The following is a 115343-nucleotide window of genomic DNA, read 5'->3' as shown; positions in this document are numbered from 1 at the left end:
GCATCGATGCCCTCGCCGTCCCCGGCGACGATCACATCGGCACCGGCGGCGCGCGCCTCGTCGGCACGGGCGGCGTGGTGGGCGGCACCGGTGAGGACGATGGTGGGCACCAGCGGCTCGGTGAACAGCGGGCTCGAGAAGTCCAGCGCCAGGCTCGCCGTGACGACCGCGATCACCGGCGCGGGCGCCTGGCCGAGCGCCGCGCGGCGCTCGGCGAAGGCCTTGCGGGCGCGGGCGGGGCGGTAGCCCTCCTGGCGTACGGTCTCCGCGCCGACGACCACGACATCGGCGAGCGCCCGCAGCACACCGAAGATCCGCATGTCGGCGTCGGAGGACAGCGGCTGGGAACGCCCGTCGTGGTGGGCGGCCCCGTCGAGCGACGACACCATGTTGGCGCGCAGCCAGGGGCGCCCGGAGGCCCCGGTCGTCCCGGGGTAGGCGTACGCGTCGGCGAGCTCGTCGAGGTCCCACTCACGATCGGCGGACGGCTCGGGGGCGGCATCGGCCGCGGTACCGGGCGGGAACAGGCGTCGCATGCGGGCAGTCTGACACGGAGCGCGGACGGACCGGACCGGGTGCCTCTGGGCCGCGGGGCGACGGCCGGTCCGCGGGTCCGGCGGTGGCGGCCGGGCTGACACCGGGCGGGCGCGGCCCCGGTCACCGGCGGGGCTGCGGACACCGGGCGGGCTCGCAGCCTCAGGGGCGGATTTTCAGGGGGCGTGGGCCGAGGGATTACTCTGAGGAGCTGTGTCTTCCTCCGTTTCCGCTTCCGAGCCCGCCCCCGTCCCCTCCTCCGACGGGAGCCCGCTCGCGCTCTGCGGCCGGGAGCCGCATGTGCCCGCCGAGCGGCTCGTGGCGGAGATGGTCCCGCCGCCGCGGTTCGACTCGGTGCGGTTCGACACGTACGTACCCGACCCGGCGCAGCCCAGCCAGACCGAGGCCGTCACCGTGCTCAGCGGTTTCGCGGCCGGCATCGGCGGGGCGAGCGCGGCCCGGGGCGGCAAGCGGCGCTGGTTCGCCAGGAAGCCCGCGGCAGCGTCCGGCCCCCGCGGCGTGTACCTCGACGGCGGCTACGGCGTCGGCAAGACGCACCTCCTCGCCTCCCTCTGGCACGCCACCGCCGCGACGCCCGAGCTGAAGGCGTTCGGCACGTTCGTGGAGCTGACCAACCTCGTCGGCGCCCTCGGCTTCCAGCAGACCGTGCAGACCCTCAGCGGCCACCGTCTGCTCTGCATCGACGAGTTCGAGCTGGACGACCCGGGCGACACGGTGCTGGTCTCCACGCTCCTCGGCAAGCTCGTCGACGCGGGCGTGGCACTGGCCGCGACCTCCAACACGCTGCCCGGCAAGCTCGGCGAGGGCCGCTTCGCGGCGGCCGACTTCCTGCGCGAGATCCAGGGGCTGTCCGCGCACTTCCGGCCCCTGCGGATCGACGGCGAGGACTACCGCCACCGCGGGCTGCCGGAGGCCCCGGCCCCGTACTCAGACGACCAGGTCACCCGCGTCGCGTACCGCACCGCCGGTGCCACGCTCGACGACTTCCCCTCCCTGCTCGCCCATCTCTCGCGCGTGCACCCCAGCCGCTACGGCGCGCTCTGCGACGGCGTCGGAGCCGTCTGCCTGACCGATGTGCAGGCCGTACCCGACCAGTCGACGGCGCTGCGGCTCGTCGTGCTGGCCGACCGGCTGTACGACCGGGAGGTTCCGGTCGTGACGTCCGGCGTGCCCTTCGACCGGATCTTCGGCGAGGACATGCTCAAGGGCGGCTACCGGAAGAAGTACTTCCGCGCCATCTCGCGGCTCACCGCCCTCGCGCGCGACGCCGAGCCGCTGGTCCAGGGATAGACCCGGAGGACGACGAGCCGCCCCGCTGCGTACGGCCGCACTCGCGGCGGCCGGGCGGCGCGCCGGATCGCCGACCGGAGCACGACCGGGGCGTGCACGGGGCGCGAAGACGCGGGTGCGACGCCCATCTTGAAGGTTCCCGTGGGGCGTGACCACGTGATACACACGGCATGGTCATATCTCTGTCCGCCAACAGGGAGTTGCCCATGTCTGCCACACGACGTCAGGTCCTCGCCCGCTCCGGGGCGCTGGGGGCGGGAATCGCCTTCGCCGGGACCATCTCGGAGATTTTCGCCGGTACTTCGGCCACCGCCCACGACTGGGGCGGAGAGGCGGGCTACGGCCCTCTCCTCCCGGACCCGGACGGCCTGCTCGACCTTCCCGAGGGATTCCGCTACAAGGTCCTGTCCCGCGAGGGCGACGAGCTGCGCTCCGGCCAGGGCAAGGTGCCCAGCAACCACGACGGCATGGCCGCCTTCCCCGGCCGTGACGGGCGCACCCACCTGGTGCGCAACCACGAGAACCGGGTGGATGCCAAGATCCGCGTCCCGGCCGTGAAGGGACTCACCTACGACCCGGAGGGTCTGGGCGGCTGTACGGCCCTGGAGCTGGGCCGCGGCAACCGCGTCCTCGGCGAGCGGGTCGCCATCGCCGGTACGGCCGTGAACTGCGCCGGCGGCAGCACCCCCTGGCACACCTGGCTGACCTGCGAGGAGACCGAGGACCGGGCCGGCACCAACGGCTACACCAAGGACCACGGCTTCATCTTCGAGGTCGACCCGTACGACCCGCGCCACACCTCCCCCGAGCCGCTCACCGCCATGGGCCGCTTCCAGCACGAGGCGATCGCCGTCGACCCGAACAACGGCGTGGTCTACGAGACGGAGGACGCCTTCGAGAAGCCCTTCGGACTCTTCTACCGCTTCCTGCCGAAGAAGCCGCTCGGCGGCAGAGGCTCGCTGCACGCGGGCGGGCGTCTTCAGGCGATGCGAGTCCCGGGCGTGAAGGACCTGTCCGCCGTGCAGGAGACGGGCACGACGTTCGACGGCATCGAGTGGGTGGACGTACCGGACCCGCTGGCCAAGGAGACGGCGATCCGGTTCCAGGACTTCGGGCCGAAGGGCATCACGCACGCCCAGAAGCTGGAGGGCTGCTACTGGGGCGGGCGCTGTGTCTACTTCGTCTCCAGCTTCGCGAAGAGCGCGGAGGGGTCGGCCGCCGACCACTACGGCCAGATCTGGCGGTACGACCCGAAGCACCGCCGGCTCACCCTGGTCGTAGTCTTCGGCCCCGACACGGATCTGCAGATGCCCGGCGAGGAGCCGGACAACATCACGCTCGCCCCGGGCGGCGGCCTGATGGTCTGCGAGGACGGCGAGGGAGCCCAGCACGTCTTCGGGCTCACCAAGCGCGGCAAGGTCTACGCGATGGCGCGCGGGCGGCAGAACATCGGCACGCCGGAGGAGCCGGAGTGGGGCGAGTTCGCGGGGGTCACGTTCTCCGCCGACGGCTGCTCGATGTACGTCAACTGCTACACCCCCGGCACGACGTTCGCCGTCACCGGCCCCTGGCGCTGACGGATCCGCCGCGGCGGTCGCCCTGAGGTGTGCGCCGCGGCGGGTCCCGGGCCCGTACCGGGGACTTTCGGTACGGGCCCGGGTGCCGCACTCGGCGGGAGGCCGCGGGCCGGGCCCGATGGGAGGCCGAGCAGCCGACCCGATCGGAGGCAGAGGAGCGGACCCGATCGGATGTGGACAACATGCCGACCCGGGAGCTTGATTTTACGCTCCGTACATGATCCAACACTTCGCGCAACAGCCCGGCACGCGTGCGCGCCGACGGGCCGCGTCGGCCCTGATGCCGCTCCTCGCACTCGCTCTCGCCGCCTGCGGCGGCCCGGACTCCGGGGGAGACCGGGCCGCGGACGCGGCCATATCCCCCGGCGCGTCCGACCCGGCCGCCGCGCACGATGGCGTCGAGGAGCCGGGCCCCGCGGCGGGCGCCCCGGCGGCACCCACCCTCCCGGCCGCGGACGGCCGTGCGGCCGTCTTCACCCGGGGCGCGGGCGACGGCGACAAGGTCGTGGCCCTCACGTTCAACGCGGACATGGCACCCGAGCACGCGACGCGCGCCGCGGGCGGCGAACGCTTCGACAACCCCCGGCTCGTCTCCTCTCTGCGGAAGCTGAAGGTGCCGGCGACGATCTTCATGACGGGCCGGTGGGCCGACGAGTACCCGGACCAGGCGCGGTCCCTGGGCCGCGACCCGCTCTTCGAGGTCGGCAACCACAGCTACGGCCTCCGCTCCTTCTCCGGCCCGTGCCGCACGGGCATGCCGCGTGTCGACCGGGGGGCGATGCGCGACGACGTGAACCGCGCGTACACGGCGATCCGCCGGGCCGGGGTCCCGGCCCCCGTGCCGTACTTCCGCTTCCCGGGCGGCTGCTTCGACGACGGAGCGCTGAAGGCGGTCGCCCCGGCGCGCGTGACGGCCGTGCAGGGGGACGTCCTGAGCGGGGACGCCTCGACAGACTCCCCCGACCGGGTCGCGGAGCAGGTGCTCTCGCAGGTGAGGCCCGGCTCGGTGGTCGTCATGCACGCCACGCTCAGCCACGCGCCGGCGACGGAGGCCGCGGTGCGGCGGATCGTCCCCGAGCTGCGGGCGCAGGGCTACCGCTTCGTACGGGTCTCGGAGTTGATCAGCCGTACGCGAGGCGAGGACCGGGACCAGAACTCCCGGGAGCAGGCCGCCCAGGACCAGGCGCGGGAGCAGACAGGCCAGGAGCAGGGGCAGGCTCAGGTCGCGCGGAACGAGCAGCAGGAGCGCGAACCGGGCCGGGGACAGGACCAACTCCCGGGCAGGGCACGGGAGTAGGAGACAGCAGGGACGGGAGGGGCCGGGGTCAGCCGCCGCAGGACGTGCGCTCGGCCTCCTGCCACTCGCAGACGGGGCAGAGGGTCGCGCCGGGGTGCCCGGCCCCGTACTCGGTCGGCTCGCCGCACAGCACGCAGTCGGCGTACGGAGGGCCGCTCTCGACCCGGGTGTCGCGGTCGGCGGGGCGGGCGCCCGCGTCGTTCACGTCCGCGTCCATGGGTTCCGCCTCCTCATCGGGGCTCTCGGAGCGCCGCGGCCGGCCGTGCGATCGGTGGCGGTGCCGGCCGCACCTCCCAGTGTGCCTCCAGTCCGCACGGGACCGGAGGCACAGGCCGCGGCGCCCGGTGATCAGCGCACGTACGCCGTCGGCGGGACGCCGATCGTCGCGGTGAAGTCGCGGACGAGGTGGGCCTGATCGCTGTAGCCGAGCTCGGCGGCGAGCCCCGCCCAGTCCACCTCCGCCGTGGCGGTGGCGGCGCGCTCCAGGGCCTCGTGGATGCGGTAGCGGAGGATGACCCACTTGGGGCTGACGCCCACGTACCCGGCGAAGAGCCGCTGCAGACCGCGCACCGACATCCCCTCCGCCTCGGCGACCTCCGAGACACGGCGCACGGAACGGTCGTCCCGGATGCGCTGGACGACGGCCATGGCCGACTCGGCGTGCGGATCGGGCTCCGGGCCCAGCGCGAGGAGGAAGGCGTCGAGCGCGGCGACGCGGTCGTCCTCCGTGTCGGGGCCGAGGACGGAGGACAGCTCGGCGCCGCCGCTCTCCGGTCCTGTCCCGCCGGCCTCCGGTGCTGAGCCGCCGAAGACGTCGGCCGGCGGCAGCCGCCGCCCGGTCCACCCGGAGACGGGCCGGCCCGGCGCGAACGGCCGGAAGCCTCCCGGCCGGAACTGCACCCCGCACACCCGCCCCGCGCCCTCCAGCTTCTGCGTGAACAGCTCCAGTCCCACACCGGCGACCTCCGCGAACTCCGGCCGGCCGGAGAAGCGCTGGAACACGACGTTCACGGAAGGGTGCGGCACGACGTGCGAGGCGTACGGCTCGGTGAGGTCCCAGTCGATGAGCCAGTAGTGCTCCAGATACGGGCGGAGCGGCTCGGCGGGCTCGCGGCGGCGGAAGCGTACGCGCGTGAAGAGTTCCGGGGCGTCGATGATGCCCCGGGTGTCGCGCCGCGGTGCCGCCATGCCCGCGATCCTATGCCGCGGGCCGGAGGCAGGACGTGTCGCGTTTGTTCAAGCCGGACCGGCGGGCCGCTCCTACCGTCGCACCCATGACGACCCTGATCAGCGAACGGCTCGACGCGGCGGCCCGGCAGGCCGTGCCGGTGGTCCGCGGTGTGGACGACGGCCGGCTCGGCGACCCGACGCCGTGCGCCGAGTACACCGTGCGGGACCTGCTCAACCACCTCTTCCACGTGGTGATCGGCTTCCAGGCGATCGCCGCCCGCGAGGACGCCGACTTCACCACCACCCCCGACTACCTCGACGGGGACTGGCGCTCCCGCTTCGCGGACGAGACCGCCCGGCTGGTCACCGCCTGGGGCGCGCCGGGTGCCGACGAGGGCGTGGCGGGCAGCATGAACCTCCCGGCGCGGACCCTGGGCAGCATGGCCCTGCTCGACCTGACCGTGCACGGCTGGGATCTGGCGCGGGCCACGGACCAGGAGTTCACGCCCGACACGGAGAGCATCCGTACGCTCGGCACGCTCATCGAGGAGATGGGCCCGACGGCGCGGACGATGAAGGTCTTCGGCGAGCCCGTCGCCGTACGGGAGGGCGCGGAGCCGATCGAGGTGCTGCTCGCGGCGACGGGCCGGGACCCCGGCTGGAGCCCCGCGGTCCGTCACTGACGGATGTCGCGGAGGCTCCCCCCGGCCTCACCCGGCCGGCGGCCGGTGCGTGGCCGACCTTCCGGCGGCCTGCCTACGCTCGCGGCATGACACCCCCCGGCACCCGTGACGACGGCGCACCGGCCGTCACCGAGGACGTGGCCCACCTGCTGGTGCGCTGTCTGGAGGCCGAAGGTGTCCGGTACGTCTTCGGGATCCCCGGCGAGGAGAACATCCGGTTCGTCGACGCGCTGAGCGGCTCCGGCATCCGCTACGTCCTCGTACGCCACGAGCAGGCCGCCTCGTTCATGGCCGAGATCCACGGGCGGCTGACCGGCCGGGCCGGGGTGTGCTCTGCCACGCTCGGTCCCGGTGCGATCAATCTGCTGCTGGGCACCGCGGACGCCATGACCAACAGCTCGCCGCTGGTGGCCCTGGCCGCGCAGGGATCTCTGGAGCGCCTGCACAAGGAGTCCCACCAAGTCATCGACCTGGTCGCGATGTTCGCCCCCGTCACGCAGTGGTCGGCCCGTATCCAATGCCCCGACGCGGTGCCCGAGATGGTGCGCAGGGCGTTCAAGACGGCCCAGAGCGAGCGGCCGGGGGCGGTCTTCCTGGCCGTCCCCGAGGACATCGAGGCCACCACGCCGAAATCACCGCTGTCCCCGCTCCAGATCGACGTGGTGCACGCCGACGCGCCCTCCTCCTCGCAGATCGAGCGGGCGGCCGACGTGCTCGCGTCCGCCCGCCGGCCGGTCGTCCTCGCCGGGCACGGCGCCGCGAGGGCGGAGGCGTCGGCGGCTCTGGTCCGCTTCGCCGAGCGGCTGAACGTCCCGGTGGCGACGACCTTCCACGGCAAGGGCGTCTTCCCCGACGACCACCCGCTCGCCCTCGGCGCCGTCGGTTTCATGCGGCACGACTACACCAACTTCGGCTTCGACACCGCCGACACCCTGATCTGCGTGGGGTACGAACTCCAGGAGTTCGACCCGGTGAAGATCAATCCGGACGGCGACAAGCGCATCCTCCACCTCCACCGCTTCCCCGCCGAGGTCGACGTCCACTACCCGGTGACGGTCGGCGTGCAGGGCGACCCCTCGCACGCCCTGGACGCGCTGGCGGCCGCCGTGGCCAAGCCTTTCCCGTACGACGCGTCGGGCGAGCGCGTCCGGACCCTGCTCTCCGAGGAGCTGGAGTACGGGCGGGGCAGTGACGCCTGCCCGCTCGTGCCGCAGCGCGTGGTGGCCGACGTGCGCGCCGCGCTGGACCGCGAGGACATCGTGCTCGCCGACACCGGCGCCGGGAAGATGTGGATGGCGCGGCTGTACCCCGCGTACGCACGCGACACCTGCCTGCTCTCCAACGGCCTCTCCACGATGGCGTTCGCGCTGCCCGGCGCGATCGCCGCGAAGCTCGCCCGCCCGGAGCGGCGGGTGCTGGCGATGATGGGCGACGGCTCGTTCCTGATGAACTCCCAGGAGCTGGAGACAGCCGTGCGCGAGGGTGTCCCCCTGGTCGTCCTCGTCCTGGTCGACGAGGAGTACGGCCTGATCACCTGGAAGATGGAGCTGGAACTGGGCCGCCACAGCCACACCCGCTTCACCAACCCGGACCTCGTGGCGTACGCGGAGAGCTTCGGCGCACGGGGCCACCGGATCACCTCGGCCGGTGAGCTGCTGCCGGTGCTGCGCGAGGCGCTGGACGGTGACGGGGTGTCGGTCATCGCCTGTCCCGTGGACTACGCGGAGAACCTGCGCCTGACCGATCGTCTCGGCGCACTCCACGGCCCGTTCTGAGCACCCGCCCCCTGGCAGCGGCGAGGGCCCGTCAGCTCGTGCTGACGGGCCCTCGCTGATGCCGGGGTCGCGGTCGGTGCCTCGTCCGCCGTCACTCCCCTGAGGAGGACGACGACGCCGCCGAGCTCGCGGTGACCTCGCTGGGACGGACGATCACGAACCCTTCGCCCTCCAGCTTCAGTTGCATCGTCTCGCCCGAACCACCGCGGATCATCGAGCCGAAGCTCTGGGAGCGGTTCAGGGAGGTCTGGAGCTGCGAGCTCCAGCCGACGACCGCGTCCGTGTCGACGAAGACGGGGGCGGACGGAGAGACCGGGATGACGATGGGGGCGCCCTCACAGGTGACGCCGAGCTTGCCGTGGCCGGTGAAGACGCTGTTGAACAGGCCGCCCCCGGCCATGCCCGCACCCTTCACGGTCTTGACCTCGTACGAGATCGTCGGGTCGAAGCACAGCACATGGCGCCCGTTGACGGTGAGGCTGTCGCCCGGGGCGAGGTCGACGATGAAGCAGTTGGCGGCCTCGTGGGCGAACCACACCTCGCCCTGGCCGCGAACGGCCATGAGGGCCAGGCCCTCCCCGGTGACGGCGCGCTTGAGGAACGAGCCGACGCCCTGGCCGTGCTTCTCGAAGCCGAGGTCGCCGCGGAAGGCGATCATCGCGCCCTGCCGTGCGTAACACTCGCCGTTGAGCGTGTACTTGATGGACTTCTGGTTCTGCAGGGTCATCCCCAGCTCGGTGGACGGCTGGGCCATGTTGTGGGACGCGAAAAGATCACTGTGCATGGAGGCGATCGTCCCCCGGAACCACCCGGTCCGGCCAGGGGCCGTGGTACTCACATGGTGAGTACGGGCGCCTGACGCGGTGGTGAGCGCTGCTGGCAGACTGGCCCCGTGACCAGTGCCGACGCCTCCGGACGCCCTGCCGAACGCCCCGCTCCCCGTGGACCTGCCGCTCCCGCGGGCCCGGCCGCCCCCGAAGGGTCCGCGGCTCCAGTAGGATCCGCCGCTCCCGCAGGACCGGACGGGCCGAATCCGCCCGCCCGCCCCGCCGGCGGCCACGACGCCAGGCCCGCCGTCGCGGGCACCAGCCCCTTCGAGCACGAGGTGGCCGCGCGCGACGCCGCCCCGCAGTTCGTGCTGCCGCTGGTGGTCCGGATCGAGAAGGCCGCGCCCCCGCCCCGTACGGACGCCCTGGAGGCGGCGGCGCGCGCGGTCCTCGTCCTGCTGTCCGACGAGCGGTCGGTGCGCGAGGACGGCGCGTGGTTCACGACCGTACGAGACTGGCAGGACGCCAGGATCCGCAAGGTCGTCCGCCGGGCGCGCGGCGCCGAGTGGCGGCGCACCGCGGACCTGCCGGGCATCACGGTCACGGGCACGGAGGCCGAGGTACGGGTCTTCCCGCCGGTGCCGCTCGACGGGTGGCCGAAGGAGCTGGCGAAACTGCAGGTCTCGGGCACCGAACTGGACGACCCGGAGCCGCCGTCCGCCCCGGAGGCCGGCCTTCCGGTGCTGTGGCTCAGCCCGGAGATCTCCATGTCGGCGGGGAAGGCCATGGCGCAGGCAGGGCACGGGGCGCAGCTCGCCTGGTGGGAACTGCCGGACGCGGAGCGCGAGATGTGGCGTGCGTCGGGCTTCGCGCTCGCGGTGCGCACCGCGGACCCCGCGCGCTGGGCGGACCTCACGCGCAGCGGCCTGCCGGTCGTACGGGACGCGGGGTTCACGGAGATCGCGCCGGGCTCGTGCACGGTCGTCGCCGACCATCCGGCGCTGAGGAAAACGAATGAGCCGGGCAAGACGGCCATGCCGGGCCGATAGCCCGGATCCGGCTGAACGCGGGGCATATCCGCTCGGTTCTCAACGGCGCCCCCCGGCCGGCCCGGGCGCTTCGGTGACACGCCTTGACCGACCCCTCGGTTCACGCTTGGCTGACGCAACCCGGGCTCCCCGGCAGCCGACCGGGCCCGTGACGCGCGTGCCGCGAAAGGAGCATGCGAGACACCTTGCGACACATCAACGGAACGAAGCTCATCGTCGCGGCGCTCGTCGCGACGCTCGTCGCGCTGATCTTCCCGGTCTGGTCCTACGCCGACCGCTCCGGCACCGGCAAGGCGGAACTCGACGCCGGAACGGTGAACACCCGGTGGGGCCCGCTCTCCGCCCAGGACCGTGACTTCCTGGTCAAGGTGCGACTCGCCGGACTCTGGGAGCTCCCCGCCGGGCAGCAGGCCATGGAGCGTGCGCCCACCAAGGCGATCCGCGACTGCGGCGACCACCTGATCGTCGGGCACACCGATCTCGACGAACGCGTGCGCTTCGCGGCGGGCAAGCTCGGCGTCGAGCTCCCGAACGAGCCGAACGATCAGCAGCAGGGCTGGCTGCGGGAGCTCACCGAGGCACAGGGTGTGACGTACGAGCGGAAGTTCGCGATGCTCCTGCGCTCCGCGCACGGCAAGGTCTTCGGACAGATCGGCGCGGTCCGCAACAACACCCGCAACACCCTGGTCCGTCAGCTCGCCGACGCCGCCAACGTCACGGTGCTGGACCACATCACCATGCTCGAGCGGACCGGGATGGTGGATTTCGACGCCATCGCGAACGACGCGGCGACCGCCCCGCCGGCCCGCCCGACCGGCCCGCCGCCGCCGTCCTCGACGATCGTTCCCGCCCCGATCCCCATCGCGCCGGGCGACGAAGTCGAGACGACGTCCAAGCCGTCGGCGAGCCCGACGGGCGAGTCCACGGCCGACTCCACGACGAAGCCGCAGCTCGGTTCGCGGTCGGGGAGCGGCACGGACCACGGCACGGGCTCCGGCGACGGGAACTGACGGGACCTCCTGACGCACGCCGGACGGACGGCCTGCGGCGGCCCGTCGACGGGACACCGCGGCCGACGCCCGTCGGAACCGCGTCCGCCCGCGCGCGGGGACGGCGTCGCGCGGCGCCCGTACGCAGGAACACAAGGACGGCGGACGGCGGGACAGCCGGGAACCCCTCGCCCGCGACCGCCGTCGAACCTCAAATCAAGCTCTGAATCACAGCTCGTCAGGATTCGACCTGGCATGCCGGGGCCATCACCCGGGCAACCGTCGAACACGCGAGGGGAGGAGGCCGACCATGGAGAAACTGGGTACCGGCATCGGATGGCGGCCCGAGATCGCCGACACGGTGGCGGAGCTGCCCGGCCTCGACTGGGTCGAGGTGGTGGCGGAGAACATCTGCCCGGGTCACCTCCCCGAGCCGCTGCGGCGGCTCCGCGAGCGCGGCACCACGATCATTCCGCACGGTGTGTCCCTGGGGCTCGGCGGCGCCGAACGCCCCGACCCCGAGCGCCTCGCCTCCCTCGCCGAGCGCGCCGATGCGCTGGGCGCACCGCTGGTCACCGAGCACATCGCGTTCGTACGGGCGGGCGGGGCGCTGACCGCGTCGCCCCGGCTGGAGGCGGGTCATCTGCTGCCGGTGCCGCGGACCCGCGACGCGCTCGACGTCCTGTGCGAGAACGTCCGGATCGCCCAGGACGCCCTGCCGGTCCCGCTGGCGCTGGAGAACATCGCGGCGCTGATCTCCTGGCCCGGCGAGGAGATGTCCGAGGGGCAGTTCCTGGCCGAGCTGGTGGAGCGTACGGGGGTGCGGCTGCTCATCGACGTGGCCAACCTCCACACCAACCACGTCAACCGCGGCGAGGACCCGGCAAAGGCGCTGGACGAGCTGCCGGTCGAGGCCATCGCGTACGTGCACGTGGCGGGGGGCGTCGAGAAGGACGGCGTGTGGCACGACAGCCACGGACACGCGGTGACCCAGCCGGTCCTGGACGTCCTCGCGGAGCTGCGGTCGCGCGTCGATCCGCCGGGCGTGCTGCTGGAGCGGGACGAGGACTTCCCGGCGGCGGAGGAGCTGGCGGGCGAGCTGGCCGCGATCCGCGAGGTGCTGGACGCCGGGCCCCCCGGCGCAGGCGTGGCGCGGGCGGGCAGCGGCGGGCACCGGCCTCCGGTCGAACCGGCCGCGGGGTGTGCACGTCAGCGGGTCGGGCTGGCCCAGGCGTCGCTGCTGTCCGCGCTCGTGGCGGGAACCCCGGCTCCGGAGGGCTTCGACCGGCAGCGCCTGCGCGTGCAGGGCCGCGCACTGGCCGCCAAGCGGGCGGATGTCGTGGCGAAGGTCGCGCCCGAGCTGCCGGAGATCCTGGGCGCGGGCTTCCGGAGCGCGTTCCTCGGCTATGCCCAGGGGCACCCGATGACCGGTGGATACCGCCAGGACGCGCTGGATTTCGCGGAGTTCCTGCTGTCGCTGCCCACGCGGCCGACGGCCGCGAAGACCACACCGACGAGGCTTGCGACGGCGAAGGGCACAACGACGAAGAGCACCGCGGCGAGGAACGGCGCGGCCGCGAGGCTCGCGGCCCGGAACCCGGTGTCGGACCCGGCGGTACGACGGCGGCTCGACGCCTGGTGGCTGGAGCGTTCCGGTCCCACACCCCTGCCCACCGGCCGTTTCGCGCGGATGCTGGTGACGGCGCTGCGGGGACGCGTACGGGCTGCCTGACACCGGGCGCGTACGGGCGGCCCGGCACCCGGACGTGAACGGGCGGCCCGGCACCCCGGCCGCCACCGGGTGCGGCGGGCGACGCCCCGAGCATGAGATGTCGCCAACACCCCAGAAGCCCATAGAGCGAAGCTTTCCCCCATAACAGACATAAGCGATCGAAAAGGCGTCGCGACCGTACGGAGAACAGCGCAGCGCGACACGCATCGTGACTCCCGGCAGTTCCCGCGTCCGCATCCTGGAAGAAGGCTGGCGCTTCACAGCATCCCCTCAGTAGAAACACGGGTATGTGGGTTCTGTTCCTTCTCGTCGCCTGCGCCGCCGCCGTCGCCTCGGCGGCGCGCCTGATCCACGCGGCGGCCACCGCATCGCGCGTGCCGGGGCGGGCGGCGGGAGCGGTGTTCGGCGCCGCCGACCGCGACACGGAACTGCCCGGCCCCGCCGCCGTCTCCGTCTACGAGGCCGCGTTCCTGGCCGGAGGCCCACGCCGGGTCGCCGACCTCACACTGCTCTCCCTGGCCCGGCAGCGCCGCCTGCTGCTCGCCCACACGGGCTGGGCCACGGTCGTCGACCCCGACGGCGGTGACGACCTCGAACGATCGGTGATCACGGCGATCGGACCGGACGGCCAGTCGCGGGTGTCCGCGGTCCGTACGGCACTTGTGGCCGCGGAGGCCGTACGGGCGCTCGCCGACCGGCTGGTGGCGGCCGGTCTCGCCGTCCCGTCCACGGCCGTCACGAACATCGCCACGGCCGTACGGCAGGCGCAGTTCGCCGGACTGCTGGTGCTCGTCACCGGCGCGGTGTCGGTGTTCATGCTGCCGCCGGACACCGGAGCGGCCCCCGTCGTCGCCTGGTTCGCGCTGCCGCTCGTGCTCGTCACGGGCGCCCTGGCCATAGCGCAGCTCGAGATGCGGACGAGCAGTCTGTGGGCGTCACCGGCCGGCATGCGGCTGCTGGGGAGGATCGCCGCCGACTCCGCCAGCCGGAGCGGGGAGGGATCCGGGGGTCTGACAGCGTTCGCCGTACGCGGCCCCGCCGCCCTGAAGGACCCCGAGCTGCGCGCCGCCCTCCAGGGCGGAGGCGACGTCCGCCCGCGCACGGAGCGCTGACCGCCGCAGGCAGGTGCGCCGGGTCGCGCCCTCGGCACAGTGCCCCGCGCCGGCGAACCGTCCCTTCCGCATCGCCCCGTCCCTTCCCCCTGCCCGGCCCGCGACGGCCGGCGAACTGCCGCTGCGCCGACCGAGTGACCGCCACGTGTCAGTGACCGGCCCCGGCGATCTCCGCCGACAAGATGATGAACGGCCCAGTTCCCCGCTCCCTCGAGCCGTCGCCGACCTGGGCCGGACACCCGTCGCCGCGTCCCGCCCGGCGAGGCCCGCGCGGCACGTCCATCACATCCGGTTGAAGCGGACGTTCCCGAAGAAGCGGCACGTCCAGACGAAGGGATGACGCGTGAGAGCTGTAGCGCTGTACGGCGCCCTCGGGTCGCTGGTCCTCACCGCACTCGCCACCGCCCCCGCCGGCAGCGCCACTCCCCCGCGCGCCCCGGGCGACCAACCCCCGGCCGAGGCCGCGTGGAGCGTTCCGGACGAGGACGCGCCGGAGGCCCGCGGCACCGCCACCGCGGCCGCCCGCGCCGCCGCGGCCGGCATCACCTGGGGCCGCTGCCACAAGACCGAGAACCTGCCGAAGCCGGTGCAGTGCGGCACGGTGTCCGTGCCGATGGACTACGCGCAGCCCGACGGCAGGAAGATCTCCCTGACCGTCAGCCGTGTCGCCGCCACCGGCCCGCAGAAGGAGCGCCAGGGCGCGCTGGTCTTCAACCCGGGCGGCCCCGGCGCCTCGGGCATGGAGTTCCCGCTCTACGGCGAACTCGCGGAGTGGCGGCCGCTGGCCAAGGCGTACGACTTCGTCGGCTACGCACCGCGCGGTGTCGGCCGTTCCGCGCCGCTGTCCTGCCAGAACCCCGCCGAGTTCATGAAGGCCCCGACCAACGCGCCCATCCACCCGGACGAGGCGTACAAGACCGTCCGCAAGAACCGGGCCAAGGAGTACGCACAGGGCTGCTCGCTCCGCGGTGGCGCCGTCCTGCGCCACTACACCTCGCTCAACAACGCCCGCGACCTCGACGTCGTCCGGGCGGCTCTCGGTGAGAAGAAGATCAACTTCGTCGGGGCCTCGTACGGCTCGTACTTCGGGGCCGTCTACGCGACGCTCTTCCCCGGCCACGTGCGCCGCATGGTCTTCGACAGCGCGGTCAACCCCGACCCCCGCCAGATCTGGTACCGCAACAACCTCGACCAGTCCGCGGCCTTCGAGAACCGCTGGGCCGACTGGCGCCGCTGGGTCGCCAAGCACGACGACGTCTACCACCTCGGCCGGACGCAGCAGGAGGTGCTGAGCTCCTACGAGAAGGCGCGGACGAAGACCGAGCGCACCCCGGCGGGCGGGAAGGTCGGCTCGGCGCAGCTCCAGTCGGCGTTCCTGAAGGTCGGCTACTACGACGCGTTCTGGCCGCGGCGGGCGTACGCGCTGTCGGAGTACCTGCGGGGCAACGACAAGCCGCTGGTGGAGCAGGCGAGTCCGGCGGCGGTGGGCGCCGAGGCCGAGGAGAACGGCAACGCCGTCTACACCGCCGTCGAGTGCAACGACGCGGCCTGGCCCACCGAATGGCGCGTCTGGGACGAGGACAACACCCGGCTCGCCCGCACCGCCCCGTTCGAGACCTGGGACAACGCCTGGATGAACCTGCCCTGCGCGTTCTGGCCGGAGAAGCAGCAGAAGCCGCTCGACGTACGGACGGCCGCCGGCGCGCTGCCGCCGGTCCTGATCCTCGCCGCCGAGCGGGACGCGGCGACGCCGTACACGGGCGCGCTGGAGCTGCAGCGGAGGCTGTCGGGAGCGTCGCTGGTCACCGAGCGGCGCTCGGGCACCCACGGGATCGGCGGCGGCGAGAACGCGTGCATCAACCGCCACTGGGAGACGTACCTGCTGACCGGCCGGACGCCGGGACGGCACGCGGCGTGCGGTCCGCACGCCGAGCCCGAGCCGGAGACGCAGGCGGAGAGGGAGCGGCGCGACCGGCGCGCCATCCCCCGGCCGGTGATCTGACGCGAGACCTGCCCGCACACGGCGACGGCCGGACCCCTCGTGGGGTCCGGCCGTCGCCGTGTGTGCGGGCCGCTCAGGCCAGTCCGGCCACCAGCTCGGCGACCGGCTTGCGGCGCCCGGTGTAGAAGGGCACCTCCTCGCGGACGTGCAGCCGCGCCTCGGAGGCCCGCAGGTGGCGCATCAGGTCGACGATGCGGTGCAGTTCGTCGGCCTCGAAGGCCAGCAGCCACTCGTAGTCGCCGAGGGCGAAGGAGGCGACGGTGTTGGCGCGGACGTCCGGGAAGCCGCGGGCCATCTTGCCGTGGTCGGCGAGCATCCGCCGCCGGTCCTCGTCGGGGAGCAGGTACCAGTCGTAGGAGCGCACGAAGGGGTAGACGCACACGTAGTCGCGGGCGGTCTCGTCGGCGAGGAAGGCCGGGATGTGCGACTTGTTGAACTCGGCGGGGCGGTGCAGCGCCATGTTCGACCAGACCGGCTCCAGGGCGCGGCCGAGCTTCGTGCGCCGGAAGAGGTTGTACGCCTCCTGGAGCGCGTCGGCGGTCTCCGAGTGCCACCAGATCATGACGTCCGCGTCCGCCCGCAGCCCCGAGACGTCGTACGTGCCGCGCACGGTGACGTCCTTCGCGGCGAGCTGCGCGAACAGCTCGTCGACCTCGGCGGCGTACCCGGTGCGGTCCTCGGGCAGGACGTCGCGCAGCCTGAACACCGACCAGAGGGTGTAGCGGATGACCTCGTTGAGGTCCTTGGCCTTCTTGCCGGCGTTCGGGCCCCTACCGGCCGCGGGGTTCTCAGGAGCAGCAGTCATGCCCTCATTCTCGCTCGCTCCCGCCCGTGCCCTCCGCCAGGGTCGCCACCAGCTCGTCGGCCGCGGTCCGCGCGCTCGCGATGCACGCCGGGATGCCGACGCCCTCGTACAGCGCGCCGCACACCCGCAGGCCCGGCACCTTCGCCACGTGCTCGCGGATCCGGGCCACGCGGGCGAGGTGGCCGACCGGGTACTGCGGCAGCCCGCCGTCCCAGCGGGTGACGGCGGTCCCGACGGGGCGGGCGGCCACGCCCGTGGCCTCGCGCAGGTCGTCCAGCGAGAACCGGACCAGCTCGGCGTCCTCGTGCTCGAGAACCGCCTCCTCGCCATGGCGCCCGACGGAGGTGCGCAGCACGAAGAGGCCGGGGTCGGCATCGCCCAGCCAGCCCCACTTACGGCTGGAGAAGGTGGACGCCTTGATCGTGCGGCCGTCGACGGGCGGGACGAGGAAGCCGCTGCCCTCGGGCAGCGCGCCCAGCTCGTCCCGGCGGAAGGCCAGGGTGACCAGGGCCATGGAGGCGTACTCGACGGCGTCCAGCTCTGCGGCCGCGGCCGGGGACTCGGGGCCGAGCAGGCGCGCGGCCTCGGGGGCGGGTACGGCGAGGACCACCCCGTCGGCCTCGATCAGCGTGTCGCCGGCGACGATCTCCCAGCCCCCGCCCGTACGGACCATGCGGTGCACGGCGGTGCCGGTGAGGATCTCGCCGCCCGCGGCCCGTACGGCGTCCGCGACGGCGAGCGGCAGCCGGCCCACGCCGCCGTCGATGCCCATGAAGACCGGGCCGGCGGGGGCCTGCGCCGCGCGGGCCTGGAGCGCGCGGACGCCCTCGGTCAGGGAGGTGTGGGTACGGGCGGCCTCGAAGAGCTGGGGGACGGCGGCGCGCATCGAGATCCGGTAGGCGTCGCCCGCGTACACGCCGCCGAGGAGCGGTTCGACGAGCCGGTCGACGACCTCGCGGCCCAGGCGCTCGGCGATGTACGCGCCGACGGCGACGTCCTCGCCGGGCTCCGTACGCGGCAGTTCGGCGTCCTGCTCGATGCGGGCGAGGCCCTCCGGCGAGATCACCCCGGACGCGGCGAGCGGGGCGAGATCGCCGGGCACGCCCATCACGTGCCCCTTCGGCATGGGCCGCAGCTCGCCCCGCGTCCAGATCGAGGCGGAGGCGGTCGCCGTGGTCCGCAAGGCGTCGGCCAGGCCCGTCTCGCGCGCCAGATCCACGGCCTCCGGCCGCCGCGCGAGCATCGATTCGGCGCCGAGGTCGACGGGCACGCCCGCGATCTCGCCCGCGTGCAGCTTGCCGCCGACGCGTCCGGACGCCTCCAGGACCGTGACCCGCAGTCCCGCCGCGGTGAGCCGGTGCGCTGCCGCGAGACCGGCGATACCGCCGCCGACGACCACGATCCGGCTGCCCGCGCGCTGTTCCGTACGACGCTCGGCGTGCTCCATGACCCCACTGTCTCAGACCCCGTAACGAGTCCCGACCGTGACCTCTTCGGGACCGCGGACCGGCAACCCGTCCCGGGCGGCCCCCGTCCAACGGGCAGTTGACGTCACCGGCCCTTGGGGGGACCACGATGCCGCGTCCGTTGCTCAGCCCGCCGTCCGCGCCACCCTGTGCGACACCGCTCCGGCCTCCGTACGATCCGCCACCCGTCCGCCCGCGCGCACGGCACCGCTCGCGCGTCGTGCTCGCCGGTGTCCTGCTCACCGCCTCGCTCGGCCTCGCCGCGTGCGGGAGTTCCTCCGACTCCGCGTCGGACGGGACAGCCGCGAAGGAGGTGGCGCGCAGCGAGGCGGGGCCCGCCGCACCGGGCGCGGCGCAGGACCGGAAGGCCGCACCGCCGGAGGGGGCGGCGCGGGAGGGAGCGGCCGACGCCGCCGGGCAGCGGCCGGGCGGTACCGGTGACGCGAAGGCCCCGGCCCGGCAGGCACCGCCCGAGCCCGGCCCGGCGCACGTCATCCGGACCGCCACCTTGTCCGTACGGGTCGGGTCCGTCCCCGGGGCGGCCGACGAGGCCCGTACCGCCGCCGAGAACGCGGGCGGCTACGTCGGGGACGAGACGACCGACCGCGACCGGGACGGCCACGAGCGGTCGAGCGTCGTGCTGCGCGTGCCGCAGGCGGAGTTCGAGCGCGTCCTGGACGACCTCGCAGGGACCGGGAAGCTGATCTCCCGTCAGGTCGAGGCGCGGGACGTGACCGACCGGGTCGTGGACGTCGAGAGCCGCATCAAGTCGCAGCAGGCGAGCGTCGCCCGGGTGCGCGAGCTGATGGACCGGGCCGGGAACCTGTCGGACATCGTCACCCTGGAAGGCGAACTGGGCACCCGGCAGGCGGAGTTGGAAGCGCTCAAGGCCCAGCAGAAGTCGCTGAGGGACCGTACGGCCATGGCGACGATCACGCTGCGGCTCACCGAGACCGCACCCCGCCCGGACGACGGCGAGGACGACGGGACCGGCTTCACGGACGCCCTCGGCGGCGGCTGGAACGCCTTCGTGACGACGGCGCGCCTGCTGGCGGTCGCGGCCGGAGCCGTCCTGCCGTTCGCCGCCGCCCTGATGCTGCTGGTCCTGGTCTGGCGCGTGGCGCGGGCACGCCTGCCCCGGAACGGCCGACGGGGCGTCACTCCCGCGCCCGCGGTGGCCGTCCCCGGCCCCGCGCGCCCCGGGCCCGCGCCCGAGTCCGGGTCCCCGGCGGAGGCGGCCGCGGCCGCGGAAGGACCCCGAGCGGGCTCCCCGGAGGAGAACCGGGAGGACTGACCCGCCCCGCGCCCGTAGCGTGGACCGGAGCGCGCACACCGCGCGCCCTTGAGGAGGGACGACGCGATGACGGCGCGGGCGCAGCGGCTGGTGGTCATCGGCGGGGACGCGACGGGCATGTCCGCCGCGTCCCAGGCGCGCAGACTGAAGGGCCCCGGTGAGCTGGAGATCCTGGCCTTCGAGCGCGGGCACTACACCTCCTACTCCGCGTGCGGCATCCCGTACTGGGTCGGCGGCATGGTCTCGGGGCCCGGCGGCCTGGTCGCCCGTACACCCATCGAGCACCGCAGGCGCGGCATCGGGCTGCGGCTGCGCACCGAGGTCACCGAGATCGACACCGCCCGCCAGCGCGTACGCGTCCAGGACCTGGAGAACGGCGACGGCGAGCACTGGGAGGGCTACGACCATCTGGTCGTGGCCACCGGTGCCCGCCCGCTGCGCCCGGACATCCCCGGCATCGACGCGCCGGGCGTGTACGGCATCCAGACGCTCGACGACGGACAGGCCCTGATCGGCGGGCTCCGGGAGCGCGGCTCGGGGCTGCGGACGGTCGTCGTCGGCGCGGGCTACATCGGCGTCGAGATGGCGGAGGCCCTGGTGAACCGCGGCTGCCGGGTCACCGTCCTGGAACGCGCACCGCAGCCGATGTCCACGCTCGACCCCGACATGGGACGGCTCGTGCACGACGCGATGCGCGGGCTGGGCATCGAGACGGTGACCGGCGCCGAGGTCACCGAGATCCGGACGGACGAGGACGGGCGGGCCTCGGCGGTCGTGACCAAGGACACCGAGTACCCGGCCGACGTCGTCGTCCTCGGCCTGGGCGTACGGCCCGAGACCCGGCTCGCCCGCCGCGCCGGGCTGCCGCTCGGCGATGCGGGCGGCCTGCTCACGGACCAGGCGATGCGCGTGCGCGGACACGAGAACATCTGGGCGGGCGGCGACTGCGTCGAGGTGCTGGACCTGGTCTCCGGCCGCCACCGCCACATCCCGCTCGGCACCCACGCCAACAAGCAGGGCCAGGTCATCGGGACGAACGTGGGCGGCGGCTACGCGACCTTCCCGGGCGTCGTGGGCACGGCCGTCAGCAAGGTCTGCGACCTGGAGATCGCCAGGACCGGCCTGCTGGAGTCCCAGGCGAAGGAGGCCGGGCTGCAGTACGTGACGGTGACGGCCGAGTCGACGAGCCGGGCCGGGTACTACCCCGACGCCCGCCCGATGACGGTGAAGATGATCGCCGAACGCGGCACGGGACGGCTGCTGGGCACGCAGATCGTCGGCCGCGAGGGCGCGGGCAAGCGCGTGGACATCGCGGCCGTGGCCCTGACCGCCGGGATGACGGTGGACCGGATGGTCATGCTCGACCTGGGCTACGCACCGCCGTTCTCGCCCGTGTGGGATCCGGTGCTGGTCGCCGCGCGCAAGGCGAAGGCGGCGGTGGCGCGAGACCTGCGGGGGGAGTGACCGCGGGCGCGGCACCGCCCGCGGGGAGGACCGACCGCAGGCGAAGGACGGCGGCCGAACCGCAGGCGAAGGACGACGGCCAAGGGGACCGACCGCGCCGCCCCCGGGCCCACCAGGCGTCCCGTGAGCCCGTGACCACCGGCCTTCTCCCCGGCCCGGACCCGGCGGGCCGCCACCGGCCCGTCCGGGCGATAATCGCCCCCATGCCCGAGCTCACCCGGGCGGTACCCACCGCCCCCGCACCGCCCCGCGCGCCGCGCCGCGAACGCGTCACCACCGCCCTGCGGGCCGCCGCGCCCGCGCTCCAGGCGTACGCGGCCGTGCGGCTGCTGGGTCTGCTCGTGCTGGCCGCGGCCGCCGGCGTCGCGGGCAAGGACCCGCACACGCTGCTCAGCGCGCGCTGGGACTCCCTCTGGTACGCGCGGGTCGCCACCCAGGGCTACGGCTACGAAGCGCTCACCCCCGACGGCGCCGTCCACTCCAACCTCGCCTTCTTCCCCCTCCTCCCCGCCCTGGAGCGGGGCATCTCCGAGATCACGCCGCTGAGCGTCCCGGACGCCGGGCTCCTGGTCTCCTGGACGGCCTCACTGGTCGCGGCCTGGGGGATCTACGCGGTCGGCGCCCGTCTCCACGGACGGCGCGCGGGTGTGCTGCTCGCCGCGCTGTGGGGCGCGTACCCGACGGCCTTCGTGCAGTCGATGGCGTACACCGAGACCCTGTTCACGGCCCTGGCCGCATGGGCGGTGTACGCGGTGCTGACCGAGCGCTGGATCGCGGCGGGCACCCTGGCGGTGTTCGCGGGGCTCACCCGGCCGTCGGCGGTGGCGGTCGTCGCGGCGATCGCCATCCCGGCGGCGGTCACCCTCGTCCGCGCGTACCGGGGCGGCTCCCGCCCGCGGGAGCTGGTACGCGAGCACGGGCGGATGCTGCTCGGCGTCCTGCTCGCCCCGCTGGGCTGGCTCGCGTACGTGCTCTACGTCGCGGTGCGCAACGGCAGCCTCTTCGCCTACTTCGAGGTCCAGGGGCAGTGGGGGAACGGCTTCGACGGCGGCCGGGCACTCGCCGGTTTCGTCTGGCAGAACCTCACGACGAACGTCTTCGCGGGGCTCGGGCTCTGCGCCGCGCTCGCCCTCGTCCTCTGGCTGCTGTGGCTGCTGGTGCGGCAACGGCAGCCGCTGCCGGTCGTGGTGTTCACGGCGGCGATGGTCTTCGTCTCACTCGTCGGGGCGGGCTACTTCGGGTCCCGGCCGCGTCTGATGATGCCGGCCTTCCCGCTGCTGCTGCCCGCGGCGCTGGCGCTGGTCCGGCTGTGGCGGGCCCGGGCCGCCGCGGTCCTCGCGGCGGCGGCCGCGGCCTCCGCCGCGTACGGCGCCTTCACGCTGCTGGGCCCTGGCCCGCCCTGACCCGGTACGCCCTGACCGGTACGCCCTCAGGCCTGTGTCTGCGAGTGGACGAAGTCCACGAGGCGGGTGAGCGCGTCCGGGTCCGTCGCCGGCAGCACGCCGTGCCCCAGGTTGAAGATGTGCCCCGGCAGGTCCCGCGCGGAGGCCAGCACCTCACGCGCGGCCGACTCCACCGCGGAGCGCGGCGCGAACAGCACCGCCGGGTCCAGGTTGCCCTGCAGCGTCCTGCCCGCACCGACGCGCCGCGCGGCCTCGTCCAGCGGCACCCGCCAGTCGACACCGACGACGTCGGCCCCGGCCTCGCCCATCAGCCCGAGCAACTCGCCCGTACCGACGCCGAAGTGGATGCGCGGGACGCCGTACCCGGCCACCGCGTCGAAGACCTTGGACGAGGCGGGCATGACCGAGCGGCGGTATTCGGCCGGGGCGAGCGCGCCCACCCAGGAGTCGAAGAGCTGCACCGCCGAGGCGCCCGCCTCGATCTGCACCGTGAGGAAGGCGGAGGTGATGTCCGCGAGCCGGTCGAGCAGGTCGGCCCACAGCTCCGGGTCGCCGTACATCATGGCCTTGGTGTGCTCGTGGTTGCGGGAAGGACCGCCCTCGACGAGATAGCTGGCCAGTGTGAAGGGCGCACCGGCGAAGCCGATGAGCGGGGTGGACCCCAGCTCGCCGGTCAGCATGCCGATGGCCTCGGTCACGTACGCCACGTCGTCAGGCTCCAGCGCCCGCAGCCGCTGCAGATCGGCGCGCGTGCGGATCGGCTCGGCGACGACGGGCCCGACGCCGGGCTTGATGTCGAGGTCCAGGCCGATGGCCTTGAGGGGGACGACGATGTCGCTGAAGTAGATGGCCGCGTCGACCTTGTGGCGGCGCACCGGCTGCAGAGTGATCTCGGTGACCAGCTCCGGCCGCATGCACGACTCGAGCATGGGGATGCCCTCGCGCACCTTCAGGTACTCGGGCAGTGAGCGCCCGGCCTGCCGCATGAACCAGACCGGGGTGTGCGGCACCGGCTCGCCCCGGCAGGCCTTGAGGAACGCCGACTCGGCGGCTGCGGTGCTGGTCTGCTGCTGGCCCGTCGGGCGTTCGTTGCCACTCACGCGAAGAATCTTCGCATGCTGCGGAACAGGCGGTGCGCTCCCGGGTGTCCTGCCCCTCCCCGGCTGCGGTTCCGCCTACCCTTCATGCTCATGGCTGCGGCTCAGGGACGACTCTCGGATGGTGCTGACGGCACCGGCAACACGGAAGAGGACGGGAATCCACTCGCCTTCCGACAGGCGGTCGAGGCGCTGCGCACCGCGCGGCTCCGACCGGAGATGGAGATCGATCAGGCCCGACCGCCGCAACGGCTCGCCCCGCACGCGTACGCGCTGGAGGCCGCGGTCGTCCAGGACGGCAACGATCTGGCCGACGGACGGCTGGTCCTGCTGCACGACCCGGCGGGGCACGACGCATGGAAAGGTACCTTCCGGCTGGTGACCCTCGTACGGGCCGAGCTGGAACCGGAGATGGCGGCCGACCCGCTGTTCCCCGAGGTGTGCTGGTCCTGGCTGACCGGAGCGTTCGAGGCGCGCGGGGTCGCGTACAAGGAGCCGAGCGGGACCGTGACCCTCGCGGGCTCGCACTACTTCGGGGGGCTCGCGAACCGCGCGCCCGCCACCCAGATCGAGATCCGCGCGTCCTGGACCCCGCTGGAGAACAAGGGCGGGCTGCCCGACGCGGGCGCCCATCTGGTCGCGTGGTGCGAGTTGCTGTGTCAGACCGGCGGCCTGCCCCCGGCGGGCGGCCCGGAGGCCGCGGTGGTCACGCTGCCCCAGCGCCGGGGCCCGCAGTCCCGCTGACGAAGTGCGCGGCCGCGGCACCCCGGCCCCGGGGGCGCGGCCGCGCGGAGCTGCCCCCGAGAACGCGGCCGCGTGCGCACCGCGACCGCGGCCGGCCTTCGCGCCACCGGGCCCGCGTACGCTCCGGACGCGCGTGCGGCAGCACAGCGCCGGAACCGCACACCGCGTGAATCGCTGAACTCCCGTACGGGGACGGCCCGCTGAACCTCCGTACGGGGTCCACCCGTTCCCGGTTCTTCACGCCCGCTCCCCCGCCACCGGTCCGCCCCGGCGCTCGTTGAGCGGGCGTACGCACCGGGGGCAGGGCCCCGCCCCACGGGCCTCACCCGCATCGCGTCGCGCGCCCGCGACGCTCCGGAGCACGATCTGGGCGGTCTGGATCATTGCTGATCGATCGTGCATCCGAATTGCCCGAATTGTTACTCACCAAATCGTGATCATTTACTAAAGCTGCCCGGGTTTGCTGCCGAAGGAACCTGTGACCCTTCCCGCACGGATCGCCCCGACTTGACCCAAGGTCGGACCAATTCCGCACTCCCCCAGGAGGCCTGGTGTCCGTTCTCCTCGAGCAGCCCTCAAGCCTGGTCGCCTATCGCCCCAACAAGCCGACGGCCATGGTCGTCGTCGCCGACCCACGCGTCCGCTCCACCGTCACCCGCCACCTGTGGGCGCTCGGTGTACGGGACGTCATCGAGGCGTCGTCCATCGCCGAGGCCCGCCCCCGCGTCGGCAACCCCCGCGACATCTGCGTCGCCGATGTCCACCTCCCCGACGGCTCCGGCCTGACCCTGCTCTCCGAGACCCGCGCCGCGGGCTGGCCCAACGGCCTCGCCCTGTCCGCCGCCGATGACATCGGCGCCGTACGGAACGCTCTGGCCGGAGGCGTCAAGGGCTACGTCGTCACCGGGACCCGCACCAACCTCGGCATCCCGGGCCGGCCCGGCGCGGCGCCGATCGGTGCGGCCGCGGCCCGTATGCACCGCCGTCCGCCGGGCGCCCCCGGGCACCCGGGCGGCTACCGCGAGCTGTCCGGCCGGGAGGTCGAGGTCCTGCGGCTGGTTGCGGAGGGCCAGTCCAACAAGGCCATCGGCGTCTCGATGGGGCTGTCCGCGCTGACCGTCAAGAGCCACCTCGCGCGCATCGCGCGGAAGCTCGGCACGGGCGACCGGGCAGGCATGGTGGCGGTGGCCCTGCGCACCGGGATCATCCACTGAGTCATCGGTCCCGACCGACGACGGCGCCCGCCGACGGAACGTTCCGTCGGCGGGCGCGGTGCATCCACGGATACCCTTGACGGGTGACCGATGCCCAAGAGACCGCAGATGACCACACCCTGCGAACCCCCAGGAGCACTGCTTCACCGGCGGACGCCACCGAGGGCCCCGACCTCAAACCGGCACCGGTCCCCTTGCTCGAGCCCCGTGAGGGCATCCCCCCGGTGGTCGCCACGGCCGACGGTCTGGCCGAGGTCGTGGCCGCCTTCGCCGCAGGGACGGGTCCCGTGGCCGTCGACGCCGAACGCGCGTCCGGCTACCGCTACGGACAGCGGGCCTATCTCGTCCAGCTCCGCCGCGACGGCGCGGGCAGCGCGCTCGTCGACCCGGTCGGTTGTCCGGACCTCTCCACGCTGAACGCGGCGCTCGGCGATGCCGAGTGGGTCCTGCACGCCGCCACCCAGGACCTGCCCTGCCTGCGCGAGATAGGCATGACACCGCAGCGCCTCTTCGACACCGAGCTGGCCGGCCGGCTCGCCGGGTTCGCCCGGGTCGGGCTCGGCGCCATGGTCGAGAGCGTCCTCGGCTTCGCCCTGGAGAAGGGCCACTCCGCCGTCGACTGGTCCACGCGCCCGCTGCCCGAACCCTGGCTGCGCTACGCGGCCCTGGACGTCGAGCTGCTCGTCGACCTGCGGAACGCGCTGGAGCAGGAGCTGGAGCAGCAGGGGAAGCTGGAGTGGGCCCGCCAGGAGTTCGCGGCCATCGCCGCCGCACCCCCGGCCCCGCCCCGCAAGGACCCGTGGCGTCGCACCTCCGGCATGCACAAGGTGCGGCGGCGCCGGCAGATGGCGGTCGTACGGGAGATGTGGTCCGTACGCGACCGGATCGCGCAGCGCCGCGACATCTCCCCCGGCAAGGTCCTCGGCGACGCCGCCATCGTGGAGGCCGCCCTCGCGATGCCCACGGCCGCGCAGGCGCTCGCGATGCTGCCCGGTTTCGGGCACCGCATGGGGCGCAGGCAGCTCGACCAGTGGCAGACGGCGGTCGACCGGGCCCGGGCGCTGCCGGAGACGGAGCTGCCGCAGCCCGGCCAGCCGGTGACCGGGCCGCCGCCGCCCCGCGCGTGGGCCGACAAGGACCCGGCCGCGGCGGCACGGCTCTCGGCGGCCCGGGCGGCCGTGACGCAGCTCGCGGAGGACCTGAACCTCCCGCAGGAGAACCTGATCACCCCGGACACGGTGCGGCGGCTGTGCTGGGAGCCTCCGGCCGATGCGACGCCGGAGGCCGTCTCGGCCTTCCTGAGCGATCACGGGGCGCGGCCGTGGCAGATCGAGCAGACGGTGACGCTGCTGACCCAGGCCCTGAAGGCGGAGGCGGCCTGACGCCGTCCCGCACCCTGCGGAGGCCTTGCGGAGGGGGCCTCGCGGCGGGGACGGCACACGCCGGGCACGACGACTGACAGCGGGCACGACTGACTCAGCCCGGGCACGACGGCACACGCCGGGCACGACGACTGACGGCGGCGCAAGGCCCCCGGGACGCCGGGGACGAGGGCCGCGCGAGGCCGTACGCAGGGGCTTGTCCGCTCCTGCGGGCCCGGCGTCCGGGCAGTCGCTGCCCGCAACCGGGTGTGATCTGCGACGCTCCGGGCGGCAGGGGTGGGCAGCCTGGTTACCCACAAGTAGCATGGCGGACAGAGCCGCCGCCGCAGGCAGCCTTGCAGCGCCCCGTTCCGCATCAGGAGGAGAGCCAAGTGCCTCGTACCGCTAGGGACGTCGTCTTCGTCGACGGCGTCCGTACCCCGTTCGGCAAGGCGGGCCCGAAGGGCATCTACCACGAGACCCGGGCCGACGACCTGGTCGTCAAGTGCATCCGCGAGCTGCTGCGCCGCAATCCCGGCCTGCCTCCGGAGCGCATCGACGAGGTCGCCATCGCCGCGACGACCCAGATCGGCGACCAGGGCCTGACCCTGGGCCGTACCGCCGGCATCCTCGCCGGTCTCCCGCAGTCGGTCCCCGGCTACTCCATCGACCGCATGTGCGCCGGTGCGATGACCGCCGTCACGAGCACCGCCGGCTCCGTCTCCTTCGGTGCGTACGACGTGGTCGTCGCGGGCGGTGTCGAGCACATGGGGCGCCACCCGATGGGCGAGGCGGTGGACCCGAACCCGCGCTTCGTCTCGGAGAAGCTGGTCGACCAGTCCGCCCTGTTCATGGGCATGACGGCGGAGAACCTGCACGACCGCTTCCCGCAGATCACCAAGCAGCGCGTCGACGAGTACGCGGTGCGCAGCCAGGAGAAGGCCGCGAAGGCGTACGCCAACGGCAAGATCCAGCAGGACCTGGTGCCGATCTCCGTGCGCCGCACCAACGCCGAGGCCGGTGAGACCGGCTGGGGTCTGGCCACGGCCGACGAGCCGATGCGTCCGGGCACCACGCTGGAGAGCCTGGCGAGCCTCAAGACCCCGTTCCGCGCGCACGGCCGGGTCACGGCCGGCAACGCGGCCGGGCTCAACGACGGCGCCACCGCCTCCCTCATCGCCGCCGAGGACGTGGCCCAGGAGCTCGGCCTGCCGGCCAAGATGCGCCTGGTCTCCTACGCCTTCGCGGGTGTCGAGCCCGAGGTCATGGGCATCGGCCCGGTCCCGTCGACCGAGAAGGCCCTCGCCAAGGCGGGCCTCTCGATCGGCGACATCGGCCTGTTCGAGATCAACGAGGCCTTCGCCGTCCAGGTGCTGGCCCTGCTCGACCACTACGGCATCGCCGACGACGACCCGCGCGTCAACCAGTACGGCGGCGCCATCGCGTACGGCCACCCGCTCGCCTCCTCCGGCGTCCGGCTGATGACGCAGCTCGCCCGCCAGTTCGAGGAGCAGCCCGAGGTCCGCTACGGCATCACCACCATGTGCGTCGGCTTCGGCATGGGCGGCACCGTGATCTGGGAGAACCCGCACTTCGAGGGGAACAAGTGACCACCACCGCAGAGCTTCTCAAGGGAGCCGCAGAGCTCTTCCCCGACGAGGTCGTGACACAGGCTCACGTACGCCACCTCGACCTCCCGCTGGGGGCAGGGCGTTTCGCGCTCATCACGCTGGACAACGGCCTGGACCACAGCAAGCCGACCACCTTCGGCCCGCAGTCGCTCGCCAACCTCAACGTGGCGATCGACCAGGTCGAGAAGGAGGCCGCAGACGGCGAGATCGTCGGCGTCGGTCTCACCGGCAAGCCGTTCATCTTCGCCGTCGGCGCCGACCTCAAGGGCGTCGAGCTGCTGAAGCGCCGCGAGGACGCGGTGGCCATCGGCAAGGGCGGCCACGACGTCTTCCGGCGTCTGTCGGGCCTGGCCGTGCCGACCTTCGCGTACTACAACGGTGCCGCGATGGGCGGCGGTGTCGAGGTCGGTCTGCACTGCAGCTACCGCACCGTCTCCGCCGCGCTGCCGGCGTTCTCGCTGCCCGAGGTCTTCCTCGGCCTCGTCCCCGGCTGGGGCGGCTGCGCGATCCTGCCGAACCTCATCGGTGCGGACCGCGCGGTGAGCGTCATCATCGAGAACTCCCTCAACCAGAACAAGCAGCTCAAGGGCGCGCAGGTGCACGAGCTCGGGATCGCCGACGCGATCTTCGAGGGCGCGGACTTCCTGGAGCAGTCGCTGATCTGGACCTCCGCCGTGCTGAAGGGCGAACTCGAGGTCGTACGGCCCGAGATCGACCGCGGTGAGGCGTGGGACCAGGCCGTGGCGCGCGGCAAGGCCGTCGCCGACGGCAAGGTGCACGGCGCGGCCCCGGCCGCGTACCGCGCGCTGGACATCATCGCCGCCGCCAAGAACGGCGACCTGGGCCAGGGCTTCGACGCCGAGGACGAGGCGCTCGCCGACCTCATCATGGGCGGCGAACTGCGCAGCGGAATCTACGCGTTCAACCTCGTGCAGAAGCGGGCCAAGCGCCCCGCCGGCGCCCCGGACAAGAAGCTGGCCCGGCCGGTCACCAAGGTCGGCGTCGTCGGCGCCGGTCTGATGGCCTCCCAGCTGGCGCTGCTCTTCGCCCGCCGCCTCGAGGTGCCGGTCGTCCTGACCGACATCGACCAGGCGCGCGTCGACAAGGGCGTCGGTTACGTCCACGAGGAGATCGACAAGCTGCTCCTCAAGGGCCGGGTGAACCAGGACAAGGCCAACCGCCTCAAGGCCCTGGTGTCCGGCTCGATGGACAAGGCCGCCGCCTTCGGCGACGCGGACTTCGTCATCGAGGCCGTCTTCGAGGAGATGGGCGTCAAGCAGAAGGTGTTCGCCGAGGTCGAGGCCGTCGTGCCGGAGCACGCCATCCTCGCCACCAACACCTCCTCGCTGTCGGTGACCGAGATGGCCTCGAAGCTGCGGCACCCCGAGCGGGTCGTCGGCTTCCACTTCTTCAACCCGGTCGCCGTCCTTCCGCTGCTGGAGATCGTCCGCGGCGAGAAGACCGACGACGCGTCGCTGGCCACCGCGTTCTCCGTGGCCAAGACGCTGAAGAAGTCGGCCGTTCTGGTCAAGGACGCCCCGGCGTTCGTCGTCAACCGCGTGCTGACCCGCTTCCTCGGCGAGGTGCTGCGCTCGATCGACGAGGGCACGCCGGTCGAGGTCGCCGACCGCGCGCTGGCCCCGCTCGGCCTGCCGATGTCGCCGATCGTGCTGCTCGAGCTGGTCGGCCCGGCGGTCGCCCACCACGTCGCCGGCACCCTGCACCAGGCCTTCCCCGACCGCTTCGCCGTCTCGGAGAACCTCGGCAGGGTCGTCGAGGCCGGCAAGCGCGGCCTGTACACGTACGACTCGGGCAAGCCCGAGCTCGACCCCGAGGTGGCCGCGCTCTTCCAGGTCGGCGACACCGTCCTGACGGAGGAGCAGGTCCGCGACCGCGCGCTGGACGCCATCGCGCAGGAGGTCCGGCTCATGCTGGACGAGGGCGTGGTGGCCGAGGCGCAGGACATCGACCTGTGCCTGATCACCGGCGCCGGCTGGCCCTTCCACCTGGGCGGCATCACGCCGTACCTGGACCGTGAGGGCGTCTCGGAGCGTGCAGTCGGCAAGCGGTTCCTGGAGCCGGGCGTCGCGAGCGTGCCCGCCTGATCCAGGGCCATCGCCCGTACGACACGACGGCGCCCGCCTGCTTCACTCGCAGGCGGGCGCCGTTCGTCGTGCGCGGGCCCTACAACTTCGTGGTGGAACTCATCCGGCTGTGCGCGCGCCCGTAGAGGAAGTAGACGACGACGCCGACGATCATCCAGCCGCCGAACCGCACCCACGTCTCGGCCGGCAGATTCAGCATCAGCCACAGCGAGGCGGCCACCGAGAGGATCGGAACCACCGGGACCCACGGCGTACGGAAGGCCCGGTGCAGATCGGGACGCGTACGGCGCAGGATGATGACGCCGATCGCGACCACGACGAAGGCGAAGAGCGTGCCGATGTTCACGAGTTCCGCCAGCTCCTCGATGCTGGTGAAGCCCGCGATGATCGCGATGACCACACCGAGCAGGATCGTCGAGCGGTACGGGGTGGCGAACTGCGGGTGGGTCTTGGAGAAGAAGCGGGGCAGCAGTCCGTCGCGGCTCATCGCGAAGAACACCCGGGTCTGGCCTAGCAGCAGGATCATGCAGACCGTGGTGAGGCCGACCGCGGCACCCAGGCTGATCGCGCCCGCGAACCACGGGTGGCCGACCGCCTTGAACGCGTCCGCGAGCGGGGCGTCCACGGACAGTTGGGTGTATTTCTGCATGCCGGTCACCACGATGGTGACCGCGACGTAGAGCACCGTGCAGATGGCGAGCGAGCCGAGGATGCCGCGGGGCATGTCACGCTGCGGATTCCTGGTCTCCTCCGCCGTGGTGGCCACGACGTCGAACCCGATGAAGGCGAAGAACACGACAGCGGCGGCCGTGAAGATGCCCTGGACGCCGAAGTCCGTGGGCTCGTACCCGAACATGATCTGGACCAGCGGGGCGTCCAGGCCCGAGCCCGCCGCACTGGGCTGGGACGGCGGGAGGAACGGGTCGTAGTTCTTGGAGTCGATCAGGAAGGCGCCGGCGATGATGACGATCAGCACCACCGTCACCTTGATCGCGACCACGATCGCGGTGAACCGCGCCGAGAGCTTCGTCCCGAGGACGAGGATCCCGGTCAGCACGAGCACCAGCAGGAAGGCCAGCAGGTCGAAGCCGAAGCCTTCGGCCACGGTGGGTCCTTGCAGCTCGTCGGGCAGGTTCCACCCGGCGTTGTCCATGAGCGAACGCACATAGCCGGACCAGCCGACCGCCACCACCGCCGTCCCCAGGGCGAATTCGAGCACCAGGTCCCAGCCGATGATCCAGGCCGGCAGCTCACCGATCGAGGCGTACGAGAAGGTGTACGCGGATCCGGCCACCGGCACCGTCGAGGCGAACTCGGCGTAGCACAGGGCCGCCAGGGCGCAGACGATGCCCGCGGCGACGAACGCCAGCGCGGTGGCCGGGCCCGCCTGATCCTTGGCGGCGGCTCCGGTGAGGACGAAGATGCCGGTGCCGATGATGACACCGACACCGAAGACCGTGAGGTCGAGGGCGGACAGGGACCGGGTCAGCGCGTGGTCCGGCTCCTCCGTGTCCTGGATGGACTGTTCGATGCTCTTGGTCCGGAAGACCCCTCCGGCACTGCGGCTCTTCGGTTCGCTGGTACTCACCCGGCACTCCTCCACGCTCGCCCGTCGGCGCCATCGTTCTCGCACCCGCCGGATGTGGCCAGGACTACAGCGAAGGGAACGCCGGATTCACTCGATGGTGACGGTGCGTGGGAAAAGCACTGGGCCGGTCGGAGCACTCCGACCGGCCCTGCTGCTGGAGGGTGCGGCGGGTCAGTCGCGGGTGGCCTCGGCCGGCGCGTCGCCGGAGGGCTCGTCCTCGTACCGCCCGTCGAGCTCGGCGACCAGGCCGGTGACCTGACGGGCGATGTCCGGGGCGGTGAGCCCGATCTCGGCCAGGACCTCCTTGCGGGAGGCGTGGTCGAGGAAGCGCGGCGGGATACCGAAGTCGCGCAGCGGCACGTCCACGCCCGCGTCGCGCAGCGCCTGGGCCACGGCCGAACCGACGCCGCCAGCACGGCCGTTGTCCTCGACGGTGACGACGACGCGGTGACGCTCGGCGAGCGCGGGCAGCTGCTCGTCGACGGGCTTGACCCAGCGCGGGTCGACCACGGTCGTCGAGATGCCCTGCTTGTCGAGCAGGTCGGCGACCTCCAGGCACATCGGGGCGAGCGCGCCGACGGAGACCAGCAGGACGTCGGGCCGGGCGGTCTCGTCCGCCGGACCGCGGAGCAGGTCCATGCCGCCGATCCGGCCCACGGCCGGTACGGCCGGGCCGACCGCGCCCTTGGAGTAGCGGACGACGGTGGGCGCGTCGTCGACCTCGACGGCTTCGCGGAGCTGGGCGCGGAGCTGGTCGGCGTCGCGCGGGGCCGCGATGCGCAGGGTGGGGACGACCTGGAGGATCGACATGTCCCACATGCCGTTGTGGGAGGCGCCGTCGGAGCCGGTGACGCCCGCCCGGTCCAGGACGAAGGTGACACCGCACTTGTGCAGGGCCACGTCCATGAGGACCTGGTCGAAGGCGCGGTTGAGGAAGGTGGCGTAGATGGCGACGACGGGGTGCAGACCGCCGGTGGCCAGGCCCGCCGCGGAGACCGCGGCGTGCTGCTCGGCGATGCCCACGTCGTAGACGCGGTCGGGGAAGGCCTTCGCGAACTTGTGCAGGCCGACGGGCTGGAGCATGGCCGCGGTGATGGCGACGACGTCCTCACGCTCCGTGCCGAGCTTGACCATCTCCTCGCCGAAGACCGAGGTCCAGTCGGCACCCGCGGCCGAGACCGGCAGGCCCGTGTCGGGGTGGATGACGGGCACCGCGTGGAAGCGGTCGGCCTCGTCCTCGACCGCCGGGGTGTAGCCGCGGCCCTTCTCGGTGAGGCAGTGGACGATGACCGGGCCGCCGAAGCGCTTGGCGCGCTGCAGCGCCGACTCCAGGGCCTCGATGTCGTGTCCGTCGATCGGGCCGACGTACTTCAGGCCCAGGTCCTCGAACATGCCCTGCGGGGCGATGAAGTCCTTCAGGCCCTTCTTCGCGCCGTGCAGCGTTTCGTAGAGCGGGCGGCCGAGGACGGGGGTGCGCTCGAGGAGGTCCTTGCCGCGGGCGAGGAAGCGCTCGTAGCCGTCGGTGGTGCGGAGGGTGGCGAGGTGGTTGGCGAGGCCGCCGATGGTGGGCGCGTACGAACGCTCGTTGTCGTTGACGACGATGACCAGCGGACGGTCCTTGGCGTCGGCGATGTTGTTGAGCGCCTCCCACGCCATGCCACCGGTCAGTGCGCCGTCACCGATGACCGCGACGACGTGGTCGTCCTTCTTCCGCACCTGGTTGGCCTTGGCCAGGCCGTCGGCCCAGCCGAGCACCGTCGAGGCGTGGCTGTTCTCGATGACGTCGTGCTCGGACTCGGCGCGCGACGGGTAGCCGGACAGGCCGCCCTTGGCCCTCAGCTTCGAGAAGTCCTGACGGCCCGTGAGGAGCTTGTGGACGTAGCTCTGGTGACCGGTGTCGAAGAGCACCCGGTCCTTCGGGGAGTCGAAGACGCGGTGCAGGGCGATGGTCAGCTCGACGACGCCCAGGTTCGGGCCGAGGTGACCACCCGTCCTGGACACCGCGCCGACGAGGAAGTCCCGGATCTCCGCCGCGAGCTGGTTGAGCTGCTTCGGGCCGAGCCGGTCGAGATCGCGCGGTCCCCTGATGCGGGTCAGCAACGCCACCCGTGCCTCCTTGCAGTCGAGCTGCTCTGTCGAACCTTGCCGGTCTGTCGAGTCTAATGTTCCGCCTCCCGGGACGTTCGACGGGAGGTGCGATGTCCGTCACGCGAATGGCCGAGAACACAGCGGTGCCCGGCACCCCCGAGGGTGCCGGGCACGCGCCGTGAAGCGGCCGGTTGGTCAGGTACGTCCGGCCGACTTCTGAGTCCTGCGGGAGACCGAGTCGATGACGACCGCGGCGAGCAGGACCGCTCCGGTGATCATGTACTGGATCTCGCTGGCCATGCCGAGCAGGTTCAGGCCCTGCTGGATCGACTGGATCACGAGCATGCCCAGCAGTGCCGACCAGATCTTGCCGCGACCGCCGAAGAGGCTGGTGCCGCCGATGACGGCCGCCGCGATCACGTTCATCAGCGTGTTGCCGGCGCCCAGGCTCTTGGTGGCGCCACCGGACAGGCTCGCGATGAACAGGCCGCCGACGACGGCCAGGGTGCCGGCGATCGCGAAGACCGTGATGCGAATTTTCTCCACATTGATACCGGCGCGGCGTGCGGCCTCGGCGTTGCCGCCGACGGCGAAGATCTGCCGGCCGTATGTGGTGCGCCGGACCACGAAGTCGGTGAAGACCAGCACCACCAGGAAGATCACCAGCGCGAGCGGCAGACCGCGCGACTGGTTCAGTTCGTAGGCCGCGACGAAGGACAGTGCGGCCACCACGCCCGTCCGCAGGGCGATCTCGCTCACCGGGCGGGAGGGCAGCCCTGCGGACCGGCGGCGGCGGGAGTCGAGCAGCATCGAACCGAGGTACGCCGCGGACGCGACGACCGCCAGACCGTAGGCGGCCGAAATGTCCTCGAAGTAGTAGTTCGTGAGCTGGTCGACGATGCTGCCGCTCGGCGTGTTGATGCTGCCTTCCTGGCCCATGAGCCAGATCTGCAGACCGCTCCAGCCGAGGAAACCGGCAAGGGTGACCACGAAGGCCGGGACGCCCACCTTGGCGAAGAAGAAGCCGTGCAGAGCACCGATGAACGCGCCCGCGGCGATGGCGATCAGCACCGAGAGGCCGTCGCCCATGTCATGGGTGACGCTCAGCACCGCCCAGATGGCCGCGCCCACACCGGCCACGGACCCCACCGACAGATCGATCTCGCCCAGCAGCAGCACGAATACGATGCCGACGGCCATGATGCCCTGGCCCGCGACGTAGATGCTGATGTTGCTGAGGCTGTCGGCGGACAGGAAGCTGGCGTCCAGCGACTGGAAGATGACACCGATGACGATCAGGCCGAGGACGACCGGGATCGAACCCAGCTCACCACCGCGGACCTTGCGCTTGAACTCGGTGACGTAGCCCTTGAGGCCCTGCTCGCGGACGAGCAGGCGGGGGTCGACGACCGGGATCGGCGCCGCGCTGTCGTCGACGACCGTGGAGGACCCTGAGGGCTCGGAGTTCTTGGTGATCCTGACGTCGCTCACTTGGCCACCTCCGCGGTGCGCGCCTGACGGCGCGTCACGGCGTTGTCCGTGGCGCCGGTGATGGCGGCGATGATCTCTTCGTGGGAGGTGTCCTTCACCGTGAAGACACCGTTGTTGCGCCCCAGCCGCAGCACGGCGACCTTGTCGGCCACGGCCTTGACGTCCTCCATGTTGTGGCTGATGAGGATGACGGCGAGGCCGCGCTCGCGCAGCCGCTCGACCAGGTCGAGGACCTGCGCGGTCTGCTCGACGCCGAGTGCGGCGGTGGGCTCGTCGAGGATGACGACCTTGGGCTCGCCGATCAGGGCGCGGGCGATCGCGACGACCTGGCGCTGACCACCGGAGAGCGACGCGATCGGGATGCGGACGCTGGGGATGCGGATGGACAGCGTCTCCAGCAGCTCCTTGGCGCGCTTCTCCATCGCCACCTCGTCGATGACGCTCGCGCGCCGCAGTTCGCGGCCGAGGAAGAGGTTGGCGACCACATCGAGGTTGTCGCACAGGGCAAGGTCCTGGTAGACGGTCGCGATACCGAGGTCCTGGGCGTCGTGCGGCCGGTTGATGGCGACCCGCCGGCCTTCCCACTCGATGCCGCCCTCGTCGATCGGGTGCACGCCCGCGATCGTCTTGACCAGAGTGGACTTTCCGGCGCCGTTGTCGCCGACGAGGGCGACCACCTCGCCTGTGCGGATCTCCAGATCGACGTCGGTGAGCGCCTGGACGGCGCCGAACCGCTTGGAGACCCCGCGCAACGCCAGCACGGGCGTAGCGGACACGTGAATCATCTCCTTCACCGCCTTCACGGGCGGGGACACCGCGCAGTCGGAGATGCGCGGAGGATGCGAGAGCAAGAGGGGTTTGCGGGGATTTACTGCGGATTGTCCGGCACCCGCCCCGCCGGCGGGGTGATGGCGGGGCGGGTGCCGGACGGGCTTCCGCCGTACGGCCCGTGGCCCGGAGGCCAGGAGCCCGGGGGCCTGCGGCCGGAGCGGCCGTGGCTACTTGATGCCGGCCTTGTCGCACGCCGCCTTGAAGTCGGCGGTGCAGATCTTGTCGGCCGAGTAGACGTTGTCCTTGATGATCGTGTCCTGGATGTTCTTGTCGGTCACGATCGTCGCGTCGTAGAGCTTGGTGGGGATGCCCTTCTTGCTCTTGCTGTCCATCTTCTCGGGGGCGATCGAGGCGATGTCCTCACCCTTGAGGAGCTTGACCGCGATCTCCGCCGTGGTCTCCGCCTCGGGCTTGATGCCCTTGTAGATGGTGAAGGACTGGCTGCCCGAGAGGATCCGCTGCAGACCGGCGAGTTCGGCGTCCTGGCCGCCGACCGGCACGTTCTTGACGCCCGCGGACTTCAGGGCGGTGGTGATGCCGCCCGCCATCCCGTCGTTCGCGGAGTAGACGGCGTCGAAGCCGGTCTTGCCCAGGGAGGTGATGGCGGCCGCCATCTTCTTGTTGGCCTCGTCCGGCGACCAGTCCGGGATGTCCTGCTCGTAGACGACCTTCTTGACCTTGCCGTCGAGGACGCTGTGAGCGCCGGACTTGAAGAGCGCGGCGTTCGGGTCGGTCGGCGAGCCGTTGATCATGACGACGCGGCTGTCCTTGGCCTTGTCGCCGAGCGCGTTGAGAACCCCCTGGCCCTGGAGCTGGCCGATCTTCTCGTTGTCGTAGGAGACGTACGCGGAGATGTCACCCTCGGCCAGGCGGTCGTAGGCCACGACCTTGACGCCCTTCTTGGCGGCGGAGTCGACCCAGGACTTGGTCGCGGTGGCGTCGACCGCGTCCAGAATGATCACCTTGACGCCCTTGGTGATCAGGGCGTCGAACTGCTTCTTCTGAGTCTCGGTGTCCTGGTTGGCGTTGTTGTACGCCACGTCGCAGTCGCTGCAGAGCGACTTGATCTTCTTCTCCATGAACGGGCGGTCGAAGGTCTCGTACCGGGTCGTCTTGTTCTCCGGCAGGAGAAGACCGATCGTCTTGTTGTCGCTGTCACCGCCGTCGCTGCCGGCCTTGCCGCACGCTGCCATGGACAGAGCCATGGACACCGCGGCCGTACCGATCACAACGCGACGCATCGTTGCGTTCATCCGTGGAACCTCCCTGACGAGGCCGCGTCGTTGCGGCCGAGGTGGCTGGAAGTCAACTCGGCCACCACGTGAGCGTCAAGAAGTAAATCCTTAACGAGATGGCAACGGTGCCATTCGTTATCTAAGTGAAGGCGGGTGCGGGAGCCGCCAAGGATCCATCCAAAAGGGTTGAATCGCCCATCTCATTGAGGACGAGAGCCAGCGCGCCCAGCACCTCCGCACGGCTGCCGAGCGCGCCCGGCACCACCGAGAGCTGCCGCGCCGCGCTCGGGATGGCGTAACGCGCCACCGATTCCCGTATCGGGGCGAGCACCAGCTCCCCCGCCTCCGCGAGATCGCCTCCCAGCACCACCCGGCTGGGGTTGAGGAGATTGCACAGGTTCGCGACGCCGCTGCCGATGTGGCGGCCGACGTCCGCGACGACCCTCCGGCAACCCGGGTCGCCCTCGCGCGCGAGCTGCACCATGCGCTCCACCGTGAGGTCGGGTCCGTGGCTCGACTGCAGCAGTCCGAGGATGTAGCGGGCGGCGGTGAAGGTCTCCAGGCAGCCGCGGTTGCCGCAGCGGCACACCGGCCCGGACTCGTCGAGTGTGATGTGCCCGATCTCCCCCGCCGTACCTCCCGGGCCGCGGTAGATCTGCCCGTTGATCACCAGACCGGCGCCGACACCGCTGGCGACCTTGATGTACGCGAGGTCCTTCACGCCGCGGCCGCTGCCCCAGACCAGTTCGCCGAGCGCGCCGAGGTTGGCGTCGTTGTCGACGTGCACGGGCACGCCGAGCCGTCCCGCCAGCTCCTCGCGCGGATTGGTCCCGACCCAGCCCGGCAGGATCGCGCTGGAGCCGAGCGTCCCGGACTCCACGTCGATCGGGCCCGGTACGCCGAGCCCCACGCCGATGACCTTCTCCTGGCCGATGCCGGTCGCCGCGACCAGCCGGCTCACCAGACTCTCCGCGCGGTCGAAACCCTGGGCTGCGGACGCGTCCACGTCCAGGGGCTCGGCTTCCTCGGCGAGCACCTGGTGGGCCAGATTGCCGACCGCGACGCGCAGATGGGTGTGGCCGAAGTCCACACCGACCACGATGCCCGCGTCGCCGCTGAGCGAGACGCTGCGCGCCCGCCTGCCCCCCGCCGAGGTGGGCGTCACCTCGACCGTGCCGCCGTCCTTCAGCTCCCGGACGATGTTGGAGACCGTGGCGGCGGACAGCCCGGTGCTCCGGGCGATTTCCGCCTGTGTCAGGGAACCGGCCAGCCGGACCGCACGGACGACCCGTTCCAGATTGGCCCGGTGCAGCGACGACTGCGATCCCGGAGTCTCCACCACGGTCTGATCACTCCCAGCCAGGGGCAGGACGGAGCCGCCACGGTGAGGCCCCGTCGTGTACAACATGTGAACTCTAAGATGAGCCCCAGAGGTTGTCTCCCGTCAAGACCTTGAGCGGGGGAGGCGTCGAATGAGCGCTATCACACGCCGAACCCCGTAGGCGTCCCGTTCCGGGGCCCGTGCACCCTCTCGTGCACATGCCGGGGTACGGGCACGCGCCGTGCCCGTACCGCGCTGTCCGGATGCCGCGCGCCGCCCGCATGCGTCACGGGAACGGGCACCGGCGCCCGCCGACGTCGGCGAACGGCCGCCTGTCTACTTCAGGGCGCCCGCCGTCAGACCGGCCACGACCTGCCGCTGGAAGACGATGTACGCGGCGAGCACCGGCAGCATCGCCATCACCAGACCCGCGAAGAGCCCCGACCAGTCGCCCTTGTAGCCCTGGCTCACGGCGAGCTGCACCAGGCCCTGGGACAGGACCTTCTTCTCCGGTTCGGAGTTGAGCACCGTCGGCAGCATGTACTGGTTCCACTGCCCCAGGAAGTTGAAGATCCCGACGCTGATCAGACCGGGCTTGGCCATCGGGAGCATCACCTGGAAGAACGTCCGGGTGTGCGAGGCACCGTCCATGAAGGCCGCCTCCGCCACCGACGTGGGCAGCGTCCGGAAGAAGGCCGTGAGGAAGAAGACCGTGAACGGCAGGGAGTACGCGATGTAGACGAGGACCAGGCCGTGCAGCGTGTTGAGCAGGGCCATGTTGTTCATCACGTAGAACAGCGGCACCAGCGCCAGGATGATCGGGAAGCTCATCCCTCCGATGAAGAGGAAGTAGATGAAGCGGTTGCCCGGGAAGCTGAACCGGGCCAGCACGTAGGCCGCCATGGATCCCAGCAGCATGGTGCCGACGAGCGAGCCGCCGACCACCAGCACCGTGTTGAGGAAGTAGTCGCTCATGTGCGCCTGCGTCCAGGCGCGCGACCAGTTGCCGAACTGCAGGGACGTCGGCAACGACCACGGCGAGGTGAAGATCTCCCGGTCCGTCTTGAAGGACGTCATCACCGCCCAGAGCAGGGGCATGACGACCATGAAGGCCCACAGGACGAGCATCCCGTGGGAGAAGACGTTGAGGACGCGGCCCTCGCGCTTCTCCCCCGTCTCCTCCGGGGCCGGTCCGGTCTTCACGACGGGCGGGCGGTCCCCCGTGACGCCGGCGGGAGGGGTGTCGGTCGTCTTCATCAGTACTCCAGCCGCTCGCGCCGGCCCAGCCGCATCACGACGGCCGCGAAGGCCAGCGTGACGACGAGCAGGGCGACACCGATCGTCGTCGCGTAGGCCGCCTGGCCGTCGCGGAATGCCTTTTGGTAGACGTACAGCGGGAGCACCGTCGTGGAGTAGTCGGGGCCGCCCCCGTTCGGGCCCACGGTCATGATCTGCACGACCGCGAAGGACTCCGCCCCCAGCGCCAGGATGCCCATGTAGACCCATCCCGACTGCACGGTGTCCCACAGCAGCGGCAACGTGATCCTGAAGAACGTGGTGAAGCGGTTGGCGCCGTCGAGCAGCGCCGCCTCGTAGAAGTCGTTGGGGATGGACGACATGCCGGCGGAGAAGAGCACGACGAAGAAGCCGACGGTGCTCCAGACCAGGACAGCCATCACGCACCACAGCGCGAGATCCGGATCGCCCAGCCAGTTCGGCTGCACGGAGTCCAGCCCCACCGCGTCCAGCGCGGAGTTCAGCGCGCCGCTGTTGGGGTTGTAGGCGAACTGGAACAGCAGGGCGACGATCGCGATCGACAGCACCTGCGGGAAGAAGTACACGATCTTGTAGAAGGCGCTGCCCCGCACACCGGCGATCGCGGCGCCCTTCCCGCGCCGCCCGCCGACGTTCAGCATGAAGGCGAAGAACAGCGCGAGGCCGATCGTGACCAGCGGCAGCAGCAGCACGAACAGCGCGCTGTGCTGGAACGACTTCCAGAAGACGTCGTCCTCCAGCATCCGGCTGTAGTTGTCGAAGCCGACCATCGCGAAGTCCGGGCTCAGGCCGCTCCAGTCCGTGAACGAGTAGTAGATGGACTGGATGAACGGCCAGATGACGAAGAGGACGTAGATCGCCAGGGGGGCCGCCAGGAACCCCACGATGAACCGGTACTTACCGTGCTGCATGGACCGACCCCGATCTCCCTGCGGGTGCTGCCGCCGGCACTGTGCCGGGCCGGAGGCCCCCCGCGGGCAGCACCGGCCGGCGTCCCCCGGCCCCGCTGCCCCGGGAGGATCCCCCCGGCCCCGGCCTCACTGGTGCTTGTAGTGCTTGATGGAGCTGTCCTTGGCCGCCTCGTCGGCGAACCCCTGGATCTTCTTGATGGCCTCGGCCGGTGTGAGGCGGCCGGCCATCATCTCCCCGAGACCGGCGACGCCGATCTTCTCCTTCTGCAGCGCCACGTACCAGTCCTGGATACGCGGGTTGAGGACGTTGTCCCCGGCCTTCTCCAGGGCCGCGATCGCCGAGGTCAGCCCCGGCGGCATGGTCAGCCCGTCGGTGCCCCCGTCGTACGACGTCAGCGACGCGACCTGCTGGGTGAAGTTCTTCGACGACGCCTCGCTGAGCATGATGCGCAGCTGCTCCATGCCGCCGTCGGGGTTCTTCGCCTTGGCCGGGACGATGAAGGGCTCACCGCCGGAGGCCCACATCGTGCCGAAGGGCAGCTTGTCGGAGCTGTCCAGGCTGGACGGGGCGGAGACCCGCATCTCGAAGTTCTTCGGCGTGGTCTTCTTCGCCTCGTTCTCCACCCAGGAGCCGTTGGGGATGAAGAGCGCCTTGCCCTCGTTCCAGGCGGTCTGGGACTGGATGTGGTCCAGGCCCGGGGTGCCCTTGAGGATGTAGCCCTTCTTGAACAGCTCGTAGTACGCCTCGAAGGCCGCCTTGACCGCCGGGTGCTTCCAGGCATTGGGCTCGAGGTTGTCGATCGCGTCGAGCACCTCCCGGCCACCGATCTTGCCGATGAACGGGTACAGGCTGAAGGGGATGTAGTACGGGTGCTTGCCCGCGTACGTCCAGCCCGCGATGCCCTTCTTCTTGGCCTTCGCGCAGAGCGCGAGCATGTCGTCCCAGGTCTCCGGGTACTCCGCGTCCAGCTTCTCCAGCGCGGTCTGGGAGTACCACACGCCGTAGACGGTGTACGCGTAGTACATGATCCAGACCGGCTCGCCGTCGAACTGGCCCATTTCGACGACGCCGGGGCGCAGCGTGTCGCGCACCTTCTTCTTCGGGTCGTCGATTGAGGGGGCGTCGAGCAGCGGGGTGAGGTCGGTGAGCTGCTTCTTGCCGACCAGGACGCCCATGTCCATCTGCTCGGCGCCGGAGTTGTCGATCAGGTCCGGCGGGGTGCCGCCGTTGAAGCGCGGCTGCAGCTCGGACTGGATCTTCTGGGTGGCGCGGAACTTGACCGTGACCTTGGTGTAGGTCTTCTCGTAGACGGCCTTGGCGTCCTCCGCGTACTCGGTGCCGAAACCGCCGTCGAAGATGACGACCTCGAGCGGCGCGCTGTCATTGACACCCAGCGGATTCTTGGCGGTCTTCTCGCCCTTCTCGACCTTGTTGTCGGCGCCGCTGTCGCTGCTGGCGCACGAGGCGAGAAAGCTCATCGTGGGGACGGATATCAGGCCGACGGCAGCGGAACGCTTGATCAGATCGCGGCGGCCGAAGCCTTCGTCGGTGTGGCCGGAGGTGGATCCCATGCTCAAGTCCTCGCCTTCTCCAGGACTCAGGCGGTGTACCGGTCGCCCGTACGGATTCAGCCATCCGGCGAAGGGCCCCGCCACCGCGGTCATATTGAAGCTGGGGTCGTGCAGGGTGCGGCGGGAACGGTGACAGGGCCCGGCAGTTGACGCGATCAACGCCTCCCCCGCCGTCGCCCTCCGCTCCCTCCGGGGCCCGCAGCCGGTGCCAACAGCTGGCAGACGCCGACAGGTATAGTCCACTTACGCCGGGGCGGGCAAGATCGAATGCAAGTTTGCCCGGCAGTCTTTCCCGAGTTGAGACCTCAGGGAAAAACGGACGAACGGTCGCTGGATAAAACAGGGCCGAACGACACCCAACGGGCGCCATTTGATAACCCGTCGGAGTGGCGTGACGAACGCCCTTGACACCACCACCCCCGTCAACCATTACTTAATCCTGCGCAACCCGGTTGACAACGATGTCAAGATCGCGGAGGGGCTGAATGCAGCGCAGACGATGGCGCACGCTCGGACGTACGGTCGCCCTGGTGGCGGCCGTTGCGCTGGCTGCGACGTCCCAGGGCTCGGCGGTGGCGCTCTCTCCCCACGAAGCGATGGGGCATTCCCCGCAGGAAGCGGTGACGCGCTCTTCGCAGGAAGCGGTGACGCGCTCTCCACACGAACCGGTGCGATCCTCGCAGGAGTTTACATCCTCCTTCGAGTCAGGCGATCCCCAGCCGAGTTGGAGCAATACGGTCGAAACCGGACCCGACGGGAAGAAGAAGGCCTCAGGTGTCGACGGAGGGGACACCTCGGGCATTCCGGGCAATGTGACAGGCAAGGTCACCGACGTCCGTGCCGGCGCGGAGAACACCGACGGCGGCGAGATCAAGGAGAACCTCGTCGACGGCGAAGCCACCACCAAGTGGCTGGCCTTCGAGAAGACCGCGTGGCTGGAGTTCGAGCTCGACGAGCCGGTCGAGGTCGTCCGCTACGCCCTGACGTCCGCCAACGACGAGGCGGGCCGCGACCCCAGGAACTGGACCCTTCAGGGCTCGAACGACGGGGAGAGCTGGAAGGACCTGGACACCCGCGAGGACGAGGTCTTCGAGAAGCGCCAGGAGACCCGCGAGTTCGACGCCGGCAACTCCACCGCGTACCGGCACTACCGGCTCGACATCACCGCCAACAACGGCGACGGCATCACCCAGCTCGCCGAACTCCAGCTCGCCGTCGAGGACACCGGCGAGCCCGCCCCCTCCGACATGCGCACCCACGCCGACCGCGGTCCTTCGGGCGGCCCGACCGCCAAGGCGAACGCGGGCTTCACCGGCCTGCGGGCCCTGCGCTACGCGGGCACACACCAGCCCGAGGGCCGCGCGTACTCGTACAACAAAGTCTTCGACGTCAGCACTCCGGTGACGGCCCGGACCCAGCTCTCGTACCGCGTCTTTCCCTCGATGGGCGAGACCGACCTGAAGTACCCGGCCACCCGTGTCTCCCTCGACCTGGCCTTCACCGACGGGACGTATCTGAGCGACCTCGCCGCCACCGACCAGCACGGCGCGCGCCTCACCCCGCAGGGTCAGGGCGAGTCCAGGACTCTCTCCGTCAACCAGTGGACCCACAAGGAGTCCCTGATCGGGCGGGTCGCCGCGGGCAAGACCGTCGACCGCGTCCTGGTCGCGTACGACGCCCCCAAGGGCCCGGCGAAGTTCCGCGGCTGGGTGGACGACGTCTCCATCGCGCCCGAAGCGGCCGGGAAGCCGCCCGCCCATCTCTCGGACTACGCGTCCACCACGCGCGGCACCCACTCCAGCGGCAGCTTCTCGCGCGGCAACAACGTCCCGGCCACCGCCGTGCCGAACGGCTTCAACTTCTGGACGCCGATGACCAACGCCGGCTCGACGAGCTGGCTGTACGAGTACGCCAAGGCCAACAACGCCGACAACCTCCCCACTCTCCAGGCCTTCGGCGCCTCCCATGAACCCAGCCCCTGGATGGGCGACCGGCAGACCTTCCAGGTGATGCCGTCGGCCGCCTCCGGCACCCCCGACGCCGGGCGCAAGGCGCGGGCGCTCCCCTTCCGGCACGAGAAGGAGACCGCCCGCCCGCACTACTACGGCGTGACGTTCGAGAACGGGCTGAAGACCGAGATCGTGCCCACCGACCACGCCGCGATGATGCGCTTCACCTTCCCCGGCGCCGACGCGAGCGTGATCTTCGACAACGTCAACAACTCCGGCGGGTTGAGCCTCGACCCCGACAGCGGGGTCGTGACCGGGTACTCGGATGTGAAGTCCGGTCTGTCCACCGGCGCCACCCGGATGTTCGTCTACGGCGTCTTCGACACGCCCGTCAGCGACAGCGGCAAGCTGTCCGGAGGCGGCGGCAAGGACGTCACCGGCTTCATGCGGTTCACCCCCGGCGCCGACCGTACGGTCACCCTGCGCCTGGCCACCTCCCTGATCGGCGTCGACCAGGCCAAGGCCAACCTCGCGCAGGAGATCTCCGCGTCCGACACCGTGGAGTCCGTCAGGGCCCGCGCCCAGAAGGCGTGGGACGACATCCTGGGCCGCGTCGAGGTGGAGGGCGCGAGCCGCGACCAGCTCACGACGCTCTACTCGAACCTCTACCGGCTCTACCTGTATCCGAACTCCGGCTACGAGAACACGGGCAGCCGGCAGAAGCCGCGGTACCGGTACGCCAGCCCGTTCTCCGAGGCGACCGGCGAGAACTCCCCGACCCGGACCGGCGCGAAGATCGTCGACGGCAAGGTCTTCGTCAACAACGGCTTCTGGGACACCTATCGGACGACCTGGCCCGCGTACTCCCTGCTCACCCCGGACCGGGCCGCGACCATGGCCGACGGCTTCATCCAGCAGTACAAGGACGGCGGCTGGATCTCCCGCTGGTCCTCGCCCGGCTACGCCGACCTGATGACCGGCACCAGTTCGGACGTGGCCTTCGCCGACGCGTACCTCAAGGGCGTGGGCCTGGACGCGGAGGCGGCGTACGAGGCGGCGCTGAAGAACGCGACCGTCGCCCCGCCCTCCCCCGGCGTGGGCCGCAAGGGCATGGAGACCTCGGTCTTCCGCGGCTTCACCAGCACGGACACCAAGGAGGGCATGTCCTGGGCGCTGGAGGGCTATCTCAACGACTTCGGCCTGGCGCAGATGGGCAAGGCGCTCTACGCGAAGACGAAGAAGGCCCGCTACAAGGAGGAGTCGGCCTACTTCACCAGCCGCGCCCAGTCCTACGTGAACCACTTCGACCAGGGCATCGGCTTCTTCCAGGGCAAGCGCCCGAACGGCGACTGGCGGGTGAAGCCCGGCGACTACGACCCGCGGGTCTGGGGCCACGACTACACCGAGACCAACGGCTGGAACTTCGCCTTCACCGCCCCGCAGGACACCCGCGGTCTGGCCAACCTCTACGGCGGCCGGTCCGCCTTCGCCAAGAAGCTGGACTCCTTCTTCTCCACCCCCGAGACGGCCGACCCCGATCTGGCCGGTTCCTACGGCGGTGTCATCCATGAGATGACCGAGGCGCGGGACGTCCGGATGGGCATGTACGGGCACAGCAACCAGGTCTCGCACCACATCCCGTACATGTACGACGCGGCCGGGAAGCCGTGGAAGACGCAGGAGAAGGTCCGCGACGTGCTCTCCCGCCTCTACCTCGGCAGTGAGATCGGCCAGGGCTACCCGGGCGACGAGGACAACGGCGAGATGTCGGCGTGGTACCTCTTCAGCGCCCTCGGCTTCTACCCGCTGGTCATGGGCAGCCCCGAATACGCCATCGGCTCCCCGCTGTTCACCAAGGCGACCGTGCATCTGCCAGGCCGCGACCTGGTCGTCAAGGCACCGCAGAACAGCGCGCGCAACGTCTACGTCCAGGGCCTGAAGGTGAACGGCAAGGCGTGGAACTCCACCGCGCTGCCGCACTCGGCCATCGCCAAGGGCGGGACGCTGGAGTTCACCATGGGTCCGAAGCCCTCGAAGTGGGGTACGGGCGCGAACGCCGGGCCCACCTCCCTCACCCAGGGCGACGCGAAGCCGTCCCCGATGAAGGACGTGACGGAGAACGACGGGTCGAAGCTGACCGACGACACCTCGAAGTCGGAGGAGTCCTTCACCTCGGCGGAGCCCCGGGTGACATCCGGCTCCCGCGTCACGTATTACACGCTCACCTCGGCGAAGGCGGCCGAGGCGCCGAAGGGCTGGGTCCTCAAGGGCTCCGCCGACGGAAAGACGTGGAAGGAGATCGACCGCAGGTCCGGGGAGTCGTTCGCCTGGAACCGGCAGACCAGGGCGTTCAAGGTGGCCGGTCCGGACCGCTACGCGCACTACCGGCTCGAAGCGGTCGGCGGTGCCGCAACCCTGGCCGAAATCGAGCTGCTCTCCTAGGATCCAGGTCCCGAAAGGGGTCACCGGAACCCCATGCGGCAGGGCCGCACCCCTCTTCCGAGCAGGGGGTGCGGTCCTGCCGTATGCAGGGCGCCGTACACGTGACGAGGGGCGGGCTCCCGGCCAGGAGCCCGCCCCTCGTTCCGCGAGGCTGTGCCTACTTGCGGATCAGCGAGCGCAGCACGAACTGCATGATGCCGCCGTTGCGGTAGTAGTCCGCCTCGCCCGGGGTGTCGATGCGCACCTTGGCGTCGAACTCCACCTCGCCGGCCTTGACCTTGACGGTCTCCGGGATGCCGCCGTCGTTGAGGGCGGTGATCCCGGTGATGTCGAAGGTCTCCTCGCCGGTCAGGCCGAGGCTCTGCGCCGAGGCACCCTCGGGGAACTGCAGCGGCAGGACGCCCATGCCGATGAGGTTCGAGCGGTGGATGCGCTCGTACGACTCGGCGATGACGGCCTTGACGCCGAGCAGCGCGGTGCCCTTCGCGGCCCAGTCGCGGGAGGAGCCGGAGCCGTACTCCTTGCCCGCGAGGACGACGAGCGGGGTGCCCTGCGCGATGTAGTTGCGCGAGGCGTCGTAGATGAAGGAGACCGGTCCGCCGTCCTGAGTGAAGTCGCGGGTGTAGCCGCCCTCGGTGCCCGGCGCGATCTGGTTGCGCAGGCGGATGTTGGCGAAGGTGCCGCGGATCATGACCTCGTGGTTGCCGCGGCGGGAGCCGTAGGAGTTGAAGTCACGCCGCTCGACACCGTGCTCGGTGAGGTACTGGCCGGCGGGGGTGTCGGCCTTGATCGCACCGGCCGGGGAGATGTGGTCGGTGGTGACCGAGTCGCCCAGCTTGGCCAGCACACGGGCGCCCGCGATGTTCTCGACCGGGGTGGTCTCCATCGTCAGGCCCTCGAAGTACGGGGGCTTGCGGACGTAGGTGGACTGCGGGTCCCACTCGAAGGTGTTGCCGGTCGGGACGGGCAGCGCCTGCCACTGGGCGTCGCCGGCGAAGACGTCGGCGTAGCTGGTGGCGAACATCTCCTGGCCGATCGCGGAGGCCACGACCTCCTCGACCTCCTTCTCGGAGGGCCAGATGTCCTCGAGGTGGACCGGGTTGCCGTCCTTGTCGGTGCCCAGCGCGTCCTTGGTGATGTCCACCTTCATGGAACCCGCGATGGCGTACGCGACGACCAGCGGCGGGGACGCCAGGTAGTTCATCTTGACGTCCGGGTTGATCCGGCCCTCGAAGTTGCGGTTGCCGGAGAGCACGGAAGTGACGGCGAGGTCGGCCTCGTTGACGGCCTTGGAGACCTCGTCCGGCAGCGGGCCGGAGTTGCCGATGCAGGTGGTGCAGCCGTATCCGACGAGGTTGAAGCCCAGCTTGTCGAGGTACGGGGTGAGGCCGGCGCGGTCGTAGTAGTCCATGACGACCTTGGACCCGGGGGCCAGGGTGGTCTTGACCCACGGCTTGCGGGTGAGGCCCTTCTCGACCGCCTTCTTGGCCACCAGGGCGGCGGCGACCATGACGTACGGGTTCGAGGTGTTGGTGCAGGAGGTGATCGCGGCGACGGTGACGGCGCCGTGGTCGATCTCGTACTGGCTGCCGTCGGGGGCGATCACCGGGGTGGGCTTGGTCGGCACACCGTTGGTGACGGCCGGGGCGTCGGAGGCCGGGAAGGACTCGACACCCGCCTCGTCGAGGTCGGCGACGGGGACGTAGTTGCGGACGTCCTGCGCGAACTTCTCGGCGGCCTCGGCCAGGACGATGCGGTCCTGCGGGCGCTTCGGACCGGCGATCGAGGGGACGACCGTGGAGAGGTCCAGCTCCAGCTTCTCGGAGAAGTCGGGCTCGGCGGCCGGGTCGAGCCAGAGGCCCTGCTCCTTGGCGTACGCCTCGACGAGCGCGAGCTGCTGCTCGCTGCGGCCGGTCAGCTTCAGGTAGTTGATGGTCTCGCCGTCGATCGGGAACATCGCGGCGGTGGAGCCGAACTCCGGCGACATGTTGCCGATGGTGGCGCGGTTGGCCAGCGGCACGGACGCGCAGCCCTCGCCGTAGAACTCGACGAACTTGCCGACGACGCCGTGCTTGCGCAGCATCTCGGTGATCGTGAGGACGAGGTCTGTGGCGGTGGTGCCGGTGGGCAGCTCACCGGTCAGCTTGAAGCCGACGACGCGCGGGATGAGCATCGACACGGGCTGGCCGAGCATCGCGGCCTCGGCCTCGATGCCGCCGACGCCCCAGCCGAGGACGCCGAGGCCGTTGACCATGGTGGTGTGCGAGTCGGTGCCGACGAGGGTGTCGGGGTAGGCCTGGCCGTTCCGGACCATGACGGTGCGCGCCAGGTGCTCGATGTTGACCTGGTGGACGATGCCGGTGCCGGGAGGTACGACCTTGAACTCGTCGAAGGCGGTCTGGCCCCAGCGCAGGAACTGGTAGCGCTCCTTGTTGCGGCCGTACTCCAGCTCCACGTTCTGGACGAAGGCGTCAGGCGTGCCGAAGCGGTCGGCGATGACGGAGTGGTCGATGACCAGCTCGGCCGGGGCCAGCGGGTTGATCTTCGCCGGGTCGCCGCCGAGCTCCTTGACCGCCTCGCGCATGGTGGCGAGGTCGACCACGCACGGCACACCGGTGAAGTCCTGCATGATCACGCGGGCCGGGGTGAACTGGATCTCCTCGCTGGGCTGGGCGCTCGCGTCCCAGTTGCCCAGCGCGCGGATGTGGTCGGCGGTGATGTTCGCGCCGTCCTCGGTGCGGAGCAGGTTCTCCAGCAGCACCTTCAGGCTGTACGGCAGTCGGGCGGAGCCCTCGACCTTGTCCAGCCGGAAAATCTCGTACGACTCGTCGCCCACGCGCAGCGTGCTGCGGGCGTCGAAGCTGTTCGCCGACACGACAGTCTCCTTCATTCAATGCGCGTTTCTCACGCGATCCTGCCGCCCCGGCTCGTGGCCGGTCCGCTAAGGTAAGGCTTAGTTAGGTAACCCTTACCGAGGGGCGGCAGCGGTGCGCCTCTCGCAAGATATCTCGATGTCGAGATAACTCTAGTACATCACCGCTGCCCGGTCATGCCCCGACCTCTGGCCAGGCACGGAACACCCGGCCCCTCGTACGCGACCCCTGCGGTGCGGCGCGGGGCCCCGCCGCGCCGCGGCGGCGGTCACCCGGACTCGCGCTCGCGGACGTAGGTCGTGATCATGGCCCCGCCGCCGAAGGCGCGACCGGAGGTGCGACGGAACGACTCGACCCCGAACTCCGCCGAGAACATGGGGATTCCGCTGCCGAGGACGATCGGATACGTCTTGATCACCAGCTCGTCGATCTCCGGGAGCAGCGCGCCCGCGAGCCGCGCCCCGCCCGCGAGGTAGATACCGAGCCCCTCCTGGCGCTTGAGCTCCCGCACGGCCGCGAGCGGATCGGAAGCGATGAGCGTCACGTTCGGGGCGGGGCTTTCGCCGAGGGAGCGCGTCACCACGTAGGTCCGCAGATGCGCGTACGGGTCGGCGACCCCCTCTTTCAGGGCCGGGTCGTAGGTGGCCCGGCCCATCACGACGGTGTCGAAGCGGGTGACGGGGGTGTCGACACCGGCCGCCGCGCGGAAGGGGGTCGGCAGGAGGTCCGGATACTCGGCGGCCATGTGGGCCACGAGGTCGTCGCCCAGCGGATAGAAGTCGTAGGAGCCGTCGGGAGCGGCGATGAAGCCGTCGAGACTGACGCCGACGTAGTAGGTGAGCGTGCGCATACGGAGGCCCTCATTCGAGGTCGGGAACCAGTGGAACGGAAACGGGTGGAACGGAAGCGAGTAGGCGAGGAGCGACCCGGCCGAGGCGACCGGAAGCGCAACCACTCCATGTAAAGTGCTCCATGCGGAGTGGTTGCTGCAAGGGGATTTCGCGGGACGGATTTCCCGGGGCCAAGGAGGAGGCGACATGGTGCGGAACCCGGAACGACGTGCGGCGCTCGTCGATGCCGCGATCGAGGTGCTGGCGAGCGAGGGGGCCAGGGGCCTGACCTTCCGGGCCGTCGACACCGCGGCGGGCGTCCCCCCGGGCACGTCCTCGAACTACTTCGCCAACCGCGACGACCTCTTCAACCAGGCCGGGCGTCACATCCATCAGCGCCTCGCCCCCGATCCCGACGCCCTGGCCGAGGTCATGAAGGCGCCGCGGTCACGCGAGCTCGTCGGCGCACTGATGCGGGACGTGATGGACCGGATCTCGCGGGACCGGGCGGGCTATGTGGCACTGCTCGAACTCCGCCTGGAGGCCACCAGGCGGCCGGAGTTGCGGGACGCGCTCACCCGCACGATCCGCGAGGACCTGGACGCCAACGTCGGCTTCCACCTGGACGCGGGACTGCCCGGCGACCGTACGACGGTCCTGGTGCTGTTCTTCGCGATGCTCGGGCTGATCGTCGAGCACCTGACGCTGCCGGCGGTGCTCGCGGCGGCGGAGCCATCGGCACCACCGGAGTCCCCGGGCCACCTGGATGCACTGATCGAAAGCATCGTGACACGCATCGTGCCGACCTGACAAAGCCAGCTCCGAGGGCACTTTTCACCTTTTCGGCCGAAATGTACGGCGCCTCAACATCAGCTTCATCTCATATGTGAGATAGCCTCGGGTCATGGCAGACGACTACCTCGTACGCATCGGCAGGCTCATCCGTGACGCCCGGCAGCACCGGGGATGGACGCAGACCCAACTCGCCGAGGCGCTGGGCACCAGCCAGAGCGCCGTCAATCGCATCGAACGCGGGAACCAGAACATCAGCCTGGAGATGATCGCCCGCATCGGCGAGGCGCTCGACAGCGAGATCGTCTCCCTCGGCTACGCGGGCCCGATGCATCTGCGCGTCGTCGGCGGACGCCCCCTGTCCGGCAGTATCGACGTGAAGACGAGCAAGAACGCGTGCGTGGCGCTGCTCTGCGGCTCCCTGCTCAACTCCGGCCGCACCACGCTCCGTCGGGTCGCGCGGATCGAGGAGGTCTTCCGGATCCTCGAGGTGCTGGGGAGCATCGGCGTCCGCACACGGTGGCTCAACGACGACGGCGACCTGGAGATCGTCCCGCCCGCCCAGCTCGACCTGGACGCGATGGACACGACGGCGGCCCGCAGGACCCGGAGCGTCATCATGTTCCTGGGCCCGCTGCTGCACCGTACCGAGCACTTCCGCCTTCCGTACGCGGGCGGCTGCGACCTCGGAACGCGCACCGTCCAGCCCCATATGACGGCCCTTCGCCACTTCGGGCTCGAAGTCACCGCGACCGATGGCACCTACCACGCGCAGGTCGACCGCACCGTCGCGCCCGGCCGCCCCATCGTGCTGACCGAGCGCGGTGACACGGTGACGGAGAACGCGCTGCTGGCCGCGGCCCGCCACGACGGTGTCACCGTCATCCGCAACGCCAGCTCCAACTACATGGTCCAGGACCTGTGTTTCTTCCTGGAGCAGCTGGGCGTCAAGGTCGAGGGCGTCGGCACGACGACCCTCACCGTGCACGGCACACCGTCCATCGACCGCGACGTGGACTACGCGCCGTCCGAAGACCCGGTGGAGGCGATGAGCCTGCTGGCCGCGGCGGTGGTCACGGAGTCGGAACTGACCATCCACCGCGTGCCGGTGGAGTTCCTGGAGATCGAGCTGGCCGTCCTGGAGGAGATGGGGCTCGACACGGAGCGCACGGCGGAGTACGCCGCGGACAACGGCCGTACACGGCTGATCGACCTCACCGTACGGCCGTCCAAGCTGCGGGCGCCGATCGACAAGATCCACCCGATGCCGTTCCCTGGGCTCAACATCGACAACGTGCCGTTCTTCGCGGCGATCGCGGCCACGGCGCAGGGCTCGACCCTGATCCACGACTGGGTCTACGACAACCGGGCCATCTACCTGACGGACCTCAACCGCCTCGGCGCGGACGTCAAACTCCTCGACCCGCACCGCCTGCTGGTCGAGGGCCCCACGCGCTGGCGCGCCGCCGAGATGATGTGCCCGCCGGCCCTGCGGCCCGCGGTGGTGGTGCTCCTGGCGATGATGGCCGCGGAGGGCACGTCCGTCCTGCGCAACGTGTACGTGATCAACCGGGGTTACGAGGACCTGGCGGAGCGGCTGAACTCGGTGGGCGCGCAGATCGAGATCTTCCGCGACATCTGAGCGACGACCGGAGCCGCCGCGCTCTTTCGGGTCCGCGGTACAGCGGGCCGGAAAGAGCGCGGCGGCATTCGCGGCCTCCACCTGTCCGGCTGCGAAGAGATATCAGCCCACAGGTGTACGAGATATTCTTGGCGGGACCGAAGAGATGATGATTCCTGTGTCACCGCATTGCCGCGACAGGCGGACAAACGAGACTCACGGGGCGAGATATTCGGGAAGCATATTCCACGGCTTCGAGCGATGGCGGAGACGGCCAACTCATTGAATTCTTGCGGATATGCGTAACGTCGCGTACCCCTCTGCGTTGAGGAGGGTGCACTGAGAACACGGTTCCTTCTGCGGGAGCAGTGCGCGGTCTGGACTTGATCCTCTGCAGGCCGCATGGGCTCCGGGGCACGCCTCCCATGGCGCGTGCCCCGGAGCCCTTGTCCGCGTTTCCCGCAGGACTCACGCGGCGGTGGCCGCCTCCGTGAGCGGATGCCGTACGTGGACGCCGTACGCCACGACGTGCGCGCCCCAAGATATGAGGCCATTCACCTCCGCATCACGAGGTCGTGACGCATGGGCTGTTCGAGCGGATTCCCCTCGGAATTCCATTCCCCTTTGGCAGATGTGTCGTTGACCGGTTACCCAAAAGGCTGATGAATCACAGTGGGAGGCCGGAATGTACAAGCGCGGACACAAGGTGGCGACCGCGGCCATGGTGGTCCTGGCCGTAGGCGGGTGGGCGTCCGTGGGCGCCGGGGCGGCGTTCGCCGCGGACGGCCCGGGCGCCCGGGCAACGGGCGGGTCCTCGACCGCGGGTGACCAATTCCAGCAGAATACCGCGCAGTCCAGTCGGCAGAACAACAACTGCGGCAACCCCAACACCGAGACCGAGGAAGACGAGACCATCTCGCTGACGGGGGGCCGGCTCGACAGCCGGTGCAAGACCGTCGACGGCTCGTTCAACAAGTCCGCGAAGGTGCGCAGCGGCGGCGCGAACGCCGAGGGCGGCTCCGGCGTCGACAGTTTCGGTCAGCAGAACACTGCCCAGTCAGGGCGCCAGAACAACAACTGCGCCAACCCCAACGCCATCGAGCTCATCAGCGTCACCGGAGGCAGAGTCGAGGGCTTCTGCACCGACAAGGACCGCTCCGTCAACCTCCACACGAAGACCAAGGGAGGGCCCGCCAACGCGACCGGGGGCAGCGGCACCGAGTTCAGTCTGAATCAGCAGAACATCGCCCAGGAAGGCCGGCAGAACAACAACTGCGCCAACCCCAACGACCCGGACGTCGTGATCAGCGGAGGCCGCTCCACAGGGCACTGCCGGAACAAGGACGCCTCCTTCTCCCGGCACACCTTGTCCACGGGGCGCGGCGCGAATGCCTCCGGAGGCGGCGGCCTGGGCGCGAACATCGATGAGCAGAACATCGCGCAGTCCGGACGGCAGAACACCAACTGCCACAACCCCAACGACGCCGACATCGAGCTGACCGGGGGACGTGACGAGGCCGACTGCTGGACCGCCGACCACTCCAAGAGCGTCCGCACCGCGGAGATCGGCGGAGGTGCGGAGGCTACCGGTGGCGCCAGCGGCGCGGATCTGGAGCAGCAGAATGTTGCCCAGGAGGGGCGTCAGAACACCAACTGCGCGAACAGCAACAGCCTCGACCTCGAGATCACCGGTGGACGAACCAGCAGCCGCTGCGGCCACAAGGACGGCTCTCTCAACCACGACACCCTGGTCAAGGGCGGCGGCGCCCGGGCCACGGGCGGTTCCAGCACCGGCGGGACTGCCTTCCAGCAGAACATCGCCCAGGAGGGCAAGCAGAACAACAACTGCGCCAACCCCAACGCCGGCGATGTCACCATCACCGGTGGCCGCGACCGGACCGACTGCCGCACCACCGACCACTCCCTCAACGCCCACACCCAGGACTTCGGCGGAGGCGCCGAGGCCGAAGGTGGCTCCAGCATCGGCGGCGAACTCTTCCAGCAGAACGTCGCGCAGTCCGGCCGGCAGAACAACAACTGCGGCAACCCCAACAACCTGGTCGTGACGCTCTCCGGCGCAAGGAACTCCAACCAGTGCCAGGCCGTCGACGTCTCCCGCAACATCGGAACCGTCAACCGGTAGTCCCACCCCCCCTCGGCTCCCACTCCCGGCTCGCGGCCCCACGGCCGCGGGCCGGGAGCGTGTCACGCCCACGTACGGAACCCGGCACGCAGGAAGCCGGCGTCTACTCCGCCGAGACGAGGAAGTAGTCGAGGGCCACCTCGACGCCGAAGGCCGTCCCCGCCGGGAGCGTGCCGTTCCTGACGGACCCCATCTCGCTCAGGCCGCTTCCCGCGTTCCGCCGCGCCGCGGCCACCAGGTCGGCGGCGCTCCGCTCGCGCAAGGAACGGGCCATCTCCGGCCCGTACTTGACCACCCGCGACGGCCCGAGCGGAGCGGTCGCCGGATGCGTCAGCAGCAGGACGGCGAAGAGGCGCGTCCTGCTGCCACCGACCGCACGCGCCTTGTCCAGATCCTCGGCCATGCTCCGCAGGTACTGTGCGGTCGACCGCTGTCCCTCCCGCGCGAAGTCGAAGGTGTAGGCGGCCTTCATCTCCACCAGGGCCAGTGGTTCGTACGTGGATGCGTCCAGGACGGCGAGGTCGGTGCGCGCACGGCCGCCCTCGGGGCTCCACTCGCGGGCAGCGACGCAGCCCGGCAGTTCCGTGTGCAGGACCCACGCCATGCGGTCACGGACCGGGTGCTCGGGTTTGGACGTGAGGGAGAGGTAGGCGAGTTCGTCGGGGGCGAAGGACTTGCCCGCGCGCGTGAGCGCCCGCGCGAGCACTGCGGCGGAGATCTCGGCCATCGACGCATCATCGCAGCGTCGCCCGGCCCGCGCACAGGTACGAGGGCGCAGCCCGCTTCTCCCCCGCACGTTTCCCGTGGCATTGAGCAGAGCATGCTCATCACCGTCGCACTACCGGCCAGTAACTTAAGAGGCCATCGGATGCGTACGGCCGGAAGGGACCGCCCACATGCCTGAACTGACGCGCCTCGAGGACGTCTTCGTACTGGACCTCGGTGCGGACGAGAACCGCTTCCATCCGGACTGGATGAGAGAGCTCGACGCCGCCTTCGCGGACGTCGAGGCGGCCGCCGGGCCCCGGGCCCTGGTCACCGTGGCGACAGGGAAGTTCTGGTCCAACGGGCTCGATCTCGCATGGGTGGGCGCGCACCCCGAGGAACTGGGTCACTACGTCGACACCCTGCACGATCTCGTCGCACGGCTCATCTCGCTCCCCGTGCCGACCGTGGCCGCCGTGCAGGGGCATGCGTTCGCCGCGGGCGCGATCCTGGCCCTCGCCCACGACCACCGGGTGATGCGAGCGGACCGCGGGTTCATCTGCCTGCCCGAGGTCGACATCCAGATCCCCTTCACCCCCGGGCTGACGGCGTTCCTCCGCTCCCGGCTCACCCCGCCGATCGCTCGCCGCATGATGATCTCGGGACATCGCTACGGCGGCGCCGAGGCGCTGGCGGCAGGCATCGTCGACGAGACCGCGGACGAGGACACCGTCCGGCAGCGCGGCATCGATCTCGCCGCATCCCTCACCACGAAGGCGGGCCCGACGCTGGGCACCATCAAGACCCGCCTCGACGAGGACGTCCTCAGGGCGCTGCAGGACAGGTCGGCCAACACGGTCTGACCTCGCCCCCGTTCGTCACCCCCAGCCGGAGGACGGGGAATTCAGGCGCTGGTGACGACGGTGAACTTACGGCTGGGCTCGAAGACCTCACAGACACCCTCCCGGCCGCCCGGCAGCGACATCGCGTCGCCGGCCCGCATCTCGTACCGCTCGCCGGTGTCCAGGGTGAGGGCGATGTGCCCCTCCAGGAGCACGAACGCCTCGTCGTTGACGAAGTGCCGGGCGAAGGTGGACGGCTCGGCGGTGAAGAAGGCGACGACCTTGACCGGAGTGCGCACTCCGACCGTCCGCAGCACCTTGATCCGGCAGTCCGGATCTCCGGAGACGACGTCGTCCCCGAGCGGGTACGGGTTCCACCCGCCCCCGTCCAGGGCGGCGGTGGTGACGGTGTCGGGGTCGGGGTCGGGGTCGGGGTCGGCGGGAAAGGTGAGATGGACAAGGGGGACGGAACATCGTCGGCAGCCCGGAGAACGACGAACCCGCCAGGGGTCCCTGGCGGGTTCGGTGTCCACTTCGCCGGTCAGCCGAGCTTGGCGTTCTGGGCCTTGACGACGGACATCGGGATCTTCGCCTCACCGGGCAAGGACGACAGGAGTGCATCGCTGTTCAACGTGAAGTAGACGACGACGGTGTCACCGAAGCGGGCGGCCTGGGTACGGAACTTCTGCTCGGCGCCGTTCGCGTCATAAGTTGCCGCGAAGGCGAGGGACTTGTCGCCGTACCCGGGATCAGCTTCGGCCTTGACCGATCCGTACGGGTTGTTGCCGCCACTCCCCTTGGCGATGAAGGGGCCGCCGCAGGACTTCACCGACCGGGCGAGTGCGGCCATCGCAGCCTCCGCCTTGCCGTCCGCGTAGGTGGAAAGCGTGATCTTGGTGGACATGCCGGTGGTGTTCTTCTTGCCGACATCGCGCGTGAGCGAGGCCCGAGGATCCCCGATGGGCATTCCGTTCATGGCGTACGCCGCCTGCACGCACGTCGACTTGTCAACAGCGAGCCCCTTCCGGTTCTTGGCGATGACGTACTTCGCGTCCGGCTTGCGGACGGAGTAGTCCTTGACCTCGGCCTGGGTGACGATGCGCTGCGCGACGTCATCCGCGGGGCTGAGCTTCTTCGTCACGGAGGACGAGTCGTCGGACCCGGTGGCGCTTCCGTCTCCGTCGCCGCCTCCGCAGCCGGTGAGCGCGGCGAGGGACAGCACGACCATGGCGGACGTGGCCAGGCCGACGGGACTGCGCGTCATGTGAGGTTCTCCTCGATGGGGGGACATGGCGGAGGAAAAACCTAATCCATCCTCAGGCGACGGCTCAGGGCGGGGCGTTGAGGCGACCCGGGCCGTACGCGGGCCGCACCGCACGAAGGCCGCGCCGCGCGCCCCGGAAAGGGCGCTCCCCGTACCGCGTCCGGTGGTCCGACCGGCGGACGCGGTACGGGGAGCGCCGGCCGGGTCAGCGCTTGACGGCGAGGGTGAGGCCGTCGGCGATCGGGAGCATGCTGATGTGGACCCGCTCGTCGTCGCGGATCTTGGCGTTGAAGGCGCGCAGGGCGCGGGTCTCCGCATCGTCGACGGTCTCGTCGGCCACGTCCCCGGACCACAGCACGTTGTCCACGACGATCAGTCCGCCGGTGCGCACGAGCTGCAGCGCGTACTCGAAGTACTGCTCGTAGCTCTGCTTGTCGGCGTCGATGAAGGCGAAGTCGTAGGGCTCGCCTTCGGCGGCGACGAGCTTCGCCAGCGTCTCCCGGGCGTCACCGATCCGCAGGTCGACCTTGCCGAGCACGCCGGCGCGGTCGCAGTACTCGCGCGCGACGGCGGTCCACTCCTCGCTGATGTCGCACGCCGTCACGGTGCCGTCGTCGGGCAGGGCGAGGGCGGTGCGCAGCAGGCTGTACCCGGTGAACACCCCGACCTCCAGCGCCCTCTTGGCCTGGACGGCGTGGAGGAGGAGGGCGAGGAACTGGCCCTGCTCCGGTGAGATCTGCATGGTGCGCTGCGGCAGGGCCGCGGTGCGTTCGCGGAGGTCGGCGAGCACATCGGGTTCACGCAGGGACATGCGCGTGACGTAGTCCTGCACGGTATCGGTCATGTTGACCTGGATCCCCATGGTCCGTCCTTGTCTCTGGGTGGTCATCGGCGGCGGATGTCGTCGAGCGAGCGCCGTCGAAAGCCTCGCACCTCAGTGGCGGGATGATCCACGGATTCGGCCACGAGCGCACTGACCGGCCGTGCCGGTCGCCGCGTTCCTGCTGGACACATGGGCCTCGGAGGCGTCGTCGGGCGAGGAGAGCCGCCAACAGATCGCCGCCGTGGGCCCCGCCGCCCAGAGGCGTCCGGGGCAGCGCCGGCGGACGTACCGGACGGCCCGCGGCCGGGATCGCCGAATCCGCACCATGCGCGTCCCGTGTGTGACAACATCTCGTCAATCGGGGCCTGAGCGGGAAAATTGAGTATGTGGCGAACATCTCCGGGCTATCGATACGAATGGCTTGTTCCGGACTCCTAAGAACAGCCCGCCCACGCTGAGGCAGGTGGGAAGGATCGGGTGTCGGCCACCCACTGCGCCACAGATCAGGGCAAATGCCACCGGGTGACGACGCCCCTCCGCAACGCACAGATCCCCTTTGGCCAAAACTCTAAAGGGAGCTTGAACTTTGGGCCCCCGGTCCACAAGATCGGTAGTGCCGGTGCACACGTGGCGGACGACCGCTCGGCACCGTTTCTCACGGGGGTTCTCTTGTCGCGATCACGGATGGTTGTCCCATATGCTTTGACCCTTCTCCAGAACGGTCCGGCACACCCCGATTCATGTGAATACCCCCCGCGGGACGGGGTGGTTGAGGTACTCGAAAGAAATGCGTCCCGAACCGGCACTCGCCGGTCCGTGCAAGCCTTCCCCTCGGTCGTACCGGCGGGCGGCATCACGGATCCCGGCGATGCTGAAGCAGTAGTCACGACCTGTCAGATGCTCTGACGGACGTGGGCCGGCCGTTGTGCCCGGCCCGCAGAAATGTGCCAGCGCCTGTACCCCGGATCAGGCGCGATGACGGTACGGGGCGGCGGCTTCGGTTCAGCTGCCCGCTCACCCCGTACCTCGTGGTCGCCCCACGGCGCCGCCGACCGCCATGGGCCGACCCGGCCTCGGCGGTTCCCCTCTGTCCCTTCGGCGCCGCCATGCGCTCTGCGCTGTCCTCCGTGGCGGACACCGACGACACACGAAGGATAAGAAGCGCAATGCGCATGCTCGTTGTGGAAGACGAACCCGCGACCGCCAACCTGGTCGTCTCCACTCTCCAACGCCACGGGTACGAAACCGAGCAGGCGACCACCGGGAAAGAAGCACTGGCGATTCACCACGAAGTGGATTTCATCTTTCTCGATCTGGGGTTGCCGGACATGGACGGTCTCGAGGTCTGCCGTGCCATCAGAAGTGTTACCGATACTCCCATCATTGTCGCCACGGAGGGCCGGAGCGAACTCGACCGCGTACTCGGACTTCAGGCGGGGGCGGACGACTGCCTCGACAAACCGTACGGAGTCCGGGAACTCGTCGCACGAATACAGGCGATATTGCGGCGCACCCAGTCCAGACCGAAGGAGACGAATACCATCACCCACGGTCCGCTGCATATCGACGTTCTTTCCCGGCAGGTGAGACTGGGCGAGGACCACATCACGTTGACCCGCAAGGAGTTCGACCTCCTGGTGGCCCTCGCCTCACGTCCCGGTGTCGTCCTCACCCGCAAGGAGCTGATGACTCAGGTGTGGAACGACGGCTGGACGATGGGCCGCACCATCGACACCCATGTCAACAGCCTGCGCGCCAAGCTGCGTTCGAGCAGCTGGATCGTGACCGTGCGCGGGATCGGCTTCCGGATCGGCCTCGGCTAACGCATCGCCGCCTTCGCTCGCGGGCCGCGGACGCGGCCCGCGAGCGAACGCTCCACGTCCTCGGCGTGGTAGTACGTCTTCCCCGCCCGGCTGCCGCGCCGCCACGCGTGCTCGCTGGCCAGGCGGTAGACCGTGCCGCGCGGGACCTTCCACAGCACGGCGATGTCCGCGGCCCGCAGCCACAGCGTGCGGCCGGCGGCGGGCCTGCCGTCCGTGGCCTTCGGGCTCCCCGCAGCGGGCGACCGGCGCCCGAGGCTCACCCACTCGTGCATGGCCCAGTTGTGGTCCGGCTCGGCGGTGCACACGATCCGGGTGTCCTCCGGGCCGTTCCGGCGCGGTCCGGCGTAGGTGCTGAGGGTTCCGCCGCACCCCTCGCGGGCGCATGCGCCGATGACCATGCGCTGCACCTGGGGCGGTTCGACGACCCGTCCGGCGAACGCCAGGAGCCGTTCCAGTTCCGCGGTCAGCTCGGCGACGGCGGAGTGCCCTGCCAGCCAGTCCACATGGCGCAGAAGGAAGGCGGCGAGGACGCGGACGTCACGGCGCGGAACGGACGTACCGCGCTCGTCGACGACCAGGCCGCTCCACGAGGCCAGGACGCGCATCATCGCCTCACGAGCCTCCACGGCGGCGGTGTTGAGCGGCAACCCCGGCGTGGTGCGGCCGGGCGACCGCTCCAACCGGCGCTGCCCCGATCCCCCGAGCACGCGCCCGCACTCCTCGTGGAGCGCCGGAAGGCTCGTCAGCGTGCGCGCCATGGCGCCCAGGCAGGACGAGCACAGGCGGGTGCCGAGCAGCGGACGCTCCCCACGGCGTACGGCTCCGGATGCGGACGGTTTCCGGCAGTGCACCCCCTCGCACATGCTGTTGGCCCCCGCCATGTGCGCAACACCCTGGTACTGCTTCGTCATCGGTTTCCCCCCTCGACGAACTGTTCTCGAACCACTTCAGTATCGGACCGACTTGGGGCGGGAACTGGTGAATTGTCCGTCACCTGACGAAGACTGTTCCGAAGCCTTGCGGCGCAGCCCGGCCAGGGGCTTCGAGGAGACCGTTCCGCGACATTCCAGGTGCGATGCCCGCATACGGCTGACCGTCACATGACGATCCGCTGACACAACAGGGAGGGAAAACAGGAAGAGTGCGGGAGGGGTGAGGGGAGGTCAGCCGCGCAGGTCGGCGCAGTGCTCCAGGACGCGCCCCAACAGGGCGGTCAGCCGGTCGCGTTCGGCGGCGGAGAGCGGCGCGAGCACGGCGTCCTGGGCCTCGGCCAGGGCCGTGTCGATGCGCCGGAGCTGAGCCACTCCGTCCTCGGTGACGGTGATGGTGTTGCGGCGGCGGTCGGAGGGGTCGGTTGCGCGGACGACCTGGCCCGCCGCCTCGAGTTCATTGACCGCTTCGACGATGTAGCTGCGGTCGATCCCGCAGCGGCGCCCGAGTTCGGCCTGACTGAGCGGGCCGAACTCCTCGAGGGCCGCCAGCAGGGCGAAGTGGTAGCGACGCGAGTCGACGCCGGCGAGGGCGTCGGACACGACCCGCCCGGCATGGGTGGCGATCTGCGTGATCTGCCAGCTCGGAAGGGAGTGCAGCCGGCCCGGGGCCTGGGAGAGAGCCTTCGCGTCCACGCCAGAACTCTAGCAGATCTGTTGGCCACACCCACGAATCTGCTAACGTTGGTCTCACCAACGTTGACCTGGCCATCGATCACTCCGGGACGGCGTCGGTTCAGCACCTACCGAGGGAGCGACATTCATGATTCTGGTCACCGGAGCCACCGGAAACGTCGGCCGCAACATCGTCGGCCGGCTTCTGGACGCCGGGGAAAAGGTCCGCGCGGTCACGCGTGAACCCGCAACGTCCGGAATGGCGGCGGACGTCGAGGTCATGCCCGGCGACCTCACCCGCCCGGAATCGCTCACCGACGTCCTGAAGGGTGTCGACCGGGTCTTCCTCTTCCCGGTGTTCGGTGCTCTCGACGGCTTTCTCGACGTCGCCAGGACCGCGGGCGTGGAGCACGTCGCCCTGCTGTCGTCGTCCGCCGTGGAGTTCCCCGAGCCGGGGTTCATCGGTGAGGCCCACCTCGGCTGCGAGGCCTCGGTCGTCAGGTCGGGCATTCCGCACACCTTCGTGCGTGCGGGCCTGTTCATGCGCAACGACCTCGGATGGGCGGGGCAGATCGCGAACGGCGGTGTCGTCCGCGCGGCCTACGGCACGGCAGCGGCCGCACCCGTCGACGAGCGCGACATCGCCGCGGTCGCCGCTCGGTCCCTGCTGGCTCCGCAGGCCGGCAGCGTGCACACGCTCACCGGCCCCGAGTCCCTGACGCAGATCGACCGGGTGCGGATCATCGCCGAAACCCTCGGCCGTCCCGTGCAGTTCGAGGAACTGAGCCGGGACGAGGCCCTGAAGCACCTGGTCGGGCAGATGCCCGAAGAGGCGGCCTCGTTCCTTCTCGACCAGCTCGCCTCCTGGCAGGGCACGACGGCCGAGGTCCTCCCGACCGTGGAGCAGGTCACCGGGCGGCCGGCCCACACCTATCGCGAGTGGGTCACCCACCACATCGCCGACTTCGAGGCCGCGGCGCACTGACACGACCGTTCCGGGAACGGCGTACGAACGCGGGCACCGAGGCTGCCGCACCCCCTGGCCACGCCTCGCCCGCATCCGGACCACCTGGCCGACGGCTGTCCCCCGCGCCGTCGGCCAGGTGCCGTCACGGCCCCGGGGCCGTGCGGAACAGCACCGTGACCGCGGGGGCTATGCGCCGTACGGAACCGTGATCGCGGTGACCAGAAGGCCGTGGCGGGCCAGCCAGCGGCCGGGGAGCCCGGACGGAAACCTCCGGGCCGCCGCGGGCTCCCGCAGATACGCGGTGAATCCGCCGGTGCACGCGTCGAAGGTGAATCCCTCGGTGCACGGGTCGAGGGCGAATCGCTCGGTGCACGGGTCGAAGACGATCTCCGCGTCACGGAACGTGAGCCGCTGCCCGGTCCACGGATACCAGACCTTGAACACGGCCTCTTTGGCGCTGAACAGCAGCCGGTCCCAATGCAGTTCGGGGCGTGCCGCACCCAGCCGCGCGACGGATCCGGCCTCGGCGGGGAGCGCGATCACACGAAGAGTGCCCTCCCCGAGCGGCCCGTCCGGTTCGGCGTCGATACCGACCGCGGACACGTCGGAACGGCGGGCGAGAGCGGCGGCGCGATATCCGGCGCAATGGGTCATGCTGCCGGTGATCCCGGACGGCCAGCGCGGTGCGCCCCAGGCGTCCGGAAGAATCGGAACCCGGGAATACCCCAGCCTTTCCAGAGCCTGCCCGGCACAGCGTCGTACGTCGGCGAATTCCCTTTTCCTGCGGTCCACGGAACGGGCCACGTAAGCCGCCTCCTCGGGAAAGAGCGAGGAAAGCGAAGCGTTCGTCACCTCTCCCCGCAGATCTGCCGCGGAGACCACCGGCGGAACGATGTCCTCGATCACGACGCTCCTCGAGTTCTCGATGGGGCATGGCTGAAAGTCGCCCCTGACGTGGGGGGCCGTACAGGGGGATCCGGACAGATTCGCGGAACCCGCGCGGAGCACGCCCCCCAACACGAAGAGCGGGCCGCCCCCGTGAGGGGACGGCCCGCTCGTGTCCGCCTGCCCCAGGGCCGTCAGGCCCCCGGTGCCGGCGGGATGTTGTGGTTGATCCGGAAGACGTTCCCGGGGTCGTACGCGGCCTTGAGCCGGGCCAGTCGTGCGTAGTCCTCGGGGCGGTAGCCGCAGCGCACCCGGTCGGGCGCGTTGTCGCTGCTGAACATGAAGCCGGGCAGCATCCTCCCGGTGTCCCAGGCGCTCAGCTGGTCCAGCACGCCCTGCTCGGCCTTGCGCGAGACCTCGGCGGACTCGGCGGGCGCGGGCATGCTCATGAACAGGTGGAAGTCACCGTCGGGCCGGGCGACCGCGCTCGGCACCGCCGCAGGCCTGCTCAGCGCGCCGCCCAGGTGGCGGACTTCGACACCGCCCGGCGGCAGGTTCGCACCGGGCCCGGCGGCGGCCACCAGGGCGTCCACCGCGTCCTCCCCGAACGACCGGAGCACCGCCGTACGCGCCCAGGCGGGGGTCGGGCGGGGCGGGTCGCGGTAGATCTCGCCGACCCGGGTGTACGGCATCTCCTCGACGGTGTCGTCCTCCGGGCCGAGCGCGCGCAGGGGCGCGACCAGCCGCTTGCCCTCCTCGGCGGACCCGGTGTACGCGATGCGCAGATGGACGAGGAACCGGCCGCGGTTGTGCTCGGGAACCAGCGGGTGGTCGGGGAAGCGGAGCAGGATGATGGAGGAGCACATCGCCTCGGGCAGCCCCTCCAGCCAGGCGAAGTAGGTGCGCAGCACTTCCTCCGACCGCTCGCCGGGGAAGAACAGGCCGCCACCGTAGAGCCGTTCCACGGGCACCAGGTCGATCTCGGCCGCGGTGACCACGCCGAAGTTGCTGCGGCCGCCGCGGATCGCCCAGAACAGGTCGGCGTCGGAGTCCGGCGTCACGGTGCGCACCCGCCCGTCGGCGGTGACGACCTCGAGGGAGCGCACATGGTCGGCCGCGAAGCCGAACGCCCGCCCGAGGACGGGCAGTCCGCCGCCGGTCAGATAGCCCATGACGCCGACGTCGGGCGACGAACCGTTGAGCGGGGCGAGCCCCGACTTCGCGGTCTCGGCGACGACGTCGCCCCAGATCAGGCCCGCGCCGATGCGCGCGGTACGGGCGTCCGCGTCGACCGAGAGGTCATTCAGGCGCCGTGTGCTGATGAACACGGCGCCATCGGCGGGTACGGAGACGCCGTGCCCCGTGGACTGGACGGCGACCGGAAGGCCGGCGTCCGAGGCGTACAGGACCGCCGCCGCGACATCGGCGGCCGACTCGGCCACGACGACGACGGATGGGGCGTGGGAGACCGTCAAATTCCAGCCACTGTGCTGGTCTTCGAAGCCCTCGTCGCCCGGGAATAACGTCGGTCCGCCCACCGCGGCTCGCAACTCATCGGTGCGATTCGTCGTCATGGCAGGTCCCTTTCCGGATGGTGCGACACATGAGTCGTGCGGCTGTTCATACTAGTCGCGGACGAGAGGTCGGTGCGGTGTGCACCGAGGTGGGAGAGAGTAGAGAATCTGGCTATCCTGGCCCGCATGCCCAATATTCCGTGGCAGGCAAAGGAATTAACGGTCGGCGAGCTGGCGGAGCGGAGCGGAGTCGCTAGTTCCGCAATCCGTTTCTACGAGAGCGAGGGGTTGATACGCAGCAGAAGAACCGGGGGGAACCAGCGGCGTTACCACCGCGACACTCTGCGCCGCGTCGCCGTCATCGCGGTCTCCAAGCGGGCCGGGATTCCCCTGCCGGTCATCCGGGACGTCCTGGGACGCCTCCCGCAGCACCGGGTCCCGACGCGGGAGGAGTGGTCCGAGGTGGCCGACGGCTGGCACGATCTGCTGTCCCGGCGGATCGACGAACTGACCATGCTGCGCGACGGACTGGTCGACTGCATCGGCTGCGGATGCCTGACGATCGAACGCTGTCACATCGTCAATCCCTCGGACCGGCTGGGGGAGCAAGGGCCCGGACCCCGGCGCCTGAGTCGCTCGGAGCGAGCAGACACTCCTCGAGAAAGCCCAGCATCCGCAGGTGGTACGAGCGGGCGGCCCAGCCGAGGCTGACGTTGTGCCCGGCGGCGGGCTGCCGGTCCACCGAGACGGGCGCGCCGGGGAGCAGGCCGCGCAGGGCGGCGAGTGCCTCCGGGTCGTGCCGCCAGCGCTGTTCGTGCTCGGCGAAGGTGAAGCGGACCGGGATCCGTATCCGGGGGGCGAGACACTCGAACGTCCGTTGCCAGCGCGGCACTTCCCGCGCTTCGCGAGGCGGCATGGGCGCCACCAGCGGCCCGCACAGACGGAAGGTGTCGGGCGGATAGAGCCGCAGGGGGCCCCAGTTGTTGCGCCCCAGCTCGCGACGCCACCGCTGCTCGGTCGGCCCGTCGCCGGGGTCGGACGGTCCGGACCGTCCGGGCGGTCCGTCGCCCGTACCCGCGGTGCAGGGGGTGATGGCGTGGGCGAACCGGTAGCCGCAGCCGGAGATACCGAGTCCGGTCAGCGGCAGGTCCGCGTGGTCCGCCGCCAGGGTCAGAGCGGTCTTGCCGCCGTAGGAGTGGGCGAGTACGAACACCCCCGCTCCCAGCGGGTGATGGTCGGCGAAGTCGTCGAAGCCGCGCCGCAGGAGCGCGGTCTGCTCCCCCAGCGGCAGTCCCTCGGGCAGGTCGGTGGACGAGAGCCCGTAGCCCGGCCGGTCGACGGCGAGCACGGTGAAGCCCAGCTCGGCGCCCAGGGTGAGCAGCGACAGGTCGGGGTGGGCCGGGCCGTGGAAGTACCCGGCCCGCATGCCCCCACCGTGCACGGCCAGAACGGTCGCGCGCGGAGGCCGCCGCGGCTCGGCGAGCAGAGCGGACAGCCGGACGCCCCCGGCGTCGAGCACGATGTCGCGCACGGCGGGCCGCTCCGCCGCCACGGCGGGTGGCGCCGTGCCGCGTGCGGCGGGGAGGGTCGTCGTAGTCGGCATGCGGGATTCCTCCACGATGCGGGGGGGCCGGGGGCATCCGGGCGAGGCGAGCGGACGGGCGTAGGAACACGAACAGGTACGGAAGGGCGGACGGGCGCGGGGCGAAACAGGGACGGAGGCGGACGCGGGCGCGCGCCGCGCACAGACAGGCGTACGTCCATCCCGCCGCGCCCCGGACCGAACCCGGAGCGCCCGTCAGGCCGTTCCCGCAGCCGCCGGCACCAGGCAGGGCGCCGCCGCTCGCCGCGCGGCCCCGCCGTACGGATACCGCTCCCGCCCCTCCCGTAACACCCGTGCCCACCAGGTGAGTTGGTCGAGCAGCGCTGTCGCGGCGGCGTTGCAGCCCTCCGGGTCCCTGGGGTTGCCGTCCCCGTCGAACCGGTCCCACACGTCGTGGAAGCTGACCGTCTCCCGCACCGTCACCGCGTGCAACTCCGGGAAGACCTGGCGCAGTTGCTCGACGGCCCGCAGCCCTCCCGACCGTCCTCCGTACGAGACGAAGCCGACCGGCTTCGCCTGCCATTCCGCGTCGTGCCAGTCGATGGCGGCCTTCAGCGAGGCGGGGAAGGAGCGGTTGTACTCCGGGGTGACCAGCACGAACATGTCGGCGCGCGCCAGACGCGGGGTCAGATGGGCGAGCAATCGGTCCACGTCGGCCGACGGCTGGGCGACCGGCTCCCCGGGGAGGGGGAACTCGGCCAGGTCGACGACGTCGGTCCGCAGATCGGCCCGGCGGCGCGCCTGCCCCGCGAACCACTGCGCGACGGTCGCGCCGGTCCTCCCCTTCCGTCCGCTGCCGATGACGACCGCCAGCGACAAGTGATCCCGCGTCATGATCAGCCTCTCTCGGGTGGGTTGCTCCGGGGCCGCGCCCGGCGGCCCCGGTAGCTGAGGATCAGCGGAAGTCGGCGGCGTGGTCGGCCGCCCACCGGGCGAAGGTCCGGCCCGGTGTGCCGAGGTACCGCTCCACTGGCGAGATCTCATGGGGCCGGTCGACGAGCTGGGCGAACATCGTCAGCCGCGCCTCGATCGCCCCCGGCGGGATGCCGACGTCGCCCATCTCCTTGCGGGCCTCGTCGTGCGTGATCTCCTCGAAGCGCACCGGCTTGCCGATCGCCTCGCCGATGATGCGCGCCCGGTCGGCGTAGGTGATCGACTCCGGGCCGCTGAACAGCGGCCTGGTGCCCAGGAGTTCATCGGTCAGCAGGGCGCGGGCGCCGATCTCGGCGATGTCGCGCTCGTGCAGCGGCGCGGAGTGCGCCCGGGCGAACGGGCCGCGGGCGACCCCGGTGGTCCTGATCTGCTCGCACCACTCCAGGGCGGTCACGGCCAGCCCGCCGGCCGGGTGCAGGAAGGTCCACTCCAGTCCCGACTCCTCGATCCTGCGCTCCAGGTCGCGGTGGCGTACGGCGATGAAGTTCTTCGGGTCGTCGTCACGCGCGGTGTACGAGGACAGCGCGACGATGCGCCGTACGCCGTGCTGCTTGGCCCGTTCGATCAGTTCGGCCGGGCCCTCGGGGAACGCGGCCAGGACGAAGAAGACCGAGTCGATCCCCTCCATCGGCAGGTCCTGGGTGCGGGCCACTTCCACACCCTGCGGCAGCCGGGCCCGGGCGGGGTCGCGGGTCAGCGCCCTGACGCCGACACCTGCCTCGAGCAGCAGGTCGACGAGCGGACGGCCGACGTGTCCCGTCGCGCCGGTCACCAGAATCACGATGTCTCTCCTCGGGGTTTGCGGATCACCTTGCGGATCACAGGGGCTTGCGGATCACAGGAGTGCGAGGGCGCTCGACGTGACGGCGCGTCAAGAGGCAAGGCCGCGCGTCCAGTCCAGTGCGGCGGGCTCGAACTGGACGACCGCGTGGCTCGCCACGGAACGGACGTCGCGCCAGAAGCGCTGCAGCGGCTGCCCGTCCTCCTGGGCGCGGGTGCCGCCGGTGCGCAGCAGTCCGTCCACAGCGCCCGTCAGCATCTCCAGGGCCAGGGCGGCGTCGCGGCGGCTGCGCCGGATCAGGGCGGGGGTGAGCGCGCCGCTGTCGGCGGTCTCCGCGATCCGCCCGATGAGGAACTGCGCTGCGTCGATCTCCCCCGCGGCGCGGGCGTACGCGACCTGGTAGGCCTGGCCCGCGTCGGCCCGCGGGCCGGTCGGGGCGATCGCGACAGCGGCCTCGGCGGCCTTGAGCGCCCCGAACGCGGCGCCGAGCGCGGGGGCGACGAACGTCAGGCCGTTGACGGCGAGCGTCGGTACGGGGGGACCCTCCACGCCCACGGTCCGGCCCTTCATGGCGTCCTCGCGGAGGCACGAGCGGTGTTCCGGGACGAAGACGTCGTCCAGGACGAGGGTGTGGCTGCCGGTGCCGCGCATGCCGAGGGCGTTCCAGGTGTCCTCGTAGGCGAAGTCCTCGCGGGGCACCAGGAAGAACCGCGGCGGGGTGCCGCCGGCGGACGGCGGGCCGGAGGGGGCGGGACCGGCCAGCAGGGCCCAGTCCGCGTACTCGACGCCGGAGACGAACGTCCACCCGCCCGACAGCCGCCAGCCGCCGTCGGCCGGAGCGGCCGTGCCCAGAGGCTTGACGACGGCGGCGACCCGGGCGTCGGGCCCGTCCTTCCACACCTCGGCCTGGGCCTGTTCGGGCAGGCAGGTGACGTAGCGGGTGGCGAAGGCGAACAGGGAGGCCAGCCAGGCGGTCGCCGAGCACGCCTGCCCCAACTCCGTCACGGAGCTGGTCAGTTCGGCGTAGGACCGGGGCTGTCCGCCCCAGCGCTCGGGGACGAACCAGCGTGCGAACCCGGCCCGGTCCAGTGCCTCGATCACTCCGGGCTGGACGCGGCGGTCGGCGTCGGCCTGCGCGGCCTGTGCTCCGGCCACGACGGCGACCTTGGCCGCGGCGAGCGGCGCGTCGGCGGTACGGGACGGTGCGGTCATGACGGATGCCTCCGGTGCGTGGGTACGGTCGTGCGGATGTTCCGCCGGTGCGCCGCCGGCGGACGGGTGCGGTGCCGGAGCGCCGCCGGCGTCCTTTGCCGCGGAGGCCCCGGACGGCCCGTCACCGGCCCGCGGGTGCCGCGCCGGTAAGTTCACGGCGCGGCGGTCGCGTAACAGGTCCCGGCCCGTGGCGCTCTGCTGCGCGGCGGTGATCTCGGCGGACGTGGAGTGCAGGACGGTCCCGTCGGGCGCGTGGACGGTCGCCACGCCCGATCCCCTGTACGTACGCCCGGAGCGCCGCGCATCGACGTCGACGGTCACGTGACCGGGCATCCCGCCGGGATCGAAGGTCTCCTTCAGCGTGTAGCGGAAGCCGTCCCCGGTCCTCGTCCAGCTGCCCCGGCCCGTGCTCACGGGCGTGAAGTGGGTGACCACTCCGTCCGGGGTGAAGGCGATGGTGAACTCGTCGGTCTGGTCGTCGTGGGTCACCGTCCCCGTCCAGACGCCCAGGGGAGCGGTGGCCTCGGACGGGGTTCCGTCCTCCGACAGTCCGTCATGAAGCCCAGTGGTCATCGGTGTTCCCTTCCGTCAAAACAAAACATGCGTACACTTCTAACCGCTCGTACACATTTGACTGATGGCGCGTCAGCGCACGCATCCCTGGAGAGGCCATGTCCGTCGAAGCCCGGTCCGTTCCCGCCCCCGAGGCGGCCGGTACACCACCCGGTGAACGGCTGGGGCTCGCCCTGGCCGTGATCGTCACCGCTCAGCTCATGCTGATCCTGGACGGAACGATCATGAACATCGCTCTGCCCAGCATCCAGACCGACTTAGGCGTCAGCAGCGCCGACCTGGCCTGGGTCGTCACCGCCTACGCGCTCGTCTTCGGCGGTCTGCTCCTGCTCGGCGGCCGCGCGGGCGACCTCTTCGGCCGGCTGCGGGTCTTCCGCATCGGCATCGTCGTGTTCACCCTCGCCTCCCTGCTGGGCGGGCTCGCCCCCAACGAGGGCGTCCTCATCGGGGCGCGGGCGCTCCAGGGCGTCGGCGCCGCCATCACCGCTCCGGCGGCCCTGTCCCTGATCGCCACGACGTTCTCCGAAGGCCCCGCGCGGAACCGGGCCATGGGCGTCTACGGCGCGATGAACGGCTTGGGATCGACCCTCGGGCTGCTGCTCGGCGGCCTGCTGACCGAGTACCTGAACTGGCGCTGGGTCCTGCTGGTCAACATCCCGATCGGCGTGGTCGTCGTGCTCGGGACCCGCGTCCTCAAGGACGGTTCGCGCGGCACCGGCCGCCTCGACGTGCCCGGCGCCCTCACCGGAACCTTCGGCCTGACCTCGCTGGTGTACGGCCTGACCCGCGGCGGTTCGGACGGCTGGGGCGACGCCGCCGCCGTCGCCGCGCTGATCTCGGCCGGGGTCCTGCTGACGGTCTTCCTGATCCTGCAAGCCCGCAGCAGGCACCCGATGATGCCGCTACGGCTGCTGCGCGACCGCAACCGCGGCGGGGCCTACGCCACGATGCTGCTCATCGGCGCGGGCATGTTCGCGATGTACTACTTCCTCACCCTCTACATGCAGCAGATCCTCGGCTTTTCCGCGATGCGCACCGGGCTGGCCTATCTCCCGTTCAGCATCGGCATGTTCGTCTCCGCGGGCATCCTCGGGCCGCGGCTGGCCGGGCGGTTCGCCCCGCGCGCGATCGTCGCTCCCGGCCTGGCCGTCAGCGCGCTCGGCGTCCTGTGGTTCAGCACCCTGGACCCGGGTGCCGACTATCTGACGCGCCTGGCCCCGGCGATGCTCCTCACCTCCCTCGGTCTCGGCATGAGCTTCGTACCGCTCACGCTCGGCGCGGTCAGCGGTGTGTCGCAGCAGGACGCGGGCATCGCGTCGGCCGTGCTCAACACCTCGACGCAGGTCGGCGGGGCGCTGGGCCTGGCCTTCCTGCCGGGGCTCGCCTCCGGTGCGGCGAACGACCGGCTGCCCGACGCCTCGGGCGCCTTCTTCCGGGCCCTCGCGGCGGACGACGGCACGCTGCTGGCGCGGGCATCCGACGCCCTGACGCACGGCTACGGGCGGGCGTACCTCGCGGTGGCCGCCCTGTACGCCGCCGCCATGCTGATCCTGCTGCTCGCCGTCACCACCCGCAGCCCGCGGCAGGCGCCCGCCGGGCAGCCCGCGGACGGGCAGGGCACCGGGAACGCGCAGGGCACCGGGGAGACCGCGGCATCGCGGAACCTGGGCAACGCGCCGGGCCCCGACGACGCGGCGCCCGGATCGGCGTACGCGACCGCCCCGGCGAAGGACTGACGACGCGGGCTGTGGCCGCGGTTCACCGCCGCAGGCCACAGCCCGCAACCCGGGGGTCTCCGGGTCCGGTCGAGCCGGGTCCGGAGACCGCCCGACCGTAGAATCGACGCGCACCGATGGAGAGGAAATCCGTGGCCGGCACCGCCAGAGAAGACTCCGACCGGAAGCAGCGGGGCGGTGCGCCGGTCGTCGTTCCCCGGCCCGACGGGAAGGGGGAGCGCACCCGGCAGCGCATCCTGCAGGCGGCCCGCGAGACCTTCGGCCGCGTCGGCTACGACCGCGCGACCATCCGCATGATCGCGTCGGCCGCCGACGCGGACAAGTCGTCGGTCATGCAGTACTTCGGCACCAAGGAGCAGCTGTTCCGCGAGGCCGTCCGCTTCGACATCCCCATCGGTGAACTCACCACCCAGGACCCGGAGTCCACGGCCGAGAACTATCTGCGCACCATGCTCGGGCGGTGGGCGACCACACCGGACAGCCCCATGGCCGTGCTGATGCGCACCAGCATGACCAGCGAGGAGTCCGCCGAACTGCTGCGCCATCAGGTCACCACGCAGTCGGTCGACGCCATCGCCCGGAACATCGACCTGCCCGACGCCCGGCTCCGGGCCGGGCTGTTCTCGGTGATCATGCTGGGGATCGCCAGCGGACGATATCTGCTGCGCGTCCCCGACGTCAGCGAACCGTCCCTGGAGGACCTGATCCGGGTCGCAACTCCCGTCATCCGGGCCCTGATCGCCCCGGAGGGCGACGGCTCCCCGGACGCCTCCGGCACGAGCGGCGCCACGGACGACTCCGGCACGAGCGGCACTACGGAAGGCTCCGGCACGAGCGGCGCCACGGACGGCTCCGGCGCCAGCAGCGATTGCCGTGGCTGCCCCGGCGGCGGCTCCCCCGGACGGGACACCGTCCCCGGGCAGGCCGGGCCCGCGGAGTGAGCTCCGTCCCTCACCCGGAGGGCACGACCTCCGCGGCGGGCCGGGCGCCGAGCTGCTCCGCCGCCTTCTCCCACACCCGCAGGCAGTCGCCGCCCTCGGCCGGGAGTGTGCAGACCACACCGCTGCGGCCGGACCGTACGGAGGGATGACGGCGGGCCGGTGCCGACAGGGAACGCCCCGGACCCGCCTCGACGAACGTGTACGCCCCGTCCCCCAAGAGCCCGCTCAGCGCGGGCCAGTAGAGGATGGGCTCGGCCATCTGGCGGGCCCAGAACGCCGGGTCGACAGCCTCCTCCGGCCGCACGGTGCGGGCGGTGCGCGCCGAGCGGATCTCCACCCGGGGCGGGCGCAGCGTCTCGGCCGCGACGGCCTTCTCGAAGACCTGCGCCGCCTCGTCGAGGACCGGGGAGTGGAACGGCTCCCGGGCCCGTACACGCCGTACGACCAGCCCCGCGTCGTCCAACGCCACCGCCGCGAGGGCGAGTTCGGCCTCGGGTCCGGCGAGCACGGTCTGCGCCGGGGCGTTGACGGCCCCGACGACGACGCCGCGCTCCGCCCACTCCGGGGTGATCCCGGACTCGACCCGCTCGGGGGCGGCGGCGACGGCGAGCATGCCGCCGGGCGGCGCGGTGGCAAGGACACGGGAGCGGGCCAGCATGATGCGGGCGGCGCTCTCCAGGTCGAACACCCCGGCCAGGCAGGCCGCGGCCAGTTCGCCCACACTGTGGCCGAGCAGGACGTCGGGGCGTACGCCGCGCCGTTCCAGCATCCGGCCGACGGCGTAGCCGATGACGAACAGCAACGGCTGGGCGCGGCGGCCGTCGTCGACCGGGAGGGCGGGGGCGGAGCCGAGCCAGTCGGCGCGGACGCGGTCGCCCTCCTCCCCCATCAGGCCGAAGAACTCGTCGGCGATCGCGGCGAATTCGGGCTCGTGCTCGTAGAGCGGCACGGCCATGCCGGGGTACTGGGCCCCTTGCCCGGGGAGCAGCAGGGCGACTCGGCGGTGTTCCATGGCGGAGATCTCCCGTGCCTCGTAGGGCTGTTTCACGTCAACTGCACCAGCTGTGCGGGGCGTTGAAGCCCGATTCCCGTTCCAGGCGGCGCCAGCCGGCCGTGGTCCGGGCGACGTCGCAGGCGCCGGTTCCGGCGTGGGCACCCGCCCGGGCGAGCAGGACGGCGGTGATGACGGCGAGTTCCTCGGGTCCGGCGTGGCCCTTCTCCACCCGGATGAGGGCGCCGATGTCGGTCAGGCTCATGGGGGTTCACATCTCCTCGTGGGTCGGTGCTGCGGGATCGCCGCACGGGGTCGGTGCGGGATCGCCGCAGGGGGTCACTGCGGGGGGTTGCCGTGCTTACGCCGGGGCAGGTCGGCGTGTTTGGTGCGGAGCATGGCGAGGGAGTTGATGAGGACGGCGCGGGTCTCGGTGGGATCGATGACGTCGTCGACCAGACCCCGCTCGGCCGCGTAGTACGGATGCATCAACTCGGCCTTGTACTCCTTGACCATCCGCGCCCGCATCGCCTCCGGATCATCGGCATCCGCGATCTGACGACGGAAGATCACATTCGCCGCACCCTCCGCACCCATCACCGCGATCTCGTTCGTCGGCCACGCATACGTCAGATCCGCACCGATCGACTGCGAATCCATCACGATGTACGCACCGCCGTACGCCTTCCGCAGGATCAACGAGATCCGCGGCACCGTCGCATTGCAGTACGCATACAGCAGCTTCGCCCCGTGCCGGATGATCCCACCGTGCTCCTGATCCACACCCGGCAAGAACCCCGGCACATCCAGGAACGTGACGATCGGAATGTTGAACGCATCACACATCTGCACGAACCGCGCCGCCTTCTCCGACGCCTCGATGTCCAGCACCCCGGCCAGCGTCTGCGGCTGATTGGCGATGATCCCCACCACCTGGCCGTCCATCCGCGTCAGCGCACAGATGATGTTCCGCGCCCAGCGCTCATGAACCTCCAGGTAATCACCGTCATCGACGATCTCCTCGATCACCTGCCGCATGTCGTACGGCCGGTTCCCATCCGCCGGCACCAAATCCAGCAGCACCTCCGACCGCCGGTCCACCGGATCCTCACACGACACCGACGGAGGGTTCTCCCGGTTGTTCGACGGCAGCATCGACACCAGATAGCGGACCTCCGCCAGACAGGTCTCCTCGTCGTCGTAGGCGAAATGACACACACCGGAGGTCTCGGCGTGCACGTCCGCACCGCCCAGACCGTTCTGGCTGATCTCCTCACCCGTCACCGCCCGCACCACATCCGGACCGGTGATGAACATCTGCGAGGTCTCCCGCACCATGAACACAAAATCCGTCAGGGCAGGCGAGTAGGCGGCGCCGCCCGCGCACGGGCCCAGCATCACCGAGATCTGCGGGATCACCCCGGACGCACGCGTGTTGCGCTGGAAGATCCCCCCGTACCCGGCCAGCGCGGAGACGCCTTCCTGGATGCGCGCCCCCGCACCGTCGTTCAGCGAGATCAGCGGAGCACCCGCCGAGATGGCCATGTCCATGATCTTGTGGATCTTCGTCGCATGAGCCTCACCCAGCGCCCCGCCGAAGATCCGGAAATCGTGCGCATAGACGAAGACCGTCCGGCCCTCGACCGTCCCCCAACCGGTCACCACACCATCGGTGTACGGCTTCTTCGCCTCCAGACCGAACCCCGTCGCACGATGCCGCCGCAACGGCTCCACCTCATGAAAGGAGCCCTCATCCAGCAGCACCTCGATCCGCTCACGCACCGTCAGCTTCCCCTTGGCCTTCTGAGCCTCGGTCGCACGATCACTCGGCCCGCGCAAAGCCTGCTCACGGATCGCATGCAGCTCAGCGACTCTCGCGTTCATGTCTTTCCGTCCCTTCCCCCGGCAGGACCGCGCCCACGGTGAGCTTCACCTGGTGCGCGTCGTTGGTGCGGTACGTGGTGGCGCCCGGGGCGAGACGGCCGCAGAGCCGGCTCAGCACCTTGCCGGGCCCGACCTCCACGAAGCGGTCGACCCCGTCCGCCGCCATCCGCCGTACGGTGTCCGTCCACAGCACCCGTCCGGTGAGCTGCCGCCGCAGGAACTCCCTGGCCCGGGCAGCGCTGGTGACGGGTTCCCCGCCGCTGCCCGAGTACATGGGCACGGCGGGGTCGCGGAACTCGACGTCGTCCAGCGCCGCGGCGAACTCCTCCTCGATACCGCCCATGAGGCTGCAGTGGGCGGGGCCCCCGATCTCCAGGACGACGACCCGGTCCGCACCCGCGTCGCGTACGAGGTCCACGAGGCGGTCGACGGCTCCGATGCGGCCGGAGATGACGACCTGGGTGACGTCGTTGTGATTGGCGATCTCCACGACCTCACCGGTGTCGGCCGCCGCCCGTCCGCACAACTCCTCGACCTGATCGAGGGTCAGGCCGACGACGGCGGCCATCTTCCCCGGTACCTGTTCGGTGACCGAGGTCATCAACTCGCCGCGCACCCGGACGAGTCGGAGCGCGTCCCGCCACTCCAGGACCCCCGCGCAGACGAGCGCGCCGAACTCGCCGAGGCTGTGTCCGGCCACGGCGTCCGGGACGACGCCCTGCCCGCGGAGCAGGTCCAGCGTGACCACGCTCGTGAGCAGCACCGCGGGCTGGGTGATCCGCATGTCGCGCAGGGCCTCGGCGGGTCCTTCCCAGCACTGGCGGGAGAGCGGGAAGCCGAGGATCTCGTCGGCGGGCCCGTAGTAGGTGTCGATCAGGTAGGGCCAGTGCTTGGTGAGGTCGGCACCCATGCCGACCCGCTGCGAGCCCTGGCCGGGGAACACAAAGGCGACCCTGCCCATGACGGCCCCTCCTTTCGGTCCGGGAACGGTGTGACGGTGGGGGCGGGCCGCGTCAGCCGAGGAGCGTGCCGCCGGTGGCGTCGATGAAGGCGCCGGTGATCCAGCGGGACTGGTCCGAGGCGAGGAAGGCCACCACATCGGCGACGTCGGACGGTTCGCCGACGCGGCCGAAGGCGGAGAGCTGCGCCATGGCCTGGACGGCCTGCGGGTTGTCGAAGATCGGCCCGCCGTTGTTCGTGATGCCGGGCGCCACGCTGTTGACGGTGATGCCGCGCGCGGCCAGGTGCCGGGCCCAGTGCAGGGAGATCATCTCCACCGCGCCCTTGGTCATCGCGTACGCGATCTCCTCGGGGTTGGCGAACCGGGTGAGGCCGGAGGAGATGTTGATGACGCGGCCGCCGTCGCGCAGGTTCCGCGCGGCGCGCTGGACGATGAAGAAGGGCGCCTTGGCGTTGACGGCCATCAGCTTGTCGAAGAGTTCGGGCGTCGTCTCCTCAGGGCCCGCGCCGCCCATGATCCCGGCGTTGTTGACGACGATGTCCAGCTCGGTGCCGCCCGTGTGCTCCTTCAGCCCCTCCTCGACCCCGTCGAAGAGGGCGTCCACGTCGCCAGGGACCCCGAGCGGGGCCCGTACGGCGAAGGCCCGTCCGCCGGTAGCCCGGATGCCGTCGACGGTGTCCTGCGCCGCCTCCTTGTCACGGCCGTAGTGGACGACGACGAGGGCGCCGTCGGCCGCCAGCCGCTCGGCGACGGCGCGGCCGATGCCCCGGCTCGAGCCGGTGACGAGCGCGGTCTTGTTCACCAGAGTGCCCATGGTGGTGCTCCTGTTCACGGTGTGGTCTGCGGATGGTCGGAAGGCACGGGTGCCGGCGGAGGACGGGGCGCCGAACCAGCGGTGCAGTGCGGTGCGCAGCGCCCCGGCGCCCCGCGGGCCGACCCCGTCCGTGTCCACATCTGCGCACCAGACGACGTGGCCGTCCGGGCGCACCAGGACGGCGCCGACGCCGGCGAGTTCACCCGCCGAGCCGGTGTCCGTGAGGGTCGCGGCGACGACGCGGACGCGGTCCGCCCACAGCGCCGCCTCGGCGCGCAGCCGGGCGTGGCCGGGTGCATCGGGCGCGAGGTCGAGCAGCACGCCGTGCCCGGAGCGCAGCGTCCCGGCGGTACGGGTGGAGGCGCCGGGCCCGGTGCGGAGTTCGGCGAACGGCAGCCGTGCGCCGAGGAGTCCGGGACCGTCGTCCGGAGCCGGGTGGCGTACGTCAGGAGCCGGGTGGCGTACGTCCAGGCCGGTGATCATCCCGGCCAGGTGGCGGGCGGCGCTGTCGTACCCGAGCAGTTCGCCGATGACGGACCGCACGTCCGCGGCCTCCTCGCCGCCGAGCAGGACGAGCGACTGCGCCTCGATGTTGCCCAGGACGCGGCGGCCGACGGCGTGCCGCTCGTCGTGATAGCTGTCGAGCAGTCCGGGCGGGGCCCAGCCACCCGCCTCGGCGGCCAGTTTCCACCCCAGGTTGACCGCGTCCTGCAGGCCCAGGTTGAGGGCCTGTCCCCCGACGGGCATCTGGACGTGGGCCGCGTCGCCGGCGAGCAGGACGCGGCCCGTCCGGTACCGCGCGGCCTGACGGCGGGCGTTGCCGAAGGCGTTCACCCACAGCGGCTCGCCTCCGGAGATGTCCTCGCCCGTGACCTCCCGCCACGCAGCCGCGACCTCCGCGAAGCCGGGCTCCTCTGTGCGGCGGACGGCCGGGCGGCCGAACTGATGGACCATCACCCGCGTGACCCCGTCCGGCCTGCGGCCCGCGATGGCCAGGCCGCCGGGGAACCGCTGGAAGCGCCGGTCGGGGATCTCGATGCCCGCGACGTCGGCGCGCAGCAGCTCCCGGGTGGCGTCGGTGCCGGGGAACGCGAAGCCCGCCAGCCGCCGTACCGCGCTGTTCTCCCCGTCGCAGCCGACGAGATACGCCGCGCTCAGCCGCAGCGTCTCCCCCTCCGGCGTGCGCAGCACGGCCTCGACCCGGTCGTCCCGCTGCTCCAGGCCGGTGAGTTCATGCCCCGGCCTGATGTCGGCGCCCCGCTCGGCCGCCCACTCCAGGAGGACCTCCCGGGTACGGGTCTGGGGCACCTTCCACTGGCCCGGGTACGGGCTGCCGGTGCTGCCCAGGTCCAGCGGCAGACCGCCGAAGTGGCCGCGCGGGTCGTTGGGCGGCTCCCCGAGGCGCTCCAGCAGCCCGCGCTGGTCGAAGAGTTCCATGGTGCGGGCGTGCAGCGTCGAGGCCCGCGACTCGGTGGACGGCGCGGTGGCGCGCTCGACGACGACCACGCGGGCCCCGCCGAGCCGCAGTTCCCCGGCGAGCATCAGCCCCACCGGGCCCGCGCCCACCACGATCACCTGTGTGTCCACTTACGTCACTCCTGCCAGGGGGTCGGAACGGGTCTCCCGTCGGGCGGCGAATTCCAGCGCCTGGCGCCAGCTCGTACGCCGGCGCAGCAGCTGCCGGTACTTGGCGATCTCGCCGCGGCGGTCGACCGCCAGGACGCCGGTGAGGCGGTCGCCCCGGCGGTGCAGCGCGACGAACCGGTGGCCGCCGGTGTCCCCGAACACCTCGGTCACCTCGGCGTCGGGGACACCGAGGAACTGGATGCGGACGCCGTACCAGTCGGACCAGAAGTACGGCACCGCGGCGCACGCCTCCTGGGCGCCGCCGAGGCCGAGGGCGTTGCGTGCGGCCAGGGCGCCCTGCTCCGCGGCGTTGGTCCAGTGCTCCAGCCGCATCTCCCGCCCGAACAGCGGGTTGTGCCAGCGCGCGATGTCGCCGGCCGCGTACACGCCGGGGGCGGAGGTGGCGAGATGCCGGTCGCAGAGCACACCCTCGGCCGTTGCCACGCCCGAGTCGGCGCACCAGTCGGCGGCCGGTTCCGCGCCGACGCCCACGACCACCAGATCGGTCGCCAGGGCGCTGCCGTCGGACAGCACGACGCGCTCGGCGCGGCCGTCGCCCTCGACACGGTCCACGGTGACGCCGCAGCGCAGCCGGGTGCCGTGGGCCGCGTGCAACCGGGCCAGAACCGCGCCGAGTTGCGGCCCGACGGAGCGGACCAGCGGCGCCGGCCCGCCCTCGAGCAGCGTGACCTCGGCTCCGCGGGCGCGTGCCGCGGACGCCACCTCGGCGCCGATGAACCCGGCGCCCACGACCACGACGCGGCGCGCGGCACCCAGCGCCCCGCGCAGCGCCCGCGCCTCGTCCAGCGTGCGCAGCGTATGGACACCGGCGCGCCCGGTGAGGCGGGGCAGCGTCCGGGAGCGGACCCCCGTCGCCACGACCAGCCGGTCGTACGGGATGGCGGTGCCGCCCGCGGTGACCGTGCGGCCCTCGGTGTCGAGACCGGTGGCGGGCGCGCCGAGCCGCAGATCCACGCCGAGTTCGTCCCGGTAGGAGGCCGGGTCCCGGTAGTGCGGAACAGCCGGTTCGGCCCCGGGCTCCAGGAACGCCTTGGACAGCACCGTACGGTCGTACGGCAGGTGTTCCTCGGCACCGACGAGCGTGACCGTGCCGGTGAACCCCCCGGCCCTGGCGGCCTCGACGGCGCGCAGCCCGGCCAGCGATCCCCCGACGACGACCAGCCGGCGCGGGGTCACCGGGCCACCCCCGCCGCCCCGTGGCGCAGCGCGCGCAGCAGCACGGCAGGGCGCATCAGCGCGGTGCCGGGGTCGACCAGGGACAGCACACGGACGAAGGCGTGGGCCACGACCGGGTCCTGCGCCGCGGCGGCCTGCACCAGGCGGCCGTACCTCTGGATCAGGCGGGTCTTCAGGGTGCGTTCGCCGCGAACGCCCGCGAACTGCAGGTCGTTGACGGCGTTCGCCTCCCACGACGGGCCGACCGCCTCCCGCGCCAGATCGCGCAGATACGGCAGGGGCTCCGGTGGGCGGCCCGCCTGGAGATGGCGGCGCAGGACGAGGGCGCCGAGCGCGGCCACGGTCATGCCCTGGGCGTAGACCGGGTTGAAGCTGCACACGCTGTCGCCGGTCACCAGCAGGCCGCCGGGGAAGCGGTCCATCGTCTCGTACCGGCGGCGCAGGCTCACCGGGAAGCGGTGCGCGACGGGGTCGTCGAGCGGTTCGGCGTCCTGGATCAGCTCGTGCAGAGCCGGCACCGGCAGGGATTCGACGTACGCCTCGAACCCTTCGGGGTCCGTGGGCGGGACGTCACCGAGGATGCCGTTGACAGCGAGCTGGATGCGGCCGCCCTCGACCTCCGCGCAGATCGCGCCGCGCGGGTCCTGCGGCGAGGCGATGACGATGGTGGCGCGGCCGTCGTGCCGGGTCCCGGGCGGAAGCCGGTAGTGGCGGGTGGCGTAGCCGACGCCGATCTCCAGCCGTTCCTCCGGGACTTCGGGGTAGCCGAGTTCGGCGAGCCACACCGGGGTGCGCGTGCCGCGCCCGGTGGCGTCCACCACGAGGTCCGCGGGGAGGGCGCCGGCCGTGCCGCCCGGCCCGCGGGCGTGCACCCGGACGCCGGTGACCCGTGTGCGGTCGGGCGTGGTGGTGAGGCCGGTGATGTCGTGCTCCTCGAGGAACGACACCCCGGGCAGCTTCAGGACCCGGTCGCGGATACGGGCCTCCAGCAGCGGCCGGCTGGCCGCCACCGTCACCAGGTCGCTCGGGCTCTTGCGCAGCAGCCGGCCGCGGAAATACCAGTGCCCGTCCTTCACGGTGTCCTGGATCTGCGCCCCGTGCGCGGCCATCTCGTCGGTGAACCCGGGGAAGAGGTCCTCGAGGATCTCCCGTCCCCGCGGCTGCAGGCCGTGGATCTGGCGCCCCTGGGGGATGCTGCGCCGCGGCCCTTCCGTCCCGGTCAGCACATCGCGGTCCACCACGGTCACCCGGGCGCAGGAGTCGGCGAGCACGCGCGCCGCCAGCAGGCCCGCGATGCTCCCGCCCAGCACCACGGCGTGATCGCATGGGTACTCCGCCATCGTTGCGGTCACCTTTCGGCATGAGGGGGTGGTGAGTTGGGTCGGCGGGTGGTGCGGGTGCGGCAGGCGCGGGCCGTCCCGTGACGTCGCACGGGGTCCCTTGGTTGCCGCCTGCCGCACCGCGCGGAGCCCGCCCAGGTCGTGGCTCAGCGGCCGGCGACCTTCAGGGCGCCGATGGGGCACACCCGTACGGCACGCTCCGCCGCGGTCTGCCGGTCCGCCGGCAGGTCCGCCTCGTGGTCGAACAGCGCGAGGAGATCGCCCTCGTCGTCCAGCCGGAACAGATCCGGCGCGGCCTCCTCGCAGAGGCCGTGCCCCTCGCACCGGGCGAAGTCGATGGATACCTTCATGTCTTCTCGTGGCTCCTTGGTTCCGTTGGCTTCCGGGCGCGGCTCAGGCGCGCAGGACGACGGGGAGGTGCTCGATGCCGCGGATGGTGTTGTGCAGGCGCCACACCGGTTCACCTATCTCGATCCGGCGAACGCGCCTGACCAGAGCGGTCATCAGCGAGTGGCCCTCCAGCCGGGACAGCGCCTGGCCGACGCATCCGTGGATGCCGTGGCCGAAGCCCAGGTGCTCGGAGGCGGCGGCGCGGGTGATGTCGAACGTCTCCGGCGACGTCCAGTGCCGCTCGTCCCGGTTCGCCGACCCGTAGAGCAGCAGCACGCGCGAACCGGCCGTCAACTCGGTGCCGCCCAGGGCCCGGTCGCGGGTCAGCAGCCGGGTGAAGCCGCGGAGCGGCGACTCCAGGCGGACGATCTCGTTGAACGCGTTGGGGATCAGCGCGGGGTCCGAGCGCAGCAGCTCCCACTGGCCCGGATGGGCCCCGAACAGCCACAGCATGCTGGACAGCGCGCTGACCGAGGTGTCCATCGAGGGCGCGAGGAAGTCGCCGAGCAGGGCGGGCAGCAGCTCGTCGGCGATCTTCCCGGCCTGCGCGTCCGCGACGAGCTGCGCGCCCCAGCTGTCCGGGCGCAGATTGCCGGGGACGGACATCCGGTGCAGGAACTCCCCCATCTCCTGCAGCAGCGGAAAGCCCGCCCGGGTGCGCTCGTTGAGCGGTCCGAAGGCGTTGAAGCCGGCCGCGGCCCAGTCCAGCAGCCGCTCCCGGCCCTCCTCGACGGGCCACCCGAGCAGGTCGGGCACGAGCGCCAGCGGGAACGCCTGGCCGAAGTCCTTGACGGCGTCGAACTCCCCGCGGGCGACCAGCTCGTCCACCAGCTTGTCGGCCCACTCCTGGATGTAGGTGTGGAACTCGCGCAGCGCCTTCGGTGTGAGGTGCCGTGCGACGAGGCCGCGGACGAGGTCGTGGTACGGCGGGTCGCTGGTGAGGCTGGACCCGTGCTGCGCCTTGTTGAGCTGCTCGGTGATGCCGACGCCCTCGCCGGAGATGAACGACGTGTGGTCGTGGAGGGCGTCGTAGACCTCCTCGTACCGTGCGGCCGCCCACACGTCGTACTGGTCGAGGCGGACGACGGGTCCGAGGTCGCGCAGCGCCCGGTAGTCGTCGTACGGGTCGAGGATCGACGCGTCGGTGTACGGGTCGATGGCGGAACGGGGGATGTCGAGGGGTGGCATGGGTGCTCCTGGTGGTGACCGGCTCGGGCTGCGTGACGCGGCGGGTGACACCGCGTCAGCGGCGGCTCTCCGCGAACTCCTTGGCGTGGCCGAGGGTGGCGCGGCTGTTACCGCTGAGCGCGTCCCGGACGAAGGAGCGGGCGCGGGCCAGGTCGGCGTCGGGCCCCAGAACGGCGGCGATGTTGTCGGTGTTGATCGCCACCGTGTGCTGCGAGGTGACGGCCACGCCGTCGGCGTTCTCCTCCAGCAGCCAGTAGCCGGTGTGCAGGGTCATCAGCGCCGGCAGGACGGACTGCTTGTAGACGATCTTCCGGTGGGGGAAGCAGACCCGGACCGAACAAGTGGTGTGCGTCGAACCGTCCTTGGTCCGGGTGTCCATCTCCAGGGTCTGCAGACCGGGAGCGGGCTCGCCGAGGCGTACGGAGGCCACGTGCGGCAGCCGCTCCGACCAGAGCTGCGCCTCGTTCAGGAAGTCGTAGACGTCCTTGGCGGAGCCGCCCATCTGCACGGTGTCCTCGAAGGACAGCATGCGGCCCTCGGAGCCGGTGACCATCTCCACGTTCGCCTTGAGGGCGGCCAGTTCGGCGGTGGAGTTGCGGTCGACGGCCCGGTCGATCCAGGCGAGCTGCTCCGGGTCGTCGTCGACGGCGCGGTAGTCGTGCAGGAGGCGGACGCGCGCCGTGGTCGCGTCGACGGGCTCGATGATCCAGCTTCCGCCCATCGACGCCACCGGAGGCGCGGAGACCTCCTGGCGGAAGTCGATGCGCAGGGCGTCGGAGTGCAGGGTGCGGCGCGACGTCCAGTGCTTGGGCTCGCCGTTGGCGGTGGCCCAGATGCGGATGCGCTCCTCGTCGCCGGTGCGCTCGACCTGCTCCGCGTGGACCGTCGGGGGGAAGATACGGGGCCAGTTCTCCACCTCGGCGATGAGCCGGTGGACCGCGGTGGCCGGGGCGAGCACGGTGATCCCGTGCTCGACCTCGCGGAGTCCGTCCTGAGCTGACATGGTTCTGGTTCTCCTCGCTGGTGCCGGGCCGGGATCAGAAGTTGCCGAGGCCGCCGCAGACGTTCAGGGCCTGGGCGGTGATGGAGGCGGCGGTGTCCGTGGTCAGGTAGCCGACGAGGCCGGCGACCTCCTCGGCGGTCGAGTAGCGGCCGAGCGGGATCTTGGCCTGGAACTTCTCGAGGATCGCGGCCTCGGTGGTGTCGAAGGCCTGCGCGTAGCCCTGGCGCACGCGCTCGGCCATGGGCGTCTCGACATAGCCGGGGCAGACGGCGTTGACCGTGATGCCGGTGGGGGCCAGCTCGTTGCCGAGGGACTTGGTGAAGCCCACGACACCGTGCTTGGAGGCCGAGTACGGGGCGGCCAGGACGACGCCCTGCTTCCCGGCGGTGGAGGCGATGTTGATGATGCGGCCGCGGTTCTTGTGGCGCATCCCGCCGGTGGTGAGCACCTCGCGGGTCATCCGGAAGACGCTGTTGAGGTTGGTGTCGATGACGTCGGCCCACAGCTCGTCGGTGAGGTCGGCGGTCACCCCGCCTCCGCTGCGTCCGGCGTTGTTGACGAGGACGTCGACCGTGCCGAAGGTGTCGACCGCGGCGCGGACGAAGGCGGTCACGTCCTCGGGCGAGCGGACGTCGCAGGCCCTGCCGTCGACCTCCAGCCCCTCCTCCCGCAGCTCCTTGACGACGGTGACGACGGATTCCTCGGTGCGGGCGCAGAGGAACACCCGGTGTCCCAGGGCCCCGAGTGCTCTGACGACGGCCAGCCCGATTCCACTGGTGGCCCCGGTGACCAGGGCGACGGGCTGCTGGTGCGCGGACATGCGGATCTCTCCCGGAAGGTGTGGCACACGCACGGGACGGGACGGCGGCGGGCGGCCGGTGTCGGTACCGGCCTCCGCCGCGGTCCCGTCCCTGGGGTGTGCTCGGTGCGGTTGCGGTGTCTGCGGAGGGTGGTGCGCTGCGCGACGTCAGGCGGCGGTGCGGGCCGCGGCGAGCTGCTCGTTGACGGCGTCCACGAGCTGACGCGGCGTCTCGACGTCGGTCAGGGTGGCGTCCTCCAGCTCGATGCCGTACTCGCGGCCGATGCGGACACCGGTCTCGAGCAGCGCCAGCGACTCGTAGCCCAGCTCCTCGAAGGTGACGTCGGCGATGTCGCCGTCGAGGTCGGCCTCCTCGCCCGCACCCTCGCGGAGGATGCGGCGGAGGTCGTCGATGGTGAAGTCCTGTGCGGTCATGGGTGGTTGTCCTCTTCTGCTTCGGTAGTCGGTCGATGTGGGTGCGTTACGGGTGCGGGCGCTCGGGATGCGCGGAGCCCGTCCGGGCGTCGGCCGTCAGGCGGCGGCGCGGACGACCATGGCCGAGTTGAATCCGCCGTATCCGCGGGCGACGACCAGCGCGGCCCGCACGGTCGCGGAGCGCGCCGTACCGGTGACCAGGTCCAGCCCGTACGCGGGGTCGGGCGTGACGTGGATCGTGGGCGGGATCAGGCCGTCGCGGATCGACAGCAGCGCGGCGGTCACGTCCAGGGACGCGGCGCCCGAGTAGAGGCGTCCCGTCATGGTCTTGGGGGCGGTGACCGGGACGCCGCCCGGACCGAACACCTCCGTGATCGCCTCGGCCTCGATCCGGTCCAGCTCGGGTACTGCCGCGGCGTCGGCGAACACCACGTCGATGTCCCCCGGTTCCAGGCCGGCGTCGGCGAGCGCGGCGTCGATCGCCCGGCGCAGCGCCGGCGGGCGGCCGCTGCCGGGCCGGGGGTCGGTGGTGGCGCCGTACCCGGCGATCTCGCCGTAGACGCGGGCGCCGCGCTCGCGGGCGCGCTCGGCGTCCTCCAACACCACCAACGCCCCGCCCTCGCCCGCCACATGGCCCTGCGCGGCGCTGTCGAACGGCCGGTAGCCCGCTTCCGGATCGGAGCCCCGGGACATCCGGCCCGAGGCCATCTGCGCCACCCAGCCCCACGGGCAGATCGACCCGTCGATACCGCCCGAGACGATCAGGGCGGTGCCCTTGCGGATCTGGCGGCGGGCCTGGGCAAGAGCGTCGAGCCCGCCGGCCTGGTCGCTGACGACGACACCGCTCGGTCCGCGCATGCCGTTGCGGATGGAGATCTGGCCGGTGTTGACGGCGTAGAACCAGGCGTACGACTGGTAGGCGCTGACGTACTTGTTGCCCTTGCTCCAGAGGTTCTCCAGCTCGTTCTGGCCGAACTCGAAACCACCGGAGGACGCGGCCGTGATGACCCCGGCCTCGTAGTCGGCCAGCTCCGACGGCGTCACCCCCGCGTCGGCCAGGGCCCAGTCCGCGGCCGCCAGGGCGAGACGCGTCATGTGGTCGGTCTGCGGGATCAGCCGGCTGGGCAGGTGGTCGGTGGCTTCGAAGTCCGGCACCTCGCCCGCCAGCCGGGCTGGATACTGCTCGGCGTCGAACCGGGTGACCGGTCCGATGCCGCTGACGCCCTCACGGGTCGCCCGCCAGTAGGCGTCGGTGCCGAGCCCGTTGGGCGCGGTGACGCCGATTCCGGTGACGGCGACGGACGTGCTCATGCTGCTCTCCTGTCGGGCCGGGTGAGGACCATCGCGCTCTGGAAGCCGCCGAATCCGCTGCCCACGGTGAGGACGCTGTCGGTGCGGTGCTCGCGGGCGTTCAGCGGGACGTAGTCCAGGTCGAGCTCCGGGTCCGGGGTGTGCAGATTCGCCGTCGGCGGGACCACGTGATGCTCCATCGCCAGCGCCGACGCGGCGATCTCGATCGACCCGATGGCGCCGAGGGAGTGGCCGACCATCGACTTGATGGAGCTGACCGGCACGCGGTAGGCGTGCTCGCCGAGGCTGCTCTTGAACGCGGCCGTCTCGTGGCGGTCGTTCTGCTTGGTTCCGGACCCGTGGGCGTTGACGTAGTCGATGTCCGTCGGGTCGAGCCGGGCCTCGTCGAGGGCGACGCGGATGGCCTCCGCCATCTCCGCGCCGTCGGAGCGCAGTCCGGTCATGTGGTACGCGTTGCAGCGCGAGGCGTAGCCGCCGATCTCCGCGTAGATGTGCGCCCCGCGGCGCCGCGCGCTCTCCAGCTCCTCCAGCACGAAGCCCGCGGCGCCCTCGCCCAGCACGAAGCCGGTGCGCGTCTTGTCGTACGGCCGCGAGGCGTGCTCGGGGTCGTCGTTGTACGTGCTGGTCGCCTTGATGGCGTCGAAGCACGCCACGGTGATCGGCGAGATGGGAGCCTCGGTCGCGCCGGTGAGCATGACGTCGGCCGAGCCCTCACGGATCAGCTCGACCGCGTGGCCGACCGCGTCGATGCCGGAGGTGCAGCCGGTCGAGACGACGGCGCTCGGGCCCTCGGCCCCCACGGTCCAGGCGACCTCGGCCGCGAACGAGCTGGGGACGAGCTGGCTGTAGAGGTGCGGCACGGCGTAGTGGTGGTCCACCAGGTGGAGCCGGCCGTCGTCGCTGACGACCCGGTACTCGTCCTCCAGGCTGATGGTGGCGCCGACGGCGCTGCCGATGGTCACGCCGATCCGCGCGGGGTCGATCCGCTCCAGCTCCAGACCGCTGTCGGCCGCCGCCTCCCGGGCGGTGACGACCGCGAACTGCGCGGCCCGGTCCATCCGGCGTATCTCCTGCTGGAGCAGGCCGTGTTCGGCCGGGAAGAAGTCGACCTCGGCGGCGATCCTCGAACGGTACGGCGAGGGGTCGAAGAGCGACAGCGTCCGCGTGGCGGTGCGCCCGTCGGTCAGCAGCGCCCAGAAGTCCTTGGTGCTCGTACCGCCCGGCGCGAGAACGCCGATGCCGGTGATGACCACACGCCGGGTCACCGGGAACCATCCCCCTTCGGGTCCCACACGTAGAACCGCTCGGCCATCGCGTCGGACGGCGTCTTCCACGCGGGGTCGTACGGGTCGATGAAAGGCCGCAGATCGGCGCTGATCCGCTGGAAACGCGGGTCGGTCTTGGCGTCCTCGATGGCCTCGCCGCCGCCGTCGTGGTCGAAGTCCTGCAGATGGAAGTAGAGCCCCTGGTACGAGAACAGCTGGCGGCGCCGCGTCCCCATCCGGTGGGGCATCTCGGTGGCGTCGAAGTCGGCGAAGAGCCGGGCGACGTCGCCGCTGGAGCCCGGATCCATCCGGGCGACGATCAGCGTGGAGTGCATGGGTGGTGTCCTTCTCTCGTTCCGTGTCCGAGTGCGGTACGGCCGGCCGCGGGGCATCCCCGGCCTCCCGATGGGAGGGGCCCGGCCGGGCGCCGTCCGCTAGCGGGGTGCGCCGAACCAGCGGTGCAGCGCCCGCGGCAGCTCGCCGCCGGCGGGAGCGGCCCAGACGACATGGCCGTCGGGCCGGACCAGCAGGGCGCGGGTGTCCGCGAACGGGCCGTCGGCGGCGGGTGCGTGGGCCCGTCCGGTGAAGACGTCGACCCGGCCGTGCCAGCCGGAGGCGATCCGCCGGGCGGCGGGGTCGCCTTCGAGGTCGAGCAGCAACCCGCGGGCCGGGCGCAGCAGTTCGGTCGTGCTGGTCTTGCGGTCGTCCTCCGCGACGAGTTCCTGGTGCGGGAGGCGGCGGCCCAGCAAGGGGTGGTCGCCGGGCCCCGTCTCGTAGCGAATCTCCAGGCCGGTGACCATGTGGGCGAGGTGGCGCGCCACGTCGGGCTGGGCGATGAGTTCGCCGAGGACGTCGCGCAGCGGCTGGACCTCGTCGCCGCCGAGGAACAGCAGGCCCTGCGCCCGGGTGTTCATCAGCAGCCGCTCGCCGACCGGGTGGCGTTCGCGGTGGTAGGTGTCGAGCAGGCCGGGCGGGGCCCAGCCGGCGGCCACGGCGGCGAGCTTCCAGCCGAGGTTGACGGCGTCCTGGATGCCGACGTTCATGCCCTGCCCGCCCGCGGGCAGGTGGATGTGCGCGGCGTCGCCGGCCAGCAGCACCCGGCCGCGCCGGTAGGTACTGGCCAGACGTCCCGCGTCACTGAACGAACTCGCCCACACCGGTGTGGCGTCGCTGATGTCCTGCCCGGTGATCCGCTGCCAGGCCGCCGCGACGTCCGCGAACTCGGCGGGCTCGGACCGCACCGGGGCGCCGTGTTCGCGCAGGATGACCCGGTGCACGCCGTCGCCCAGCGGGGCCGACATGGCGATACCGCGCGGCAGGCGCCGGCCGAAGGGGTTCGGCTCGATCTCGCAGTCCTTCACATCGGCCAGCAGCATCTCCAGGGTGCCCGCGGTGCCGGGGAAGTCGAACCCGGCCAGCTTGCGGACGGTGCTGCGGCCCCCGTCGCACCCCACGACGTAGGAGGCGCGCAGCCGCCGGGGGCCGTCGGGCCCGCGGACGTCGACGTCGACCCCGTACGCGTCCGGGGTGATCCCGGTGACCTCGTGGCCGCGCCGGATGTCGGCGCCCAGCTCGACCGCCCACGCGCCGAGCATGCTCTCGGTCCTGCCCTGCGGGATGCCGTGGGCGGTGCGGTGCGGGCTGTCCAGCATGGTGAAGTCCACGAGCAGGCCGCCGAAGTGGCCCATCGGGTTGGTCTGGACGTCGCCCAGCCGCGGGAGCAGCCCCCGCTGGTCGAAGATCTCCATGGTGCGTACGGTCAGACCCAGCGCGCGGGACTGTCCGGTGGGTTCGGCGAGCCGCTCCAGGACCACGACGGGAACGCCCGCCAGCCGCAGCTCACCTGCGAGCATCAGCCCCGTGGGGCCTGCGCCCACGACGATTACCGCGCTATCCATTCCTCTTCCTCTCCTCGGGTCCGCCTCCTGCGCAGCGGCAGCGGTGAACCCCTCTGCCCGCCCTGGGAGTTGCGGGAGCAGGCGGGACCATGAGCGCTTGGGGTGCCCTTCGGCGGCTCGGTGCGCCTGGTGACGTCGAGGCCCCTGGGGGCCTGGGGCGCGGGGTGCTCGTCCGGAAGCCGGTCCCGGGACGGATGCCGGGGGTACGGGCGGACGTGGCCGCGAACGGGCCGTCGGGGAATCCGTGGCGCTGCGGAGGAGCGCCCACCCTCGCGACGGCGGGAACCGGCGCCGAAGGACAAAGCACCGGACTCTGGCGACAACTCTCTTCGGTCGCACGGGACGAAACAAGATGAACGGTGCCAAGTCTCGGCTAGGACCGTGTCACGTCAGCGCAGGAATGACAGGAGACCGAAAGAAGAAAGATACCGAATGACCGCTTCCGCCCACGGCGACTGCGCAGCGGAGTCACGGCGCGGGTCGTACGGGTTCTCGTACGGGTCCCCGTGCGGTCCTCGTACGGTCTTCGTCAGCGGGCGTCTTCCCCGGGCGCCGCACACCAAACCGGCGATCTTGGACGCGCCGGGACGTCCCCGCTGCCGGGGGGACAACTCCCGGTCTCGTGGGCGGTTTTGGTGCCCTGGCGCATCGGATCGCTTCGTCCGGACTCCGGCGGCTGGGCGGCCGGACGGCTCAGCGGCTCAGCGGCTCAGCGGCCGGGCGGCTACCGGTAGTACGGCGGGTGGTTCGCGATCGTGCGACACCACCGCGCAGCGGCGGGGCGTACGCGGACCATGACCGCGTACGCCCCGCCGCGGGAGCCGACCCGCTACGGCCGGTAGACCTCGCCCGGCTTCGGCGTCCCCGGCGCGAGGAGCTGCGGCACCGTGACGAAGGTGAACCCGCGCTCCTTCAGCTCCTTGATGATGCCGGGCACCGCGGGCACCGTCCCCGGATAGATGTCGTGCAGCAGGATGATGCCGTCGCGGTCGGCCCCCTCCAGCGTGCGCTCCTGGATGAGGGACGAGTCGTCGGTCGCGTAGTCCTTGGCGGTGACGCTCCACAGGACCTGAGCCAGTCCGAGCTCCTTGCTGATCTTCGACACGGTCTCGTCGGTGCGGCCCTGCGGAGGGCGCATCAGGCGCGGGCGCTCTCCGGTGATCTTCTCGATCGCCCGCTGGGGACGGTCGAGTTCCTCGCGTATCCGGTCCTCCGAGACATCGGTCAGGCGCGGGTGCGACCAGGTGTGGTTGGCGACCTCGTGGCCCTCGTCCGCGATCCGGCGGACGAGTTCGGGGTACTTCTCGATGTGGCGCTTGCCGAGGAGGAAGAAGGTGGCCGGCACCCGTTCCTTCGCCAGCGTGTCCAGCAGCCGCGGGGTGGCGGGCGCAGGTCCTGCGTCGAAGGTGAGGGCGATGCACTTGGCCTTCTCGCAGTCGACACCCCCCGATCCGCCCGGCCGTGACTTCCCGAGCGACCCGGCCTCGGGTGCGTCCGCCCTCGCCATCTCCGGCGAGACGGTCTCGACGGAGGAGCACCCGGACAGCGCCCCCAGGGCGAGGGAGACCGCGGCCAAGGGGGCCAGGACGGAGCGGGCGAGCGCGCGCAGGGGCGGTGTTCCGGACACGGACGGTCTCACTTTCGGGCAGGCGGAACCAGGCCCGGTGGGGGGCGCGGCTGGGAAGTCCTGTTCGCGGGAGGCGCCGCCGTGACATCGCGGAGCGCAGCCGGGACGTCGCGGGTCGCGGGCGGAACGTCGCCGGGAGCGCCGCGGTTCGACGTCGCGGAAGCGTCACGACGACACCGCCGGGAGCGCGTCCGCGGGACGGCCGCCGGGGTGGCCGTACGCCCTGCTGCGCGCCGCCCGATGTGCCGGAGCGGGAAGCCTCGTCGCGTCAGGGCCATGAGGTTAGGCCGGACACAACGGCCATTTCGTCACCGGACGAGGCCAATCCCCGCGTCACCCTGGAGGTGGATCCCCAGCAGCGAGCATCACCCCCCGCGGTGACGCGCTCCGCCGTCCCCGTGTTCGAGAATCGGCGGCATGACGTCCCGCACCTGGACCGCGCTCCGGTCGAGCCTCGATGCCGTGCGGGCGGCACCGCGCGCCGTGGCCGCCTCGCCCGCCTACCCGTGGGTGAGCGGCGCGGCCCTGACCTGTGCCGCGTACGTCTCCGTGGAACGTACGCCCGACACGAGTCCCCTCGACATGGCGATGGCGGTCGTCGCCACGGCCGCCTTGATGTGGCGGCGTACGCGTCCGGCTGTCGCCGTCGTCGCCGTCCTGGCCGCGCTGGCGAGCATCCTGTTCTGGCGCGAGGTGTTCGCGACCTCGGCCGTGGCGGGTCTGATCGGCTTCTACACGCTCGCCCGGAACCGTGTCCTGCCGTCCTCCGTGCTCCACGTCGCGGCGCTCGCCTCGGCGGGGGTCCTGCAGTCGAGCCACCTTCTCGCGTTCGGCTTCCAGATGCCGTCCATGAACCAGGCGTACTGGGTCACGTACTACACGGAGTTCTTCGTGCTCGCGGCGAGCATGGTGACCGCGGTCAGCATCGGGGACGCGGTGGGCAGCCAGGAGGAGCGCGCCGACGCCCGCGCCCTCCTCATCGCGGTGGAGCGGCGGCGGGCCGCCGACGCCGAACGGGCGGCCATCGCACGGGAACTGCACGACGTGGTGTCCCACTCGGTGTCGATGATCGCGGTGCAGGCCGAGAGCGCCACGTACACGACGCCGGGCCTTCCGCCCGAGGGACGCGAGGCGTTGCAGCTCATCGCGGGCACGGCGCGGGACTCCCTGCACGAACTGCGCCATCTCCTCAACGTCCTGCGCAAGGACGGTGAGCAGAAGAGCGGGAGCGCCCCGCAACCCACGCTGGAACGGCTGGACGACCTGCTCGAACAGCACCGGACGGTTGGCGGCAGCGCCGAACTGCGGGCCGAGGACGGCATCCCCGTCCTGCTGCCGTCCGTGGAGATGTCCGTCTACCGCGTCGTCCAGGAGGCCCTCACCAACGCCCGCCGCCACGCGCCCGGAGCGCACACCGTGGTCGTCCTCGCCCGCCGCCCGGACCGCCTGCTGCTCCGGATCACAGACGACGGCCCGGGACCGCCCAAGGGGTGCCCGGCCGGCGGGCACGGTCTGATCGGCATGCGGGAGCGGGTCACGCTGCTCGGCGGCGAACTGTCCACGGGCCCGGGGGCGAGGGGCGGCTTCCTCATCGAGGCATGGTTCCCGCTGCTCCCGCTCTCCGAGGAGCCCGGAGAGGTCGGCGGCGTGAACGGAGCCGGACGGCGGCGCGCGGGATATGGTGCGGCGCCATGGTGATACGGGCGGTCGTCGCGGACGACCAGGGCATGGTCCGCAGCGGCTTCGTGAACCTGCTGGCCACGCAGGACGACATCGAGGTCGTCGGCGAGGCGGAGGACGGGGAGGAAGCGGTCCGGATCGTGGCCGAGCAGCGGCCGGACGTCGCGCTGCTCGACATCCGCATGCCGCGCATGAACGGCATCGAGGCCGCCCGCGCGATCCTCGCCCCGCCCGCCGGGGCCTCCGGCGGGCCGGAGGCCCCGGCGCCCTGTGACGGGACGAAGGTCCTGATGCTCACGACCTTCGGTCTGGACGAGTACGTCTACGACGCCCTGTCCGCGGGAGCCAGCGGCTTCCTGCTGAAGGACGCGACCTTCGCCGAACTGCTGCACGCGGTACGGGTGGTGGCGGACGGCAACGCGCTGCTGGCCCCCGAGGTGACCGAGCGCCTGATCGCCGACTTCGTCCGAAGACGGACCCCCCGGCCTCGCGCGGCGTCCCCGGGAGACCTCACGGCCCGCGAGGTCGAGGTGCTCACCCTCATCGGCCAGGGGCTGTCCAACGGTGAGATCGCCGAACAGCTCATGATCAGCGAGAACACGCTCAAGACGCACATCAACCGGCTGTTCGGCAAGATGGAGCTCCGGGACCGGGCGCAGGCGGTGATCCTCGCGTACGAGCTCCGCCTGGTGGTCCCGGGCCCCACGGCCTGACACCGGCGCCCCGGCGCCGGGCGGCCCGGCCGCCGGGGGCCGCGTGCAGCCGTTCGCCGAGGCCTGACGCGCCCTGGCGCTGTCGGCCACTTCGAGCTCTGCGCGGCCACGCCCCCTTCCGACCGATCACGGCGCGCCGACCACGACAGCCGACGCGGAAGACGTGACGGACAGCCTTGCACTGCCGGCAGTACCCTCCGGCGTTCCAGCTGTCCCAGGGATTGTTGAGGCGACGTGAGCTGGTATGCGCGAGCGAATGGGGGTGTCTAGTGACGTTGGACACTAGAAGTCGAGCAGGAATAGACTTAGAGTCATGAAGTACAGGGACCTGATCAGCAAGATCAGGAAAGCGGCGAAGGCCAAAGGCATTCCCTTCGAGCAGCAGCGCCAGAAGGGCAGCCATCAGATGTGGACCTGCGGCCGCACCCCCGTCGTCATACCGAGCCACACCGAAGTCAACGAACTGACCGCCCAGAACATCCTGAAGACCCTGGAAGCCGAACTCGGAGAGAGGTGGTGGCGGTGACCGCGTACCGCGTCAACGCGCGCCGATCGGGCGACTGGTGGGCACTCGAAGTACCCGACCTCCCTGGAGTGTTCAGCCAGGCCAAGCGCCTCGACTCCGCCGCACGGGCGGCTGCCGAAGCCATCGCCGTCATGACCGACGCCGACGCCGGCACCATCGACGTCGACATCGTCCCCGAACTGGACCGGGCCACCCGGTCCGCCCTGGCCGATGTCGCCCGCGCGAAGCGCGCCCGGGCCGAGGCCGAAGAGGTCGAGCGGCAGGCCATGCGCGCGGCCGCAGTCGCCCTCACCAATGACATGAGCCAGCGGGACGCCGGACGCATCCTCGGAGTCTCCTTCCAGCGCATCTCCCAGCTCCTGGCCCTGCCCGCGGCGGCGGCGAGAAAGGCGCGAGGTAGCGGCCGTGAAGCGACGAAGAGGGCAGGCCGCGGCAGCGACTTAGTTCCCGTCCAGCGGTCTCGCAGCCACGAGCGCGCCAGCGCCTGACGACCACGAACAGCGCCTCCGCACCGGACTCCCGGGCGGGGGCGCAGTCTTCGTACGGGCCTGCGCGCGGTCAGCGGGCCCGCCGGGCTTCGTCGGTGACCATCGCCATGGCGAACATCCCGAGCCCATCGCCATGTCCAGCGCTTACCCGTAGCAGGGTGAGCCGTCGATACCAGGCGTTCGGATCGCCCGTGCACTCATCGACGTGCCCCCTGGCGTGTCGGGCGCAGGGTCCGAGCCGGTGCGGGCAGTGGGGCGGTCTTGCGGGCACCTCGATCACTTCCGCATGCGGCGGTGGCACAAGCGGACACCCGACCGCGGCACCACCACACCATCCGCTGCCGCAGGACCGCGAACCCCGCACGGTCCTGCGGTGGCGGTTCACCACTACCGTGGCTCGATGGCGCCGACCTGACCACGGCCGGTTTGCCTGCCCGCTCGCGCCGCGGCGGCCGCAGCGCGAGCGCCGCGGCAGGGACACCCCGCCGCGGCGCCACCCCGAAGACCCCTACGGCAGGACCGCGAAGCCGTCCACCTCCACCATCGCCTGCTCGTCCCAGAGCCTGACCACGCCGATCAGTGCCATCGCCGGGTAGTCACGGCCCGCCAACCGGCGCCAGACGCGGCCCAGTTCGGCCGCGTGCCGCCGGTAGTCGGCGACGTCCGTCGCGTACACCGTGACGCGCGCGAGGTGCTCCGGGCCGCCGCCCGCGGCGCGCAGTGCGGCCAGGAGGTTGGTGAGCGCCGTGGTGAACTGCTCCGGGAGCGTCTCCCCCACGACCTCGCCGTCCCCGTCCAGCGCCGTCTGCCCGGCGAGGAAGACCAGCCGGCTGCCGGTCGCGGTCACGGCGTGGCTGAAGCCTGTCGGCGGGGAGAGCTCGGGCGGGTTGACGCGGACGACACCGCTCCCGCCACCCTCACGGCCCGCTCTCCCGCCACCCTCACGGCCCGCGCTCCCGTCACCCGCACCCCCACCACGCCCGCCGTCCGCGTCCCCGGCGCCCGCCGGTGCGCGGTCCGGTGCGCCGTTCCCGTGCTCGCTCATCGGTACAACTCCTTCGCGATGATGGTGCGCTGGACCTCGGTGGCGCCCTCGTAGATCCGCGGGGCCCTGACCTCGCGGTAGAGGTGTTCCAGCAGATGCCCCGCCCGCAGCGCGCGGGCGCCGTGGATCTGGACGGCGGCGTCGACCACGTACTGCGCCGTCTCCGTGGCGAGCAGCTTGGCCATAGCCGCGCGCTTGGCGACGTCCGGGGCCCCGCGGTCGTACGCGGCGGCCGCGGCGTGGACGAGCAGCCGCGCCGCCTCCGTACGGGTCGCCATCTCGGCGAGCTGGTGGGAGACGGACTGCAGGTCCTTCAGCGGCCCGCCGAACGCGGTGCGCCGCGCCGCGTGCTCCAGGGACGCGTCCAGTGCGGCCTGCGCCATACCGACGGCGAACGCGCCGACGCTCGGCCGGAAGAGGTTGAGGGTCCGCATGGCGACGCCGAACCCCTGGCCGGGTTCGCCCAGCACATCGGCCGGGGTCACCGGTACGCCGTCGAAGCGCACCGCGCCGATGGGGTGCGGCGAGAGCATGTCGAGCCCCTCGCCGGACAGCCCGGGGCGGTCCGCGGGGACGAGGAAGGCCGTGACGCCCCGGGCACCCGCGCCCTCACCGGTGCGGGCGAAGACGCTGTAGAAATCGGCCTCGGGGGCGTTCGAGATCCAGCACTTCTCGCCGGTCAGCCGCCAGCCGCCGTCCCCGTCGGGTTCCGCCGCGAGTTCCAGCGCCGCAGCGTCGGAGCCCGCGCCCGGTTCGCTCAGCGCGAAGGCCGCGACGGCCCGGCCGGCGACCACCTCGGGGATCCAGCGTGCGCGCTGCTCGTCGCTGCCCGCCTGCACCACCGGGTAGGTCCCCAGGCCCTGCAGCGCGAGCGCGGTCTCCGCCTCCGTGCACTCCCGGGCCAGGGACTCGCGCAGCAGGCACAGGTCCGTCGCCGCGACGCGCCGGCCTCCCGCGGGCACGCCCGGCAGGGCACCCGGCTCCCAGCCCGGGAACACCCGCTCCAGCAGGCCGAGTTCACCGAGCGCGGCCACCAGGGGGCGGTTGACCCGCCCGGGCTCCCCCTTCTCCGCGAGTGGCCGCAGCCGCTCCGCGGCGAGCCGGCGCACCTGCGCGCACCACTCCTCTTGCTCCGGATCGAGCGCGAACTCGGGCATCAGCACCCTCTTCCCGTATCGCGGACTATTGACTGTCGTCACCATCACGATACGCTCGTCGGCAACCGCACGGGCCTGAATCCACCCCATTCAAGGACCGCGTACGAGGGGGCACAACCGCCATGGAGCTCAAACCGTCCGCTCACCGAGACACCTTCGCGCGCGATCATCTGCCGCCACCCGACCAGTGGCCGGAGCTGTCCTTCGACCTGCCCGCCCTGCGGTACCCGGACCGGCTCAACTGCGGCGCCGAACTGCTCGACGCCACGGTGGCCCGGTTCGGACCCGACCGCCCGGCGTTCGTCGACGGCGCGGGCGAGGTCTGGTCGTACGGCGAGCTGCGCGCCCGGGTCGACCGGATCGCACACGTCCTCACCTCCGAACTCGGCGTGGCGCCCGGCAACCGCGTCCTGCTGCGCGGCCCCACCACGCCCGATCTCGCCGCCTGCTGGCTCGCGGTGATGAAGGCCGGCGCGGTCGCCGTGACCGTGCTGGCCGCGCAGCGCCCGCTGGAGCTCGCGGGCATCTGCGAGACGGCCCGCATCCGGCACGCGCTGTGCGACATCCGCTCCGTCGACGACCTGGTGAAGGCCGAGGTCCCCGACCTGCGGATCTGCACGTTCGGCGGGGACGGGCCCGAGGACCTGCTCGCCCGCGGCGCGTCCCACCCCGAGGTCTACGAGGCCGTCCCCACCTCCGCGGACGACGTGGCGCTGATCGCCTTCACCTCCGGCACCACCGGACGGCCCAAGGGGTGCATGCACTTCCACCGCGACGTGCTCGCCATCGCCGACACCTTCTCCGAGCACGTCCTGAAGCCCCGGCCGGACGACCTGTTCGCCGGCAGCCCGCCGCTCGGCTTCACCTTCGGCCTCGGCGGCCTGGTGATCTTCCCGATGCGGGCCGGGGCATCCGCGCTGCTCCTGGAACAGGCCGGGCCGCGGCAGCTCCCGGACGCCGTCGAACGCCACCGGGTGACGGTCCTCTTCACCGCCCCCACCGCGTACCGGGCGATGCTCGACCGGATCGGCACCCACGACCTGACCTCGCTGCGCCGCTGCGTCTCGGCCGGGGAGAACCTGCCCGAGGCCGTCTGGAGCGCCTGGCACGAGCGGACCGGGATCCGGATCATCAACGGCATCGGGGCGACCGAGCTGCTGCACATCTTCATCTCCGCCGCCGACGAGGCGATCCGCCCCGGCACCACCGGGGTCCCGGTGCCCGGCTTCCAGGCCCGTGTCGTCGGCCTGGACGGAACGCCCGTCCCCGACGGCGAGCCGGGGCTGCTCGCCGTGCGCGGCCCGACGGGCTGCCGCTATCTGGCCGACGAGCGCCAGCGGGAGTACGTCCGGGACGGCTGGAACATGACCGGCGACACCTACGTACGGGAGCCCGACGGCTGGTTCCGCTACGTCGCCCGCGCCGACGACATGATCATTTCCGCGGGCTACAACATCGCGGGCCCCGAGGTCGAGGACGCCCTGCTGCGCCACCCCGACGTCCTGGAGGCGGCGGTCGTCGGCCGCCCGGACGAGGAACGCGGCCAGGTCGTCGTGGCCTACGCGGTCCTGCGCGAGGGCGCACGCCGGGACGACCAGGCCGTCGCCTCCCTGCGGGAGTTCGTCAAGGCGGGGATAGCGCCGTACAAGTGCCCGCGCGAGATCGTCTTCCTCGACGCGCTCCCCCGTACGGCGACGGGCAAGCTGCAGCGCTTCCGCCTCCGCGACGCGGAAGCCGCGCGGGCGGGCGAGGGGAGCGGGCCGGCCGGGGCGGGCACCGACCGGACAACAGCACCGTCCGCTCACCCTCTAAAGTGATCACGTGGCCGAGCACACCCCGCGTTCCCTGATCGTCACGCTCTACGGCGTGTACGGGCGCGGGCGCGCATCCGGGGACGGGCCGCTGCCGATCGCTGCGCTGATCCGGCTCCTGGGTGCGGTGGACGTGGACCCGCCGTCGGTGCGCTCCGCCGTCTCCCGGCTGAAGCGGCGGGGACTGCTGGTCCCCGCCCGTACGGCCGGCGGCGCCGCCGGATACGTCCTCTCCGAGGGCGCCCGGCAGCTCCTGGACGACGGCGACCGCCGCATCTTCGGCCGCCGCCCGCCGCGGCTGGCCGACGGCTGGGCGCTGGCCGTCTTCTCCGTCCCCGAGCACGAGCGGAACAAGCGCCACCTGCTGCGCTCCCGGCTGTCCCGCCTCGGGTTCGGCACGGCCGCGCCCGGCGTGTGGATCGCCCCGGCCCATCTGCTGGAGGAGACCCGCCACACCCTTCAGCGCCTCGAACTCAGCCCGTACGTGGACCTGTTCACCGGTGCGCACACCGGCTTCGAGCCGACCCCCGGCGCGGTGGCGCGCTGGTGGGACCTGGACGCGATCGCGAAGCTGCACCAGGAGTTCCTGGACGAGCACGAGCCGATGCTCGCGCGCTGGACGTCGCGCCGGGCGACGGACCGCGCGGAGGCCTACCGCGACCACCTGCTGATGCTGGACTCCTGGCGCCATCTCCCGTACGCGGACCCGGGCCTGCCGCCGGAACTGCTCCCCGCCGGCTGGCCGGGCGCGCGCAGCGCGGAAGTCTTCGCGGCGCTCCACGCCAAACTCCGCACCCCGGCCGCGGCCTACGCGCGGAGCGTGCTGTCGGCGGAGTGACCCCGGCTGCCTCTGATCGTTGGTTCATCCGACCGCTTCCCCGTGCGGGGACTATTCTGACCATGCCGGGGCGAACCTTCGGTGACCAGGAGGGAGCAGCGATGGCGATGCCCGCTATGGAGCATTTCGGCCAGGCAGAGGGGGACACCGTGCTTGCCGCCTTCCTCGAACTCACGGTTCCCGAGGGCTACCGCGCCGAGCTCATCGAGGGGGAGATCATCGTGACCCCGCCGCCCGACGGTGACCACGAGGACGTTGTCGGCCGACTGATCGGGCAGATCAGCCGACATTCCGCTGCTGACCTCTACGCAGCGGGCACCAAAGGGCTCATCACGCCACTCGGCCGGTTCATCCCCGATGCCGCCATCGGGCCCACCGGCACGTTCCGCGGCATGGATGCCTGGGCGGAACCGAACGGCGTCGTGATGACGGTGGAGGTCAACTCCACCCGCCCCGACAGGGACCGCGGTCCCAAGCGGCGCGGCTACGCTGCCGCGGGCATTCCCTTCTACCTGCTCGTCGACCGCTCGGACGGCACCGTGACGCTGCATGCCGAGCCTCATGACGGCGACTACAAGCAGTCCACCCGCGTGCCGTTCGGGAAGTCCCTGGACCTCCCCGATCCGTTCTCCTTCGCCCTCGACACCGCGGTCTTCGCCTGATCCTCCACTCCGTCAGCCCTTCGCGCCCGCCCCCAGGCTCAGCCTCGGCTTCGGGCCGTCCGTACGCCCCGTCGGCGGGGTGCGGCTGCCCGCCCGGTACGGGAGGGGCCAGGAGGCGCCGGGCCCGGTGTAACCCTGTTCGGCCGCGGCGTGGAGGGTCCAGTGCGGGTCGTAGAGGTGCGGGCGGGCGAGGGCGCAGAGGTCGGCGCGGCCCGCGAGCACCAGCGAATTGACGTCGTCCCAGGAGGAGATGGCGCCGACGGCGATGACGGGGACGCCGAGAGTGTTCCGGATCCGGTCGGCGTACGGCGTCTGGTACGAGCGCCCGTACTCCGGACGTTCCTCGGGCACGACCTGGCCGGTGGAGACGTCGATGGCGTCGGCACCGTGGTCGGCGAAGGCGCGGGCGATCGTGACCGCGTCCTCGCCCGTCGTGCCGCCCTCCGCCCAGTCCGTGGCCGAGATGCGGACGGTCATCGGCCGGTCCTCCGGCCAGACCGACCGTACGGCGTCGAAGACTTCGAGGGGGAAGCGCAGCCGGGCGGTGAGGTCGCCGCCGTAGGCGTCGGTGCGCCGGTTCGTCAGCGGCGACAGGAAGCTGGAGAGCAGGTAGCCGTGGGCGCAGTGGAGTTCGAGGAGGTCGAACCCGGCGTCCGCGGCACGGCGGGCGGAGGCGGTGAACTGGTCCCGGATGCCGTCCAGTTCGGAGGTGTCCAGCGCGTGCGGCACCTGGTTGACGCCGGCCCGGTACGGCAGCGGCGAGGGCGCCACGACCGGCCAGTTGCCCTCCGGCAGCGGCTGGTCGATGCCGTCCCACATCAGCCGGGTCGAGCCCTTGCGACCCGAGTGGCCGAGCTGGACGCCGATGGCGGTGCCCGGTGCCTGGGCGTGCACGAAGTCGGTGACGCGCCGCCACGCGGTCCCGTGCTCCGGCTCGTACAGCCCCGCGCAGCCCGGGGTGATGCGCCCCTCCGGGCTCACGCACACCATCTCGGTCATGACCAGGCCGGCGCCGCCGAGGGCGCGCGAGCCGAGGTGGACGAGGTGGAAGTCGCCCGGGGTGCCGTCCTCGGCGGAGTACATGTCCATGGGCGAGACGACGACCCGGTTGCGCAGGGTCAGACCGCGCAGCCGGAGCGGCGTGAACATCGGTGGCGTGCCGGGCTCCACGCCCGACTCGCTCTCGACGGCGGCGACGAACCCGGCGTCGCGGAGCCGCAGATTGTCATGGGTGATGCGGCGGCTGCGGGTCAGCAGGTTGAACGCGAACTGCCGTGGCGGCTGGTCGAGATACGTGCCCAGCTCCTCGAACCACTCCAGGCTCGCGCGGGCGGCGCGCTGCGTCGACTCCACGACGGGGCGCCGCTCGGTCTCGTACGCGGCAAGCGCCGCGGGCAGGTCCGGCTGTTCCTCCAGGCAGGCGGCGAGCGCGAGGGCGTCCTCGACGGCGAGCTTGGTGCCGGAGCCGATGGAGAAGTGGGCGGTGTGGGCCGCGTCGCCGAGCAGCACCGTGTTGCCGTGCGACCAGCGCTCGTTGACGACCGTACGGAAGGCGATCCAGCTCGAGTTGTTGCCGCGGAGCGGGCGGCCGCCGAGGGCGTCGGCGAAGATCTTCGCGCACCGTTCGGTGGACTCGGTCTCGTCACAGCGGTCGAGGCCGGCGCTGCGCCAGACCTCCTCGCGCATCTCGACGATGACGGTGGACGCGCCCTCCGGGTGCCCGTTGGTGCCGGGGCGGGCGTACGGGTAGCCGTGGAGCTGCATGACACCGTGCTCGGTCTCGGCGATCTCGAAGCGGAAGGCGTCGAAGGCGAAGTCGGCGGCGAGCCAGATGTAGCGGCAGCGGTGGGTCTCGATCCGCGGCCGGTGTTCGTCGCGGGCCGCGTCCCGTGTCGCGCTGTGCACGCCGTCGGCGGCGATCACCAGGTCGTGGCGGGCGGCGAGTTCGGCAGCGGGCGGCGCCTCCTCCCGGAAGCGCAGATCGACACCGAGGCCGCGGCAGCGGTCGTGGAGGATCTCCAGCAGGCGGCGGCGGCCGAGGGCGGCGAAGCCGTGACCGCCGGAGGAGAGGGTGTGCCCGCGGTGGACCACGTCGATCGCGTCCCAGCGGACGAACTCGGCCTGGAGCGCGCGGTGGACGACGGGATCGGCCTCCTCGATGCCGCCCAGGGTCTCGTCGGAGAGGACGACGCCGAAGCCGAAGGTGTCGTCGGGGGCGTTGCGCTCCCAGACGGTGACCTCCCGCGCCGGGTCGAGGCGCTTGAGCAGCGCGGCCGCGTACAGCCCGCCCGGCCCGCCCCCGACGACCGCGACCCGCATCGGCCCTGACACCGCTACCTGCCCTGCCACTTGGGCTGCCGCTTCTCGGTGAACGCGGAGTGGAACTCGGCGTAGTCGTCGCTGTTCATCAGCAGCGCCTGCGTGGATGCGTCCATCTCGATGGAGGCGGCGAGCGGCATGTCGAGTTCGGCGGTGAGCAGGGCCTTGGTCTGGGCGTGGGCCAGCGCCGGTCCGTCGGCGAGCCGCCGCGCCAGCGCGCTCGCCTCGGCGTGGGCCTGCCCCTCCTCGGCCAGCACGCTGATGAGGCCGATCCGTTCGGCCTCGGGGGCGCGCACCGGCTCGCCGAGCATCAGCAGCCGGGTGGCGTGCCCGAGCCCGACGACGCGCGGCAGCAGATAGGCCGCGCCCATGTCGCCGCCGGACAGCCCGACCTTGGTGAAGAGGAAAGCGAAGCGGGCCGAGGGGTCGGCGACCCGGAAGTCGGCGGCGAGCGCGAGGACGGCACCGGCGCCGGCCGCGACGCCGTGCACCGCGGCGATCACGGGGAAGGGGCACTCGCGCAACGCCCGGACCACCTGCCCGGTCATGCGGTTGAAGTCGAGCAGCTGCGAGGTGTCCATGGAGAGCGTGGCGCCGATGATCTCGTCGACATCGCCGCCGGAGCAGAAGCCCCGGCCCTCGCCGCCGAGCACCAGGGCGCGCACGGACCCGTCGCGGGCCAACTCGGCGATGAGGTCGCGGAGATCGGCGTACGCCTCGAAGGTCAGCGCGTTGAGCTTGTCGGGGCGGTCGAGGGTGACGGTCGCGACGCCCTCGTCCCGGGTGAGGCTGAAGTGCCGCCACTCCTCGGTCGCTCGGGCGGAACCGGTGAACGGGCTCATGGGGTACGGCCTCCCTCGCCGGACAGCTGCTGTCTGCCGATGCCTGCCCACCGAAGCTATCACCTCTTCATGACCGTCGTCACGAGTACGCGATACGCCCGGGCACGGGTGCGCCCGCTCCGCAGGACGGGAGCGGATACGGGAGACGGGCGCGGGAGACCGGGTGACCGGGCCTTCCACCGGCCGGTCGGGCCTTCTCGCCGCCGCGGTCAGGCCGCCGAGGCCGCGAGGGTGGCGACCAGCACCGCCTTGATCGTGTGCATCCGGTTCTCGGCCTCGTCGAAGACCACCGAGTGCTCCGACTCGAAGACCTCGTCGGTGACCTCGAGCGAGGTCAGCCCGTGGCGCGCGTGGATCTCCCGGCCGAGCGCGGTGCCGAGGTCGTGGAAGGCGGGCAGGCAGTGCAGGAACTTCACGTCCGGGCGGCCGGTGGCCCGCAGCACGTCCATCGTGACCGCGTACGGACCGAGCAGTCCGATCCGCTCGTCCCAGACCTCCTTCGGCTCCCCCATCGACACCCAGACATCGGTGGCGATGAAATCCGCCCCCCGCACGCCCTCGGCCACGTCCTCGGTGAGGGTGACCCGGGCACCGGAGGCGGCGGCCAGTTCACGGGCGCGGGCGACGACCGCGTCCGCGGGCCAGAGTCCGCGCGGCGCCACGATCCGTACGTCCATGCCCAGCAGCGCGCCGGTGACGAGGTAGGAGTTGCCCATGTTGTTGCGCGCGTCGCCGAGATAGGCGAGGGCCAGCGACTCCAGGGGGCCTTCGCTGTGCTCGGTGACGGTGAGCATGTCGGCGAGCATCTGGGTCGGGTGCCAGGTGTCGGTGAGACCGTTGAGGACCGGGACCCCGGCGTGCTCCGCCAGCTCCTCCACGACGTCCTGTCCGTGGCCCCGGTACTCGATGGCGTCGAACATCCGGCCCAGCACGCGGGCGGTGTCCTTCACCGACTCCTTGTGCCCGATCTGCGAGCCCGCGGGGTCGAGATACGTGGTCGAGGCACCCTGGTCGGCCGCCGCGACCTCGAAGGCGCAGCGCGTCCGGGTGGAGGTCTTCTCGAAGACCAGGGCGATGTTCCTGCCCCGCAGCCGCGGCACCTCGGCGCCGGCCCGCTTGGCGGCCTTCAGCTCCGCCGCGAGCTCGATCAGATGACGGAACTCGCCGGCGGTGAAGTCCAGCTCCTTGAGGAAGTGGCGGCCCGTGAGGTCTGTCGCCATCGGAGGGCTCCTCGGTCACGACTACGGAAGATGCGATGGAAGTATATACGACCCTTCGCATCTCTATACGAACCCCTCTCCGGGCCGCCCACCGCGGCGCCCTACAGGACGGGATCGCGCTCCACCGGGCAGCTCATGCACCGCGGCCCGCCCCGGCCCCGCCCCAGCTCGCCGCCGGGAATCTCTATCACCTCGATACCGTGCTTGCGCAGGAAGGTGTTGGTGGTCGCGTTGCGGTCGTAGGCCACGACCACGCCGGGCTCGACGGCCAGCACGTTGCAGCCGTCGTCCCACTGCTCCCGTTCCGCCGAGTGCACGTCCTGCGTCGCGGTGAGGACCTTGATCCCGTCGAGACCGAGCGCGGCAGCGATAGCCCGGTGCATGTGCTCCGGCGGGTGGTCGGTCACCTTCAGCTCCTGGTCACCGGCGCCGGGCTCGATGGTGTACGAGCGGAGCATGCCCAGCCCCGCGTACTGCGTGAAGGTGTCGCCGTCGACCATCGTCATGACCGTGTCCAGATGCATGAACGCCCGGGCCTTCGGCATGTCGAGCGCCACGATCGTGCGCGCGGAACCGGCCGCGAAGAGCCCGCGGGCCAGCATCTCCACCGCCTGCGGCGCGGTCCGCTCGCTCATGCCGATGAGCACGGCTCCGTTGCCGATCACCAGGACGTCGCCGCCCTCGATCGTCGACGGATAGGCGCTCTGCCCCTCCGACCAGACGTGGAAGGCCCCGGACTGGGTGAACAGCGGGTGGTGGCGGTAGATCGCCTCGGCGTGCACGGTCTCCCGCTGCCGGGCGGGCCAGCGCATGGCGTTGATCGACACACCGTCGTAGACCCAGGCGGAGGTGTCCCGGGTGAACAGGTGGTTGGGCAGCGGGGCGAGCAGGAAGTCGTCCATCTCCATCACGTGGAACCGGACGGACACCGGCTCGGGGTGCCGCTCCAGGAACTCCCGCTTGGTCATGCCCCCGATCAGCGCCTCGACCAGTTCGGATATCGGCAGGTGCTCGAAGGCGGCCCGGAGGTGGTCGGTGGCCAGCGGGCCGTACTCCTTCTCGTCGAAGACCCGGTCCAGCACCAGCCGGCGCGCCTCGGGGACCTCCAGGCTCTCGGCCAGCAGATCGCCGAAGAGGTGGACCTCGACACCGAGCTCGCGCAGCACGTCCGCGAAACCGTCGTGCTCCTGCCGCGCCCTCCGCACCCACAGCAGGTCGTCGAAGAGCAGTGCGTCCTTGTTGGACGGAGTGAGCCGCTTCAGTTCCAGGTCCGGGCGGTGCAGGATGACGCGGCGCAGCCGCCCGGCCTCGGAATCCACATGGAATGCCATGCACCCATCCTGGCCGAGGCGGGCGGCCTGCGCGGCTTTACTCAGGCCTTCTTTTCGTACACCCGCTTCACGGCTTCATCTCGTACGCGCCCGAGAGCGCCTCGACACGGGCCCACACGCGCGCCGAGCGCTCGGTGTCCGTGACGGGGCGGCGGACCGCGCCGAGCGCCCACTCCTGCTGCGCCTCGGTGGCCGAGTCCTTGCCGTGCAGCTCGACGGCGTGGGCGGAGAAGTCGCGGACGAGGACGGAGAACAGCTCGTCCAGGACGTCCCGGTCCAGGCCGGTGAGCTCCGCCTGCTCCAGGATGAGCTGGCCGTGGACGACGAGCGCGAAGAGCTGGCCGAGGGCCAGGAGCAGGTCGAGGTCCTTGGCCTGCTCGGCGTCGGGGGCGGCGGTGGTGATGAGCGTGCACAGCGCGTCGGCCTGCTCGCGGAGGCGGGCGACGTTGGGCAGCTCGGCGTGGGCGTCGTAGGCGGCGCGCCAGTCGTGGAACTGGATGGCCCCGAGGCCACGGGCCGGGCCCTGGCGGAAGAGGAACGCGTCGTCCGACGCGTCGTGGCGGGTGGGGACCGGGGCGTACTCGGCCGGGTTGAGGAGGTAGTTCCCCATGAACTTCAGGATCAGGGCGAGGTTGACGTGGACCGTGCCCTCCAGCTTGGGCAGGCCGCGGATCTCGACGGCCGCCTGGGAGAAGTACGTGTCCTTCTCGAAGCCCTTGGCGGCGATGACGTCCCACAGGAGGTCGATGACCTTCTCGCCCTCGGTGGTCACCTTCATCTTCGTCATCGGGTTGAAGAGGAGGTAGCGGCGGTCCTCGGGGCTCGCACTCCGGAAGTAGTCCACGGCCCGGTCGCTGAAGAGCTTCATGCCGACGAGGCGGACGTAGGCGTCGGTCATCTCGCGGCGCACGTGGGCGAAGTCGGTGACGCGGCGGCCGTAGAGGATGCGGTTGTGGGCGTGCGTCACGGCCTCGTACATCGCGTGCTCGCAGATGCCGACGGCGCCCGTGCAGAGGTTGAACTTGCCGACGTTGACGGTGTTGAGCGCGGCGTCGAAGGCGGCGCGGCCGGTGTGCAGCACGTCCTCGGTGCGTACGGGGTAGCGCTCCAGCCGGAACTCGCTCACGTACTTGCCGGAGTCGACGACGTTCTTGACCAGGTGGTAGTCGGGGTGGCGGCTGTCCGCGGCGAAGAAGACGTAGCCCTCGGGGCCCTCGACGTCGGAGCGGCGGCCGAAGACGGAGACGATCCCGGCCGCGTTGCCGTTGCCGATGTAGTACTTGGAGCCGGTCGCGTGGAACCCGCCGTCCGCGTCCGGGGTCAGGATCATGTCGGTGCTGTAGATGTCCGCGCCGTGCGACTTCTCCGACAGACCGAACGCGAACACCTCGCCCTGGTCGAGGAGTTCGGCGGCACGGGCGCGGGCGTCGGCGTTGTCGCTCTGCCAGACGGGGCCGAGGCCGAGGATGGTGACCTGCCAGGCGTACCAGTAGTCCAGCCCGTAGAAGCCGAAGATCTCGTTGAGGGCGGCTATCCGGGCGGTGTCCCAGCGCTTGTCCTCAGAACCGCCACCGTCGGATGCCGGGGTGAGGAAGGTGGCGAACAGGCGCTCCTTGGCTGCGAACGCGAGGAAGTCCTCCAGCCAGACGCGGTTGCGGTAGTCCTCGATGAGCTGCCGCTTGCCGCGCTCCTCGAACCAGTCGACGGTGGCGCGCAGCAGGCGACGCGTCTCCGGGTCGAAGTGGGCGGGGTCGTACGTGGCGGGGTTGAACAGCAGGGCGTCGGCCATGGTTGCGAGCGCCTTCCTGGGCGAGGTCGAGAGGGGCGTTGCTTGAAGTTGCTGGAACGGAGCGGATCACGGGTCGTACGTGAGCGGATGACGAGCTGTGCGTGAGCGGATGGGCGGAGCCGGTCAGGTGCGGTCACCGATCCGGCGCAGGGTGGCCAGCACGTCGTCGAGCCAGTCGAGGGTCATGCGCTCGTAGGCGATGCCGCCGCGCAGGACGACGTGCTGGAGTTCCTGGCCGGTGTCGAGGGCACCGGGGTCGGGGAAGTCGCGCTGTTCCCCTGAGACATAGCGGGCGAGCCGCTCGGCATGGGCCGCCCGGTGGCGTTCGACCTCGGCGATCAGTGCCGACGGGTCGTCGAACGCGGCACCGCGGACCTTGACCGCCAGGTCGTGGCGGACGCTTTCGGGCTCCACGCGTTCGTGCAGCCAGACCGAGAGCGCGGCCCGGCCCTCATCGGCGACGGAGTAGACCTTCTTGTCCGGCCTGCCGTCCTGCGGCACGTCGCGGACGTCGATCCACCCGTCGCTCTCCATACGCTTGAGCACGCGGTAGATCTGCTGGTGGGTCGCCGTCCAGAAGTGGCCGATGGACCGGTCGAACCGCCGGGCCAGCTCGTATCCCGAGCCGGGCTGCTCCAGCAGGGAGACGAGGATCGCGTGCTCGAGGGCCATGCCCGCAGTCTTCTATGCAACTCGTTGCATAGACAAGAGCGGGCCCGCCCGGTGAGACACGGCTCACGCGGGGCGGGCCCGGGCCCAGGGGCGGCCGCGCCGCGGACGGTCCGGGCGCGGGCCCCGGTGAGCGCGGTGTGGGACACGACGACGCGGCGGGGCCGGGGCGGATCTCGCCCGTCCCGGCCCCTCGTACGCCGTCCTGCCCCGCCCCTTCACAGCCGCGGGTCGACCGGCTCCGACTCCAGCGCCAGCACCGCGAAGACCGCCTCGTGGACCCGCCACAGCGGCTCGCCGTCCGCCAGACGGTCCAGGGCCTCCAGGCCGAGGGCGTACTCGCGCAGGGCCAGCGACCGCTTGTGGCCCAGGTGCCGGGAGCGCAGCCGCTCCAGATGCTCCGGGCGCGTGTACTCCGGTCCGTAGATGATCCGCAGGTACTCGCGGCCCCGGCACTTGATGCCCGGCTGGACCAACCGCCCCGAGGCGCCGCGCACGAGGGCCTGCAGCGGCTTGACGACCATGCCCTCGCCGCCGGCCGCCGTCATCTCCAGCCACCAGTCGATGCCGTCCCGGACCGATTCCTCGTCACCGGTGTCGACGGTCAGCCGGCGGGTGGTCTGCAGCAGGCCCGACGCGTCGTGGCCGATCAGCCGGTCGATCAGGGCCAGTTGCTCGTCGTGCGGGAGCCCGGCGAGGCTGCGGCCCTGGGCCGCCAGTATCTGGAACGGTGCCAGCCGCACGCCCTCCAGCCCGTCGGTCGTCCAGCAGTAGCGCCGGTAGGCCGCGGTGAACGCCGCCGCGTCCACGGCCCGTTCGCGCTGGACCTCCAGCAGCCCGCCGACGTCCACCCCGCGCGCCGCCGCCGCTTCCAGCGCGGCGAGCGCGCCCGGGAAGGCCGCGCCGGAGGCCGCACCCACCGCGGCGTACTGGGTGCGCAGCAGACCGGACGCCTTCAGCGACCAGGGCATCAGCTCCGCGTCCAGCAGCAGCCAGTCGGTGGAGAGCTCCTCCCACAACCCGGCCGCGGTCACGGCGGCGCGCAGCCGTCCCAGGACCTCCTCGGTCATGTCCGCGTCGTCGAAGAACGGCCGTCCGGTACGGGTGTGCAGCGCTCCGGTCGGGCCGGGCGCACCGGCGGGGCCCGGGATGCCGAAGTGCCGCGCGGCCGCCTCCGCGTCACGGCACACCAGCGCCACCGCCCGCGAGCCCATGTGCTTCTCCTCGCACACGACCCGCTCGACCCCGTCCGCCCGGTAGGACGCGAACGCCTCCTCCGGGTGCTCCAGATAGCCCTCCCGCTGCGACGTCGCCGTCGGCGCCATGGTCGGCGGCAGATAGGCGAGCAGCCGCGGGTCGACGGCGAAGCGGCTCATGACCTCCAGCGCCGCCGCCGCGTTCTCCTCGCGCACCGCGATCCGCCCCGCGTGCCGGGTCTCCACCGTCCGCCGCCCGTGGACGTCGGCGAGATCCAGCGGACGGCCGTCGTGGCCGCCGGGCGCCTGCGGGGCGAGCGGCTTCGCGGGCTCGTACCAGACCTGCTCGGCGGGGGTGTCGACGATCTCGCGCTCCGGCCAGCGCAGCGCGGTCATCCGCCCGCCGAAGACGGCACCGGTGTCGAGGCAGATGGTGTTGTTGATCCACGAGGTGTTCGGGACGGGCGTATGGCCGTAGACCACGGCGGCGCGGCCGCGGTACTCCTCGGCCCACGGGTAGCGCACGGGCAGGCCGAACTCGTCCGTCTCGCCGGTGGTGTCGCCGTAGAGGGCGTGCGAACGGACGCGGCCGGAGGTGCGGCCGTGGTACTTCTCGGGCAGACCGGCGTGGCTGACGACGAGCCGGCCCTCGTCCAGCACGTAGTGGCTGACCAGGGAGTCGATGAACTCCCGTACGCGCGTCCGGAACGCGTCGTCCTCCTTCTCCAGCTGCTCCACGGTCTCGGCCAGCCCGTGGGTGTGCTGGACCTTGCGGCCCTTCAGATACCGGCCCAGCTTGTTCTCGTGGTTTCCGGGCACGCACAGCGCCGTGCCCGCCTCGACCATGCCCATCACCAGGCGCAGCGACCGCGCCGAATGTCCGAGGCCCGTCAAGCTCCCGGTCGCGTGCCCCTGGTGTCGCTCCCACGTGCAGGTCAACGGCCCGCCGGGGCATCAACACCCGTGTGCCGGTGCCCCGTTCATCCGGTGCCCGTTCACCCTGTAAGGGGCCCTGCCCCACGGACAGAGCCCCTTACACCGGTCCTGTGCGACCGGGTCACCGGCTTCCGTGCACGGTCGCTGCCGCTCCCGTCGCCCTGGTCTTCGGTTTCGTCGCGGCCCCCGGCCGCTGCCCGTACGGCGACGCTACGCCCTGCGGCGCGACGCCTCGTACAGCACAACTCCCGCCGCCACACCGGCGTTCAGCGATTCCGCACCGCCCGGCATGGGGATCCGGACGCGCAGGTCGCAGGTCTCGCCGACCAGCCGCGACAGGCCCTTGCCCTCGCTGCCGATGACGATCACGACCGGGCCGTCCAGCACCTCGAGATCCTGCAGCTCGACCTCACCGTCCGCCGCCAGGCCGACGATCGTCACCCCGGCCTTCCGGTACGCCTCCAGGGCGCGCGTCAGGTTCGTCGCGCGCGCCACCGGCGTACGCGCCGCGGTGCCGGCCGACGTCTTCCACGCGCCCGCCGTCATCCCCGCGGCCCGCCGCTCCGGGACGACCACACCGTGCCCGCCGAACGCGGAGACGGAGCGGACGACCGCACCGAGGTTGCGCGGGTCGGTGACACCGTCGAGGGCGACGATCAGCGGGTCCTCCCCGGCGTCGAAGGCGGCCGCGGCCAGGTCCTCCGGGTGCGCGTACTCGTACGGCGGGACCTGGAGCACCAGGCCCTGGTGGTTCAGGCCGTTGGTCATCCGGTCCAGCTCGGCCTTCGGCGCCTCCATGAGCGCGATGCCGCCGCTGCCCTGCCCACCGCGGTCGGCGGCCAGCTTCAGCGCCTCGCGGACCCGGTCGTCGTTGTCGATGAACTGCTGGACGTAGAGCGTGTTCGCCGGTACGCCGTCGCGCAGTGCCTCGAAGACCGGGTTGCGCCCGACGACCAGCTCGCTCGTGCCCTTGGGGCCGCCGCGGCGCGGGGCCGGGCGACGTGCGGCCTGCTTGGTCTTGGCGTTCGCGGCGCGCTGCTTGGCGTGCCCCTTACGCATCTCGGCGGGCGGCGTCGGGCCCTTGCCCTCCAGACCGCGGCGCCGCTTGCCGCCGCTGCCGACCGTCGCGCCCTTCTTGGACGACGTGCGGCGGTTCCTGCGCTGGCTGTTCCCCGCCATGCGTCACCAAACTCTTTCCTGCGGGCACGCGCGTGGCGCGTGCCGGACGTAACGACGTACTCGGACAGTGTGCCGCGCGCGGGGCGCGGCCGGAGCCGCGGCCGGTGTGATCCCGGCCGGGCACGGTACGACGGCTCAGCGCGGGCCGAGCTCCCAGCGCGGTCCCGACGGGGTGTCCTCGATGACCAGCCCCGACTGCTGCAGCTCGTCACGGATCCCGTCCGCCGTCGCGTAGTCCTTGCGGGTCCTGGCGGCCTGACGCTGGTCGAGCACCAGCCTGACCAGCGAGTCCACCACGCCGTGGAGGTCCTCGCCGCGGTCGGCGCCGCCCGCCCACTGCTCGTCGAGCGGGTCGAGGCCGAGCACGCCGAGCATCGCACGGACCTCGGCGAGGCGGGCGACGGCCGCCTCCTTGTCGTCGGCGGTGAGCGCGGAGTTCCCCTGGCGCACCGTCGTGTGCACGACGGCGAGCGCCTGCGGGACGCCCAGATCGTCGTCCATCGCCTCGGCGAAGGCCGGCGGCACCTCGGGCGCGGGGTTCACCGGACCGCCCGCCTTCTCGACGACCCGCTGCATGAAGCCCTCGATCCGCGCGAACGCGGACTCGGCCTCGCGCAGCGCCTCCTCGCTGTACTCGATCATCGAGCGGTAGTGCGGGGTGCCGAGGTAGTAGCGCAGCACGATGGGGCGCCACGTCTTCACCATCTCGGAGACGAGCACCGAGTTGCCGAGCGACTTGCTCATCTTCTCGCCGCTCATGGTGACCCAGCCGTTGTGCACCCAGTACGCGGCGAAGTCGTCGCCGTACGCCTTGGCCTGGGCGATCTCGTTCTCGTGGTGCGGGAAGACGAGGTCGACGCCGCCGCCGTGGATGTCGAAGGCCGTGCCGAGGTACTTGTGCGCCATTGCCGAGCACTCCAGGTGCCAGCCGGGACGGCCGGGGCCCCACGGGGTCTCCCAGCTCGGCTCACCGGGCTTGGCGGCCTTCCACATCGCGAAGTCGCGCGGGTCGCGCTTGCCGGTCTCGCCCTCGCCTTCCGGCTGGCGGAGGTTGTCCAGCTCCTGGTTGGAGAGCTGGAGGTACCCGGGGAAGGACTTCACGTCGAAGTAGACGTTGCCGTCGGCGGCGTAGGCGTGTCCCCGCTCGATGAGGACGCGCATCATGTCGACCATCTCGGGGATGTGGCCGGTCGCGCGCGGTTCATAGGTCGGGCGGAGGCAGCCGAGCACGTCGTACCCGAAGTTGAACGCGCGCTCGTTGCGGTAGCCGATCGACCACCACGGCTCGCCGGTCTCCTCCGACTTCACGAGGATCTTGTCGTCGATGTCCGTGACGTTCCGGATGAAGGTGACGTCGTAGCCGCGGTAGGTGAGCCAGCGGCGCAGGATGTCGAAGTCGAGGTAGGACCGGACGTGCCCGATGTGCGGGGCGGCCTGCACGGTCGCACCGCAGAGGTAGATCGAGACGCAGCCCGGCCGGAGCGGGGTGAAGTCACGGATCTGCCGGGCGCTGGTGTCGTACAGGCGAATAGTCACGCATCAAGGGTAGTGCGCCGCGGACAGTGCCCCGCCCCTGCCGGGGCAGCGGTGCCCGGACGTGTGACGCGGGCGGGGTCCCGTGCGCGGCCCCGCCCGCCGCCCTCCTCAGATGTTGCCGACGACCTTGCGCGGGCTGACCCGCACGATCACGCGCGGGGCGTCCTCGGACGAGGCCGGGTTGAACTCGGCGTACGGCTTACCGGTGTACTTCAGCGACAACTCGTCGATCAGCTCGCCCCGGGGGTCGTCGGTGAGCGTGACGCTGCCGCGGATCTCGGCGTACGTGTACGGGGCGTCGGCGGGGTTGAGCACGACGGAGACCCGCGGGTCGCGGCGCAGGTTCTTCTCCTTGCGGCGGCCGACCGTGGTGGAGATCAGCAGATCGTCGCCGTCACGCTTCACCCACACCACGGAGAGCTGGGGACTGCCGTCGGGCTGGATCGAGGCCAGGGTGACGAAGACCGGCTTGTCGAGGAGGTTCCTGAGGTCGTCGGAGAGCGCGTGTGCCACGGGTCGTCCTTCCGGATGCGGAACGGGTGCGGTGAGGCGATAGCTCTCAACTACCCGTCGCCCGGCTGAATTCCCGGCGCCCCTGCCCCATCCAGGTGACTCCGCTCGTCCGCTCCGGGCGACACGGCGAGACGCGACCGTGAGGCCCCTGGCGCCGGTACGGGCTGCCAGGGCGTGTCTTCCGGATCAGCCCGGATCAGCCCGCGGCGTCCGGTGCTGGGGGCACCTCCCAGCGTTAGCTGGGTGGGGGCACCTCCCAGGCGAAGCTCTGGGGGAGCCGTGCAAGGCGTCGCGGACCCGAGCTGATCCGGAAGACGCGCCCTAGGTGTATTGACCTGGAGCGTTGTTCACACGGGTGATCGGTGGTTGGCCTCCGAGTGCGGTGTGGCATCGGTGATGGTTGTAGCTGTGCAG

General features: G+C 71.5%; 91 protein-coding genes and 3 pseudogenes (1 of these 94 running past the window's edge). 35 read left to right on the top strand and 59 right to left on the bottom strand.

Going from position 1 to position 115343, the window contains the following annotated elements; all coding sequences use genetic code 11:
• On the bottom strand, positions 1-536 hold the 5' portion of the coding sequence (locus ABZ822_RS26110; protein WP_360859044.1) for a pyrimidine reductase family protein. The gene continues 253 nt to the left of window position 1, outside the view; the window shows 536 of its 789 coding nt (coding positions 1-536); it begins with the start codon at positions 534-536; its stop codon lies beyond the left edge, outside the window.
• Positions 537-747: 211 nt separating this feature from the next.
• Here ABZ822_RS26110 and zapE point away from each other — a divergent pair, with 211 nt between their 5' ends.
• The 3 genes from zapE to ABZ822_RS26095 all read left to right on the top strand — a co-directional run bounded on the left by zapE (position 748) and on the right by ABZ822_RS26095 (position 4719).
• Positions 748-1845, top strand: coding sequence for a cell division protein ZapE (zapE, locus tag ABZ822_RS26105; RefSeq protein WP_360859041.1), 1098 nt, complete (start codon positions 748-750; stop codon positions 1843-1845).
• 206 nt (positions 1846-2051) lie between these two features.
• Positions 2052-3422: an alkaline phosphatase PhoX gene (locus ABZ822_RS26100; RefSeq protein ID WP_360859038.1), complete on the top strand. Its 1371-nt coding sequence runs from the start codon at positions 2052-2054 to the stop codon at positions 3420-3422.
• Positions 3423-3639: 217 nt separating this feature from the next.
• On the top strand, positions 3640-4719 hold the full coding sequence (locus ABZ822_RS26095) for a polysaccharide deacetylase family protein (RefSeq protein WP_360859035.1): 1080 nt from the start codon (positions 3640-3642) through the stop codon (positions 4717-4719).
• 28 nt (positions 4720-4747) lie between these two features.
• Here the strand turns inward: ABZ822_RS26095 and ABZ822_RS26090 are convergent, their stop codons facing one another.
• The gene (locus ABZ822_RS26090) at positions 4748-4936 is read right to left on the bottom strand and encodes a hypothetical protein (protein WP_360859032.1); all 189 of its coding nucleotides are present in this window, start codon (positions 4934-4936) and stop codon (positions 4748-4750) included.
• A 131-nt stretch (positions 4937-5067) separates the two neighbouring features.
• Entirely contained in the window at positions 5068-5907 is an 840-nt protein-coding gene (locus tag ABZ822_RS26085; protein ID WP_360859029.1) for a helix-turn-helix domain-containing protein, read from the bottom strand.
• 86 nt (positions 5908-5993) lie between these two features.
• Here ABZ822_RS26085 and ABZ822_RS26080 point away from each other — a divergent pair, with 86 nt between their 5' ends.
• Positions 5994-6572, top strand: coding sequence for a TIGR03086 family metal-binding protein (locus tag ABZ822_RS26080; protein WP_360859026.1), 579 nt, complete (start codon positions 5994-5996; stop codon positions 6570-6572).
• A gap of 86 nt (positions 6573-6658) precedes the next feature.
• A complete protein-coding gene (locus ABZ822_RS26075; protein WP_360859023.1) occupies positions 6659-8347 on the top strand; it encodes an acetolactate synthase large subunit in 1689 nt (562 codons plus the stop codon).
• Positions 8348-8438: 91 nt separating this feature from the next.
• Here the strand turns inward: ABZ822_RS26075 and ABZ822_RS26070 are convergent, their stop codons facing one another.
• Positions 8439-9131 (bottom strand): AIM24 family protein, encoded by a 693-nt coding sequence (locus ABZ822_RS26070; RefSeq protein WP_360859020.1) that lies wholly within the window; start codon positions 9129-9131, stop codon positions 8439-8441.
• 321 nt (positions 9132-9452) lie between these two features.
• On the opposite strand from ABZ822_RS26070, the gene ABZ822_RS26065 reads away from it, so the two are divergent.
• The 5 genes from ABZ822_RS26065 (at position 9453) to ABZ822_RS26045 (ending at position 15998) form a co-directional block, all read left to right on the top strand.
• Positions 9453-10163 (top strand): peptidyl-tRNA hydrolase, encoded by a 711-nt coding sequence (locus ABZ822_RS26065; protein WP_360859121.1) that lies wholly within the window; start codon positions 9453-9455, stop codon positions 10161-10163.
• A gap of 185 nt (positions 10164-10348) precedes the next feature.
• Positions 10349-11173, top strand: coding sequence for a DUF4142 domain-containing protein (locus tag ABZ822_RS26060; RefSeq protein WP_360859017.1), 825 nt, complete (start codon positions 10349-10351; stop codon positions 11171-11173).
• A 289-nt stretch (positions 11174-11462) separates the two neighbouring features.
• Complete coding sequence (locus ABZ822_RS26055; protein WP_360859014.1) at positions 11463-12884, top strand: DUF692 domain-containing protein; 1422 nt, start codon at positions 11463-11465, stop codon at positions 12882-12884.
• Between the two features lie 287 nt (positions 12885-13171).
• Complete coding sequence (locus ABZ822_RS26050; protein WP_360859011.1) at positions 13172-13996, top strand: TIGR04222 domain-containing membrane protein; 825 nt, start codon at positions 13172-13174, stop codon at positions 13994-13996.
• Between the two features lie 343 nt (positions 13997-14339).
• Complete coding sequence (locus ABZ822_RS26045; RefSeq protein ID WP_360859008.1) at positions 14340-15998, top strand: alpha/beta hydrolase; 1659 nt, start codon at positions 14340-14342, stop codon at positions 15996-15998.
• Between the two features lie 73 nt (positions 15999-16071).
• On the opposite strand, the gene hemQ is transcribed toward ABZ822_RS26045, so the two are convergent.
• Positions 16072-16803: a hydrogen peroxide-dependent heme synthase gene (gene hemQ, locus ABZ822_RS26040; protein ID WP_360859005.1), complete on the bottom strand. Its 732-nt coding sequence runs from the start codon at positions 16801-16803 to the stop codon at positions 16072-16074.
• Between the two features lie 4 nt (positions 16804-16807).
• Complete coding sequence (gene hemG, locus ABZ822_RS26035) at positions 16808-18250, bottom strand: protoporphyrinogen oxidase (RefSeq protein WP_360859001.1); 1443 nt, start codon at positions 18248-18250, stop codon at positions 16808-16810.
• 239 nt (positions 18251-18489) lie between these two features.
• On the opposite strand from hemG, the gene ABZ822_RS26030 reads away from it, so the two are divergent.
• The 3 genes from ABZ822_RS26030 to ABZ822_RS26020 all read left to right on the top strand — a co-directional run bounded on the left by ABZ822_RS26030 (position 18490) and on the right by ABZ822_RS26020 (position 22430).
• Positions 18490-19563, top strand: coding sequence for a DUF4349 domain-containing protein (locus tag ABZ822_RS26030; RefSeq protein WP_360858998.1), 1074 nt, complete (start codon positions 18490-18492; stop codon positions 19561-19563).
• Between the two features lie 66 nt (positions 19564-19629).
• Entirely contained in the window at positions 19630-21027 is a 1398-nt protein-coding gene (locus ABZ822_RS26025) for an FAD-dependent oxidoreductase (protein WP_360858995.1), read from the top strand.
• Positions 21028-21230: 203 nt separating this feature from the next.
• Complete coding sequence (locus tag ABZ822_RS26020) at positions 21231-22430, top strand: hypothetical protein (RefSeq protein ID WP_360858993.1); 1200 nt, start codon at positions 21231-21233, stop codon at positions 22428-22430.
• Positions 22431-22456: 26 nt separating this feature from the next.
• Here the strand turns inward: ABZ822_RS26020 and hemE are convergent, their stop codons facing one another.
• On the bottom strand, positions 22457-23530 hold the full coding sequence (hemE, locus tag ABZ822_RS26015) for a uroporphyrinogen decarboxylase (RefSeq protein WP_360858990.1): 1074 nt from the start codon (positions 23528-23530) through the stop codon (positions 22457-22459).
• A 90-nt stretch (positions 23531-23620) separates the two neighbouring features.
• Between hemE and ABZ822_RS26010 the strand changes: the two genes are divergently transcribed.
• The 5 genes from ABZ822_RS26010 to ABZ822_RS25990 all read left to right on the top strand — a co-directional run bounded on the left by ABZ822_RS26010 (position 23621) and on the right by ABZ822_RS25990 (position 30582).
• Complete coding sequence (locus ABZ822_RS26010) at positions 23621-24271, top strand: DUF3000 domain-containing protein (RefSeq protein ID WP_360858987.1); 651 nt, start codon at positions 23621-23623, stop codon at positions 24269-24271.
• A gap of 551 nt (positions 24272-24822) precedes the next feature.
• Positions 24823-25485: a response regulator transcription factor gene (locus ABZ822_RS26005; protein WP_360858984.1), complete on the top strand. Its 663-nt coding sequence runs from the start codon at positions 24823-24825 to the stop codon at positions 25483-25485.
• 83 nt (positions 25486-25568) lie between these two features.
• Positions 25569-26867, top strand: coding sequence for a ribonuclease D (locus ABZ822_RS26000; RefSeq protein ID WP_360858981.1), 1299 nt, complete (start codon positions 25569-25571; stop codon positions 26865-26867).
• A 371-nt stretch (positions 26868-27238) separates the two neighbouring features.
• Positions 27239-28456 carry an acetyl-CoA C-acyltransferase gene (locus ABZ822_RS25995; protein WP_360858978.1) on the top strand — a complete coding sequence of 406 codons (1218 nt, stop codon included), beginning with the start codon at positions 27239-27241 and terminating at the stop codon, positions 28454-28456.
• Complete coding sequence (locus ABZ822_RS25990) at positions 28453-30582, top strand: 3-hydroxyacyl-CoA dehydrogenase NAD-binding domain-containing protein (protein WP_360858971.1); 2130 nt, start codon at positions 28453-28455, stop codon at positions 30580-30582. The genes ABZ822_RS25995 and ABZ822_RS25990 overlap by 4 nt, the downstream gene beginning before the upstream one ends.
• Positions 30583-30661: 79 nt before the next feature.
• Here the strand turns inward: ABZ822_RS25990 and ABZ822_RS25985 are convergent, their stop codons facing one another.
• From ABZ822_RS25985 to ngcE, 9 genes are all read right to left on the bottom strand, one after another.
• Positions 30662-32170, bottom strand: a complete 1509-nt coding sequence (locus ABZ822_RS25985; protein WP_360858968.1) for an amino acid permease — start codon at positions 32168-32170, stop codon at positions 30662-30664.
• 171 nt (positions 32171-32341) lie between these two features.
• Entirely contained in the window at positions 32342-34276 is a 1935-nt protein-coding gene (gene dxs / locus ABZ822_RS25980; RefSeq protein ID WP_360858965.1) for a 1-deoxy-D-xylulose-5-phosphate synthase, read from the bottom strand.
• A 177-nt stretch (positions 34277-34453) separates the two neighbouring features.
• Positions 34454-35674, bottom strand: coding sequence for a sugar ABC transporter permease (locus ABZ822_RS25975; protein WP_360859119.1), 1221 nt, complete (start codon positions 35672-35674; stop codon positions 34454-34456).
• A 71-nt stretch (positions 35675-35745) separates the two neighbouring features.
• On the bottom strand, positions 35746-36534 hold the full coding sequence (locus ABZ822_RS25970) for an ATP-binding cassette domain-containing protein (RefSeq protein ID WP_360858962.1): 789 nt from the start codon (positions 36532-36534) through the stop codon (positions 35746-35748).
• A 213-nt stretch (positions 36535-36747) separates the two neighbouring features.
• Positions 36748-37833, bottom strand: coding sequence for a substrate-binding domain-containing protein (locus ABZ822_RS25965; RefSeq protein WP_360858959.1), 1086 nt, complete (start codon positions 37831-37833; stop codon positions 36748-36750).
• Positions 37834-37954: 121 nt separating this feature from the next.
• A complete protein-coding gene (locus tag ABZ822_RS25960) occupies positions 37955-39154 on the bottom strand; it encodes an ROK family transcriptional regulator (protein WP_360859116.1) in 1200 nt (399 codons plus the stop codon).
• A 318-nt stretch (positions 39155-39472) separates the two neighbouring features.
• A complete protein-coding gene (locus ABZ822_RS25955; RefSeq protein ID WP_360858956.1) occupies positions 39473-40393 on the bottom strand; it encodes a carbohydrate ABC transporter permease in 921 nt (306 codons plus the stop codon).
• Complete coding sequence (locus ABZ822_RS25950) at positions 40393-41322, bottom strand: sugar ABC transporter permease (RefSeq protein ID WP_360858953.1); 930 nt, start codon at positions 41320-41322, stop codon at positions 40393-40395. Before ABZ822_RS25950 ends, ABZ822_RS25955 begins: the two co-directional genes overlap by 1 nt.
• A 126-nt stretch (positions 41323-41448) precedes the next feature.
• A complete protein-coding gene (gene ngcE, locus ABZ822_RS25945; protein WP_360858950.1) occupies positions 41449-42894 on the bottom strand; it encodes an N-acetylglucosamine/diacetylchitobiose ABC transporter substrate-binding protein in 1446 nt (481 codons plus the stop codon).
• Between the two features lie 485 nt (positions 42895-43379).
• On the opposite strand from ngcE, the gene ABZ822_RS25940 reads away from it, so the two are divergent.
• The gene (locus ABZ822_RS25940) at positions 43380-47285 is read left to right on the top strand and encodes a GH92 family glycosyl hydrolase (protein WP_360858947.1); all 3906 of its coding nucleotides are present in this window, start codon (positions 43380-43382) and stop codon (positions 47283-47285) included.
• A gap of 157 nt (positions 47286-47442) precedes the next feature.
• Here the strand turns inward: ABZ822_RS25940 and acnA are convergent, their stop codons facing one another.
• Complete coding sequence (gene acnA, locus ABZ822_RS25935; RefSeq protein WP_360858944.1) at positions 47443-50160, bottom strand: aconitate hydratase AcnA; 2718 nt, start codon at positions 50158-50160, stop codon at positions 47443-47445.
• Positions 50161-50426: 266 nt separating this feature from the next.
• Entirely contained in the window at positions 50427-51008 is a 582-nt protein-coding gene (locus ABZ822_RS25930; protein ID WP_360858941.1) for a dihydrofolate reductase family protein, read from the bottom strand.
• A 187-nt stretch (positions 51009-51195) separates the two neighbouring features.
• Here ABZ822_RS25930 and ABZ822_RS25925 point away from each other — a divergent pair, with 187 nt between their 5' ends.
• From ABZ822_RS25925 to ABZ822_RS25915, 3 genes are all read left to right on the top strand, one after another.
• A complete protein-coding gene (locus tag ABZ822_RS25925; protein ID WP_360858938.1) occupies positions 51196-51798 on the top strand; it encodes a TetR family transcriptional regulator in 603 nt (200 codons plus the stop codon).
• 94 nt (positions 51799-51892) lie between these two features.
• Positions 51893-53422 carry a UDP-N-acetylglucosamine 1-carboxyvinyltransferase gene (locus ABZ822_RS25920; protein ID WP_360858935.1) on the top strand — a complete coding sequence of 510 codons (1530 nt, stop codon included), beginning with the start codon at positions 51893-51895 and terminating at the stop codon, positions 53420-53422.
• Between the two features lie 664 nt (positions 53423-54086).
• Positions 54087-55544, top strand: a complete 1458-nt coding sequence (locus ABZ822_RS25915) for a hypothetical protein (protein ID WP_360858932.1) — start codon at positions 54087-54089, stop codon at positions 55542-55544.
• 103 nt (positions 55545-55647) lie between these two features.
• On the opposite strand, the gene ABZ822_RS25910 is transcribed toward ABZ822_RS25915, so the two are convergent.
• Complete coding sequence (locus ABZ822_RS25910) at positions 55648-56271, bottom strand: hypothetical protein (RefSeq protein ID WP_360858929.1); 624 nt, start codon at positions 56269-56271, stop codon at positions 55648-55650.
• A 169-nt stretch (positions 56272-56440) separates the two neighbouring features.
• Here ABZ822_RS25910 and ABZ822_RS25905 point away from each other — a divergent pair, with 169 nt between their 5' ends.
• On the top strand, positions 56441-57112 hold the full coding sequence (locus ABZ822_RS25905; RefSeq protein ID WP_360858926.1) for an enoyl-CoA hydratase-related protein: 672 nt from the start codon (positions 56441-56443) through the stop codon (positions 57110-57112).
• 41 nt (positions 57113-57153) lie between these two features.
• On the opposite strand, the gene ABZ822_RS25900 is transcribed toward ABZ822_RS25905, so the two are convergent.
• The 3 genes from ABZ822_RS25900 to ABZ822_RS25890 all read right to left on the bottom strand — a co-directional run bounded on the left by ABZ822_RS25900 (position 57154) and on the right by ABZ822_RS25890 (position 59217).
• Positions 57154-57624, bottom strand: coding sequence for a cupin domain-containing protein (locus ABZ822_RS25900; RefSeq protein WP_360858923.1), 471 nt, complete (start codon positions 57622-57624; stop codon positions 57154-57156).
• A gap of 8 nt (positions 57625-57632) precedes the next feature.
• The gene (locus ABZ822_RS25895; protein ID WP_360858920.1) at positions 57633-58355 is read right to left on the bottom strand and encodes a hypothetical protein; all 723 of its coding nucleotides are present in this window, start codon (positions 58353-58355) and stop codon (positions 57633-57635) included.
• Between the two features lie 205 nt (positions 58356-58560).
• Positions 58561-59217, bottom strand: coding sequence for a class I SAM-dependent methyltransferase (locus ABZ822_RS25890; protein ID WP_360858917.1), 657 nt, complete (start codon positions 59215-59217; stop codon positions 58561-58563).
• Between the two features lie 1127 nt (positions 59218-60344).
• Here ABZ822_RS25890 and ABZ822_RS25885 point away from each other — a divergent pair.
• A complete protein-coding gene (locus tag ABZ822_RS25885; RefSeq protein ID WP_360858914.1) occupies positions 60345-61001 on the top strand; it encodes a response regulator transcription factor in 657 nt (218 codons plus the stop codon).
• On the opposite strand, the gene ABZ822_RS25880 is transcribed toward ABZ822_RS25885, so the two are convergent.
• Both ABZ822_RS25880 and ABZ822_RS25875 read right to left on the bottom strand, forming a co-directional pair.
• Positions 60998-61912, bottom strand: a complete 915-nt coding sequence (locus tag ABZ822_RS25880) for a hypothetical protein (RefSeq protein ID WP_360858911.1) — start codon at positions 61910-61912, stop codon at positions 60998-61000. The genes ABZ822_RS25885 and ABZ822_RS25880 overlap by 4 nt on opposite strands.
• A gap of 252 nt (positions 61913-62164) precedes the next feature.
• Complete coding sequence (locus ABZ822_RS25875; protein ID WP_360858908.1) at positions 62165-62626, bottom strand: MarR family transcriptional regulator; 462 nt, start codon at positions 62624-62626, stop codon at positions 62165-62167.
• A 127-nt stretch (positions 62627-62753) separates the two neighbouring features.
• On the opposite strand from ABZ822_RS25875, the gene ABZ822_RS25870 reads away from it, so the two are divergent.
• Positions 62754-63590 (top strand): NmrA family NAD(P)-binding protein, encoded by an 837-nt coding sequence (locus ABZ822_RS25870; RefSeq protein ID WP_360858905.1) that lies wholly within the window; start codon positions 62754-62756, stop codon positions 63588-63590.
• 168 nt (positions 63591-63758) lie between these two features.
• Here ABZ822_RS25870 and ABZ822_RS25865 read toward each other — a convergent pair whose 3' ends face one another.
• Both ABZ822_RS25865 and ABZ822_RS25860 read right to left on the bottom strand, forming a co-directional pair.
• Complete coding sequence (locus ABZ822_RS25865) at positions 63759-64478, bottom strand: 4'-phosphopantetheinyl transferase superfamily protein (RefSeq protein ID WP_360858902.1); 720 nt, start codon at positions 64476-64478, stop codon at positions 63759-63761.
• Positions 64479-64651: 173 nt separating this feature from the next.
• The gene (locus ABZ822_RS25860) at positions 64652-66031 is read right to left on the bottom strand and encodes an FAD-binding oxidoreductase (RefSeq protein WP_360858899.1); all 1380 of its coding nucleotides are present in this window, start codon (positions 66029-66031) and stop codon (positions 64652-64654) included.
• A 126-nt stretch (positions 66032-66157) separates the two neighbouring features.
• Between ABZ822_RS25860 and soxR the strand changes: the two are divergent.
• A pseudogene (gene soxR, locus ABZ822_RS25855) lies at positions 66158-66544 on the top strand (redox-sensitive transcriptional activator SoxR); the annotation flags it as partial.
• A 7-nt stretch (positions 66545-66551) separates the two neighbouring features.
• Here soxR and ABZ822_RS25850 read toward each other — a convergent pair.
• From ABZ822_RS25850 to ABZ822_RS25835, 4 genes are all read right to left on the bottom strand, one after another.
• Positions 66552-67574 carry an alpha/beta fold hydrolase gene (locus ABZ822_RS25850; RefSeq protein WP_360858896.1) on the bottom strand — a complete coding sequence of 341 codons (1023 nt, stop codon included), beginning with the start codon at positions 67572-67574 and terminating at the stop codon, positions 66552-66554.
• Between the two features lie 195 nt (positions 67575-67769).
• The gene (locus tag ABZ822_RS25845) at positions 67770-68408 is read right to left on the bottom strand and encodes an NAD(P)H-dependent oxidoreductase (protein ID WP_360858893.1); all 639 of its coding nucleotides are present in this window, start codon (positions 68406-68408) and stop codon (positions 67770-67772) included.
• Positions 68409-68469: 61 nt separating this feature from the next.
• Complete coding sequence (locus tag ABZ822_RS25840; RefSeq protein WP_360858890.1) at positions 68470-69288, bottom strand: NAD(P)H-binding protein; 819 nt, start codon at positions 69286-69288, stop codon at positions 68470-68472.
• 90 nt (positions 69289-69378) lie between these two features.
• Positions 69379-71073, bottom strand: coding sequence for an acyl-CoA dehydrogenase family protein (locus ABZ822_RS25835; protein WP_360858887.1), 1695 nt, complete (start codon positions 71071-71073; stop codon positions 69379-69381).
• A gap of 98 nt (positions 71074-71171) precedes the next feature.
• Between ABZ822_RS25835 and ABZ822_RS25830 the strand changes: the two genes are divergently transcribed.
• Together ABZ822_RS25830 and ABZ822_RS25825 are read left to right on the top strand one after the other, a co-directional pair.
• Complete coding sequence (locus tag ABZ822_RS25830) at positions 71172-72809, top strand: MFS transporter (protein WP_360858884.1); 1638 nt, start codon at positions 71172-71174, stop codon at positions 72807-72809.
• A gap of 131 nt (positions 72810-72940) precedes the next feature.
• The gene (locus ABZ822_RS25825) at positions 72941-73750 is read left to right on the top strand and encodes a TetR family transcriptional regulator (RefSeq protein WP_360858881.1); all 810 of its coding nucleotides are present in this window, start codon (positions 72941-72943) and stop codon (positions 73748-73750) included.
• Between the two features lie 10 nt (positions 73751-73760).
• On the opposite strand, the gene ABZ822_RS25820 is transcribed toward ABZ822_RS25825, so the two are convergent.
• From ABZ822_RS25820 to ABZ822_RS25740, 17 genes are all read right to left on the bottom strand, one after another.
• Positions 73761-74798 carry an acyltransferase domain-containing protein gene (locus ABZ822_RS25820; RefSeq protein WP_360858878.1) on the bottom strand — a complete coding sequence of 346 codons (1038 nt, stop codon included), beginning with the start codon at positions 74796-74798 and terminating at the stop codon, positions 73761-73763.
• A 1-nt stretch (position 74799) separates the two neighbouring features.
• On the bottom strand, positions 74800-75006 hold the full coding sequence (locus ABZ822_RS25815; protein WP_360858875.1) for an acyl-CoA carboxylase subunit epsilon: 207 nt from the start codon (positions 75004-75006) through the stop codon (positions 74800-74802).
• A gap of 74 nt (positions 75007-75080) precedes the next feature.
• Positions 75081-76625, bottom strand: coding sequence for an acyl-CoA carboxylase subunit beta (locus tag ABZ822_RS25810; RefSeq protein ID WP_360858872.1), 1545 nt, complete (start codon positions 76623-76625; stop codon positions 75081-75083).
• Positions 76606-77586, bottom strand: a complete 981-nt coding sequence (gene fabD / locus ABZ822_RS25805; protein WP_360858869.1) for an ACP S-malonyltransferase — start codon at positions 77584-77586, stop codon at positions 76606-76608. Before fabD ends, ABZ822_RS25810 begins: the two co-directional genes overlap by 20 nt.
• Before the next feature lie 52 nt (positions 77587-77638).
• Positions 77639-79987, bottom strand: coding sequence for an SDR family oxidoreductase (locus ABZ822_RS25800; protein WP_360858866.1), 2349 nt, complete (start codon positions 79985-79987; stop codon positions 77639-77641).
• Positions 79988-81223 carry an FAD-dependent oxidoreductase gene (locus tag ABZ822_RS25795; protein ID WP_360858863.1) on the bottom strand — a complete coding sequence of 412 codons (1236 nt, stop codon included), beginning with the start codon at positions 81221-81223 and terminating at the stop codon, positions 79988-79990.
• Positions 81220-82563: an FAD-dependent oxidoreductase gene (locus tag ABZ822_RS25790; RefSeq protein ID WP_360858859.1), complete on the bottom strand. Its 1344-nt coding sequence runs from the start codon at positions 82561-82563 to the stop codon at positions 81220-81222. The genes ABZ822_RS25795 and ABZ822_RS25790 overlap by 4 nt, the downstream gene beginning before the upstream one ends.
• Before the next feature lie 146 nt (positions 82564-82709).
• Positions 82710-82913: a ferredoxin gene (locus tag ABZ822_RS25785; RefSeq protein WP_360858856.1), complete on the bottom strand. Its 204-nt coding sequence runs from the start codon at positions 82911-82913 to the stop codon at positions 82710-82712.
• Positions 82914-82956: 43 nt separating this feature from the next.
• The gene (locus tag ABZ822_RS25780) at positions 82957-84141 is read right to left on the bottom strand and encodes a cytochrome P450 (RefSeq protein WP_360858853.1); all 1185 of its coding nucleotides are present in this window, start codon (positions 84139-84141) and stop codon (positions 82957-82959) included.
• A gap of 55 nt (positions 84142-84196) precedes the next feature.
• On the bottom strand, positions 84197-85144 hold the full coding sequence (locus ABZ822_RS25775) for an aromatase/cyclase (protein WP_360858850.1): 948 nt from the start codon (positions 85142-85144) through the stop codon (positions 84197-84199).
• A gap of 34 nt (positions 85145-85178) precedes the next feature.
• On the bottom strand, positions 85179-85964 hold the full coding sequence (locus ABZ822_RS25770) for an SDR family NAD(P)-dependent oxidoreductase (RefSeq protein WP_360858846.1): 786 nt from the start codon (positions 85962-85964) through the stop codon (positions 85179-85181).
• 147 nt (positions 85965-86111) lie between these two features.
• Complete coding sequence (locus ABZ822_RS25765; protein ID WP_360858843.1) at positions 86112-86378, bottom strand: acyl carrier protein; 267 nt, start codon at positions 86376-86378, stop codon at positions 86112-86114.
• Between the two features lie 96 nt (positions 86379-86474).
• A complete protein-coding gene (locus ABZ822_RS25760) occupies positions 86475-87689 on the bottom strand; it encodes a ketosynthase chain-length factor (protein ID WP_360858840.1) in 1215 nt (404 codons plus the stop codon).
• The gene (locus ABZ822_RS25755; RefSeq protein ID WP_360858837.1) at positions 87686-88954 is read right to left on the bottom strand and encodes a beta-ketoacyl-[acyl-carrier-protein] synthase family protein; all 1269 of its coding nucleotides are present in this window, start codon (positions 88952-88954) and stop codon (positions 87686-87688) included. Before ABZ822_RS25755 ends, ABZ822_RS25760 begins: the two co-directional genes overlap by 4 nt.
• A complete protein-coding gene (locus ABZ822_RS25750; protein WP_360858834.1) occupies positions 88951-89289 on the bottom strand; it encodes a TcmI family type II polyketide cyclase in 339 nt (112 codons plus the stop codon). Before ABZ822_RS25750 ends, ABZ822_RS25755 begins: the two co-directional genes overlap by 4 nt.
• Before the next feature lie 99 nt (positions 89290-89388).
• Positions 89389-90852 carry an FAD-dependent monooxygenase gene (locus tag ABZ822_RS25745; protein ID WP_360858831.1) on the bottom strand — a complete coding sequence of 488 codons (1464 nt, stop codon included), beginning with the start codon at positions 90850-90852 and terminating at the stop codon, positions 89389-89391.
• Positions 90853-91681: 829 nt separating this feature from the next.
• Entirely contained in the window at positions 91682-92479 is a 798-nt protein-coding gene (locus ABZ822_RS25740; protein ID WP_360858828.1) for a polysaccharide deacetylase family protein, read from the bottom strand.
• Between the two features lie 417 nt (positions 92480-92896).
• Here ABZ822_RS25740 and ABZ822_RS25735 point away from each other — a divergent pair, with 417 nt between their 5' ends.
• The 4 genes from ABZ822_RS25735 (at position 92897) to ABZ822_RS25720 (ending at position 95886) form a co-directional block, all read left to right on the top strand.
• Entirely contained in the window at positions 92897-94177 is a 1281-nt protein-coding gene (locus tag ABZ822_RS25735; RefSeq protein ID WP_360858825.1) for a histidine kinase, read from the top strand.
• The gene (locus ABZ822_RS25730) at positions 94171-94872 is read left to right on the top strand and encodes a response regulator transcription factor (RefSeq protein WP_360858822.1); all 702 of its coding nucleotides are present in this window, start codon (positions 94171-94173) and stop codon (positions 94870-94872) included. The genes ABZ822_RS25735 and ABZ822_RS25730 overlap by 7 nt, the downstream gene beginning before the upstream one ends.
• Positions 94873-95185: 313 nt before the next feature.
• Positions 95186-95398: a type II toxin-antitoxin system HicA family toxin gene (locus ABZ822_RS25725; RefSeq protein ID WP_360858819.1), complete on the top strand. Its 213-nt coding sequence runs from the start codon at positions 95186-95188 to the stop codon at positions 95396-95398.
• Complete coding sequence (locus tag ABZ822_RS25720; protein WP_360858816.1) at positions 95395-95886, top strand: type II toxin-antitoxin system HicB family antitoxin; 492 nt, start codon at positions 95395-95397, stop codon at positions 95884-95886. The genes ABZ822_RS25725 and ABZ822_RS25720 overlap by 4 nt, the downstream gene beginning before the upstream one ends.
• A 508-nt stretch (positions 95887-96394) precedes the next feature.
• Here ABZ822_RS25720 and ABZ822_RS25715 read toward each other — a convergent pair.
• A pseudogene (locus tag ABZ822_RS25715) lies at positions 96395-96781 on the bottom strand (RidA family protein); the annotation flags it as partial.
• A 146-nt stretch (positions 96782-96927) separates the two neighbouring features.
• Positions 96928-98088, bottom strand: coding sequence for an acyl-CoA dehydrogenase family protein (locus ABZ822_RS25710; RefSeq protein WP_360858813.1), 1161 nt, complete (start codon positions 98086-98088; stop codon positions 96928-96930).
• Positions 98089-98210: 122 nt separating this feature from the next.
• On the opposite strand from ABZ822_RS25710, the gene ABZ822_RS25705 reads away from it, so the two are divergent.
• From ABZ822_RS25705 to ABZ822_RS25695, 3 genes are all read left to right on the top strand, one after another.
• Positions 98211-99905: an AMP-binding protein gene (locus tag ABZ822_RS25705; RefSeq protein WP_360858810.1), complete on the top strand. Its 1695-nt coding sequence runs from the start codon at positions 98211-98213 to the stop codon at positions 99903-99905.
• Positions 99906-99909: 4 nt separating this feature from the next.
• The gene (locus tag ABZ822_RS25700; RefSeq protein ID WP_360858807.1) at positions 99910-100737 is read left to right on the top strand and encodes a PaaX family transcriptional regulator C-terminal domain-containing protein; all 828 of its coding nucleotides are present in this window, start codon (positions 99910-99912) and stop codon (positions 100735-100737) included.
• 107 nt (positions 100738-100844) lie between these two features.
• Positions 100845-101399, top strand: coding sequence for a Uma2 family endonuclease (locus ABZ822_RS25695; RefSeq protein ID WP_360859113.1), 555 nt, complete (start codon positions 100845-100847; stop codon positions 101397-101399).
• A gap of 12 nt (positions 101400-101411) precedes the next feature.
• On the opposite strand, the gene ABZ822_RS25690 is transcribed toward ABZ822_RS25695, so the two are convergent.
• The 10 genes and pseudogenes from ABZ822_RS25690 to ABZ822_RS25645 form a co-directional block, all read right to left on the bottom strand.
• Entirely contained in the window at positions 101412-103718 is a 2307-nt protein-coding gene (locus tag ABZ822_RS25690; RefSeq protein WP_360859110.1) for a bifunctional salicylyl-CoA 5-hydroxylase/oxidoreductase, read from the bottom strand.
• A gap of 14 nt (positions 103719-103732) precedes the next feature.
• A complete protein-coding gene (locus ABZ822_RS25685; RefSeq protein WP_360858804.1) occupies positions 103733-104560 on the bottom strand; it encodes an enoyl-CoA hydratase family protein in 828 nt (275 codons plus the stop codon).
• Positions 104561-104769: 209 nt separating this feature from the next.
• On the bottom strand, positions 104770-105780 hold the full coding sequence (gene argF, locus ABZ822_RS25680; RefSeq protein WP_360858801.1) for an ornithine carbamoyltransferase: 1011 nt from the start codon (positions 105778-105780) through the stop codon (positions 104770-104772).
• Between the two features lie 101 nt (positions 105781-105881).
• Complete coding sequence (locus ABZ822_RS25675; RefSeq protein WP_360858798.1) at positions 105882-107111, bottom strand: arginine deiminase; 1230 nt, start codon at positions 107109-107111, stop codon at positions 105882-105884.
• Positions 107112-107178: 67 nt separating this feature from the next.
• A complete protein-coding gene (locus ABZ822_RS25670; RefSeq protein ID WP_360858795.1) occupies positions 107179-108900 on the bottom strand; it encodes an acyl-CoA dehydrogenase family protein in 1722 nt (573 codons plus the stop codon).
• A gap of 123 nt (positions 108901-109023) precedes the next feature.
• Entirely contained in the window at positions 109024-109572 is a 549-nt protein-coding gene (locus tag ABZ822_RS25665) for a PadR family transcriptional regulator (RefSeq protein WP_360858792.1), read from the bottom strand.
• Between the two features lie 215 nt (positions 109573-109787).
• Positions 109788-111629 (bottom strand): annotated as a pseudogene (locus ABZ822_RS25660) (polynucleotide kinase-phosphatase); the annotation flags it as partial.
• Between the two features lie 282 nt (positions 111630-111911).
• Positions 111912-112880, bottom strand: coding sequence for a 23S rRNA (guanosine(2251)-2'-O)-methyltransferase RlmB (rlmB, locus tag ABZ822_RS25655; RefSeq protein ID WP_360858790.1), 969 nt, complete (start codon positions 112878-112880; stop codon positions 111912-111914).
• A gap of 135 nt (positions 112881-113015) precedes the next feature.
• Positions 113016-114416: a cysteine--tRNA ligase gene (cysS, locus tag ABZ822_RS25650; protein WP_360858788.1), complete on the bottom strand. Its 1401-nt coding sequence runs from the start codon at positions 114414-114416 to the stop codon at positions 113016-113018.
• Positions 114417-114524: 108 nt separating this feature from the next.
• Complete coding sequence (locus tag ABZ822_RS25645; RefSeq protein WP_360858785.1) at positions 114525-114929, bottom strand: PPOX class F420-dependent oxidoreductase; 405 nt, start codon at positions 114927-114929, stop codon at positions 114525-114527.
• Positions 114930-115343: the final 414 nt, after the last annotated feature.

Source organism: Streptomyces sp. NPDC047108, assembly GCF_040643575.1.
Taxonomy (GTDB): Bacteria; Actinomycetota; Actinomycetes; order Streptomycetales; family Streptomycetaceae; genus Streptomyces.
This window is presented reverse-complemented; position numbering and strand designations above follow the sequence as displayed.

Coding starts and splice junctions, on each gene's coding strand:
- ABZ822_RS25860 (WP_360858899.1), bottom strand. CDS start 66,031: ATGACGACGAATCGCACCGATGAGTTGCGAGCCGCGGTGGGCGGACCG.
- ABZ822_RS25705 (WP_360858810.1), top strand. CDS start 98,211: ATGGAGCTCAAACCGTCCGCTCACCGAGACACCTTCGCGCGCGATCAT.
- ABZ822_RS25815 (WP_360858875.1), bottom strand. CDS start 75,006: ATGAGCCTGACCGACATCGGCGCCCTCATCCGGGTGGAGAAGGGCCAC.
- ABZ822_RS25870 (WP_360858905.1), top strand. CDS start 62,754: ATGATTCTGGTCACCGGAGCCACCGGAAACGTCGGCCGCAACATCGTC.
- ABZ822_RS25845 (WP_360858893.1), bottom strand. CDS start 68,408: ATGACGCGGGATCACTTGTCGCTGGCGGTCGTCATCGGCAGCGGACGG.
- ABZ822_RS25775 (WP_360858850.1), bottom strand. CDS start 85,144: ATGTCAGCTCAGGACGGACTCCGCGAGGTCGAGCACGGGATCACCGTG.
- ABZ822_RS25685 (WP_360858804.1), bottom strand. CDS start 104,560: ATGAGCCCGTTCACCGGTTCCGCCCGAGCGACCGAGGAGTGGCGGCAC.
- ABZ822_RS25915 (WP_360858932.1), top strand. CDS start 54,087: ATGTACAAGCGCGGACACAAGGTGGCGACCGCGGCCATGGTGGTCCTG.
- hemQ (WP_360859005.1), bottom strand. CDS start 16,803: ATGACTGCTGCTCCTGAGAACCCCGCGGCCGGTAGGGGCCCGAACGCC.
- ABZ822_RS25940 (WP_360858947.1), top strand. CDS start 43,380: ATGCAGCGCAGACGATGGCGCACGCTCGGACGTACGGTCGCCCTGGTG.
- ABZ822_RS25885 (WP_360858914.1), top strand. CDS start 60,345: ATGCGCATGCTCGTTGTGGAAGACGAACCCGCGACCGCCAACCTGGTC.
- ABZ822_RS25665 (WP_360858792.1), bottom strand. CDS start 109,572: ATGGCCCTCGAGCACGCGATCCTCGTCTCCCTGCTGGAGCAGCCCGGC.
- ABZ822_RS25965 (WP_360858959.1), bottom strand. CDS start 37,833: ATGAACGCAACGATGCGTCGCGTTGTGATCGGTACGGCCGCGGTGTCC.
- ABZ822_RS25785 (WP_360858856.1), bottom strand. CDS start 82,913: ATGAAGGTATCCATCGACTTCGCCCGGTGCGAGGGGCACGGCCTCTGC.
- ABZ822_RS25750 (WP_360858834.1), bottom strand. CDS start 89,289: ATGCACTCCACGCTGATCGTCGCCCGGATGGATCCGGGCTCCAGCGGC.
- ABZ822_RS25770 (WP_360858846.1), bottom strand. CDS start 85,964: ATGTCCGCGCACCAGCAGCCCGTCGCCCTGGTCACCGGGGCCACCAGT.
- hemG (WP_360859001.1), bottom strand. CDS start 18,250: ATGGAGCACGCCGAGCGTCGTACGGAACAGCGCGCGGGCAGCCGGATC.
- ABZ822_RS26055 (WP_360859014.1), top strand. CDS start 11,463: ATGGAGAAACTGGGTACCGGCATCGGATGGCGGCCCGAGATCGCCGAC.
- ABZ822_RS25735 (WP_360858825.1), top strand. CDS start 92,897: ATGACGTCCCGCACCTGGACCGCGCTCCGGTCGAGCCTCGATGCCGTG.
- rlmB (WP_360858790.1), bottom strand. CDS start 112,880: ATGGCGGGGAACAGCCAGCGCAGGAACCGCCGCACGTCGTCCAAGAAG.
- ABZ822_RS25765 (WP_360858843.1), bottom strand. CDS start 86,378: ATGACCGCACAGGACTTCACCATCGACGACCTCCGCCGCATCCTCCGC.
- ABZ822_RS25695 (WP_360859113.1), top strand. CDS start 100,845: ATGCCCGCTATGGAGCATTTCGGCCAGGCAGAGGGGGACACCGTGCTT.
- ABZ822_RS26050 (WP_360859011.1), top strand. CDS start 13,172: ATGTGGGTTCTGTTCCTTCTCGTCGCCTGCGCCGCCGCCGTCGCCTCG.
- ABZ822_RS25780 (WP_360858853.1), bottom strand. CDS start 84,141: ATGCCACCCCTCGACATCCCCCGTTCCGCCATCGACCCGTACACCGAC.
- ABZ822_RS26075 (WP_360859023.1), top strand. CDS start 6,659: ATGACACCCCCCGGCACCCGTGACGACGGCGCACCGGCCGTCACCGAG.
- ABZ822_RS25910 (WP_360858929.1), bottom strand. CDS start 56,271: ATGGCCGAGATCTCCGCCGCAGTGCTCGCGCGGGCGCTCACGCGCGCG.
- ABZ822_RS25790 (WP_360858859.1), bottom strand. CDS start 82,563: ATGGCGGAGTACCCATGCGATCACGCCGTGGTGCTGGGCGGGAGCATC.
- ABZ822_RS25890 (WP_360858917.1), bottom strand. CDS start 59,217: ATGGGGATCCAGGTCAACATGACCGATACCGTGCAGGACTACGTCACG.
- ABZ822_RS25690 (WP_360859110.1), bottom strand. CDS start 103,718: ATGCGGGTCGCGGTCGTCGGGGGCGGGCCGGGCGGGCTGTACGCGGCC.
- ABZ822_RS25930 (WP_360858941.1), bottom strand. CDS start 51,008: ATGCGCACGCTCACCTACTACGTCGGCGTCAGTCTCGACGGCTTCATC.
- ABZ822_RS26085 (WP_360859029.1), bottom strand. CDS start 5,907: ATGGCGGCACCGCGGCGCGACACCCGGGGCATCATCGACGCCCCGGAA.
- ABZ822_RS25670 (WP_360858795.1), bottom strand. CDS start 108,900: ATGGCCGACGCCCTGCTGTTCAACCCCGCCACGTACGACCCCGCCCAC.
- ABZ822_RS25905 (WP_360858926.1), top strand. CDS start 56,441: ATGCCTGAACTGACGCGCCTCGAGGACGTCTTCGTACTGGACCTCGGT.
- ABZ822_RS25730 (WP_360858822.1), top strand. CDS start 94,171: ATGGTGATACGGGCGGTCGTCGCGGACGACCAGGGCATGGTCCGCAGC.
- ABZ822_RS25760 (WP_360858840.1), bottom strand. CDS start 87,689: ATGAGCACGTCCGTCGCCGTCACCGGAATCGGCGTCACCGCGCCCAAC.
- ABZ822_RS25925 (WP_360858938.1), top strand. CDS start 51,196: ATGGTGCGGAACCCGGAACGACGTGCGGCGCTCGTCGATGCCGCGATC.
- ABZ822_RS26095 (WP_360859035.1), top strand. CDS start 3,640: ATGATCCAACACTTCGCGCAACAGCCCGGCACGCGTGCGCGCCGACGG.
- ABZ822_RS26020 (WP_360858993.1), top strand. CDS start 21,231: ATGCCCGAGCTCACCCGGGCGGTACCCACCGCCCCCGCACCGCCCCGC.
- ngcE (WP_360858950.1), bottom strand. CDS start 42,894: ATGGGATCCACCTCCGGCCACACCGACGAAGGCTTCGGCCGCCGCGAT.
- ABZ822_RS25835 (WP_360858887.1), bottom strand. CDS start 71,073: ATGACCACTGGGCTTCATGACGGACTGTCGGAGGACGGAACCCCGTCC.
- ABZ822_RS25850 (WP_360858896.1), bottom strand. CDS start 67,574: ATGCCGACTACGACGACCCTCCCCGCCGCACGCGGCACGGCGCCACCC.
- ABZ822_RS26090 (WP_360859032.1), bottom strand. CDS start 4,936: ATGGACGCGGACGTGAACGACGCGGGCGCCCGCCCCGCCGACCGCGAC.
- ABZ822_RS25955 (WP_360858956.1), bottom strand. CDS start 40,393: ATGAAGACGACCGACACCCCTCCCGCCGGCGTCACGGGGGACCGCCCG.
- ABZ822_RS25970 (WP_360858962.1), bottom strand. CDS start 36,534: ATGATTCACGTGTCCGCTACGCCCGTGCTGGCGTTGCGCGGGGTCTCC.
- ABZ822_RS26070 (WP_360859020.1), bottom strand. CDS start 9,131: ATGCACAGTGATCTTTTCGCGTCCCACAACATGGCCCAGCCGTCCACC.
- fabD (WP_360858869.1), bottom strand. CDS start 77,586: ATGGGCAGGGTCGCCTTTGTGTTCCCCGGCCAGGGCTCGCAGCGGGTC.
- ABZ822_RS26025 (WP_360858995.1), top strand. CDS start 19,630: ATGACGGCGCGGGCGCAGCGGCTGGTGGTCATCGGCGGGGACGCGACG.
- ABZ822_RS25675 (WP_360858798.1), bottom strand. CDS start 107,111: ATGGCATTCCATGTGGATTCCGAGGCCGGGCGGCTGCGCCGCGTCATC.
- argF (WP_360858801.1), bottom strand. CDS start 105,780: ATGGCGACAGACCTCACGGGCCGCCACTTCCTCAAGGAGCTGGACTTC.
- ABZ822_RS25745 (WP_360858831.1), bottom strand. CDS start 90,852: ATGGATAGCGCGGTAATCGTCGTGGGCGCAGGCCCCACGGGGCTGATG.
- ABZ822_RS25810 (WP_360858872.1), bottom strand. CDS start 76,625: ATGAACGCGAGAGTCGCTGAGCTGCATGCGATCCGTGAGCAGGCTTTG.
- ABZ822_RS25710 (WP_360858813.1), bottom strand. CDS start 98,088: ATGCCCGAGTTCGCGCTCGATCCGGAGCAAGAGGAGTGGTGCGCGCAG.
- ABZ822_RS25830 (WP_360858884.1), top strand. CDS start 71,172: ATGTCCGTCGAAGCCCGGTCCGTTCCCGCCCCCGAGGCGGCCGGTACA.
- ABZ822_RS25950 (WP_360858953.1), bottom strand. CDS start 41,322: ATGCAGCACGGTAAGTACCGGTTCATCGTGGGGTTCCTGGCGGCCCCC.
- ABZ822_RS26010 (WP_360858987.1), top strand. CDS start 23,621: ATGGCTGCGGCTCAGGGACGACTCTCGGATGGTGCTGACGGCACCGGC.
- ABZ822_RS26100 (WP_360859038.1), top strand. CDS start 2,052: ATGTCTGCCACACGACGTCAGGTCCTCGCCCGCTCCGGGGCGCTGGGG.
- ABZ822_RS25880 (WP_360858911.1), bottom strand. CDS start 61,912: ATGACGAAGCAGTACCAGGGTGTTGCGCACATGGCGGGGGCCAACAGC.
- ABZ822_RS25725 (WP_360858819.1), top strand. CDS start 95,186: ATGAAGTACAGGGACCTGATCAGCAAGATCAGGAAAGCGGCGAAGGCC.
- ABZ822_RS25920 (WP_360858935.1), top strand. CDS start 51,893: ATGGCAGACGACTACCTCGTACGCATCGGCAGGCTCATCCGTGACGCC.
- ABZ822_RS25895 (WP_360858920.1), bottom strand. CDS start 58,355: ATGACGCGCAGTCCCGTCGGCCTGGCCACGTCCGCCATGGTCGTGCTG.
- ABZ822_RS26080 (WP_360859026.1), top strand. CDS start 5,994: ATGACGACCCTGATCAGCGAACGGCTCGACGCGGCGGCCCGGCAGGCC.